The organism is Psychroserpens luteolus (assembly GCF_021032705.1).
Classification (GTDB): domain Bacteria; phylum Bacteroidota; class Bacteroidia; order Flavobacteriales; family Flavobacteriaceae; genus Psychroserpens; species Psychroserpens luteolus.
Map to the genome: position 1 here is coordinate 230,687 of NZ_JAHVXI010000004.1, position 114,224 is coordinate 344,910.

At 33.5% G+C, this 114,224-nt stretch carries 124 protein-coding genes and 1 riboswitch (2 of these 125 running past the window's edge); of the genes, 49 read left to right on the top strand and 75 right to left on the bottom strand.

Features of this window, described 5'->3' with window-relative positions; genetic code table 11:
* Both KWG70_RS11995 and KWG70_RS12000 read right to left on the bottom strand, forming a co-directional pair.
* Positions 1-729, bottom strand: partial view of an MFS transporter gene (locus tag KWG70_RS11995; protein ID WP_230936278.1) — the 5' end (the start) only. Its footprint begins 1,056 nt before the window's first position; only the first 729 of its 1,785 coding nucleotides appear in the window; the start codon lies at positions 727-729; the stop codon falls past the left edge of the window.
* Positions 730-739: 10 nt separating this feature from the next.
* Positions 740-1,891, bottom strand: coding sequence for an ATP-binding cassette domain-containing protein (locus KWG70_RS12000; protein WP_230936279.1), 1,152 nt, complete (start codon positions 1,889-1,891; stop codon positions 740-742).
* Positions 1,892-2,036: 145 nt separating this feature from the next.
* Between KWG70_RS12000 and mtaB the strand changes: the two genes are divergently transcribed.
* Positions 2,037-3,362, top strand: coding sequence for a tRNA (N(6)-L-threonylcarbamoyladenosine(37)-C(2))-methylthiotransferase MtaB (gene mtaB, locus KWG70_RS12005; RefSeq protein ID WP_230936280.1), 1,326 nt, complete (start codon positions 2,037-2,039; stop codon positions 3,360-3,362).
* Between the two features lie 3 nt (positions 3,363-3,365).
* Here mtaB and KWG70_RS12010 read toward each other — a convergent pair whose 3' ends face one another.
* Positions 3,366-4,073, bottom strand: coding sequence for a hypothetical protein (locus KWG70_RS12010; RefSeq protein ID WP_230936281.1), 708 nt, complete (start codon positions 4,071-4,073; stop codon positions 3,366-3,368).
* Positions 4,074-4,220: 147 nt separating this feature from the next.
* A complete protein-coding gene (locus KWG70_RS12015) occupies positions 4,221-4,517 on the bottom strand; it encodes a GNAT family N-acetyltransferase (protein WP_230936282.1) in 297 nt (98 codons plus the stop codon).
* Positions 4,518-4,633: 116 nt separating this feature from the next.
* Here KWG70_RS12015 and KWG70_RS12020 point away from each other — a divergent pair, with 116 nt between their 5' ends.
* Positions 4,634-5,296 carry an alpha/beta hydrolase gene (locus tag KWG70_RS12020; protein WP_230936283.1) on the top strand — a complete coding sequence of 221 codons (663 nt, stop codon included), beginning with the start codon at positions 4,634-4,636 and terminating at the stop codon, positions 5,294-5,296.
* Positions 5,297-5,370: 74 nt separating this feature from the next.
* Positions 5,371-6,312, top strand: a complete 942-nt coding sequence (locus KWG70_RS12025; protein WP_230936284.1) for a lytic transglycosylase domain-containing protein — start codon at positions 5,371-5,373, stop codon at positions 6,310-6,312.
* A 16-nt stretch (positions 6,313-6,328) separates the two neighbouring features.
* On the opposite strand, the gene KWG70_RS12030 is transcribed toward KWG70_RS12025, so the two are convergent.
* The 3 genes from KWG70_RS12030 to KWG70_RS12040 all read right to left on the bottom strand — a co-directional run bounded on the left by KWG70_RS12030 (position 6,329) and on the right by KWG70_RS12040 (position 8,611).
* Entirely contained in the window at positions 6,329-6,982 is a 654-nt protein-coding gene (locus KWG70_RS12030; protein ID WP_230936285.1) for a hypothetical protein, read from the bottom strand.
* A gap of 179 nt (positions 6,983-7,161) precedes the next feature.
* Positions 7,162-7,722, bottom strand: coding sequence for a DUF2892 domain-containing protein (locus KWG70_RS12035; protein ID WP_230936286.1), 561 nt, complete (start codon positions 7,720-7,722; stop codon positions 7,162-7,164).
* Positions 7,712-8,611, bottom strand: coding sequence for a DUF6263 family protein (locus KWG70_RS12040; protein WP_230936287.1), 900 nt, complete (start codon positions 8,609-8,611; stop codon positions 7,712-7,714). The genes KWG70_RS12035 and KWG70_RS12040 overlap by 11 nt, the downstream gene beginning before the upstream one ends.
* 195 nt (positions 8,612-8,806) lie before the next feature.
* Between KWG70_RS12040 and rpmH the strand changes: the two genes are divergently transcribed.
* The 4 genes from rpmH to KWG70_RS12060 all read left to right on the top strand — a co-directional run bounded on the left by rpmH (position 8,807) and on the right by KWG70_RS12060 (position 13,837).
* Positions 8,807-8,968 carry a 50S ribosomal protein L34 gene (rpmH, locus tag KWG70_RS12045; RefSeq protein WP_028873397.1) on the top strand — a complete coding sequence of 54 codons (162 nt, stop codon included), beginning with the start codon at positions 8,807-8,809 and terminating at the stop codon, positions 8,966-8,968.
* A 98-nt stretch (positions 8,969-9,066) separates the two neighbouring features.
* Positions 9,067-11,919, top strand: a complete 2,853-nt coding sequence (carB, locus tag KWG70_RS12050; RefSeq protein ID WP_230936288.1) for a carbamoyl-phosphate synthase large subunit — start codon at positions 9,067-9,069, stop codon at positions 11,917-11,919.
* A gap of 144 nt (positions 11,920-12,063) precedes the next feature.
* Positions 12,064-12,933 (top strand): T9SS type A sorting domain-containing protein, encoded by an 870-nt coding sequence (locus KWG70_RS12055; protein WP_230936289.1) that lies wholly within the window; start codon positions 12,064-12,066, stop codon positions 12,931-12,933.
* Between the two features lie 130 nt (positions 12,934-13,063).
* Complete coding sequence (locus KWG70_RS12060; RefSeq protein ID WP_230936290.1) at positions 13,064-13,837, top strand: T9SS type A sorting domain-containing protein; 774 nt, start codon at positions 13,064-13,066, stop codon at positions 13,835-13,837.
* A gap of 50 nt (positions 13,838-13,887) precedes the next feature.
* Here the strand turns inward: KWG70_RS12060 and KWG70_RS12065 are convergent, their stop codons facing one another.
* The 6 genes from KWG70_RS12065 to KWG70_RS12090 all read right to left on the bottom strand — a co-directional run bounded on the left by KWG70_RS12065 (position 13,888) and on the right by KWG70_RS12090 (position 18,201).
* Positions 13,888-14,424 (bottom strand): YceI family protein, encoded by a 537-nt coding sequence (locus KWG70_RS12065; protein WP_230936291.1) that lies wholly within the window; start codon positions 14,422-14,424, stop codon positions 13,888-13,890.
* An 18-nt stretch (positions 14,425-14,442) separates the two neighbouring features.
* Positions 14,443-14,805 carry a hypothetical protein gene (locus KWG70_RS12070; RefSeq protein ID WP_230936292.1) on the bottom strand — a complete coding sequence of 121 codons (363 nt, stop codon included), beginning with the start codon at positions 14,803-14,805 and terminating at the stop codon, positions 14,443-14,445.
* An 18-nt stretch (positions 14,806-14,823) separates the two neighbouring features.
* Positions 14,824-15,672, bottom strand: a complete 849-nt coding sequence (locus KWG70_RS12075) for a DUF5777 family beta-barrel protein (protein WP_230936293.1) — start codon at positions 15,670-15,672, stop codon at positions 14,824-14,826.
* A 158-nt stretch (positions 15,673-15,830) separates the two neighbouring features.
* The gene (locus KWG70_RS12080; RefSeq protein WP_230936294.1) at positions 15,831-16,595 is read right to left on the bottom strand and encodes a T9SS type A sorting domain-containing protein; all 765 of its coding nucleotides are present in this window, start codon (positions 16,593-16,595) and stop codon (positions 15,831-15,833) included.
* Positions 16,596-16,618: 23 nt separating this feature from the next.
* Complete coding sequence (locus KWG70_RS12085; RefSeq protein WP_230936295.1) at positions 16,619-16,999, bottom strand: OB-fold putative lipoprotein; 381 nt, start codon at positions 16,997-16,999, stop codon at positions 16,619-16,621.
* Between the two features lie 125 nt (positions 17,000-17,124).
* Positions 17,125-18,201, bottom strand: a complete 1,077-nt coding sequence (locus KWG70_RS12090; RefSeq protein WP_230936296.1) for a hypothetical protein — start codon at positions 18,199-18,201, stop codon at positions 17,125-17,127.
* A 114-nt stretch (positions 18,202-18,315) separates the two neighbouring features.
* Here KWG70_RS12090 and KWG70_RS12095 point away from each other — a divergent pair, with 114 nt between their 5' ends.
* Genes KWG70_RS12095 through KWG70_RS12105 form a run of 3 tightly spaced genes read left to right on the top strand, consistent with a single transcriptional unit; the run spans position 18,316 to position 22,073 of the window.
* Positions 18,316-18,840 (top strand): RNA polymerase sigma factor, encoded by a 525-nt coding sequence (locus tag KWG70_RS12095; protein ID WP_230936297.1) that lies wholly within the window; start codon positions 18,316-18,318, stop codon positions 18,838-18,840.
* Positions 18,841-18,886: 46 nt separating this feature from the next.
* The gene (locus tag KWG70_RS12100) at positions 18,887-19,798 is read left to right on the top strand and encodes a FecR family protein (RefSeq protein ID WP_230936298.1); all 912 of its coding nucleotides are present in this window, start codon (positions 18,887-18,889) and stop codon (positions 19,796-19,798) included.
* Entirely contained in the window at positions 19,782-22,073 is a 2,292-nt protein-coding gene (locus KWG70_RS12105; protein WP_230936299.1) for a TonB-dependent receptor plug domain-containing protein, read from the top strand. Before KWG70_RS12100 ends, KWG70_RS12105 begins: the two co-directional genes overlap by 17 nt.
* On the opposite strand, the gene KWG70_RS12110 is transcribed toward KWG70_RS12105, so the two are convergent.
* From KWG70_RS12110 to KWG70_RS12130, 5 genes are all read right to left on the bottom strand, one after another.
* Positions 22,064-22,621: an acyl-CoA thioesterase gene (locus KWG70_RS12110; RefSeq protein ID WP_230936300.1), complete on the bottom strand. Its 558-nt coding sequence runs from the start codon at positions 22,619-22,621 to the stop codon at positions 22,064-22,066. The genes KWG70_RS12105 and KWG70_RS12110 overlap by 10 nt on opposite strands.
* 7 nt (positions 22,622-22,628) lie before the next feature.
* On the bottom strand, positions 22,629-23,948 hold the full coding sequence (gene rmuC, locus KWG70_RS12115) for a DNA recombination protein RmuC (protein ID WP_230936301.1): 1,320 nt from the start codon (positions 23,946-23,948) through the stop codon (positions 22,629-22,631).
* 75 nt (positions 23,949-24,023) lie between these two features.
* Positions 24,024-24,818, bottom strand: coding sequence for an ABC transporter ATP-binding protein (locus tag KWG70_RS12120; protein WP_230936302.1), 795 nt, complete (start codon positions 24,816-24,818; stop codon positions 24,024-24,026).
* 8 nt (positions 24,819-24,826) lie between these two features.
* A complete protein-coding gene (locus tag KWG70_RS12125; protein WP_230936303.1) occupies positions 24,827-25,849 on the bottom strand; it encodes a FecCD family ABC transporter permease in 1,023 nt (340 codons plus the stop codon).
* Positions 25,850-26,998 (bottom strand): ABC transporter substrate-binding protein, encoded by a 1,149-nt coding sequence (locus tag KWG70_RS12130; protein ID WP_230936304.1) that lies wholly within the window; start codon positions 26,996-26,998, stop codon positions 25,850-25,852.
* A gap of 68 nt (positions 26,999-27,066) precedes the next feature.
* Positions 27,067-27,262: riboswitch (cobalamin riboswitch) on the top strand.
* 66 nt (positions 27,263-27,328) lie between these two features.
* Between KWG70_RS12130 and KWG70_RS12135 the strand changes: the two genes are divergently transcribed.
* Positions 27,329-29,260, top strand: coding sequence for a TonB-dependent receptor plug domain-containing protein (locus tag KWG70_RS12135; RefSeq protein WP_230936305.1), 1,932 nt, complete (start codon positions 27,329-27,331; stop codon positions 29,258-29,260).
* Between the two features lie 69 nt (positions 29,261-29,329).
* Complete coding sequence (locus KWG70_RS12140) at positions 29,330-29,896, top strand: PAS domain-containing protein (RefSeq protein WP_230936306.1); 567 nt, start codon at positions 29,330-29,332, stop codon at positions 29,894-29,896.
* A 55-nt stretch (positions 29,897-29,951) separates the two neighbouring features.
* On the opposite strand, the gene KWG70_RS12145 is transcribed toward KWG70_RS12140, so the two are convergent.
* Positions 29,952-31,388, bottom strand: coding sequence for a S41 family peptidase (locus KWG70_RS12145; protein WP_230936307.1), 1,437 nt, complete (start codon positions 31,386-31,388; stop codon positions 29,952-29,954).
* Between the two features lie 171 nt (positions 31,389-31,559).
* On the opposite strand from KWG70_RS12145, the gene KWG70_RS12150 reads away from it, so the two are divergent.
* From KWG70_RS12150 to KWG70_RS12165, 4 genes are read left to right on the top strand one after another with little or no spacing between them, the layout of a single operon-like run.
* On the top strand, positions 31,560-32,069 hold the full coding sequence (locus KWG70_RS12150) for an RNA polymerase sigma factor (RefSeq protein WP_230936308.1): 510 nt from the start codon (positions 31,560-31,562) through the stop codon (positions 32,067-32,069).
* On the top strand, positions 32,056-32,577 hold the full coding sequence (locus KWG70_RS12155) for a hypothetical protein (protein ID WP_230936309.1): 522 nt from the start codon (positions 32,056-32,058) through the stop codon (positions 32,575-32,577). The genes KWG70_RS12150 and KWG70_RS12155 overlap by 14 nt, the downstream gene beginning before the upstream one ends.
* Positions 32,578-32,582: 5 nt before the next feature.
* Complete coding sequence (locus KWG70_RS12160; protein ID WP_230936310.1) at positions 32,583-33,152, top strand: DUF4252 domain-containing protein; 570 nt, start codon at positions 32,583-32,585, stop codon at positions 33,150-33,152.
* A 4-nt stretch (positions 33,153-33,156) separates the two neighbouring features.
* A complete protein-coding gene (locus KWG70_RS12165; RefSeq protein ID WP_230936311.1) occupies positions 33,157-33,702 on the top strand; it encodes a DUF4252 domain-containing protein in 546 nt (181 codons plus the stop codon).
* Positions 33,703-33,746: 44 nt separating this feature from the next.
* On the opposite strand, the gene KWG70_RS12170 is transcribed toward KWG70_RS12165, so the two are convergent.
* A complete protein-coding gene (locus KWG70_RS12170) occupies positions 33,747-33,938 on the bottom strand; it encodes a hypothetical protein (protein WP_230936312.1) in 192 nt (63 codons plus the stop codon).
* 10 nt (positions 33,939-33,948) lie between these two features.
* On the bottom strand, positions 33,949-35,292 hold the full coding sequence (gene purB / locus KWG70_RS12175; protein WP_230936313.1) for an adenylosuccinate lyase: 1,344 nt from the start codon (positions 35,290-35,292) through the stop codon (positions 33,949-33,951).
* Positions 35,293-35,425: 133 nt separating this feature from the next.
* Here purB and KWG70_RS12180 point away from each other — a divergent pair, with 133 nt between their 5' ends.
* The gene (locus tag KWG70_RS12180) at positions 35,426-36,361 is read left to right on the top strand and encodes a DUF1028 domain-containing protein (RefSeq protein WP_230936314.1); all 936 of its coding nucleotides are present in this window, start codon (positions 35,426-35,428) and stop codon (positions 36,359-36,361) included.
* Here KWG70_RS12180 and KWG70_RS12185 read toward each other — a convergent pair.
* Positions 36,358-36,924 (bottom strand): adenylosuccinate lyase, encoded by a 567-nt coding sequence (locus tag KWG70_RS12185; protein WP_230936315.1) that lies wholly within the window; start codon positions 36,922-36,924, stop codon positions 36,358-36,360. The two genes, KWG70_RS12180 and KWG70_RS12185, sit on opposite strands and share 4 nt — an antisense overlap.
* A gap of 48 nt (positions 36,925-36,972) precedes the next feature.
* Between KWG70_RS12185 and KWG70_RS12190 the strand changes: the two genes are divergently transcribed.
* Positions 36,973-37,446 carry a heme-binding domain-containing protein gene (locus tag KWG70_RS12190; RefSeq protein WP_230936316.1) on the top strand — a complete coding sequence of 158 codons (474 nt, stop codon included), beginning with the start codon at positions 36,973-36,975 and terminating at the stop codon, positions 37,444-37,446.
* A 12-nt stretch (positions 37,447-37,458) separates the two neighbouring features.
* A complete protein-coding gene (locus KWG70_RS12195) occupies positions 37,459-38,688 on the top strand; it encodes a glycosyltransferase family 4 protein (protein ID WP_230936317.1) in 1,230 nt (409 codons plus the stop codon).
* Positions 38,689-38,742: 54 nt separating this feature from the next.
* On the opposite strand, the gene KWG70_RS12200 is transcribed toward KWG70_RS12195, so the two are convergent.
* The 5 genes from KWG70_RS12200 to gcvT all read right to left on the bottom strand — a co-directional run bounded on the left by KWG70_RS12200 (position 38,743) and on the right by gcvT (position 44,128).
* Positions 38,743-39,465 (bottom strand): YebC/PmpR family DNA-binding transcriptional regulator, encoded by a 723-nt coding sequence (locus KWG70_RS12200; protein ID WP_230936318.1) that lies wholly within the window; start codon positions 39,463-39,465, stop codon positions 38,743-38,745.
* Positions 39,466-39,690: 225 nt separating this feature from the next.
* Positions 39,691-41,748 carry a carboxy terminal-processing peptidase gene (locus tag KWG70_RS12205; RefSeq protein WP_230936319.1) on the bottom strand — a complete coding sequence of 686 codons (2,058 nt, stop codon included), beginning with the start codon at positions 41,746-41,748 and terminating at the stop codon, positions 39,691-39,693.
* Between the two features lie 47 nt (positions 41,749-41,795).
* Positions 41,796-42,086, bottom strand: coding sequence for a 4a-hydroxytetrahydrobiopterin dehydratase (locus tag KWG70_RS12210; RefSeq protein WP_230936320.1), 291 nt, complete (start codon positions 42,084-42,086; stop codon positions 41,796-41,798).
* 115 nt (positions 42,087-42,201) lie between these two features.
* A complete protein-coding gene (locus tag KWG70_RS12215) occupies positions 42,202-43,035 on the bottom strand; it encodes a sugar nucleotide-binding protein (RefSeq protein ID WP_230936321.1) in 834 nt (277 codons plus the stop codon).
* A 22-nt stretch (positions 43,036-43,057) separates the two neighbouring features.
* Positions 43,058-44,128 carry a glycine cleavage system aminomethyltransferase GcvT gene (gcvT, locus tag KWG70_RS12220; protein ID WP_230936322.1) on the bottom strand — a complete coding sequence of 357 codons (1,071 nt, stop codon included), beginning with the start codon at positions 44,126-44,128 and terminating at the stop codon, positions 43,058-43,060.
* Between the two features lie 190 nt (positions 44,129-44,318).
* Between gcvT and KWG70_RS12225 the strand changes: the two genes are divergently transcribed.
* Positions 44,319-45,797 carry an aminopeptidase P N-terminal domain-containing protein gene (locus tag KWG70_RS12225; RefSeq protein WP_230936323.1) on the top strand — a complete coding sequence of 493 codons (1,479 nt, stop codon included), beginning with the start codon at positions 44,319-44,321 and terminating at the stop codon, positions 45,795-45,797.
* Positions 45,798-45,803: 6 nt separating this feature from the next.
* On the opposite strand, the gene KWG70_RS12230 is transcribed toward KWG70_RS12225, so the two are convergent.
* The 19 genes from KWG70_RS12230 to KWG70_RS12320 form a co-directional block, all read right to left on the bottom strand.
* Positions 45,804-46,310 carry a cupin domain-containing protein gene (locus tag KWG70_RS12230; RefSeq protein ID WP_230936324.1) on the bottom strand — a complete coding sequence of 169 codons (507 nt, stop codon included), beginning with the start codon at positions 46,308-46,310 and terminating at the stop codon, positions 45,804-45,806.
* 47 nt (positions 46,311-46,357) lie between these two features.
* A complete protein-coding gene (locus KWG70_RS12235) occupies positions 46,358-46,813 on the bottom strand; it encodes an ester cyclase (protein WP_230936325.1) in 456 nt (151 codons plus the stop codon).
* A gap of 220 nt (positions 46,814-47,033) precedes the next feature.
* The gene (locus KWG70_RS12240) at positions 47,034-48,371 is read right to left on the bottom strand and encodes a S41 family peptidase (RefSeq protein ID WP_230936326.1); all 1,338 of its coding nucleotides are present in this window, start codon (positions 48,369-48,371) and stop codon (positions 47,034-47,036) included.
* A 4-nt stretch (positions 48,372-48,375) separates the two neighbouring features.
* Entirely contained in the window at positions 48,376-48,816 is a 441-nt protein-coding gene (locus KWG70_RS12245; protein ID WP_230936327.1) for a MarR family winged helix-turn-helix transcriptional regulator, read from the bottom strand.
* Positions 48,817-48,904: 88 nt separating this feature from the next.
* Positions 48,905-49,504, bottom strand: a complete 600-nt coding sequence (locus KWG70_RS12250) for a DUF6624 domain-containing protein (RefSeq protein ID WP_230936328.1) — start codon at positions 49,502-49,504, stop codon at positions 48,905-48,907.
* A 74-nt stretch (positions 49,505-49,578) separates the two neighbouring features.
* A complete protein-coding gene (locus tag KWG70_RS12255) occupies positions 49,579-50,103 on the bottom strand; it encodes a GNAT family N-acetyltransferase (protein ID WP_230936329.1) in 525 nt (174 codons plus the stop codon).
* Positions 50,104-50,124: 21 nt separating this feature from the next.
* Positions 50,125-50,475, bottom strand: coding sequence for a bleomycin resistance protein (locus KWG70_RS12260; protein WP_230936330.1), 351 nt, complete (start codon positions 50,473-50,475; stop codon positions 50,125-50,127).
* Between the two features lie 39 nt (positions 50,476-50,514).
* Entirely contained in the window at positions 50,515-50,892 is a 378-nt protein-coding gene (locus tag KWG70_RS12265; RefSeq protein WP_230936331.1) for a DUF2200 domain-containing protein, read from the bottom strand.
* A 188-nt stretch (positions 50,893-51,080) separates the two neighbouring features.
* Positions 51,081-51,806, bottom strand: a complete 726-nt coding sequence (locus tag KWG70_RS12270; RefSeq protein WP_230936332.1) for a L,D-transpeptidase family protein — start codon at positions 51,804-51,806, stop codon at positions 51,081-51,083.
* 91 nt (positions 51,807-51,897) lie between these two features.
* The gene (locus KWG70_RS12275; RefSeq protein ID WP_230936333.1) at positions 51,898-52,215 is read right to left on the bottom strand and encodes a hypothetical protein; all 318 of its coding nucleotides are present in this window, start codon (positions 52,213-52,215) and stop codon (positions 51,898-51,900) included.
* A 157-nt stretch (positions 52,216-52,372) separates the two neighbouring features.
* On the bottom strand, positions 52,373-52,867 hold the full coding sequence (locus tag KWG70_RS12280; RefSeq protein WP_230936334.1) for a hypothetical protein: 495 nt from the start codon (positions 52,865-52,867) through the stop codon (positions 52,373-52,375).
* Between the two features lie 78 nt (positions 52,868-52,945).
* The gene (locus KWG70_RS12285; protein WP_230936335.1) at positions 52,946-54,073 is read right to left on the bottom strand and encodes an alpha/beta hydrolase-fold protein; all 1,128 of its coding nucleotides are present in this window, start codon (positions 54,071-54,073) and stop codon (positions 52,946-52,948) included.
* A gap of 47 nt (positions 54,074-54,120) precedes the next feature.
* The gene (locus KWG70_RS12290) at positions 54,121-54,534 is read right to left on the bottom strand and encodes a VOC family protein (protein WP_230936336.1); all 414 of its coding nucleotides are present in this window, start codon (positions 54,532-54,534) and stop codon (positions 54,121-54,123) included.
* Positions 54,535-54,723: 189 nt separating this feature from the next.
* Positions 54,724-55,290 carry a hypothetical protein gene (locus KWG70_RS12295; protein WP_230936337.1) on the bottom strand — a complete coding sequence of 189 codons (567 nt, stop codon included), beginning with the start codon at positions 55,288-55,290 and terminating at the stop codon, positions 54,724-54,726.
* A gap of 266 nt (positions 55,291-55,556) precedes the next feature.
* Entirely contained in the window at positions 55,557-55,889 is a 333-nt protein-coding gene (locus tag KWG70_RS12300) for a hypothetical protein (protein WP_230936338.1), read from the bottom strand.
* Between the two features lie 147 nt (positions 55,890-56,036).
* Entirely contained in the window at positions 56,037-56,372 is a 336-nt protein-coding gene (locus tag KWG70_RS12305) for a hypothetical protein (RefSeq protein ID WP_230936339.1), read from the bottom strand.
* 77 nt (positions 56,373-56,449) lie between these two features.
* The gene (locus KWG70_RS12310) at positions 56,450-56,803 is read right to left on the bottom strand and encodes a DoxX family protein (protein WP_230936340.1); all 354 of its coding nucleotides are present in this window, start codon (positions 56,801-56,803) and stop codon (positions 56,450-56,452) included.
* The gene (locus KWG70_RS12315) at positions 56,796-57,776 is read right to left on the bottom strand and encodes a carboxypeptidase-like regulatory domain-containing protein (RefSeq protein WP_230936341.1); all 981 of its coding nucleotides are present in this window, start codon (positions 57,774-57,776) and stop codon (positions 56,796-56,798) included. The genes KWG70_RS12310 and KWG70_RS12315 overlap by 8 nt, the downstream gene beginning before the upstream one ends.
* A gap of 114 nt (positions 57,777-57,890) precedes the next feature.
* A complete protein-coding gene (locus KWG70_RS12320) occupies positions 57,891-58,235 on the bottom strand; it encodes a DUF6249 domain-containing protein (protein WP_230936342.1) in 345 nt (114 codons plus the stop codon).
* A gap of 140 nt (positions 58,236-58,375) precedes the next feature.
* On the opposite strand from KWG70_RS12320, the gene KWG70_RS12325 reads away from it, so the two are divergent.
* Both KWG70_RS12325 and KWG70_RS12330 read left to right on the top strand, forming a co-directional pair.
* Positions 58,376-58,966: an RNA polymerase sigma factor gene (locus KWG70_RS12325; protein WP_230936343.1), complete on the top strand. Its 591-nt coding sequence runs from the start codon at positions 58,376-58,378 to the stop codon at positions 58,964-58,966.
* Positions 58,947-59,360, top strand: a complete 414-nt coding sequence (locus KWG70_RS12330) for a DUF6688 domain-containing protein (RefSeq protein ID WP_230936344.1) — start codon at positions 58,947-58,949, stop codon at positions 59,358-59,360. The genes KWG70_RS12325 and KWG70_RS12330 overlap by 20 nt, the downstream gene beginning before the upstream one ends.
* Here KWG70_RS12330 and KWG70_RS12335 read toward each other — a convergent pair.
* Positions 59,357-60,676, bottom strand: coding sequence for a hypothetical protein (locus KWG70_RS12335; RefSeq protein WP_230936345.1), 1,320 nt, complete (start codon positions 60,674-60,676; stop codon positions 59,357-59,359). The two genes, KWG70_RS12330 and KWG70_RS12335, sit on opposite strands and share 4 nt — an antisense overlap.
* A 110-nt stretch (positions 60,677-60,786) precedes the next feature.
* Between KWG70_RS12335 and KWG70_RS12340 the strand changes: the two genes are divergently transcribed.
* Genes KWG70_RS12340 through KWG70_RS12355 form a run of 4 tightly spaced genes read left to right on the top strand, consistent with a single transcriptional unit; the run spans position 60,787 to position 63,647 of the window.
* The gene (locus KWG70_RS12340; protein ID WP_230936346.1) at positions 60,787-61,335 is read left to right on the top strand and encodes an RNA polymerase sigma factor; all 549 of its coding nucleotides are present in this window, start codon (positions 60,787-60,789) and stop codon (positions 61,333-61,335) included.
* The gene (locus KWG70_RS12345) at positions 61,319-61,864 is read left to right on the top strand and encodes a hypothetical protein (RefSeq protein ID WP_230936347.1); all 546 of its coding nucleotides are present in this window, start codon (positions 61,319-61,321) and stop codon (positions 61,862-61,864) included. The genes KWG70_RS12340 and KWG70_RS12345 overlap by 17 nt, the downstream gene beginning before the upstream one ends.
* Positions 61,845-63,023: a hypothetical protein gene (locus KWG70_RS12350; protein WP_230936348.1), complete on the top strand. Its 1,179-nt coding sequence runs from the start codon at positions 61,845-61,847 to the stop codon at positions 63,021-63,023. The genes KWG70_RS12345 and KWG70_RS12350 overlap by 20 nt, the downstream gene beginning before the upstream one ends.
* A 6-nt stretch (positions 63,024-63,029) precedes the next feature.
* Positions 63,030-63,647 (top strand): hypothetical protein, encoded by a 618-nt coding sequence (locus tag KWG70_RS12355; RefSeq protein WP_230936349.1) that lies wholly within the window; start codon positions 63,030-63,032, stop codon positions 63,645-63,647.
* A gap of 69 nt (positions 63,648-63,716) precedes the next feature.
* On the opposite strand, the gene KWG70_RS12360 is transcribed toward KWG70_RS12355, so the two are convergent.
* From KWG70_RS12360 to KWG70_RS12415, 12 genes are all read right to left on the bottom strand, one after another.
* A complete protein-coding gene (locus KWG70_RS12360; protein ID WP_230936350.1) occupies positions 63,717-64,073 on the bottom strand; it encodes a hypothetical protein in 357 nt (118 codons plus the stop codon).
* A 29-nt stretch (positions 64,074-64,102) separates the two neighbouring features.
* Positions 64,103-64,567, bottom strand: a complete 465-nt coding sequence (locus tag KWG70_RS12365) for a YHS domain-containing (seleno)protein (RefSeq protein ID WP_230936351.1) — start codon at positions 64,565-64,567, stop codon at positions 64,103-64,105.
* Between the two features lie 27 nt (positions 64,568-64,594).
* Positions 64,595-64,948 carry a nuclear transport factor 2-like protein gene (locus tag KWG70_RS12370; RefSeq protein ID WP_230936352.1) on the bottom strand — a complete coding sequence of 118 codons (354 nt, stop codon included), beginning with the start codon at positions 64,946-64,948 and terminating at the stop codon, positions 64,595-64,597.
* 75 nt (positions 64,949-65,023) lie between these two features.
* Positions 65,024-66,079 carry a helix-turn-helix domain-containing protein gene (locus tag KWG70_RS12375; RefSeq protein ID WP_230936353.1) on the bottom strand — a complete coding sequence of 352 codons (1,056 nt, stop codon included), beginning with the start codon at positions 66,077-66,079 and terminating at the stop codon, positions 65,024-65,026.
* Positions 66,080-66,091: 12 nt separating this feature from the next.
* Positions 66,092-67,327, bottom strand: a complete 1,236-nt coding sequence (locus KWG70_RS12380) for a DEAD/DEAH box helicase (RefSeq protein ID WP_230936354.1) — start codon at positions 67,325-67,327, stop codon at positions 66,092-66,094.
* Between the two features lie 105 nt (positions 67,328-67,432).
* Positions 67,433-68,065, bottom strand: a complete 633-nt coding sequence (locus KWG70_RS12385; protein ID WP_230936355.1) for an MOSC domain-containing protein — start codon at positions 68,063-68,065, stop codon at positions 67,433-67,435.
* Between the two features lies 1 nt (position 68,066).
* A complete protein-coding gene (locus KWG70_RS12390) occupies positions 68,067-68,594 on the bottom strand; it encodes a nuclear transport factor 2 family protein (RefSeq protein ID WP_230936356.1) in 528 nt (175 codons plus the stop codon).
* A gap of 8 nt (positions 68,595-68,602) precedes the next feature.
* Positions 68,603-69,373 carry a hypothetical protein gene (locus KWG70_RS12395; RefSeq protein ID WP_230936357.1) on the bottom strand — a complete coding sequence of 257 codons (771 nt, stop codon included), beginning with the start codon at positions 69,371-69,373 and terminating at the stop codon, positions 68,603-68,605.
* Positions 69,374-69,438: 65 nt separating this feature from the next.
* A complete protein-coding gene (locus KWG70_RS12400) occupies positions 69,439-69,798 on the bottom strand; it encodes a DoxX family protein (protein ID WP_230936358.1) in 360 nt (119 codons plus the stop codon).
* A 67-nt stretch (positions 69,799-69,865) separates the two neighbouring features.
* Positions 69,866-70,582 carry a helix-turn-helix transcriptional regulator gene (locus KWG70_RS12405; protein ID WP_230936359.1) on the bottom strand — a complete coding sequence of 239 codons (717 nt, stop codon included), beginning with the start codon at positions 70,580-70,582 and terminating at the stop codon, positions 69,866-69,868.
* A gap of 49 nt (positions 70,583-70,631) precedes the next feature.
* On the bottom strand, positions 70,632-71,009 hold the full coding sequence (locus KWG70_RS12410; protein WP_230936360.1) for a VOC family protein: 378 nt from the start codon (positions 71,007-71,009) through the stop codon (positions 70,632-70,634).
* Positions 71,010-71,088: 79 nt separating this feature from the next.
* On the bottom strand, positions 71,089-71,766 hold the full coding sequence (locus KWG70_RS12415) for an RNA polymerase sigma factor (RefSeq protein WP_230936361.1): 678 nt from the start codon (positions 71,764-71,766) through the stop codon (positions 71,089-71,091).
* A 120-nt stretch (positions 71,767-71,886) separates the two neighbouring features.
* Here KWG70_RS12415 and KWG70_RS12420 point away from each other — a divergent pair, with 120 nt between their 5' ends.
* Positions 71,887-72,270, top strand: a complete 384-nt coding sequence (locus tag KWG70_RS12420; protein ID WP_230936362.1) for a hypothetical protein — start codon at positions 71,887-71,889, stop codon at positions 72,268-72,270.
* Positions 72,271-72,351: 81 nt separating this feature from the next.
* Here the strand turns inward: KWG70_RS12420 and KWG70_RS12425 are convergent, their stop codons facing one another.
* Both KWG70_RS12425 and KWG70_RS12430 read right to left on the bottom strand, forming a co-directional pair.
* Positions 72,352-73,536, bottom strand: a complete 1,185-nt coding sequence (locus KWG70_RS12425) for an NAD-dependent epimerase/dehydratase family protein (protein WP_230936363.1) — start codon at positions 73,534-73,536, stop codon at positions 72,352-72,354.
* A 187-nt stretch (positions 73,537-73,723) separates the two neighbouring features.
* Complete coding sequence (locus KWG70_RS12430) at positions 73,724-74,308, bottom strand: Crp/Fnr family transcriptional regulator (RefSeq protein ID WP_230936364.1); 585 nt, start codon at positions 74,306-74,308, stop codon at positions 73,724-73,726.
* A 352-nt stretch (positions 74,309-74,660) separates the two neighbouring features.
* Between KWG70_RS12430 and KWG70_RS12435 the strand changes: the two genes are divergently transcribed.
* Positions 74,661-75,017: a hypothetical protein gene (locus KWG70_RS12435; RefSeq protein WP_230936365.1), complete on the top strand. Its 357-nt coding sequence runs from the start codon at positions 74,661-74,663 to the stop codon at positions 75,015-75,017.
* 142 nt (positions 75,018-75,159) lie between these two features.
* Here KWG70_RS12435 and KWG70_RS12440 read toward each other — a convergent pair whose 3' ends face one another.
* From KWG70_RS12440 to KWG70_RS12450, 3 genes are all read right to left on the bottom strand, one after another.
* Positions 75,160-78,357: a COR domain-containing protein gene (locus KWG70_RS12440; protein WP_230936366.1), complete on the bottom strand. Its 3,198-nt coding sequence runs from the start codon at positions 78,355-78,357 to the stop codon at positions 75,160-75,162.
* Between the two features lie 150 nt (positions 78,358-78,507).
* A complete protein-coding gene (htpG, locus tag KWG70_RS12445; protein WP_230936367.1) occupies positions 78,508-80,397 on the bottom strand; it encodes a molecular chaperone HtpG in 1,890 nt (629 codons plus the stop codon).
* A gap of 132 nt (positions 80,398-80,529) precedes the next feature.
* Positions 80,530-82,983, bottom strand: a complete 2,454-nt coding sequence (locus KWG70_RS12450; RefSeq protein ID WP_230936368.1) for an alpha/beta hydrolase family protein — start codon at positions 82,981-82,983, stop codon at positions 80,530-80,532.
* A 184-nt stretch (positions 82,984-83,167) separates the two neighbouring features.
* On the opposite strand from KWG70_RS12450, the gene KWG70_RS12455 reads away from it, so the two are divergent.
* Together KWG70_RS12455 and KWG70_RS12460 are read left to right on the top strand one after the other, a co-directional pair.
* On the top strand, positions 83,168-84,178 hold the full coding sequence (locus KWG70_RS12455; RefSeq protein WP_230936369.1) for a 3-oxoacyl-ACP synthase III family protein: 1,011 nt from the start codon (positions 83,168-83,170) through the stop codon (positions 84,176-84,178).
* A gap of 254 nt (positions 84,179-84,432) precedes the next feature.
* Positions 84,433-84,597, top strand: a complete 165-nt coding sequence (locus KWG70_RS12460) for a hypothetical protein (protein WP_230936370.1) — start codon at positions 84,433-84,435, stop codon at positions 84,595-84,597.
* Positions 84,598-85,063: 466 nt separating this feature from the next.
* Here the strand turns inward: KWG70_RS12460 and KWG70_RS12465 are convergent, their stop codons facing one another.
* The gene (locus tag KWG70_RS12465; RefSeq protein ID WP_230936371.1) at positions 85,064-87,535 is read right to left on the bottom strand and encodes a TonB-dependent receptor domain-containing protein; all 2,472 of its coding nucleotides are present in this window, start codon (positions 87,533-87,535) and stop codon (positions 85,064-85,066) included.
* 172 nt (positions 87,536-87,707) lie between these two features.
* Here KWG70_RS12465 and KWG70_RS12470 point away from each other — a divergent pair, with 172 nt between their 5' ends.
* Positions 87,708-88,070: a CoA-binding protein gene (locus KWG70_RS12470; RefSeq protein ID WP_230936372.1), complete on the top strand. Its 363-nt coding sequence runs from the start codon at positions 87,708-87,710 to the stop codon at positions 88,068-88,070.
* Here KWG70_RS12470 and KWG70_RS12475 read toward each other — a convergent pair.
* Positions 88,057-89,517: a sodium:solute symporter gene (locus KWG70_RS12475; RefSeq protein ID WP_230936373.1), complete on the bottom strand. Its 1,461-nt coding sequence runs from the start codon at positions 89,515-89,517 to the stop codon at positions 88,057-88,059. The genes KWG70_RS12470 and KWG70_RS12475 overlap by 14 nt on opposite strands.
* 145 nt (positions 89,518-89,662) lie before the next feature.
* Here KWG70_RS12475 and KWG70_RS12480 point away from each other — a divergent pair, with 145 nt between their 5' ends.
* From KWG70_RS12480 to KWG70_RS12495, 4 genes are all read left to right on the top strand, one after another.
* Positions 89,663-92,197, top strand: a complete 2,535-nt coding sequence (locus KWG70_RS12480; RefSeq protein ID WP_230936374.1) for a T9SS type A sorting domain-containing protein — start codon at positions 89,663-89,665, stop codon at positions 92,195-92,197.
* 100 nt (positions 92,198-92,297) lie between these two features.
* Positions 92,298-92,915, top strand: a complete 618-nt coding sequence (gene recR, locus KWG70_RS12485) for a recombination mediator RecR (RefSeq protein WP_230936375.1) — start codon at positions 92,298-92,300, stop codon at positions 92,913-92,915.
* 7 nt (positions 92,916-92,922) lie between these two features.
* Positions 92,923-94,020: a glycosyltransferase family 2 protein gene (locus KWG70_RS12490; protein ID WP_230936376.1), complete on the top strand. Its 1,098-nt coding sequence runs from the start codon at positions 92,923-92,925 to the stop codon at positions 94,018-94,020.
* Positions 94,021-94,111: 91 nt separating this feature from the next.
* On the top strand, positions 94,112-95,431 hold the full coding sequence (locus tag KWG70_RS12495) for a dihydrolipoamide acetyltransferase family protein (protein ID WP_230936377.1): 1,320 nt from the start codon (positions 94,112-94,114) through the stop codon (positions 95,429-95,431).
* A gap of 86 nt (positions 95,432-95,517) precedes the next feature.
* Here KWG70_RS12495 and KWG70_RS12500 read toward each other — a convergent pair whose 3' ends face one another.
* From KWG70_RS12500 to KWG70_RS12510, 3 genes are read right to left on the bottom strand one after another with little or no spacing between them, the layout of a single operon-like run.
* Complete coding sequence (locus KWG70_RS12500; protein ID WP_230936378.1) at positions 95,518-95,733, bottom strand: hypothetical protein; 216 nt, start codon at positions 95,731-95,733, stop codon at positions 95,518-95,520.
* A gap of 28 nt (positions 95,734-95,761) precedes the next feature.
* Positions 95,762-96,160: an ABC transporter permease family protein gene (locus KWG70_RS12505; protein ID WP_230936379.1), complete on the bottom strand. Its 399-nt coding sequence runs from the start codon at positions 96,158-96,160 to the stop codon at positions 95,762-95,764.
* A gap of 10 nt (positions 96,161-96,170) precedes the next feature.
* A complete protein-coding gene (locus KWG70_RS12510; RefSeq protein WP_230936380.1) occupies positions 96,171-96,710 on the bottom strand; it encodes an RNA polymerase sigma factor in 540 nt (179 codons plus the stop codon).
* Between the two features lie 173 nt (positions 96,711-96,883).
* Between KWG70_RS12510 and KWG70_RS12515 the strand changes: the two genes are divergently transcribed.
* The 10 genes from KWG70_RS12515 to KWG70_RS12560 all read left to right on the top strand — a co-directional run bounded on the left by KWG70_RS12515 (position 96,884) and on the right by KWG70_RS12560 (position 104,151).
* Positions 96,884-97,660 carry a 3'-5' exonuclease gene (locus KWG70_RS12515; RefSeq protein WP_230936381.1) on the top strand — a complete coding sequence of 259 codons (777 nt, stop codon included), beginning with the start codon at positions 96,884-96,886 and terminating at the stop codon, positions 97,658-97,660.
* Positions 97,661-97,669: 9 nt separating this feature from the next.
* Positions 97,670-98,281 (top strand): fumarylacetoacetate hydrolase family protein, encoded by a 612-nt coding sequence (locus KWG70_RS12520; RefSeq protein WP_230936382.1) that lies wholly within the window; start codon positions 97,670-97,672, stop codon positions 98,279-98,281.
* Between the two features lie 3 nt (positions 98,282-98,284).
* Positions 98,285-98,626, top strand: a complete 342-nt coding sequence (locus KWG70_RS12525) for an Hpt domain-containing protein (RefSeq protein WP_230936383.1) — start codon at positions 98,285-98,287, stop codon at positions 98,624-98,626.
* Positions 98,626-99,873, top strand: coding sequence for a competence/damage-inducible protein A (locus KWG70_RS12530; RefSeq protein WP_230936384.1), 1,248 nt, complete (start codon positions 98,626-98,628; stop codon positions 99,871-99,873). The genes KWG70_RS12525 and KWG70_RS12530 overlap by 1 nt, the downstream gene beginning before the upstream one ends.
* 80 nt (positions 99,874-99,953) lie before the next feature.
* Complete coding sequence (rpmB, locus tag KWG70_RS12535; protein ID WP_204346176.1) at positions 99,954-100,190, top strand: 50S ribosomal protein L28; 237 nt, start codon at positions 99,954-99,956, stop codon at positions 100,188-100,190.
* A 27-nt stretch (positions 100,191-100,217) separates the two neighbouring features.
* On the top strand, positions 100,218-100,400 hold the full coding sequence (gene rpmG, locus KWG70_RS12540; protein ID WP_031444791.1) for a 50S ribosomal protein L33: 183 nt from the start codon (positions 100,218-100,220) through the stop codon (positions 100,398-100,400).
* Between the two features lie 8 nt (positions 100,401-100,408).
* Positions 100,409-100,561: a DUF4295 domain-containing protein gene (locus tag KWG70_RS12545; RefSeq protein ID WP_008271041.1), complete on the top strand. Its 153-nt coding sequence runs from the start codon at positions 100,409-100,411 to the stop codon at positions 100,559-100,561.
* A 143-nt stretch (positions 100,562-100,704) separates the two neighbouring features.
* On the top strand, positions 100,705-101,679 hold the full coding sequence (ftsY, locus tag KWG70_RS12550; RefSeq protein ID WP_230936385.1) for a signal recognition particle-docking protein FtsY: 975 nt from the start codon (positions 100,705-100,707) through the stop codon (positions 101,677-101,679).
* 338 nt (positions 101,680-102,017) lie between these two features.
* Entirely contained in the window at positions 102,018-102,446 is a 429-nt protein-coding gene (locus KWG70_RS12555; protein WP_230936386.1) for an SRPBCC family protein, read from the top strand.
* 31 nt (positions 102,447-102,477) lie between these two features.
* Positions 102,478-104,151 (top strand): amidase family protein, encoded by a 1,674-nt coding sequence (locus KWG70_RS12560; protein WP_230936387.1) that lies wholly within the window; start codon positions 102,478-102,480, stop codon positions 104,149-104,151.
* Here the strand turns inward: KWG70_RS12560 and KWG70_RS12565 are convergent.
* Positions 104,148-105,272: a serine hydrolase domain-containing protein gene (locus KWG70_RS12565; protein ID WP_230936388.1), complete on the bottom strand. Its 1,125-nt coding sequence runs from the start codon at positions 105,270-105,272 to the stop codon at positions 104,148-104,150. The genes KWG70_RS12560 and KWG70_RS12565 overlap by 4 nt on opposite strands.
* A gap of 72 nt (positions 105,273-105,344) precedes the next feature.
* On the opposite strand from KWG70_RS12565, the gene rimO reads away from it, so the two are divergent.
* Complete coding sequence (gene rimO / locus KWG70_RS12570) at positions 105,345-106,646, top strand: 30S ribosomal protein S12 methylthiotransferase RimO (protein WP_230936389.1); 1,302 nt, start codon at positions 105,345-105,347, stop codon at positions 106,644-106,646.
* 4 nt (positions 106,647-106,650) lie between these two features.
* On the opposite strand, the gene KWG70_RS12575 is transcribed toward rimO, so the two are convergent.
* The 5 genes from KWG70_RS12575 to KWG70_RS12595 all read right to left on the bottom strand — a co-directional run bounded on the left by KWG70_RS12575 (position 106,651) and on the right by KWG70_RS12595 (position 112,293).
* Entirely contained in the window at positions 106,651-107,460 is an 810-nt protein-coding gene (locus KWG70_RS12575; RefSeq protein ID WP_230936390.1) for a hypothetical protein, read from the bottom strand.
* A 195-nt stretch (positions 107,461-107,655) separates the two neighbouring features.
* On the bottom strand, positions 107,656-108,504 hold the full coding sequence (locus tag KWG70_RS12580) for a class I SAM-dependent methyltransferase (RefSeq protein ID WP_230936391.1): 849 nt from the start codon (positions 108,502-108,504) through the stop codon (positions 107,656-107,658).
* A 22-nt stretch (positions 108,505-108,526) separates the two neighbouring features.
* Positions 108,527-109,069 (bottom strand): DUF4287 domain-containing protein, encoded by a 543-nt coding sequence (locus KWG70_RS12585; RefSeq protein ID WP_230936392.1) that lies wholly within the window; start codon positions 109,067-109,069, stop codon positions 108,527-108,529.
* Positions 109,070-109,194: 125 nt separating this feature from the next.
* On the bottom strand, positions 109,195-110,133 hold the full coding sequence (locus KWG70_RS12590) for a cadherin repeat domain-containing protein (RefSeq protein ID WP_230936393.1): 939 nt from the start codon (positions 110,131-110,133) through the stop codon (positions 109,195-109,197).
* 225 nt (positions 110,134-110,358) lie between these two features.
* Positions 110,359-112,293, bottom strand: coding sequence for a tetratricopeptide repeat protein (locus tag KWG70_RS12595; RefSeq protein ID WP_230936394.1), 1,935 nt, complete (start codon positions 112,291-112,293; stop codon positions 110,359-110,361).
* Positions 112,294-112,521: 228 nt separating this feature from the next.
* Here KWG70_RS12595 and KWG70_RS12600 point away from each other — a divergent pair, with 228 nt between their 5' ends.
* From KWG70_RS12600 to KWG70_RS12610, 3 genes are all read left to right on the top strand, one after another.
* A complete protein-coding gene (locus tag KWG70_RS12600) occupies positions 112,522-113,169 on the top strand; it encodes an outer membrane beta-barrel protein (RefSeq protein ID WP_230936395.1) in 648 nt (215 codons plus the stop codon).
* A 123-nt stretch (positions 113,170-113,292) separates the two neighbouring features.
* A complete protein-coding gene (locus KWG70_RS12605; protein ID WP_230936396.1) occupies positions 113,293-113,802 on the top strand; it encodes a T9SS type A sorting domain-containing protein in 510 nt (169 codons plus the stop codon).
* Between the two features lie 32 nt (positions 113,803-113,834).
* Positions 113,835-114,224: the start of an AsmA family protein gene (locus tag KWG70_RS12610; protein WP_230936397.1), read on the top strand. It continues 1,941 nt past the right edge of the window; only the first 390 of its 2,331 coding nucleotides appear in the window; its start codon is at positions 113,835-113,837; the stop codon falls past the right edge of the window.

Here is a 114,224-nt window from a genome sequence, read left to right on the forward strand (position 1 = left end):
ATCTTTAAAGTAGTAAATTTCTGTAGGGCCTTTCGTTTTACTAAACACAAAATTGGCATAGGTACTATCAGATTCTAGCGAAATACCACGATTGTTAAGCTTTGGGACTTCTTTTGTGGACAAGGTATAAAATTGAAAAGATTCATCTAAAAAGTTAATGTGAGACTTCTCGTAATCGATAAATTTTTCGCGATCTTCACAATACAACTCATAAAATGGTTTTGGGAAACGTCGTTTGTCTATAGTGTAATCGGAAACACTTTCCGACAGAAACATGTTAACATCATTAGCAATTTCTATTTCTTTATTAATTTGATCATCTTGGTAAGACGTGGCAATATAAGTTTTCATGCCATACTCATAGGATAAGTTAAATGTCGTACACGAAAAAATGATTAACAAATAACATAAAAATTGCCCAAAAAGATTAGATCGACTAATAGGGTAGAAATTTTTAAATGCATTGTTTTTGAACATATAGATGAGCCAAAACACAATGAGTAATAACGAAATTATTGATGACAAAAAAACAGTGCCATTCTCAAAGAAGATGTAATCTATAAACGGCTCTTGGAGAATCTTAGGATTGGTCAGCGTGAAAAACCCTATGATAAAAAATAGAAGATGCAACAAGAATGCGGTGAGCAACATCCAAACGAGTCTTGTATTCCATACGGTTGGAAAACGTTCCAGTAAATATTGATTGGTTTTATATATAAATGCTTTCATCTAAAATGGATTATGAAACGAAGAATCGTCTGGTAGATTTACTTATGTTTCTGGTGTAGGTGACATCAATTTGATGTTTTCCCAATAATTCTAATACTGAAGAGAAGGTGGTATCGTCCTTAAAATAGGCTACATAAATCCCACCATTATAAATCAGTTTCTCTAGTTGGAGATCTTTAAAAATTGATAGCAAAGTATCACGTTTAGCCTCACAATCAATCTCTACTATAAGTTGATTCTTTTCATCGGCAATAGTGGTTTTATTGTCTTTGTACTTACCATCTTTTAAATAAATAACTTTATCCGAAATTTTTTCAACCTCATACAATTGCTGTGAGCTTAAAATAAGAGCAATCGGATTATTTATAGAATTGCACATTGATTTTAAGTCTTCTAAAATCACTTGTTGTGCCAATACATCCAAATTTGCTAAAGGCTCGTCTAATAGCAATAATTCTGGCTGTCTCAATAAAGTCCTAGCCAACTCAAAACGCATTTTATATCCAGATGACAGTTCATTCCATTTTAAATGTTTATAATTCCATAACCCAAAACGAGCGATCATCATTAGTACTCGAGTTTCATTTTCCTCAGGAGGAATACCGTAATTAGACAATACAAACTTAAGATTGTCCTTTAGGCTACCATACCATTTTTGTGTGCGTTGTGGTATGTACACTAAGTTGGTTCTTAAATCATAATCTGAATTATAGATCGTATCAAATCTAAAATCTAGATGACCTTCATCGTACTTAAGTTCCTTTGCTAAAAGACGTAATAATGTGGTTTTACCATTTCCGTTTTCGCCAACCAACCCATAGACTTCGCCTTTATGAATCTTTACAGAGATTGGTCCAAGTTTAAAACGATTATAACCATAGCTTTTTGTCAATTGTTCACCAATAACCACTGGATTATTTGTTTCATATTCAGAAATTGGAACTTTCGAAATGCGCTCTAAAATAGAGAGTGACTTTTCTATAAGTTCATCTTCTTTCTCTGGAAACTGTTCTTTCCAATCGGTAAGCATAATCACTTCTCGATAAATATCTAGATCTTGTGTATCGATCGCACAATCCATTAGTTTTCGGTACCCAAGGACTGTATCTTTATTTTTAAAAAATGAAATAACCTCCTTTATTCTAGCTTCGGCTTTAGACATATATCTGTAAATTATTGGTTTTTAAGCTCAGAGATTGTTGAGAAATTGTGAGAAGTCTAACAATTACGTAAATTTGCGCACTCTAAAATTAGAAACGAGTAAATATAAATAGATTTCTCAGCTAAAGGAAATACGAGATCATTATATGAATAAAAAAGTTGCATTTTATACATTGGGTTGTAAACTCAATTTTTCTGAAACCTCTACGATTGCTAGGAATTTTTCTTCGGAAGGATTTGAGCGTGTCGATTTTAAAGAGAAAGCAGATATATATGTCATTAATACCTGCTCTGTTACTGAAAATGCTGATAAACGTTTTAAGTCTATAGTCAAACAAGCTCAAAAAATAAATCCGGAAGCCTTTGTGGCAGCGGTAGGATGTTATGCACAATTAAAACCTCAAGAGTTGGCAGATGTTGAAGGTGTAGATTTGGTACTTGGTGCTACTGAAAAATTTAAAATTACCGACTATCTCAATGATCTGTCTAAAAATGATATGGGAGAAGTGCATAGCTGCGAAATACAAGACGCAGATTTCTATGTAGGTAGTTATTCGTTTGGAGATCGTACACGTGCCTTTTTAAAAGTACAAGATGGTTGTGATTATAAGTGTACCTACTGTACAATTCCTTTGGCACGCGGAATTTCCAGAAGTGATACTTTAGAGAATGTACTTCAAAATGCTAAAGAGATTTCGGCAAAGAATATCAAGGAAATTGTGTTGACAGGTGTTAATATTGGAGACTACGGAAAAGGGGAGTTTGGCAATAAAAAACACGAACATACTTTTTATGAACTCGTTCAGGCTTTGGACAATGTAAAAGGTATTGAGCGTTTACGCATCTCTTCTATAGAACCTAATTTATTGAAAAATGAAACTATAGACTTTGTTTCTAATAGTAAAACCTTTGTACCACATTTTCATATTCCGTTACAAAGTGGAAGTAACGAGCTTCTCAAGTTGATGCGTCGTCGTTACATGAAAGAATTATATGTGGATCGCGTGACCAAGATTAAAGAGGTAATGCCACATGCTTGTATTGGTGTAGATGTCATTGTTGGTTTTCCAGGAGAAACAGATGAATTGTTCTTAGAGACCTATAATTTCTTAAATGAACTCGATATCTCTTACTTGCACGTATTTACCTATTCAGAACGTGATAATACAGTTGCAGCGTCTTTAGGTGGTGTTGTGCCAAAAAAAGTAAGAGCTAAGCGCAGTAAAATGCTTCGCGGACTTTCAGCTAAAAAAAGAAGAGCGTTTTATGAAAGTCAGATAGGGACTTCTCGTACAGTTCTCTTTGAAGGTGAAAATAAAGAAGGTTATATCCAAGGATTCACTGAAAACTATGTTAAAGTGAAAGCCCCTTGGAATCCTGAATTGGTTAATACTCTACAAGACGTAACATTAACTGAAATTGATGATGATGGTTTAGTGCGTTTTGAGTTTATAAAACAACTAACAATTTAGAGCTTACGAATTTAAAAGCTGGAATAAAGAGGTTCCAGCACGAATTCCTTTTACAGGTAATCCATTTGGCGCGTTTGTAATGCCATAGGTACTCGGAACCATTTCTAAGTTGTATTGAATAGCACTATTACTAAATTCAAAAGTGCATCCAGGATTAGTTCCGCTATTCACTACCGAACCAGAAACTAAATCCATTTGCTCAGCAAAAAGTGCAATTTTCTCATTTGGTCTCATCCAAATATTTGCTTGAGGTGTAGCATTAAATGCGCAAAAAGGCGCATACCTTCCATTTACTTTTGCTGCCAATCCAACAGTTAAGTCGCTGGTTCCAGCAGCTCTCGCATTAAATACTGAGATTGCTCCAGCAGGTCCGTTTGGAGTTGTACTGAAACTTCCATCATAGTTGAACGTTACAGCAGTTCCTAATGGAACTTCTGTAGATAGTGCTTCCATTTGTATGGTTGTGTTTAATCCTATGTTTGCCCTATTATAAACATATACTTTATACAACGGTTCATAATCTATCTCTACACGTCCAAACATGTCGATATAAGGTTCGGCAAACCAAGCAGGTAAACCAGCGGTGATTTGATTGGGGCCAGAAGCTCCTTTAAACCCAAATAATTTATATTGGTTTGCTTGTAAATACCGAAGTATGCTTTGTTGCGATTGTGATGAGAAATCAAAATCAATTTTGTAGATAGTTCCCATGATTTTATCTTAAAAGTTAGATAGATAAATATAATGGACTCTGTTATTTAGGCTTAGCGTATAACCCTGTGTTTATTAAAACAGGTAGAAATACGAGCTATTTTAAGGACGAATAAAAAAGCCAAAACATTTGTTTTGGCTTCTATCTTATATTCTAATACCTACAGGTAGCATCTTTTTATATTTTCGATGTCGCCTTATAAATTTTGCGATTTCTGGACTTGTTGGCACAACACTTATGTTGCGTTCTGCTATGTTCTCAAAAACGAGTGTTAAAAACTCCTCTTCAAATTCATCGTTTGTTATACCGTCTGGAATGATAAGTTTTGTTAAAAAGATTTTTCGATCTTGTAAAGAATACTCAATTTTGGCAAGTTCACCGTCTACTTTTAATTCGAATTGGCGTAAAAAGTCATTGTCTGTTAATTCAGCAGCATCAATCATAATAATTTGTATTTAATTCAATGGTCGGTAGGGTGGAACTATACTTTTGTATAGTTTTGTAGTGCAAATTTACGAAAAATATCACACATATTAAAGCGTCTTTATTTTAAACACTTATGCAGCAAGAAATTATACATGTATATCTTATGCCAGGAATGGCAGCCAACCCAACGATATTTGAACATATAAAACTCCCAGAAGAGCAATTTGAGGTACATTGGTTAGAATGGATGATTCCTCATAAAAAAGAATCTCTGGAGTCTTATGCCAAACGTATGATTGCAAATATTAAGCATGAAGACATTGTGTTATTGGGAGTGTCTTTTGGTGGTATTCTAGTCCAAGAGATGAGTAAGTATATGAGTTTGCGAAAGCTGTTCGTCGTATCTAGCGTAAAATCAAAACATGAGTTGCCTAAACGTATGAAGCTTATGAAGTATACCAAGGCCTACAAGCTATTACCCACGCAATTGGTTGGTAATATTGACTTTTTAGCAAAATACGCGTTTGGTGAAACGATTACTAAGCGTATTGAATTATATAAAAAGTATTTATCGGTAAGTGATAAGCAATATTTAGACTGGGCTATTGAAAATGTAATCGAATGGAATCAAGAAGTGCCCAATGAAAAAGCTATTTATATCCATGGGGATAAAGATGCTGTTTTTCCACATTCATGTGCAGGCGATTGTATTGTTATTAAAGGCGGATCTCATATTATGGTCATCAATAAGTATAAATGGTTTAACGAAAATTTACCAAAACTAATTTTAGACTAGCTTGAAACCAACGATTTAATTTTATACATTTGACTAGCAGTCGATTAAATGACTGTTCCCTAAATAAAATGAATATGACAATGATTAAGAATATTTTAGCAACAATTGGCCTTATCTGTGTTTCTGGGCTGTTTATATTTGCAGTTCAGGCAGAAAAATCACCTTCAGATCAAGAGGTAGTCGAGCCTACTAAAGTGATTAACGATTATAACGTATATGCCATTTCTGTGCCTGACGATTTGAATTTTGCAGGGGAAGAGATGCCTTTACAAGATCCTGATATATTAGAACGAATGGATAGAGAATTACTTGTCAATACCTATTGGCAATCTAATGGTCTATTAATGTTTAAACGTGCCGAGAAGTATTTTCCAATCATCGAACCTATCTTAAAAAAGAATGGAATTCCTGAAGATTTTAAGTATTTAGCTGTTATTGAAAGTGGACTAACCAATGCTGTATCTCCTGCAGGAGCACGAGGTGTTTGGCAAATTATGAAAACAACAGGTAGAGAGAATGGATTAGAGATTAATAGTAATGTTGATGAGCGTTATCATTTGGAAAAGGCTACAGAAGTGGCTTGTAAATACTTATTGAGATCTAAAAAGAACTTGGGATCGTGGACATTGGCAGCAGCAGCATACAATGCAGGTAATGCAGGTGTTTCTAGACGATTAAAAGAGCAAGGTGTATCTAATTATTACGATTTATTGTTAGGTGAGGAGACAGGGCGTTATCTCTTTAGAATTGTAGCGCTTAAAGAGATTCTAAATCATCCTAAAAAATATGGTTTTAACTTTACTTCGGAAGATCTTTACAAAACGATTCCAACCTACAAAGTGGAAGTAGATACTGTCGTTACCGACTTTACAAAATTTGCAGAGCGCTTCGGAATTAATTATAAAATATTGAAAATTCACAATCCTTGGTTAAGAGAGCCTAAGCTTAACAATGCATCCAGAAAAAAGTATTTTATAGATATTCCTAAAGAAGGCTATTACTCAGTAAAGCCTTAATGGATAGCCTTTGTAATTAATTAAGAGTAGAAATAATAAGACCCTCGGAATTAGGCTCTTCTTTGAAAAGCAACCATTTGATCTTTTCATGGATTACGTTAAATGCTACTTCAGATCTGTTTTCATCCTTAACTATAGTAAATTTCTTGTCAATTCGAACGAGTTGTTTTTCTTCTGAAATGTAGAAACATGCTGGCGCTCCAAAGGAGTGCTTAAATGTTGCAATAATGTGGTTTGAATTATTCTTGCGTTCATCAACATAGGTGATTATAACATTAGAATTATAGTTCTTAGAAAGCGCCTTAGCTTTAGTTTTTGTATCCCAAAACAAAATTATTATGTCAATTTGATCTTTATAGAGTTTTGACATTCGGTTAATTTCATTGATCTCTTCCAGATTAATTTGTTCCCAAGAAGATTTAGTAATTAAAAGAAAAGGTTTGTCGAGAGCCGACGTTTTTAAGGAGCCCCCTTTTACTTTGTTTAGGGAGATATCTCTAATATAGCTATGCTTTAGGTAATTATTAAAAATAGAATCAAACAAAAACCCAGCATAAATGTTGTCACCATTTTGAATAGCAACCTCAGACTTAGTCCTATATGCTTTTAAATGTTTGGCGATTTGGGTATCGAAGTATATTTTTTGCTGTTGAGGGAATGCTAAAAACATACATGCAAACATTAGTATACAACTATAAACTCGCATGTCTAATCTTTTGTAGGTTAATAAGTTACAAATTTATTAAGCCTGCAAAATGGCATCAAAAAAAGTCGTTAAAAAGTCAAAATCGTGGAGAAACGAAGCGTTTTTTAGCAAAACATCGATGAAATACATCTGAAAGAGAGGGTTTAACGTCGTCTCATATTACGATTTCCGTAGTGTTGCTTTGGACCTTGGGACTTTTTCATCCCATCTTTCATCATTTTAATTTGTTCGGTCAAGATTCCTCTTTTATCAAGTTTTTGAGCTTCATTGAGCAATTGTTTTGCTTCAATTGGTCGACGCTTACTAAAGGCAATTCCGGCTAGGTTTAATTTTGCCATCGCTACGTCATGATCCATTGACAATCCTAAGCCTAGTGCTTTTTTAAAGTACTTTTCTGCTTCGTTCATATTGGTTTGTGATACCATAACACCATGAAGATAGTTATAGTATCCTTCCTGTTTTTTCACAAGAGCACTTGATGGATTTTTGATTTTATTCAACCAATTTTTGGCACCTTCAAAATCTTGTTTCCTTAGTTTTAAAAAAGCCAGTAGGATAAACTCGTTTTTAAAATATAAAAAGATAAAAATAAGCGATAGTAATATGTACATGATACCATTGCCAATGTAGCCTTCAATAAATTGATATACGGCATAAGCTATTATTAATCCAGCAATGACAAGTTTTATGTTTTTATTGAACATGTTTTTCTATTTTGTAAGTAACGTTTGTAGTAATTGATGTTGGTAACTTCATAGCATTCGTTTTATGCATGATGGAGTTGCCTGTTGCAACAGATTTGCTGGACATGGATTTCACAAATCCAGTTTCTAACGATGTAATAATAGTACTAGTCATATCTCCAGCCAAATTCATTTCGACATCTTCATCATTAGTTTTAAAGGTAATTGTACTAACTCCACTGATCATGACATCGTCTTTTTTTATGTCATCTAGTGTCCAAGTATTTTCAGCAGATAAATCACCTTCAAATGTATTATTCCACGAATCCCCTTTCTTGGTTTCTGTAGAAGGGTAGATGTAGGTCATCTGTTCAAAACTTTTAGCGAGGCTTTCGTTGCTAAATTCTCCTCGCATTCCTTCTTTCATAACTTCTTTTGTAAATTCATCAATATCACCAACAGCATTTACCATTTTATCAATTAAGGCCTCAGCACCTTCAATAGACTTAATTTTACCATTTTTATACATTTCCATAATAAGATCAGTATTGATGAGTTGGGCGAATATTCTTCCTTCAATGTCATCTTCAGCTACTGGATCTAAAGTATTTACAGACATAATAGCGCCTGCAAGGTTAGATTTAGATTCCATTTTAAAACGGTCAAACTTAAATTTGATCGTATATAAACTATCATTGACAGCTTCAATTGTAAATGTGAAATCACCTTCTATAAGATTGGTCATCTCATGTTTTTGACCATTCATGTCTTGTACAATATCCTGATTAGCAGTTTGCTGCACCTTAAATTGATCTCCTATTTTGAGATTATAAACTAAGTTGGTTTGTGCAGTTGAGACGTTTATAATCACCAAAAATGCGACTAAAAACCGTAATATATTAAACTTCATTTTGTTCCTCTTTTTTCGATTTACAAAGAAACTAATTTTTTGTCAATTTGTTGCTAGAATATAAGCTGATATAAATATCTAAAATAATTTTATATTTAGATTTGTCAAAGTAAAAACTCTTTGTATATTTGCACCCAGTTTTGAGACAGCTCTCAATTTATAAAAAAGAATATTAGTTTATAAAAATATAAGACAATGCCAAAAAGAACGTTTCAACCGTCAAAAAGAAAGAGAAGGAACAAGCACGGTTTCAGAGAAAGAATGGCTTCTGTAAACGGAAGAAAAGTTTTAGCACGTAGAAGAGCTAAAGGAAGAAAGAAATTGTCTGTATCATCTGAAACAAGACATAAAAGATAATGATTAACAATTGTTAATATTTTAAGGGTGTTACTTAGGTGTAACACCTTTTTTTGTACCTATATGTTACCTATTTTTGAACACTTAAAAAACCAAAAATGCCAAAGAACGAAAAATTAAAGTCTATTCTAATTATAGGTTCAGGACCTATAATTATCGGTCAAGCATGTGAGTTTGATTATTCTGGAACACAAGCCTTACGCTCGCTTCGCGAAGATGGAATTGAAACTATACTTATCAATTCTAACCCTGCTACAATTATGACAGATCCAACCATGGCTGACCATGTGTATCTGTTACCATTAACTACCAAATCAATTATTAAAGTATTAAAAGAGCATCCACAAATTGATGCTGTTTTACCAACAATGGGAGGGCAAACAGCTTTGAATTTATGTATTGAAGCTGATGAAAAAGGAATTTGGTCTGATTTTGATGTTGATATCATAGGTGTTGATATCGATGCCATTAACATAACTGAAGATCGTGAACAATTTAGAGAGTTAATGCTTAAGATAGGTGTTGGTATGGCACCTCAAGCTACAGCTAATTCTTATTTAAAAGGAAAAGAAATTGCACAAGAATTTGGATTTCCTTTAGTGATTAGAGCATCCTATACTTTAGGAGGAGCTGGTGCATCTTTTGTATATAAAGAAGAAGATTTTGATGAGTTGTTAACTCGCGGGTTGGAGGTGTCTCCAATACACGAAGTGATGATAGATAAGGCTTTAATTGGTTGGAAAGAATATGAGCTTGAGCTTTTAAGAGATAAAAATGATAATGTCGTTATTATCTGTACTATCGAAAACATGGATCCAATGGGTATACATACTGGAGATTCTATTACAGTGGCTCCAGCGATGACACTTTCGGATAAAACATTCCAGAAAATGCGTGATATGGCAATACATATGATGCGTAGTATTGGTGATTTTGCTGGTGGATGTAATGTGCAGTTTGCAGTAAGTCCAGACGATAAAGAAGATATTATTGCTATTGAAATCAATCCACGTGTATCACGTTCTTCTGCGTTGGCAAGTAAAGCAACAGGATATCCTATTGCTAAAGTTGCTGCAAAATTGGCTATTGGATATACATTAGATGAGTTAAGTAATCAAATTACTGGTTCAACGTCGGCGTTGTTTGAACCAACATTAGATTATGTAGTCGTTAAGATTCCACGTTGGAACTTTGATAAATTTGAAGGCTCAGACAGACGCTTAGGTCTTCAAATGAAAGCTGTTGGTGAGGTTATGGCGATAGGGCGTTCATTTCAAGAGGCATTGCATAAAGCCACGCAATCCTTGGAAATTAAACGTAATGGCTTAGGTGCTGACGGAAAAGGATATAAAGATTACCAACAGATTATTGATAAACTCACTTATGCTAGTTGGGATCGCGTGTTTGCCATTTATGATGCGATTCAAATGGGAATTCCGCTAAGTAGAATTCATGAAATTACTAAAATTGATATGTGGTTCTTAAAACAGTATGAAGAACTGTATCACTTAGAAAAAGAGATTTCAACATTTACTATAGATACTATTGAGCGTGACTTACTACTTGAAGCTAAGCAAAAAGGATATGGTGATCGTCAAATTGCTCATATGCTTAAATGCTTAGAAAGTCAAGTGTATAATAAAAGAGACGAATTCAATATTAATCGTGTTTATAAATTAGTGGATACTTGTGCTGCTGAGTTCAAGGCACAAACACCATATTACTATTCTACCTTCGAAAATGAAGTTGAAACACCAAATGGAAAGAAATTTTCAGCTAATGAAAGTGTTGTTTCTGATAAAAAGAAAATCATTGTTCTAGGATCTGGTCCAAATCGAATCGGACAAGGGATTGAGTTTGATTATTGTTGTGTTCATGGTGTATTGGCAAGTGCTGAGTGTGGTTACGAAACAATTATGATTAACTGTAACCCTGAAACGGTTTCAACAGATTTTGATATTGCTGATAAATTGTATTTTGAACCTGTATTTTGGGAACATATCTACGATATTATTCGTCATGAAAAACCAGAAGGTGTTATTGTTCAGTTAGGTGGTCAAACTGCATTAAAATTGGCAGAAAAACTAGACAGATATGGCATTAAAATTATTGGAACAACTTATCAGTCTTTAGATTTGGCTGAAGATAGAGGAAGTTTTTCAACACTACTTAAAGAAAATAACATTCCTTATCCAGAATTTGATACGGCTTCAACTGCCGACGAAGCTCTAGCAGTTGCTGATAAATTGGACTTCCCGATTTTAGTGAGACCATCATATGTACTTGGAGGTCAAGGGATGAAGATTGTCATTAATAGAAAGGAATTAGAAGAGCATGTCGTTGATTTACTTCGAAAAATGCCTGATAATAAACTATTACTAGATCACTATTTAGATGGTGCTATTGAAGCAGAAGCTGATGCCATTTGCGATGGTGAAAATGTATACATCATTGGTATTATGGAACATATTGAGCCTTGTGGTATCCATTCTGGAGATAGTAATGCAACATTACCCCCTTTTAATTTAGGAGAGTTTGTGATGCAACAAATTAAAGATCATACCAAAAAGATTGCATTAGCATTAAACACTGTTGGGTTAATTAATATTCAATTTGCAGTAAAAGATGATATGGTATATATTATTGAAGCGAATCCAAGAGCATCGAGAACAGTGCCTTTTATTGCAAAAGCTTATGGTGAACCTTATGTAAATTATGCGACTAAAGTTATGCTAGGTGAGAAAAAAGTTACCGATTTTGATTTTAAACCGCATTTGGAAGGTTATGCTATTAAACAACCAGTATTTTCATTTAATAAGTTTCCTAACGTGAATAAAAAATTAGGGCCAGAGATGAAGAGTACAGGAGAAAGTATCCTATTTATTGATAGTTTAAAAGATGATGAGTTTTACAACTTGTATTCGAGACGTAAAATGTATTTGAGTAAATAAGTTATTTTTTTTCGATAAACGGCTTGTCTTAATCGCCTTTTAATTACTATTTTAGCTTAAAATTTGAAAAATTGCTAATGTTGGAATCATTTTTGTTAATCTTATATAAGACTAGCAGTAGATTTTAATTGAAAAGATAAACGTATGAAAACAAAACTACTTTTTTTATCCTTATTACTAACATCTTCAATTGCTTTGTCTCAAGTTATGGCAGGTCAAGTAGATGACTTCGAGGATGGAACAACTCAAAATTGGGCCATTGGTGGAGCAGCAGGGCCTGACGATATGCCTATGAATGTTAGTGATGGAGGCCCAAATGGTGCTGGTGATAATTTCTTGACATATTCATCAAACGGGATGAATGGAATGGTTGCAAGTAAGATGGTTATATTCAATGCAGGCGGTTCGTCTCAATGGGGATCAAACTATATTTCTGAAGGAATCATTGCTATCAAAATGGATGTTAATGTTACAATTAATGATTTAAATTTAAGAGTGGCATTCCAAGGTAGTGGAACAAGAATTTGTACAACTAATGCTGTGGCTGTTGCGGCAGGTTCTGGTTGGACATCAATAACAATTCCTATTTCTACAACTGATTTTACCGTTATTTCTGGTTCATCCTCTGTTAGTGATGCCTTATCAAATGTAAATGCAATGCGTATTTTAAGCAATGATACTCCTGCATGGAGTACTGCGGTTAATGCAATTGAAGCAACAATAGGAATAGACAATATCACAGCATCTACTACGTTAAGTACTCAAGATGTTCAAATTCAAAATGATTTTGAGATTTCTCCTAATCCAGCATCTTCTAAATTAAACATCAAATTATCTAATGTTTTAGACAATGCAAATGTAGCTGTTTACAATGTTTTAGGTAAAAAAGTATATTCTAAAAGTTTAAGCGCCTTAGAATCGTCAATAGATGTATCTAATTGGAATTCAGGAGTATATTTGGTGAGAGTGTCAAATGAGAAACAAACGATAACCAAACGCTTTGTGAAGCAATAAGCCTTAAAAAAAATATAAAAAGACCCATTAATTTTTAATTAATGGGTCTTTTTATTTTGTTAATTTTTCGAAAACCAATTGAAAAAATCACTAACTTGTTGAAGCCTAACTCATTTATAATTGAAATATTATGAGAAAAAAATACACTTTTTATCTACTTATTCTGCTTTTTTGTTTTGGATTCTCTATTCAAAATGCTAATGCTCAATTTAGAATTGTTGAGGTAGATCCTGCTACAGAAAGAGTAAAAATCAAAAATTTTGGTGCTACTACTGAAGATATCTCTGCATATAGACTTTGTGCTAGGTTTTCTTACAATGCATTGAGTAGTATGACCTTATTAAGTGGTGATCTCGTTAATTTTGCACCAAATGCGGAAGTAGAGGTTACCGTATCGTTTTCAAATGGTAATGTTTTAACAGATGCCTCTTCTGATTTGGGATTATATCTACCAACAGGAGGCTTTGGTGTAGCTGCGAATATGATTGATTTCACACAATGGGGAGCTGGTGGTATTGGTAGAGAAGCTCAAGCTGTAGCTAATGGTTTTTGGACTGCAGGAACATTTATTAATGTAGCAGCTCCTTATGAATTCACTGGAGGGTCGGCAGATGCAGGAGTGACATTTTGGGATACATTACTTGGAGTAGATGACTTTGACGAGATCAATAAATTCACAATTTCGCCTAATCCTGCTTCATTGAACCTTAATATAGAAATTCCTGGTAGCGTTGAAAATGCAACGCTTAGAGTGTTTGATTTACTAGGTAAAAAAGTTATTGAAAAAGAAATAAGTGGTATTCAAAACTTATCTATAGATGTTAGTAAATGGAATACTGGCGTTTATATTGTTAGAGTTACAAGCGATGATGTTACCCAAACCAAACGATTTATCAAGCAATAAATATGACCAACTAAAATATTTATGAATAGGCCATCCTAAACCGATGGTCTTTATTTTTTGTTTAGCTCAAATTCAAAAGATACCATTACATCCTCCGCAATTTTATTCCTCACAATTTTTGGGATATCAATGTCAAAGTCTGATGCTTTGGCAATAAACTTCCCACTCATAATTATGGTATTCTCTTTAATATTGATAGTTATTGCTAGATCTTTCAAGGCTTTCGTTTTTCCGTGAAAAGTTAAAGAGCCTTCAATATTATAAGTAGAAGTGTCTTTTTTCAAATCGAAATCATCAATTTTTCCTTTAAAAGTTGCTTTAGGAAATTGATCAGACTCTGCGTAATTTTCATTGAAATGTTCTTCCATTAGTGCATTCTTAAACCGAAACCCTTTAACTAAGGCCAAAGCTGCAAACTCTCCATTTTCAGTGTTAATAATTGCGGTTACCGAATTATTCTTTGCAGCGACTTCCTCAAAAGCAGGTACAGAGGCTTCAAAATTGATAACTCCAGTTTTTGTGATAAACTTATTTTGTGCTGTCATATGTATACAGACAAAAGCAACTAGATATATGATTTTTTTCATTTTATAATAGATTTATGTTTATTCTTCAAGTAATCCGTCGGCTTCCCATTGCACGACGAGGTCTATAAGGTTTTGTGGTAAACGTGGTCCTCCAAAAGGCATTAAAAAACCTTGATCATTAGACGAAATGCGATCAATTAAACCATTGTTTTCAACAGCATTTTTTACGTTGTCAAAGGTGACCAATGAAATTGGAGCGCCATTTATTGGAGGATCACTATGACAGGATATGCAGTTATTGTCAATAATAGATTTTACATTATCAATATAGGTCACTGTTGTAGGAATTGGTGTAGCATCTATCAAGTCCTCTTCACTTGTATTACTGCAACCAAAGCATATTAAAATGTATATAATGCAAAGTTTATGTGGATATTTCATTTGTTTAATTTTTTTAGTTTAAAATACACGACTAAGGTTAAAGCCAAAATAAATATTGCCATCGGTCCAATCACCTGTAGCTTGCCCTAAAAATCCATTAGCGTTCATGGCTTGAGCATTTGAGAAATGCATTTGAAATACATGTCCTCCTGTTTCCAAGTCAAAGCCAATAGATAACGGATTCTTGAAAGGTGAATTATCTGCTCTGTTAAGATGCCAGCCATAATCAGCATTAATAGACCAGCGTTTTGATAGTTTATAGCGCGTTCCTAAACCTAAAGCGAACTGGGAATTATCCTGATTATTTTGCTGTACATAATTATCATGAAAGAACGTAGGTACCAACTCTACTGAAAAGTTGGTATTTACTTTACGAGATATAATAAGTTGCGTTGTATATCCTAAACGGTCTATAAATTCTAACTTTGGTAAATTATCTTTTTCAAGACCTGTATTAATAAGAATAGCATTAAACCCAACAATTGTAAAAGGAAATCCATTTTCCTGTTGCCTTAATAATCTATACTTGACAGAGGCTTGGTAAATTTTTTGAAAAGAGCTACGTGAAACACCAACATTAAAACCATCTGAAATGCCATAGACAAAGTTTAGTCGTGTTACTGCGTCATCTAAGCCAAAAAAGCTGTCAAACCCGTTTTCAATACTTCCAAATCTATGTGATACAATAAGTGTAAATTCTTGTTTTGCTACAAGTTTTGTAGATTCAAAATTCACAACTTTTAAACCTTTAAATGCTGCTGTAGCGTAGTCATTATTAGTATCTTCAGTATCAATTTCATTTAGTAAATCATCTTGAGCTACCGTTAAAATTGGCACAAGGAATAGTAGTATGAATAAATTTTTCATAGTCAATTGTTTAAAATATTACGTTGGTGTTGTTGGCCTGTTTTAGTTTTTAATGCATCGTATTCCAGCACCTAAAAGTGTCGAATTACTAAGAATCCATAGCATGATATTTTATTTAAAGCCAAATACGTGATGCATTTGGCTTTACGATTATTGCTTTATTGTTTGATAAAGCGTTTTGTTTCTGTTTTATCTCCGTTTGAAAGCTTAATAAGGTACAGTCCACTGTTCCAGTTAGAGACATCAATTTGAGATAAGTTTTCAGTTCCTAAAGTTTCAGCTACAATCTGCTTTCCTAGAATATCAAACACCTGATATGTTAAGCCAGAAGCTCCAGAAGTGAGTTCTATATGTAAAATAGAGCTTGTTGGATTTGGGAACACGTCAAAACTAGACGTTTCAAAATCGTCTACGCTTAAAAGCGTATCCCAAAAATTTACACCAAAATCTGTTGCAGTTCCGGTAAATGCATATGGAGGGTTTACATTTACAAAAGTTCCAGCAGTCCAAATTCCCTTTGAGACAGCTACATTCTCGCGTCCGAGACCTCCAGCTCCCCATTGCATGAAATCAACCATACTTGTAGGTTGTGAAAAATTACCTGTAGGAAGATATAACCCTAAGTCGGCAGCAGAGGTACTTAAGCTTAAAAAGTTTGGTGCAGATACTGTTACTTCTGCATTTGCAGCTAAGTTTAACGAACCACTAACTACAGTAGTTTGGCTGGATAAGGTTCTATAAGAGAAAAGTGAGCACAATCTATAAGATGCAATATCGACTGTTGAGCCACCAAAATTTTTCATGGTAACTGTATCTCCAGCAGGATCTACCGATAAAATTTTAATTTGGGCATAAGTTTGCTGAGCTATAAACACTGAGAATAGAAGTGTGAAAATAGTTGTAAAAAAGTAATTTGTTTTCATAATAATTTATTGTTAGTGATTTATTAATTTAAAATGCTGCATTGGTCTAATTTAACTTGCTCTAAAAGATCGTCGTAACCAATAACACGTCCTTTTATTCTTATTTTAGAATCTACTTTAACCGCGTTTTGAATATTATTTGTAAACTGACAAAACACTTTGTCATCTAATGTGATTGAAGTATTATCGCTCTCAGAAATTTTACCAGCAACCTCAATGGTAGTATTGAGGTATTTAGTTTCAGCTTCTGTAGGGTTTTTTGAAAAACTCGAAGTAATATCTTCACTAGTTATTTCATATTTGGTAACCTCATTTTCTATGTCTCTATGATCTTGGTAGATGTAATTATAGCCTATTATAATTCCAATAATTAAGATGATGAGAATGATAATTCGTTTGCGCATGGTTACTTTTTTTGATTGGGTATAAACTGCTTCAACAGGTATGAGTTAAAGCAGCTTAATCTTAACAATTTATAATCCCTAATTATGAATCATCACCCTTTTAATTTTTCTTTTTCAGTTATATATTAATTACAAGTATTTCTATACCGTAACCGATCTTCTTCATTAAGTCTAAGATCGATTTTATTTAATCCATTATCATTAATTATCTCTTGAAGACTCCAATTATTATTACAAAATGTGAGTGCAGGAATATTGATAAGAACTGACATGTTATTTCCTGTGCCTACAGTAGACCAAGTGCCATTTGCCGAAGTCATATTCCAAAACACAGTAATTGTACCGTCTTCAAAGAAATTGAAATCGTAGCCATCATATACATCATTGTAATCTATATTATCTTGTCTTACTTTATCCGTATACCAATTTTGGCAACCTGTTAGAAAGTCTTCTAATAATTCTTGAGTGCAGTGATTGCAGTCGTCATCATTATAGTCATAATCATCATCCTCATCACATGAGTTTTGTTCATTAGTAATTATGTTTTCAAGTTCGGTTAATGAGTTTATTGTCATTTGCGAATCATCAGAAAGCACAACCGAAATCGGAAAATCAATACTCGTAATATCATCTGGAGTTATAGCTTCAATATAATCATAGAGTTCATTGTCGTTAGTCAATGTTTCTGTAGAAATTAACTCGTTAAGCGGATTGAATTTTGAAGCCGTAAATGGATACACAAAATCGATACACTCAATATCGTTATCGCTTATATTTTCGCCATTACAATTGCTCGCGTTGGCATTTAATTCACTCATAGAATTAATAGAAACTTCAGTATAATCTGAATTAACTATAGTAATAGGAAAATTAATTTCTAACGCGTCTATGTCATCATAATCCTCATCAAAAATGGTTTCAACTAAATAATAGTCATTCTCATTAGTGATTTCTACGTTTATTGAATTTGCTGTTACGTTAACTGGTAATTTGATATTAAAACAATTAGCGAGATCTAAAATATTATCGTTAGAACCGTCATTTGAAGCTGTTCGTTGTAACAAATTAGCGACTAAAGAATTTGGTTGTAAAACATCTTCTGGAGGAGTTTCAATAAACTCCGTCTCTTCTTTTCTACATGATGTTAATGTCATCATTGAAGAAAAAATAAAAACGAATATGAATCTAATTGTTGCTTTCATAATTTTGCATTTGTATATTTCTAATGCAATTTAATATATAACAACTCAAGTTTGAAAACTCCTGAGATTTTAAAATAAATTTTTATTTACCTTTAAAAACTAAAATAAAACTCCTTGTCTAGAGATCTTAACGAAGACATCTGTGAAGCTAAAGTTTTTGAGTATGTGTATAATACATATTCAAAAGATCTGCATGATTTCTTGTATTATAAATATGGAGAACAATTTAATCCAAGTGATAAAGCTCAAGACGCTTTTATTAAACTTTGGGATAACTGTAAAAAGGTAACTCTAAGTAAAGCCAAATCATTTTTATTTACTGTTGCTAATAATATGGTACTTAATGATATTAAACATCAAAAAGTGGTGCTCAATCATCAAAAAAATGCTCCAAAAGCACATACAAATGAGACACCAGAATTTGTTTTAGAGCAGGAACAATTTCTTCAGCGTTATAAAAAGGTATTGGAAAGTTTAACCGAAGAGCAGCGTGTTGCTTTTTTATTAAATAAAGTCGAAGGAAAGAAACATAGTGAAATTGCCGATTTTCTCGGTGTTACTAGAAAAGTGGTCGAATATCGTATTTATAGTGCTTTCAATATATTGAAAAAGGAATTAGAAGGATTTAAAATAAAATAATAAGGAAAAATAGAAATGAAGTTGTTATATAAGTGTAAATAGATTTATGAATAAAGAAGACAACATCAAAAAGTGGTTAAATGATGAATTAACTCCTGCCGAAAGACAAGCTTTTGAGCAAGGAGATGATTTTGCATTGCATCAAGCTATTTTAGATGGTGCGAAACATTTTAAGGCATCTAACTTTTCGGAACCAGAATCTTTCAATGATTTTAAATCAACTTATGATGCTAAACGTACTAAAACTAAAAAGTTAAATTGGTTTAAACCAATGTTAAGAATAGCTAGTGTTTTGGTCATTGCTTTTGGTGCTTATTTTACATTTTTTTACAACTATCCTACACGTATACAAACTTTGGCGAGTGAGCAAACTATCATAGAGCTTCCAGACCAATCAGAGGTTATATTAAATTCGGGTTCTCAAATAGAATACAATGAAAAAACCTGGAATACTAATAGGCGCTTAACTTTAGATGGTGAAGCGTATTTTAAAGTAGCTAAAGGAAAAACATTCGATGTCATTACTTCTCAAGGGCTAGTGACTGTTGTAGGTACAGAGTTTAATGTAAAACAACGTTTTAATTATTTTGAAGTGCACTGTTATGAAGGGATTGTTCAAGTTACATCGGGAGATGTGACAAAAAAACTCTTTGCAGGAGACACCTATAGACGATTAGGTGATGATTATGCTTCAGATACAACACCATTTTTGAAACCGCAATGGACTCAAAATAAAAGTGCGTTTAAGGCTGTTCCCTTTGATCTGGTTATTGCTGAAATGGAACGACAATATGATATTAAGATTACAGTAGACAATATAGATGCTAATCGATTATTCACAGGAGGATTTATGCATGATAATATTGAAAATGCCCTCTTATCTATAACACAGCCAATGGGTCTGAGCTATAAAATTAATGCATCAAATGACGTCGTAATTCATGGCAATAAAAAATAAGTTATATTTTTTATGGATCCTCTTTTTTATATGCTCTTTTGAGATTAATGCTCAAGAGACTAAAGAACAATTGCCATTAACTGATGTGTTTGTTCAGCTTCAAGAGATATACAATATTCAATTTAATTATGCCGAATCAGACCTTGAGGGTATAACAATAATACCACCTTCCAAAGAGTTGACCTTAACTCAAGTTTTGTCATATCTCGAAGTCAATACTAAATTTTCATTCCAAAACTTAGATGGTACTTTTATTCTGGTACAGTTAAAAGAGTCGCCTTTTGAGTTGCAACAATTATCAGAAATACTAGTATCAAAATATATCGTTAAGGGAATTAATAAACTGAACAATGGTTCTTATGAAATTGATTTTTCAGAGTTTGATATTCTACCTGGATTGATAGATACCGATGTTTTACAGGCAGTACAGGCTTTCCCAGGAATCCAGAGTATTAATGAAACCGTGTCAAATATTAATATAAGAGGTGGTGCGCACGATCAAAACTTAATCCTTTGGGATGGCATAAAAATGTATCAATCTGGGCATTTCTTTGGTTTGATTTCAATGTTTAATCCGCAAATCACGCAACAGGTAAGTGTTTTGAAAAATGGTACTGAAACGATGCTTACCGATGGTGTTTCGGGTACAATTTCTATGGAAACTGACACTGAAATCAACGATACATTTAAAGGAAGTTTGGGTGTTAATTTTATTGATGCTAATGGCTTTGCTGATATACCGTTAGGAGACACATCATCTCTGCAAATTGCTGCTCGAAAATCAACAAGTGATTTCGCAGAAACTCCAACATATACCAATTTTTTTGATAGAATCGCTCAGGATACAGAAGTGGAGACTAATGCGAATGATATTTTGAATTCCAATCAGGAATTTGATTTTTATGACATGTCTTTACGCTGGTTGTATACGATTTCAGATAAGGATCAGTTACAGCTCAATTTTTTAAATGCCAATAACGAGTTACGATTTAATGAAAACTCTACAATTAGTGGTATGGAAACATCTCGCCGAAGTAGTTTGAGACAAAACAGTATTGCAGGAGCTTTGCAGTACAAGAGAATTTGGAACGATGCATGGCAAACCACTTTTGAAGTTTATGAAACCGACTATAAGTTAAAATCTAATAATGCTAATATCATTGAAGAACAACGATTTCAACAAGAGAATAGCATATCGGAAACAAGCTTGAAATTAATGACTAATTACAAGGTACATGATAACTTACAATGGTTGAATGGTTATCATTTTGTAGAGACCAAGGTTACAAACTTAGATGATGTTGATACGCCGCGTTTTCGATTGTTAGTGTCTGAAGTTGTACGAACTCATGCCTTGTTCTCCCAGTTAAATTATAGATCGTCCGATAGGAAAACAAACTTAAATTTCGGATTACGACATAATTATATTGATAAGTTTAGAAAGCATATACTAGAGCCAAGACTGGCATTTAACCATAAGTTTTTAAATAACTTTTCAGTAGAACTTTTGGGTGAATTCAAGCATCAAAACACGTCTCAAATTATTAATTTCCAAAATGATTTTTTAGGTATTGAAAAAAGACGTTGGCAATTGTCTAACGATGCTGATATTCCAGTAATTAGAAGTAAGCAAGTATCACTGGGTTTGAGTTTCAGTAAAAAAGGTTGGTTGCTTAGTGCAGATGCCTATTATAAATATGTAAAAGGCATTACGACACAAAGTCAAGGGTTTCAAAATCAATATGAGTTTATAAAAACTAGAGGTGATTATGACACGTTTGGTGCAGATATTATTTTGAGAAAGCAAATTAAAGACTTTACAACATGGCTGAGTTATGCTTATATGGATAGCAATTATAGTTTTGAGTTACTTCCAGAAGATAGGTTTCCAAATAATTTTGATATCACTCATGCTATTACTTTTGGAGCTGCTTATACCATGGACCGTTTAAGATTGTCGGCTGGGATCAATTGGCATTCTGGTCGTCCAACAACGCGACCAATAGTTGGTAATGAAATTAGTGACAACGCGATCAATTTTGAAGATACTAATTCAAGCAGATTGAACGATTATTTGAGAGTGGATGTTTCTGCTTTGTATGATGTTAAGCTATGGAAAAAGACTAAAGCAGATTTAGGGGTTTCGATATGGAACGTTTTAGACCGAACCAATCAAATCAATAATTTTTATAGAATTACAAATGATAATGTGAGTGAAACACTGCAAAATTCATTAGGAATAACACCAAATGCTGTGTTGAGGGTTCACTTTTGATAATGGTCTGGAAGTTCTATTTTAACACGATACCTTTTTAGATCATCTAGGTAATCGATATGCGAAAAGTCTTCACTGTCAAATTCTTTTTGTCGTGAGTGTTTGGTTTCAATTCGTTTAATAGATTTTAGAAACCGTTTTACTTCAGTTTTATCATTTACGATTAAGCCTGGAACTTCAATACTGTTGCCATTATCATCTTTGGCCACCATCGTGAAATACGACGAATTACAGTGCTTTACATGTCCAGTTCTAATATTCTCGGCTTCCACACGAATCCCAACAACCATTGAAGTGCGTCCAACATAATTTATAGAAGCTTTCATTGTAACAAGCTCACCAATTTCTATCGGATTTAAAAAATCGACCGTATCTACAGAAGCGGTTACACAGTAAGTTTCAGAATGTTTAGAGGCACAAGCAAAAGCAATTTGGTCCATCAAGTTCAAAATATAGCCTCCATGAATTTTCCCGCCAAAATTAGAATGTGATGGTTGCATTAATTCGGAAATGCTAATTCGTGAGGAGTCTATCGTTTTGTATGTCATAATTGTATTATTCGCTACTTTTTGCGCGTTTGACAATGGCTTCGGGTAAAGATTTCTTGGCTTTAGCACCCATTTTTTTTAATTTTTCGACACTAGTGATTAGGTTGCCTCGTCCTTCAACTAATTTATTCATAGCCGATGAATAATCACGTTTGGCATCATCAATACGTTTACCAACTCCAGTTAGGTCTTTTACTAAACCTTCAAATTTGTCATAAAGTGCTCCAGCCTGCCTTGCAATTTCAATCGCATTACGCTGTTGCTTTTCATTATTCCACATGGTATCAATTGTACGTAACGTTGCTAAAAGTGTTGCAGGCGTTACGATAACAATATTTTTCTCAAAAGCTTTATTATATAAAGAACTGTCCTCATTTATGGCAACAGCAAAAGCCGGTTCTATCGGGATGAATAGTAATACGAAATCGGGTGATTCAATATCGTACAAGTCTTGATAGTTCTTTTCAGATAGTTGATCAACATGCTTTCTAATGGAACTGATATGCGCTTTTAAATGAAACGTACGTTCATCATCTTCAGCATTTACATAACGTTCGTAATCGGTTAGTGACACTTTACTGTCAATAATCATTTTCTTATTATCGGGTAAATGCAAAACCACGTCGGGAAGCACTCTTGTACCATCAGGTAAGGTAAAACTTTGCTGAACATAATATTCCCTGTCTTTTTCTAAACCTGATTTTTCGAGCACACGCTCTAATACCAATTCGCCCCAATTTCCTTGCATCTTACTATCACCTTTTAAGGCCTTTGTTAAATTGGTAGCTTCTTTAGTCATTTGTTGATTGAGGTCTTTTAAACCTAATAACTGCTCTTTTAATGCCGAATGCATCGAGATACTTTCCTTTTGAGTATCTTCAACTTTTTTCTCGAATACTTGAATTTTTTCTTGTAACGGATTTAAGATATTCTTGATATTTTCTTTATTCTGAAGGGTGAACTTTTCCGATTTTTCATCAAGGATTTTTGTAGCGAGCAGTTCAAAATCTTTACGTAATTGTTCTTGACGTTCTTCTAGTTCTTCATCACGCTTTAAGTTTTGCTGCTGAAGGTTCTCATACTCTGTATTTTTTCTAGCTAATTCGGTATTTAAAAACTCTTTTTCACGTCTTATATCTTCACGTTCACTTTCTAACTTTGATAGATTTTGCTTTAAATCTTCAATAGTTGAACTCATCTGATGTTGACGTTCTTCTAAGGTACTCTGCTCACTTTTACTTTTCAGTTTAATAAAAAGCATTCCTAAATACGCACCAATAGCTGCGGAGATAACAATAGCTAGAATAAGAATAAGATTGTCGTTCATAAAGTGAATAGAAATTTACTCAAAGATAAAAGAAAAGGTGTTAAGTGATACTATGGATGAGTGAAAACTATCGACTTATTTCTTCACTCTAAAACTTCCCGTTTTTTCATCAAAACCGATAAGATCATCAGGAAATAAAGTTTCAAAAACACCACGTTCTATCAAGTTACAAGGCGAGTCATAAATAACACCATCATTGGTCATGACAATCATGGTATCGCAGAGTTGAATGGCTAAATCGATTTCATGTGATGAAAAAAGAATAGTCTTATTGGTGTCTTTAGCTAATTTTTGGAGCAGCTTTAAAATATAAGCCTTGTGATACATATCTAAATGTGTGGTTGGCTCATCCAAAATAATGAGATTGGTATCTTGAGCTAATGCTCGAGCAATCATCACTTTTTGTAATTGCCCGTCGCTTAATTCAAAACACTTGCGATGTTTCAAGTCTGAAAGATGTGTTTGTGCAATGGATTGGTTGACGATAGTGATATCTAGATCGCTGAGATTACCAACCCAATTAGTATAGGGTTGACGACCAAGTGCTATAAGTTCAAAAACGGATAGATTTTTAGACATAAGTTGTTCGGTCAACACCAAGCTCATGGTTTTTGCCAATTCTATTGAAGTATAATCATTAAGTGGTTTTTTACTTAAGGATATAGTGCCAGATAACGCAGGTTGTATGGATGTTAAGGTTCTCAAAAGCGTAGATTTTCCAATACCATTAGCGCCAACTAACCCAATAAGCTCACCTTGATACAATTCGATATTAATGTCACTGGCAATAACAGCTGTTGCTTTCTTAGATTGGTAACCTATAGAAAGATCGTGAGTTTCAAGGATGATATGTTGCGTTTGTTCTGTCACTAGTGTCTTTAAAATATCATTTTACGTTTTCTAACTAAGAGCCACACCACTACTGGTGCTCCAATTAAAGAGGTTATGGCATTAATAGGTAGTGTATAATCACTGGTAGGTAATTGTGAAATACTATCACAAATAAGCATCACAATCGCTCCAAATAAAAATACAGCAGGTAATAATATCTTATGATTTGAGGTGTGAAATAATTGACGCGTCATATGCGGAATGGCTAATCCTATAAAAGCAATAGGTCCAGCAAAAGCTGTTATAGTTCCTGCTAATAGACTTGTTGCTAAAATAATAACTAATCGACTTTGCTTAATGTTCAATCCTAAACTTTTGGCATAATTTTCTCCCAATAGAAATGTGTTTAGTGCTTTAATAGAAAATATAGTAAGAAGCATACCTAAGAGGTAAATTCCGAAGAATACAAAGAGTTCATTCCATGATAAATTACCTAAGCTTCCAAATCCCCAAAAAATATACTGTTGCAATTGTTCTGCTGAACTAAAATAGGAGAGTACACTAACCACTGCAGCTGTAATACTTCCAAACATCAAACCAATAATTAAAATAGCCATGGTATCTCTCACTCTTGCGGAGACAATCAAGACTGCTAGAAGCACTAGAAAACTTCCAGAAATTGCTGCAATAACAATACTCCATTTTGAGATCAAAACAGTAGCAAAAGCACCTCCAAATAATCCAGAACCTAAAATAACCAGCGCTACACCTAAGCTTGCACCAGAACTAATCCCTAATACAAATGGCCCAGCTAATGGGTTTCTAAAAAATGTTTGCATTAATAATCCTGAAATTCCTAAACCAGATCCTACTAAAATAGCCGTTAATGCTTTCGGTAATCTATAATCTTGAATTATATATTGCCAATTTTCGTTATCTGAAGTCCCCAAAATACTATTAAATACGTCTTTGATGGGAATACTAACCGAGCCCAAACTAATATTCACAAAGAAGCATAACAATAGCGCTATTGATAGGCCTATAAATGAATATGTATATTTGGTTTTCAATTAATCTAGTGGCTTAAAAAAAGTCGTTTTATAGTCTGTGAGTAATTCTGGATGACAAATTTTTATCATATCCTTGAGTACCAAATCTGGTCGTGCTGCACCTAATTCATAATACAAAACACCTCCTGTTTTTCCTGTTGTATTAGAAAAAGTATAGATTTTTTTATTTTGAAATGCATCAAACTGTGTATAATGAGCGTTCGCTTTTTCTAAAGCGTCGTAACTTAAATAATACGAAGGACTCAACCATAATTCTGCTGTTTTAGCTTTGTTAAAAACGGCTTCAAAATTCAAGGCGATACTGCCAGTTTCTTTGGTTTCGCTCCATAAATAATTAACATTGGCATCATTTAAAAATTGAGCTTCCGGACTTGTGCCATTTGGTAAATACCAAACATCTTTGTACATGGCTCCGCATAACACTGTAGGTTTTTTACTTGCTTTTGCAGCAATGGACTTGGCTTCTAAATAATCTTTTTCTATTTGGTCAAAGATGGATTTGGCTTCACTTTCTTTATGATAAAGCGCTCCAAAAAACTTGATCCATTCGGCTTTAGCTAACGGTGATTTTTCAACCCAATCACCATTGTAAATAACAGTAATTCCAGCTTTTTCAATGGTTTCCATAGTTTTATTGGTGCCATCAACACCAAAGGTTACTACCACATCTGGTCGTAATTCTAACAATACTTCGGTATTAATACCTTCATTATTGCCAAGTTCGCGTATGTCACCATTGTCAATTTGAGTCCTCGTTCTTTCCGAAGAAATATAATCAGTACCAGGAAAGCCTACTAAGGTTTGTTCAACGCCTAATAGTTCCAATGCTGGTATGTGAGTCGTTGAAGTCACAACAATCTTTTGAACTGGTGTAACAATCATACCATCAAAATCATCTTTATTTAATGTAATCTTAGATGCATTTTCTTTAGGAATTAATGCATATCTATAGACTTTATCAGCTTTAGGCCAAGGGTTAGAAATTGTTAATATGCTATAATTGTCATTTTTAATAAGAGTAAACCCTTCTGCATGACTGTTTTTTTGCTGTTCTATTGTTTCAGCAGGAGGTAATTGTCTTGATAAGCCTTTATCTTCTTTACAAGATACGATGATGAAGACCATTAAAATGTAGATAACTTGTTTCAAAAGCAGTGATTTTATATGTCAAAAGTAATATTATTTAAAGTTTTGAGTGAATCATTAAACAAATTGTTTAATTTCGCTGCGAATTTAGGTTCTATTTGGTATATCTAAATAGATTAAAAGGGAATCTGGTGAAAGTCCAGAGCTGTTCCCGCAACTGTAAGCTATTATGCTTGCTATTACCTTCAATGTCACTGGAAATTGTATTTCTGGGAAGACCAATAGCAAGACGCAAGTCAGGAGACCTGCCAAATTCAAACATTAAAAGTCAAACTTTCGGGATAAAAGTTTTGGTGTGGTAATTCATGCTATTCCGAGTAATTAAACATTACAATGAACAAAAAAACGATGCTTTTTAGCATGCTAGCTATTAGTTTAGCTACATCTGGTTTTGCGCAACAGCAAACAGACTCTCTAGAGATAGAGCAATTAGATGAGGTGGTTATTACCGATTCTAAATTTAAATTAAAACGAGAAAACTCAGGTAAGGTCATTACCAAAATCACTCGTAAAGACCTTCAAAATCTACAAGGCAAATCGATTGCAGAGATTATTAATGCTACTGCAGGTATTGAAATTAACGGAACGAAAAGTAACGCAGGACAAAACCTAAGTTATTTTATCAGAGGTGGAAGAAATCGTCAAGTATTGGTACTAATTGATGGTATTGCTGTTACTGATGCCTCTCAAATCGCAAACGACTATGATCTTCGTTTATTAAATGCAGATCAGGTTGAGAGTATCGAAATCTTAAAAGGAGCGTCCAGCTCACTTTATGGTAGTGGCGCTTCTACAGCGGTAATCAATATTAAATTGAAAGAAGCATCAAGAGATGCCTTTGCTGTTAATTTGAGAAGTACGATTGGAACCAATCAATCTCAGGAGGATAGTAATTATGCTGTTGAGAATTTTGTAAATAGTGTGTCTGTAAATGGTACATTAGATGATTTTAGTTATCTCGCTAGTTTCGGACATCAATTTACGGATGGTTTATCTGCAATTGCAGTAGGGGACGAATCCGATCCTTTTAATACCTATAATGGTTATGTGAAGTTAGGTTATCAATTTTCAGAAGCATTTAAAGTACAGACGTATGCTAGTTTTGATTCATTTAAAGCCGACTTTGATGATGGCTTTGGTTTTGCTGATGCCGATAATCTATCGGTTACAGATCAATACAGAATAGGAATTTCGCCAGAGTTCAAGTACAATAATGGTAGCATTACATTGAATGTTGCTTACAATAATGTTGAACGCGAGGTAGAATCAAGTTTTCCAACCCAGTTTAGTGCAGAGAGTTTTATAGGAGATCTATATAACCGTTACAATTTTAGCGATAAGTTTTATACTGTTTTGGGAGTTAATGCTCAACAAAATGAAATTGAAAGTTTTTCAATTCCGTTTGGAAGTACTGCTTTTGCTCAAGATATCGACCCAGAAGATGCGACCCATACTATTATTGATCCTTATGCTAATGTCGTATTTGTTTCAGATTTCGGGTTAAATGTAAATGCTGGTCTACGATTAAACAACCATAGTGAGTATGGTAGTCATTTGGTGTACAGCTTGAATCCATCATTTAAAAAGGAACTTAATTTTGGATATATCAAAGGATTGGCTAGTTACAGTACATCATATATTGCGCCTTCATTATATCAATTGTTTGAACCTTCCTTCGGAAATAGTGATTTAGAACCAGAAGAAAATACCACTATTGAAGTAGGAGCAGAGGTTGACATTAAAGACAAGGCTACAGTAAGTGTTGTATATTTTAATCGTTCTGAAGAGAACTTTGTTGACTTTGTAGATCAAGGAAATTTTATGTTTCAATATACAAATACGGACAATGATTTTACGGCTAGCGGAGTCGAGGTTGTCGCAGATGTGGCTTTGACAAGAACATTAAAACTTAGAGCTAATGGAACCTATACCAAAGTAGATGAGGATTTAAATCTTAGAATTCCGGAATTAAAAATAAACGCGGCTTTAAACTATCAATTAAATACACAAACGTTTATGAGTTTGAGCTATCAGTTTAATGATGATCGTGATGATGCATTTTTTAGCAGTACAACGTTTCAAAGTGAAAGCGTTAATCTAGAATCGTATAGCTTAATCGATTTTTATGTAAGTCATAAATTAGTGAAAGATAAGCTTACGGTTTTTGCAAATATGAACAATGTTTTAAACGAAGCGTATGAAGAGTTATTTGGTTATTCAACCAGAGGGCGAAATATTAATATAGGGTTTACGCTAAGTTTATAAATGAAAGAGCCATTCTTTTTGAATGGCTCTTTTTGTTTAGTATTTATAACTAATGAATACCTAGAAGTAATGAAAAATAATTTATCAAATATGATGGCATTAGATCTGTATTTGTCATCTTTAAGTAAAGAAGAGTATGAGGACATTTCTTCAAAAATTGATTATGACTCATCAAAAAGATTGCCTCTAATGAGCTGGGATATTTATAGTGATGGCTTAATGTTAAAAAGGAAAAAAGCTCAGAGAGAACACGATATTCTTAAGGTGAGATCATTGGCTAAAAAATTAAATTGGCAAAATGATATCAATGCTATTTTTAATGAACAGCAATTTGAAGCCATACTTATTACAGACATAGACCAAAAAATAATATGGGTTAATCAAGGTTTTACAGCTATGACCGGATATTCTAAGGTTGATGCTCTTAATAAAACACCGCGTTTTTTACAGGGACCAGAAACGTCTAATGACTCTAAAGAAAGAATTAGGGCAAAGCTTAATGCGATTACTCCTTTTACAGAGGTTATTATTAACTATAGGAAAGATAAAACACCATACAAATGCGAGGTCAAGATTTTCCCAATAGGTAATGATGAAGCTACACATTTTATAGCTTTAGAGCGACAAGTAAGTTGATTTTAGCAATAGAAGTATAATAAAAAAGCCGCTTGAAAAGCGGCTTTTTTTATTATTATTTAAATTCGAGACGATTAGTATTCATCTCATATTCAATATACATGTTCTCTTCAAATGGTTTGATATTGACGCTGGTTTGTATTGGTCTATATTCTGGGAATGCACTAAATCGTCCTAAACCTTGAATGTCGGCAATAGCAGCTGCTAAAAGAGGTTCGTTGACATCACCTAATATTCCAAAATTTCTTGGCGACTCAATTAAAGAGATATCTGGAACAAGTCCTGTTGGAGGAACTTCGACATCATTTACATTTATAGAGTTGGCAACTAAGGGTTGCATTGCATAGGTATGGCTAGGATTGATATTAACCGACGTCAAATCTGGTGAGTCATATATTGTTATCGATGCTTGCGTTTTTCCTGTAGTGGAATCACCAATTTGAACCACATCAATATAAGCACTTAAGCTATTGATAACCAATTCACTCGCAGAAGCAGAGCGATCTGTAGTTAGCACATAAACTTTGTTTAAATTTAAACTGTTTATTGTAGTGCCATCAAAACTATTGACAAAATTAAAATTTGTATTTGAACTTTGTTGATCACTGTTAAAAACTAATTTAGAATAGATATCTCCATTAAATTGACCAGTGATCATGCTTCCAAGTAATGACGCTGTATTTACAGAACCTCCTGGATTGTATCTTAAATCGAGAACCAAGTGTTGTACATTATTAGCTTGAAAATCAGCAAATGCAGCATTTAATTGGTTATTAAAGCTTGAATTAAAGCCATTATAAACCAAATAACCAACATTTTCTCCATCAACATCGATGATGTCAGCTTGGTGTACTGGATTTTCGGTATAGGTTTGTTTTGTAAGTTCAATGCTATCTGTAGAAGACTCTATAGTATCGTCATCGACCGTTTCAGTTCCATTATCGTTATAAGTGGCAAAATTCAACGTATACGTGTCTTGATTCAATAAGGTATTTAAATTACTTGTTGATAAAGCATTACCATCGACTGCATCAAAAATTTGTCCGCGTTCTAAGCCTAATCCATCAGCAACACTATTATTAAGAACAAGTCTAATAATACCGAAGACCTCAGTTTCACTTCCAGGCTTGAGATAGAAGTTAAATTCAAGTCCGTTACTTTTAGAAGTTCCAGCTAATAATTGTTCAAATTCAATGTAGTTAGGAATAATAATACTGAAGCGATCTACAGTTTCTCTTTCAAAAATCAAGCTTTCAAATAGTGTTTCAGGAGCTGTAAAACTATTAAGATAGTTAGCATACTCTTCATTAGAAGAAAAACGATCATTGGCTAAATCTGGGATATCGGCCTTATACAAATAAACGGCATTCATCCCTTTCCAAACAAAATCGTTAATCTCACTTGCCGCTATGGCATTGTCATCTCTATCTTCAAAACAACTCGTAAAAGAGATGGTAAGTAGTAAGAGTACACTTAGTTTTAATAATTTCATATTTTTTCTTTTTCAATTTTTATGAGCTAAACCAATAGTTTATTGGTCTAGTAAACTATAAATTTACTTACATTATTGTAAATTTAAAAATATCATGTAACAAAATTGAAGCATGTTCGTCGTAATTACAAGAAGCAGAATAATCAACTGTTTTTAACTAACAAACCAAAAATGACACAGACTGATTTTACAAAATTGGTATTACCTTTTAAGGATAAAGTCTTTCGTTTAGCAAAAAGACTTCTAGTTTCTACGGAAGAAGCTGAAGATGCAACGCAAGAGATTTTAATGAAACTGTGGCACAATAAAGAGAAAATAGCAGACTATAAAAATGTAGAAGCATTTTCGATGACAATGACAAAGAATTTTTGCTTAGACCGATTAAAATCGAAACAAGCGCAGAATTTAAAGATTGTTCATAGTAATTATCAAGACAATAACACGTCTTTACAGAAACAAGTAGAAAATAAAGATAGTGTTGATTGGGTTTCTAAAATAATTGAAGAGTTACCAGAACAACAAAAAATAATATTACAGCTCAGAGATATAGAAGAGTATGACTTTGATGAAATTGCAAAAGTAGTAGATATGAACCCTACAGCCATTAGAGTTGCTTTGTCAAGAGCTAGGAAAACAATAAGAGAAAAATTAACTAATACACATCGCTATGGTATTAAATAGTATAGAAAAATTACTGGAAAAGTATGACAATGGCGAAACAACGCTAAAAGAAGAGCAACGCTTAAAAGAGTATTTTACTCAAGACGAAGTCGCTCCACATTTAGAGTCATATAAAATGATGTTTCAATACTTTAACAACACAAAACAAGAACTTTATACAAAGGACGTTCCATTAAAACCTAGAAAAAGTTATATCTATCAATGGATTTCTGTCGCAGCAGTTGCGGTTCTTATGTTAGGAATTATGATTCCGAATATTTTTGGAGGTCAACCAGATACAACAGGTATCGTTCTTACTCAAGAAGAGCAAGAGGTTTATGATCAAACCAAAGAAGCGTTATCGATGCTATCATCAAATTTTAACGATGCAGCAAGTAGCGTAAACACACTGAGTCTTGTATCTACCAGTTTTAATAAAGGTGCAGAAAAAGCCAGTCACGTTAGTGAATTTGGTAAAACAACAAACAGATTAGTAAAAAAGAAAAAAACAAGTAAAAACAAAAACTAGAAATCATGAAGAAATTAATATTAATACTCGCAATTGCCTTATCATCTAATATAATGTTTGCTCAAAGTGTTTTTGACAAATATGAAGACAAAGATGGTGTAATGACAGTTGTATTGACACAGCGAATGTTTAAAATGTTAGCCACAGTAGGTGTAGATGTCGATGATCCTGAAATGAAGGCTTATGTTGATATGGCTAAAAACATTACAGGTCTTAAAGTGTTTACAACAGGAGATGAGAAAATCTCTGCCGATATGAATGCTACTGTAAATGGCTATTTAAAATCATCAAAATTAGACGAATTAATGCGTATCAAAGATGGTGATCAAACTGTGAAGTTTTATGTAAAAGAAGGTAAGGATGAAAACCATGTAAAAGAACTATTAATGTTCATTAACGGTTTGAAAGAGCTTACTAATGGTCAAGATATTACCATTAATGGTAAGAAGAGAGAAGTAGAGACTGTATTGTTAACACTTACAGGAGATATCGATCTAAGACAAATCTCTAAGTTGACAAGTCAAATGAATATGCCAGGAGGAGACCAGTTGAAAAAAGCAAGTAAAAAGAACTAAAACTATGAATACATCAATCAAAACAATAATCACCATGTTAATCTTGGTTGTAACTTTACAGAGTTGCAACCAGGGTTTAACTTTACAAACGTACTATGTTGATAGTGAGTTAGCACCTGGTTTTACTAGTTTAGATGTGCCAACGAGTATGCTTAAAATTGATGAAACAACATTAACTGAAGAGCAAAAAGATGCTTACGAATCTATAGATAAGTTAAGCCTTTTAGCTTTTGTCGCAGACGAAAGTAATAAAGAGGATATGGATGTAGAAGTCGCTAAAATAAAGACGATTCTTAAAGATCCAAAATATGAAGAGTTGATGCGTGGAGGAAACTCAACAGACGGGAAATTTGTCGTAAAATGTATAGGAGGAGAAAATGATGTAGATGAATTTATCCTATTTGGAAATTCTAATGAGCAAGGATTTGTTGTTGTTAGAATTTTAGGAGATGAAATGAACTTTAATAAAATAATGGAACTGGCGTCAGTTTTCGATGAAAACAATATTGAGGAAACTCAATTTAAAGATATCGCCAAATTTTTTAAATAGACCTTAATATTTAAAATGTTAATAGAAAGCCACTTTAAGTCTGACTACTTAAGGTGGTTTTTGTTTTCAGAATCTTTTAAAATGATAATGGTCAAATGTACGGCTAGTAGTACAAAAGCTGCAAATAATATAGCTTTTACAATCAAGTAATCTAAAATATCTAAAATACCAGATATAAAAAAACCAGCGGCTATAAGTCCGGAGAACACAAGTGTTAATGTATTTCTATTTGGCATTTGTAGTAGGTTAAATCCCAGTATAGTTACTAGGATTGATAGCTTTAAGTTCCGTTTTAATCGTTTCGGAAACCTCTAAGGTATCAATAAATTCTGAAATGGAGTGTTCATTGATCGTTTCATTAGTTCTAGTTAGGCCTTTTAAGGCTTCGTACGGATTAGGATATGCCTCGCGACGTAAGATGGTTTGTATGGCTTCTGCTACCACAGCCCAGTTATTTTCCAAGTCTTGAGCAAACTTTGCTTCATTAAGTAACAACTTGTTTAAACCTTTTAAAGTTGATTTGAAAGCTATCAATGTATGACCAAACGGAACTCCAACATTTCTAAGTACAGTACTATCTGTTAAATCACGTTGCAATCTCGAAATAGGAAGCTTAGCTGCTAAATGCTCAAAAATAGCATTGGCAATACCTAAGTTACCTTCAGAGTTCTCAAAATCTATAGGATTTACCTTATGTGGCATAGCGCTACTACCAACTTCACCTTTCTTTATTTTTTGCTTAAAGTAGTCCATAGATACATAAGTCCAAATATCGCGATCAAGATCGATAATAATAGTATTGATGCGTTTTAGTGCATCAAATAAAGCTGCCATATGGTCATAATGCTCAATTTGCGTTGTTGGAAATGAGTGTTGCAAACCCAATTTTTCTTGTACGAAATTGGTACCAAAAGCTTTCCAGTCTATATTTGGATAAGCCACTTTATGCGCATTGAAGTTTCCAGTAGCACCACCAAATTTAGCAGCGCTAGGAACATCATTTAATAAATTAAACTGTTCTTCTAAGCGGGTTACAAAAACTTGTATTTCTTTTCCCAGACGAGTTGGAGAAGCAGGTTGCCCATGAGTTCGAGCCAACATTGGAATAGCTTTCCATTCTTCAGCTAGAGTTTTTAATTTTTTTACAACCTCAAAATATTCTGGAACATACACATCGTTCATAGCATCTTTAATGCTTAACGGAATAGCAGTATTGTTAATGTCTTGTGATGTCAATCCGAAATGTATAAACTCCTTATATGCAGATAGGTTAAGCTTGTCAAACTTCTCTTTGATAAAGTATTCAACCGCTTTTACATCATGATTGGTGATGGCTTCAATATCTTTTATCGCTTGTGCGTCTTCCGAAGAAAACGACTTATAAATAGTTCTTAAATCTTCAAAAACCGAAGTGTCAATAGTTGCTAATTGTGGGAGTTTTGCCTCGCACAATGCAATGAAATACTCAATTTCTACCAAAACGCGATATTTGATGAGCGCTTCTTCAGAAAAATAAGGTGCAAGATTATTTACTTTATTTCTATATCGACCATCTATTGGTGAGATAGCATTGAGAGATGATATTGACATTGGTTGTGTGTTTAAGGCTGCAAAGATAGAAAAATCGAACGGTAAATTGAAGATAATTTGGTTATCTTAGAGCATAAAATTTATTGTTATGCATAAGCTGTTTATAGTACTTTTTGTTTTAAGTTTCCAAACCATGTTCTCACAAGTTTATAAAAAATCCGAACCTCTCACTCATACGTATTCGATTGTTGCAAGAGATTCTGTAACAGGAGATATTGGAGTCGCTGTGCAATCCCATTGGTTTAGTGTTGGTTCTGTTGTTATTTATGGAAAAGCAGGTGTTGGTGTTGTTGCTACACAATCTTTGGTGAATCCAGCTTATGGACCAAAAGGTCTGGCTTTAATGGAGGATGGCATGAGTCCTGAGCAAGCCTTAATCGAACTGGTTAAAAACGATGAAGGTGAAATGTATCGTCAGGTTGCATTTTTAAATGCAAAAGGAGAAATGGCGACGCATACTGGTCATTTATGTATTGCCGAAGCTGGACATCGACAAGGTCATAATTTCTCAGTACAGGCCAATATGATGCTTAATAATACGGTTTGGGATGCGATGGCTAAAGCTTTTGAAACTACAAAAGGCACGCTAAGCGAGCGTATTCTTGCTGCACTTAAAGCTGCCGAAGGTGAAAAAGGAGACATTAGAGGAAAACAGTCTGCAGCTATTTTGATTGTTAAAGGAAAAGCAACTGGAAATTCTTGGGAAGATACCATTATGGATTTGCGCATTGAAGATCATGAAAATCCCATAGGTGAGTTAGAGCGATTGATGAAAATTCATAAAGCGTATGATTTTATGAATAAAGGTGATTTAGCTATGGAAGATGGCGATTCTAAAAAAGCTGAGTCCTTATATTTAAGTGCACAAAAATTATTTCCTGATAATTTGGAAATGCAATATTGGTATGCGATTAACTTATTGAATAATAAAGAATACAAAAAAGCGCATCCCATTTTAAAATCTATTTTTGAACAAGATGATAATTGGCGAAAACTTATACCTAGATTAGTGAAAAGTAAATTATTGGTGATTTCTGAGGAGGAATTAAATACAGTAATAAAGCTCTAATTCTTTTTAACCTTTTTTAAAATATGCCTAGCTCTAGCCTTAAATCCAGAACTTTGCATTTGATAATCGCGTTCTAATATCATAACTAGTTCTGGATGGATCCAATCTTCGTCTTGTCCTAACAAAAAAAGTGTGTTCATGGCATAGGCCTTAGGAGCAATTTTCTCATCGTTAATCATCCAGTCAAAGCACGCTTCTATAATTTTTTCTTTATGTTTTGGAAGCAAGGCCGATTTTATCTCATTGTCATATTTCGAATAATAGGCAGTGACTAAGTACTCACAAACTTTGGCAACTGGTCGCACAGCAGAATCTAGATGAACTTTATGAATATTCTCCGTGAATGTATCAAGATAAGGAATGCTAGCTTCTAAACGCTCACCACACATAAATTCAAAAACCCAAGCGGCTCGACAAGATATTTTATCATCAACCATGAATAATATATTCAATAACTTCGGAATTAAATCTGGATTTCCAATTACCAAATTCGCATAATACAAGCGTTTTTCACGAGAGTGATTCACATAATTTAATTCTTGATAAAGTTCTTCGGTAGTCAAATTGATTTTCTTATTTTAATGCTTCTAAATTAGATAAAAATTAGACACATGAAAATTATAAAAAAAATACTAGTTGCATTACTTATTGTTTTCGTTATAATGCAATTTTTTGGACCAGATAAAAATGAAGGTGATATGGCATCTATTGATGCATTTATAGCAGATACAAATCCACCTAACGATGTACATGGTGTTTTAAAGAATGCCTGTTTTGATTGTCATAGTGATGTCACACGATATCCTTGGTATAATAGTATCACACCAGTAAATTATTGGATGGCAGATCATATAAAGCACGGAAAAGGACATTTTGATGTGTCGGCTTGGGATTCGTATTCGGTGAAGAAGAAAGACCATAAAATGGATGAACTTATTGAAATGGTTGAAGCCAAAGAAATGCCACTTCCATCATACACATGGACACATGGAGATGCTAAACTTTCTGAAGAGCAAATTAAAGCTATTATCGATTGGGGAAAAGCGGTTAGAGCAAAGTATAGCACTCAGATACAACCTGAATAATTCTTATTTAGTTTGAAAAAAAAGTTGCTCATTATTGGTTTTGTATGGCCAGAACCAAAGAGTTCTGCAGCTGGAAGTAGAATGATGCAACTCATTTCATTTTTTCAATCTCAAGACTATACGATTACCTTTGCCAGTGCATGCGCTAAAAGTGATAACGCATTTGATTTAGAATCGATTGGTGTGAATAGAGTTACTATAGAACTTAACCATTCCAGTTTTGACGATTTTATTTTAAAACTGAAGCCAGATGTTGTGTTATTTGACCGGTTTATGACCGAAGAGCAATTTGGCTGGCGCGTTTCAGACCATTGTCCTCTAGCCATTAAGTTATTAGATACTGAAGATCTACATTTTTTAAGACGTGCGCGACAGCAAGCTTTTAAAGCGGCTACTGAAATAACAGAAACTCATTTGCTTAACGACACTGCAAAACGAGAAATAGCAAGCATTTACCGTTGCGATTTAAGCTTGATTATTTCAAAAGCTGAAATGCAACTACTCAAAACGACCTTTAAGATCGATGAGGCGCTTTTGTTGTATTTACCTTTTTTAATTGATGAGGTTTCAGAAGAACAAAGGCAAGCGCTTCCAGATTTTGAATCTCGACAGCATTTTATATCTATTGGAAATTTTCTTCACGAGCCCAATTATGATGCCTTACTGCATTTAAAGACAACGATTTGGAAAGGCATTAGAAAACAGTTGCCTAAGGCGCAATTACATAATTATGGGGCTTATGCCTCTCAAAAAGTGGCACAGTTGCATAATGAAAAAGAAGGGTTTTTAATTAAAGGTTTTGCCAATGATGTTAATGAAGTTATGCAACAAGCAAAAGTGCTGTTGGCACCAATTCGATTTGGAGCAGGACTAAAAGGGAAGCTGTTTGATGCGATGCAAAACGGAACCCCTTTTGTATCGACATCTGTTGGGGTTGAAGGAATTATTGATGAAGGTTCTCAGGATTTTATTTGTGATACTACCGAAGATTTTATTCATCATACGGTACGGTTGTATCAAAATGAAACCCTATGGAAAGCTCAACAGTCTTCGGGATTTGAGATATTAAGTTCTCAGTTTTCGAAAAGCGTATTTGAGTCTCAATTTGCTGAGCGTTTAGAATTAGTATCTAAAGATTTAAGATCACATCGCGCGCAAAACTTTATCGGACAATTATTACAGCATCATACTATGCAAAGCACAAAGTTTATGAGTAAGTGGATAGAGGCGAAGCATTCGTGAATCTGAGCATAAAAAAACCCGAAACAAGTTCAGGTCATTATATTTTATTTATTTCTAGTCATCAGTAGACTCTTCCATAGTATGATAGACGTTTTGTACATCATCATCTTCTTCAATCTTTTCTAAAAGTTTTTCAACATCAGCAGCTTGTTCAGGTGTTAGTTTTTTTGTGACCTGCGGAATACGCTCAAAACCAGATGATAAGATTTCGATATCTCTCGATTCTAATTCGGCTTGAATTGCTCCAAAGCTTTCAAAAGGTGCATAAATCAATATACCATCGTCATCTGCAAACACTTCTTCGGCGCCATAATCGATAAATTCGAGTTCAATTTCTTCGGGATCCAGTCCTTCCGCATTAATTCTAAAATTACAGGTATGATCAAACATAAATACCACTGAACCTGAGGTGCCCAAGCTACCATCGCATTTATTGAAATAACTACGAACATTTGCAACCGTACGTGTATTATTATCGGTCGCTGTTTCAACTAAAATAGCAATACCATGAGGTGCATAACCTTCAAAAACGACTTCTTTATATTCACCTTGACTTTTATCGGACGCACGTTTTATGGCGCGTTCAATATTATCTTTAGGCATGTTTACAGCTTTCGCATTTTGAATTACGGCACGTAAACGGGAATTGGAATCGGGATCAGGTCCTCCTTCTTTTACAGCCATTACAATATCTTTACCAATACGAGTAAAGGCTTTGCTCATTGCAGACCATCGTTTCATTTTCCTTGCTTTACGAAATTCAAAAGCTCTTCCCATTATTATGTAGTTTTAAAAAAATTATTGAAGCCCAAAATTATCGAAATTATATCGAATTGACAATACCAGATATTAGTCTTTGGGAATATGCTTAGATAAAAAGTTGCATTCGTCGCATACAAATCATTGATTATTTTTTGACGTTGCTCATTTAAATTGGTATTTACTTTATTGTAGTGATCTGCAGCCTTATTGATGCTTTATTGTTAGTTAAGTGGAGAAGGATTAGTTTAGAGGATTTAAATCAAGTAAATCTTGAAGTATGGCATAGGCTTCTTCGATATAAATATCTTGTTTGATATCTTTTATAATTGATTCATTTATTGCTTTTTGAGTGTCGGTATAGTTCACTAATTTTTTAGTGAATTTTGAATTTTTAACTGTAAACCCAGAGTCGTTTGCATCGATAGGTTTATTGATAATTTCCCATTGTGTACGATAATTTGTCATTTCTCTGTGTACATTCTCAAGAGTAAGGAGGTATTCGGTGTCCAGATTGAAATAATTATCAATAATCAACTTATTAAGATCTTTAACAGACTTAAAAGGAGCATCATTGGTAACCCTTAAGAGGCTCTTTTTTCTTAGTTCCTCAATAGGTAGTGGTTTTAATTTTGGAAATTTTTTTACTGCGGCAATAGAATCATTTTGAAGTGCAAAAGCTTCATATTGCTCTTGAGTTCTAAAGCCGTCATAGATGCTCGGTAGGATAATATCTGGAATAACACCAATAGACTGATGACTTTTACCACTAACTCGATAAAATTTTTCTACAGTTAATTTAGAATAGCCTAAAGATTCATCATTTCCTAATGGCAAAATTGATTGAGCCGAGGCCTTTCCATGAGTCGTCGCTCCAACGATAATGGCTCTGTTATAATCTTGCATTGTTGCTGCAAAAAACTCTGAAGCAGAAGCGCTATAATTATTCACCAAGATGATAATTGGTTTTGTAAACAAAGAGCCACGATTAATATCTCTAATGGTATAGGTTTCACCATTGTTATATTTTAAAATAGAAATAGGTCCTCTATTAATAAACATTCCCGAGAGATCAGCAGCTTCTTTCATAGAACCACCTCCATTAAACCTAAGGTCTATAATTAGGCCTTCAATTTTATCTTTTTGAAGTTTGTATAACTCTTTGGCAACATCATTGGCTAATCCTAACCCGTTAGGTGATTCAAAATTGGAATAGAAACTCGGAATATTGATATAGCCCAATTTTGATGTACTTTCAATAATGAAACCGTCTACTGTGTTTTCTTCAATTTTGGTTTCTGTTTTTGTGAGTTCAACATCTTTTACAATTCCATTTTGCTTTTTGATTTTAAATGTTGCCGTATGATGATCTTCATGACTTGTAAACGCCAGAACATCTTCATTTGAAATACAGTATGCCTCTAGAGTTTTTGTATTAGATTTAATTGATTTGATAATATCGTTAACTTCAAAACTCCCATTGTTAAAAGCGGCACTTCCAGGTGTGATGTGTGCGATAATAATATCTCCATTATCATTCTTAGCAGTAATTATTCCAAAAGATAATTGATTACTGGACAAAGAGTTTTCATAGATATCTTTTTCGGTAGGTGTAAAAAATAACGAATTGGGATCATGATATTGAAGGTAGGCATTTAAAAAGGCTTCTTTGACAAAATTATCGACATTGCCTAATCTGTTTTTTAATTCTTCAAGTTGACAGATTTCTTTTTGAATGAACTTAGACTTTAACTCGGTTTCAAAAGCTTTGAAATTGCTCTGAATGTGTTCTAAAACCGAATCGTTTTCTACTAGCGCGTAGAGAATGTTATAGCGCATTCGCTTACTCCAATATTTTTGTATGGCCAAATCATTTTTAAAATACTTATAGGAGGCTTCAGGTTTAAATCGTAGTGTATCCTTACCAGAATAATCAAATTTTTCATTTTCTAAAGCACGAATCACCAGTTTTGAGTTTTCAATACGTTGGGTTAATATGGCCACGTATTTATCAATGAAATCACAGGTGCTATTCTTAATATAATCATCGAGGTTGTAGCGATCTTCTTCAAAGGTATTTACATCATTGTAAGTGAATAAGCGTTTGTCTTCATCTAAACTGTGGAGAAATAAATCAAACACATTAGTCGATAAACTATCATTTATTACTTTAGGCGCATAATGATTGTTTTTAACTACATTTTTCAATGCTTGTAATTGATCGCAAAACAGGTTTTTATCTTGGCTAAAACCAAAACAGTAAACAAGCAAGATTAAAAATGTAGATATATGTTTATGCATAAACCGTGTTTTGATAAGAAAAAATGAATCAAAAACCGAACCAATTATTAGTCTTGGACTTCAACAATAGCTTCAATAGCTTCAGCTAATTTGAAATCTTTTTCGGTAACACCATTTTCGTCATGAGTTGATAGTGAGATTTTTAGAACATTATAGACATTTGTCCATTCAGGATGATGGTTTTGAATTTCACATTCAAATGCAATTCTGCTCATTGCACTAAAACAATCTTTGAAATTATCAAACTCAAATTCGGCATATAAGGCATTATTTCTATGTTCCCAATCAGGAAAACGAAGTAATCTTTTTTCAATATTCTCATCTTTCATCAAACCCATAGTGTAGATTATTTAATTAAAGGTACTATAATTTGATCTAAAATAAGAGGAATAAGCGGTAGAAGCTATTAAAAAAGACGAAGCGAATACTTTTTACTGTAAACTGTAATTTTTATTACTTTAATAGTTCTTTTAAAACCTCAGAGCTAGTAATTTCTAAGTGTTTTGGCAGTTTGTTGAATTTAGGTAAAACAGCGAGATAACGATCTTCATTTGTGGTATAAACATGCTTATAGACAACTCCATTTTTAGAGGATAATTGGTTGATAATGTCTTTAATATATTCGTCATGATGCACAAGATCTGTACTTCCTAAGTGAAAAACACCATACTTATTTCGGTTGATTATATAATGAATTTGTTGTGTTACTTTGGAGTCTGTTGTCACATTCATAATAATATTTGGAAAAATCTCAATAGCAGTTTTTTCTTGTAAATGTTGTTTTAACTCCTTTAATCTAGGCGATTGAGAACCAAGTACCATTGGTAACCTAACAATAGCTACTTTTTTCTTTGGTAGCCGTAAAAGCATATTTTCAATCTTTATTTTAAAGTGGCCATAAATACTATCGCTTAGAGTTTTATCAAGTTCGTAGCTGGGATATTTACTGTAAGCATCAAAGACATTAGCAGACGATAAGAAGATAATTCTACAATCGTTATCTCTAAGATATTCTGTCATATGCTGATGTGCAATAGTTTGCGCTCTAAAATCGCCACGTAGACAAGATATTATAATGGAAGGTTTTGTAGCCTCTAAGATCTCATAAACATCATCTTCTTCGACATTATATGGAAAGAAATGATGATTATCTTCGTATATTTTCTTTGGGACACGATAGGTTCCGAAAGTTTTAAAATATGCACATAGTTCTTTATAGATAGCATTACCTATAAAGCCACTAGCACCTAAAACTAAAATTCGATGTTTACTCTCAAATTCCTTCATTAATCCCTCTTCAATATATAAACTATCCTTTGTAAAAAGGTAACTTTACCACAGTAGCTGGTACTGCATTTTTACGAATTTGAATATTAATTTTACTACCAATTTTGGTGAAGATTGTCGGTACATAACCCAAGCCTATACCTTTTCCTAAGCTTGGAGACATGGTACCTGAGGTTACATTTCCTATAGTTTTACCACTTGAATCAACAATGTCATAACCTTGACGCGGAATACCACGTTCATCTAATTCGAAAGCCACTAACTTACGTTCTGGTCCACGACGTTTTTCATCTTCTAAAGCCTCAGAGTTCGTAAATTCTTTAGTGAATTTTGTGATCCATCCTAATCCAGCTTCAATAGGTGATGTTGTGTCGTCTATATCATTTCCGTAAAGACAATAACCCATTTCCAAACGCAGCGTGTCACGAGCGGCCAATCCTATTGGTTTGGCACCAGCTGCAACCACTTTATCCCAGATTTGCTTTACCTCACTATTCTTACAGTAAATTTCAAATCCACCGCTTCCTGTATAACCAGTTGCAGAAATAATCACATGTTCGATACCTGCAAAATCACCAACAACAAAGTTATAGAATTTGATTTCTGAAAGATCATGACTTGATAAACTCTGCATCGCTTCAACAGCCTTTGGACCTTGAATAGCAAGTAATGAATAGGCTTCACTTAGGTCTCGCATTTCGGCACCAACATCGTTCTTTGCTGAGATCCAATTCCAGTCCTTCTCAATATTACTTGCGTTAACGACTAATAAATAGGTGTCTTCTTTTACTCGGTAAATAATTAAATCGTCAACAATACCACCATCATCATTTGGTAAGCAACTATATTGTGCCTTTCCAACTGTTAACTTTGATGCATCGTTGCTACACACTTTTTGAATTAAAGCCAATGCGTTAGGTCCTTCGATTAAAAATTCACCCATATGTGAGACATCAAATACACCAACACCAGTTCTTACGGCTTCATGTTCTACATTTACTCCGTCATATTGAACAGGCATATTATATCCTGCAAAAGGAACCATTTTGGCACCAAGAGCTTTGTGAGTTTCAGTTAAGGCTGTGTTTTTCATATTCAATTGATTTTTCAGCAACGATTGGACGTTAGTATTCTTTTTTTGTACAGGCAAATGTATCGAAAAATATCTGTTTCTTAAGTTTAGATTCCGAAGAAAATAGCATTAAAAATATGTTAATATTAAAGTCTTTTCTTCTGAAGAAGTGAATAATTATTAATTTTCAAAAACATTAAACATCATCATTATGAAAGCTCAATTTGCATTTGTTTTATCATGTCTTGCTTGTCTGATGACATTTGCACAAGATGGATTACCAGAAGATTACCTTAGTAAAGAATTTCATAAAGGTAGGAGAGAGGCGTTGCGAAAAAACATGCCAGACAATAGTGTGGCCGTATTTTTTGCTAATCCAGTTCGTAATCGAGCTAATGATGTAGAGTATATATATCATCAAGACCCTAATTTTTATTATCTCACAGGATACAAAGAACCTCATGCTGTGTTAGTTATTTTTTCTGATAATCAAACAGATATTAATGGAAACACCTACAATGAAAGATTGTATGTACAAGAACGTAATGCTAGAGCAGAGCAGTGGACAGGACGTCGATTGGGTGTTGAAGGAGCTATAGAGAGATTAGGTTTTGAAAATGCCTTTGTTGGACGTGATTTTTTAAATTCTGGTATTGATTTTACGACTTTTGATAATGTTATGTATTTCAGTTTTAAAGACGATTACAGGGATACACGAAATAGTGCCGATTTGTATGATTTGATACAATCGTTTAAATCGCAAATTAAACTTATTAACAACTATACGATAGAAAATAAAACGGAAGATATTGAAGTCGATGCAAATGCTAATGTTGAGGCTGAAAGTGTAAAGAGAGACACAAGAACCTTATCGCGATTAATGGCTGGATTAAGGGAGATTAAAACACCTGAAGAATTGGTATTGCTAAAAAAAGCAGTTCGTATTTCTGCCATGGGACAACGAGAGATTATGAAAGCGATGCATCCTGGAATGTCTGAAACTGAAGTACAAGGTGTACACGAATATATCTATAAAAAATATGGTAGCGAATATGAAGGCTATCCTAGTATCGTTGGTGCAGGAAATAATGGATGTGTTCTACATTACATCGAAAATAACAAAATGAAAGTGGAAAATGATCTCGTGCTTATGGATTTAGGTGCAGAATATCATGGCTATACAGCAGATGTTACCAGAACGATTCCTGCCAATGGAAAATTTAGTAAGGAACAGAAACTTATCTATGATATCGTTTATGAAGCACAAGAAGCAGGAATTGCTGCGACTGTTATTGGTAATTATATGCAATCTCCAGATGCAGCCGCTAGACAAGTTGTTTATAAAGGATTGATTGATTTAGGAATCGCAAAGGATGACACTGACGCACGACAATATTTTCCTCATGGGACTTCACATCATATTGGTTTGGATGTGCATGACCCAGGCCTTTATGGCATGCTTGAAGCTAATATGGTAATTACGGTAGAGCCTGGAATTTATATTCCTGAAGGAAGTGATTGTGATCCAAAATGGTATGGGATTGCTGTTCGAATAGAGGATGATATTTTAATTACTGAAAATGGACCTGTTAATCTTTCTGCTGAGGCACCAAGAACATCTCGCGACATCGAGAAGTTGATGAAAGAAAAAAGTGTCTTAGGGCAATTGAAATTACCTAAGTTGGATTGATGTCATTTAGTGATGTGTTAACCGAGTGATAATAGTTGCCTTATCTGGAAATAGAGCCATCAGTTCCGTTCTGGATTTAAGCTCAAAATCTTCAAAACTAAAACCAGGGGATACAGTGCAACCAACTAATGAATAGGCGTTTTTATCTATAACTTCTGCTGCAAACCAACAACCACCAGGAACAATATATTGTGGGACTTCACCTTTATTTAGGTCTTTACCAATAAGGTGTTCTGTATGTATTCCCGATTCGGATATGACATGTAAACGAATAGGAGAACCATCATAAAAATGCCAGATCTCATCTTGTTTAATTCTATGTAATGCCGAAAAATTATCAGAAGTGAGAAGAAAGTAAATGCAGGTCGAATAGTTGCGCTGTCCATTATAATTGTCTCCCAAACTGTCATTTTTAATTTCACCAGAACTTCTATAAGTTTCTTTAAAATAACCGCCTTCAGGATGTGGTTGTAGTTCTAGTTGTTTTATAATTTGTTGAATTTTGTTGACCATGTGTCGTATAGTAAAGATGAATGATTTAGTTAATGGATTTGTAATGATTATACAAAATCCTGATCTTTTTGTTTTGATGTGAGATCTTGATAGAGTTCGTAAGCACTCCGTTCTACCCAACATTCTGAAAGTCGATTATCTCTAATTGTCCAAATGGCAATGCCAGTAAATGAAATAAAGCGCTTATCAGGTTTAAGTCCGAAAAGACCATTATTTCTGCCAGAGCATATCCATCGTGAAACGACACTGTCTTTCTTTTCATTGTAGAACAAAGCGACGTTTTCAGTTTTTGCATCTAGGAGTTGTTTTTGAAATTCTCCAACCCAAGATTTGAAGAGTTCACGTCCTTTTACCATTTTTCCAGCTGTTGTAATACAGTAATCTTCAGTCATTAATTCATCAATAGCATCTAGATCATGCGGATGATGCCATACGCGTTCAAAAAAATCTAATACCAATGTTTCGGGAGTGTCTTTTGTTGTATCTCGAGGTGGTGTTTTCATAAGTTGTTTGTCTTGTTCTTCAATTAGAGACACTTATTTAAGTCTACTAAGATAGCAAATCATAAGCAACCTATTTCTAAGTGTATGGATTTTATAACATAAAATTGAAGACGTCAATGGATACGAAAAATTCTGCTGCTATGCATAGACCTTTAACATAAAAAAGGGATCACATAAAGTGACCCCATTTAGGGTTATTAGTAAGTTAAATAAAGAAAAGCTAATCGTTTTGTTTTATGTTTTTATCTGTGCGACCATTGTCATATAAGCCTTGCAGAGCAGTTGTAATGCCTCCTTCACTCAAAAAGCGTATTCTAAAGCTATCGAGACCATTTAGCATGAACTCATTATCAGTATAAGGGATTAATTCATATTTTGTTCCTTTTCCTCTCTGATAGAATAATTTACCATTATCGAAGGTTACAACACGAGGACCATAAACTCCAGCGTAGGATTTTAAAGTTTTAGCGTCTAAAGTTATTGGATCGGTTTTTAGGCGTAATTCTGCGAGTGGCCATTCGTAGAAAGCCTGTAGACCTTTGTCTTTGTTATTTTTCATGAGTGTTTCCAAAGCATTCTTATAAGCAATATCCAAGGCATCTGCAGCAGGTGTCTCAATATGCGGACTAACACCAGTGCCTTCCCAATTGGTATTGGTAATAGGGTTAATAGCTCTACCAGTTGGGACCCAAACCATAAATCGATCTGTCGCTACAACCGAACCGCCTGGATGTGCTCCACCACCAGTAGTTTGACCAACAAGTGTTGCACGCTCTAAATGCTTTAAATTATAACTAAACTCTTCAGCTGCAGAAAATGTGCTTCCACTAGTTAATACATAAACTGGAGTATCAGGACTGCGTTTTCCATTGACATGTGGTAACGTCCAAGTTTGAGAGTTTCGGTCTGTCGGGCGCCAATAGAAATTATTTAAATGCACAGGAGCGCTTTCAAAGAGGTAGCTTGTTATGAGTTGGATCATTGCTGGGCTTCCGCCTCCGTTATTTCTAAGGTCAATAATAATAGCATCGGTATTACTTAAAAAATTCATGGCAGAAACCGCAGTTTCTCCTGCGTATTCTACATTAGAAAAACTTCGAAGGTCTAAATAGCCAATATTACCAGCCATAATCTTCACCTCCTTAAAACCAAAGTTATTGCGTTTCAGGTTGTTGATATAGCGATTTAAAAAAGCGATACTATCTTCGGCAGTAACTGTTTGTTGTCGTTCGGCTATTTGCTCTGGAGCAAAAGAAACCCTTAAATGTTTATCCTTACTGATTGCTTGAAGATCTGTGGTTAAAGTAGAGGCAAACTCTTGAGGATCTAGAATGGACTTGTAGTTTCCGTTTTTAAGTTTTGATTTGATATGTGTTACCATTTTTGTGGCCACATCTGGGAAGACATAATTAGTGTTTAATTTACTACTTATAGAATCAACAACTGTTTGCTGTTCTTTAAGTGTTAATGGTTCTGTTCTTTGCTGTGCGTACATTGGTGAGACGAGTAGCATTAAACCTATAACTGTGATTAGAGTAAGTTTGATTGTGATTTTCATAATGTCATGTTTTTGCACAATTGGTTCTTATTTTATTAAGAATGATTTCCAATTGATTGAGTTCGTTTTTTGTGATTCCTTTTAATGATGAATTTCTATTTTGATGAATAATTGGAGGAAGGGTTTTCAAGACGTCCTTTCCTTTATCGGTAATTTCAATTATATAACGCCTTCTGTCTTTTGAGTTTATGGAGCGTTTTAAGTGTTTCTTCTGAACCATTGTATTGATCATTCGCGTCATAGATGCATTGTCTTTAAACACCAATTCGGCAATTTCTTTCTGTGTTAGTTCTGGGTGTTCATTTAGAAAGAGAAGTACCATACCTTGATCGATGGTCATATCTTTTATTTTTTCTGAAATATTTTTCTGTGCAAATTTTCGATAGTCCTTTATAGTACTTTCGATGGCATGAAATATGGTTTCAGATGGCAGAGATAGGTTCATTTGAAATTTATTTGATACAAATATAATTGATATATCAATTATATATAAAAAAATTAACTTTTAATTTAGATTGATCTGAAGCCATACATTACTGTATCCAGCCCACTGTTTTTTTCCAATGTTCAATCTCTTGTTTCCTCTTTTCAAAATCGGTTGGAGCAGATTCGTTTTCATTTTTAGCTTGTGCTCTCATGATTTGTATCTGTTCATCAAGTGTGTTAAGTCCTAATGCTTTTCGTCTTTGGTTTACCTTGCTCAAACTATCAAAAGGGTATGGGCTTAATTCTCCATTTTTATCCCAATCAAACTGAGTACCGTAATGCTGTGGCTTGTTTTCAAATACCGCTATTCGGTCGGTTAGGTATGCTAAACTTATTTGGGATGCTTTTTTCTCGTTAACTGCTTTTTCCAATATAATTTGGCACTTCTTCATAAATTCTGGTTGTTCTATTGAATGTTGAATGATAAGCCAAGTCGCTTCATTAGCTTCTTTTCCTACTTTATCAATTGTAGGATAGCCAATCAGGTCTATAATCTCATCTAGTGTCTTCGCGTTTTGGTTATGTAGTTTCTTCATTTCTTCGTTATAACCCTCACTCAGTTTTCCATCTTGGATAAGTTTGTTTCGAAGTGTTAAATCTGCATTTTTCAGATCAATTATTCGTTTAGCGATGTCTTTATAATTCATTTTTTTATTTGCGCTGTTTAATATGAATGCTTGGTGTCTAACTAGATAAAGAACCAGTAGTACTAATTGTTATACTAATTACTATAGTTGGTTTTGAAAATCATCATCATTTTATGGTCGTAATACAGGTTTTCAATTTTTAAAAAATTTTTGTGTAATCCAAACATTTCAAAACCTATATTTTTGTATAGTTTTTCGGCTTTTTCATTAATCGCTATTACACCTATTTCAACTTGTTCGATACCATCAATTTTAAATGCTTCATCTAAGGTATGTTTTATAAGATCTGTGCCAATGTTTTTGCCTTGAAACTTAGAGTTTACATATACTTGAATTATAATACCTGCATGATTTACTTTTTTTCTTTCATGTCTTTTAAATCCTGAAATACCAATAAGACTATTGCTGTGAAAAGCTCCAATCACGAAATTACTTTTATGCGCTTGTTCAATGTAGGGTTGAAAGAATAGTTTTTCCTTTGTTTTTTCATCTTGATAATTTGTAGTAAAGTACTCTGGGTAATGTTTCAAACATTGAAGTCGAATTTCCCTATAAGATGCAGATTCGCTTGGAAGAAGCTTTCGAATTTGAATGTTCATGGTGCTTATTAGTAATGGCTTTCAACTATTTTGTCCGAAAGTAAGTAAGTTATTATCCGGATCTAACAAAGAAAATTCCTTTTGTCCCCAAGGTCTTATTCCTAATTGTCCGTTCGGGTGAATTTCGATTTTATTATCAAGCATAGACTTGTACAAACCTTCGATATCGTTTGTTCGTATATATACTTGTCCGTAATTTTCTTTCGGATCTAATTCTTTAAATTCAAAGAAATGAATTTCTATTTTATCTTTTTTAACCATTAAATACCCATCATAATCACCTATGTCTTGAAAACCTAATTGGTTCATATAATACTGTCTTGTGACCGACTTATTACGCATTGGTAACTTTGGGTGTATTTCTGTTAACATCCTTTCATTTTTAATTTTGCTCCACCATTAGTACAGTTTTTATTTCTTTTCTTGTCGTAAAATTTTCTCCATTTTACGACCTCTTGCCAATTCATCAATCAGCTTTTCCATCTGTCTACATTGTTTATACACTTCAAATTCATCCTCTATGTCTTCAATTCGATAACCACAAACCACGCCTTTAATTAGGTGGGCATTTGGATGTAAGTTGGCTTGCTGAAAAAATGTTTCAAATGTCACTTTATCGTCAATAAGTTCCTGCAGTTTATCTTCATTAAATCCGGTTAACCATTCTATGACTTGGTTGAGTTCTTCTTTGGTTCTTCCATTTTTCTCTAGCCTATTTAGGTAAAGCGGATAAATAGATGCAAATATCATGTTTGCAACTTTTTCATTTTTTTCGGCGGTAACTTTCATTTAGATACTTTTTAGTTTTTATGACTTAAATTTATAACACTTTTGTTTTGTTTCAAAGGTGTTTGTACATGTTTACTTGGGTAGACTAGTAGGCAAGTTAATTAATTCAAGTGAATTTCAGGAGAGAAAATTGAGCGACACTAAATTATGGGTATTGTTGTGTGTTTGAGCAAGTACAAGAAAAGTGATCAGTTATAATTGGTGTTGGGTAGCGTTTCTAATTCATTATTTATAATGTCGTATAATTCATTTTCCCAATCTATTCTTGTAATTTCTGGATAGTTGGAATTGACTCTAAAATCTCTAGGGCTTATAATTACTTTAACGGTATTATGCATTGCCTTTTGTGTTAATAAGAATACTTCTTCTATAGCTTCATCACCAATTGGGATGCAGCCAATAGTTACCGATTTTCCATGTATAAAAATGTCTCCACCCATATCGGATATAGTTGCCAATTCAGTTTTTGATTTGTCAAATGCATTAGGGTAGCTCACTTTAATCGATAGATAATAGGAACTGTTAGGATTTAGATATTCTACATTATAAACGCCTTCGGGTATTTGTTTATCGCCTTCTTTCAATTTAGGACCTAATTGCCCACTATAAGCTGTAAATGTATATTCTTTAATTAACTTAATTCCATTATAATCTTTTGCATAAACTTGGAGTATTCTCTCTTCTTTAAAAGCAGCAATAATAATCTCTTTAGGAAAGTCCATTTTATAACCAGCTAGGCCCAAGTTTTTTTCAAGTCGATGCCATACACTTTCTTCAATAGAATCAATTCTTGATTCGACCGTTTGCTTCCCTTTTAATTTATTTACCAAAGGCATATACATTGACCTTCCATAATTTAGAAAGACAATTACTATAATTATTAATCCTACTATTAAAATCAGTTTTTTTGTCATTTTTTTCTAATGCTAATCTGTTTGTGTAATGCTTACCTTTGGCGGTCGTTTTACAAGTGCACACAGAACAAGTAATCGACTATATCCACTGTTAAGAGACGTTTTCTATAACTTCTTTTCTTCCGCTTAAATTAATTCTATGAATTTTCCCTTTCAGCTTCGGATTCCAACTATTTTTAAGGGAATACACAATTGTTTTTCTTACTGTTTCAGGAGTGATTTGTGTGCTATGACTTTGACTAAATCCGATTCCTTTAGGCTCATAATCAAAGCTTACAACAAGTCTTTGTCCATTAGTTTCATCAGATTCAATAATTAGGTCTATATGCCCATCATTACCTGAAACCATATATCGGTATTGATGATTGTCAATTACTATTCTTCGACTTCCTTTTTTAGGGATTCCCATAATTATTTTTAAGTGATATTTAGTGTGCTTATGTATTATTTATGCGATTTTTAATCTGTAGGATTTTCAGTCGTTGCAAATTAGATGATTAAAGATAGAATTTTTCTTTGGAGTAGAGAAGGAGTATGAATTATACACGTTGTGTTGCGTTCATTTTTTAAACTCCTAATTCATCAGCTAAATCATAATATTTGTCCAAATATTCTGGTGTTGAACGATGATTAGATAATCGTACAGTATCAAATTCGTCAGTTTTTTTTCCGCGTTTTACTCCTAAGTATTTTAATGCTTGATTGATTGTTTTAATTTCAAAATCGGCAATTTTATCTTTTAGGTAAACATTTGCAGACTGAATTCCGTTTCCACCGAAATAATCAGTTGAGATTATAGCAAATACTGGATTCTTGTCTGATGATATGTTTGTCATTAATTCAGAGAGTGCAAATTCAGATGGGTATAGCATATATTCTGCGTTGTTGGTATTCAGAAATCCTTGAGTTTCAAGTTTAGCTTGCCAATAAGCTGAATAGTAATGGTCAATGTGAAACATGGTTAAATTAAAACCTAAATAAATACCAATGAGGTCAAAACGTTCTGCTTTATCTTTCTCATATTTACCTTTTAATATTATGGCTGAAATATTATGTCCCATATTTTTTTTCTCAAATGACGCACAACGCTCTTGTGTATGTTAGTTGTAGAACATTTTTATATTTTCTGTTTTAAATAACTAGTCTTTCCTACTTTTTGCATCGATAAGCCCCTCTTTCATTTGCTTTTCAAACCTCGTATTTGGATATTTGGTAAGGCCTACATTAAAATGTTTAATAGCATTTTGATAGTCTTTATGTTTCAAGTAGAATTGTCCAAAACGATTTTGCCAATATGCCGAAGCATATCTTTTTGTAGTCAAAACATCTTTGAATTCAGTCATGAACAGATTAAAATATTCAAAATTATCTCTGTTCCATGCTAACCAAATTAATCCGTTTTTTGTGCTATTATCAATAGTCTCGTCACCTCCAAATCGTTGTGCTCGTTCTTTAAAATATCTAGTTAAGTAATCCATTCCGCCCAAATCAATGTACTCTTGTATACTTTCAAAAACTAATGAATTATAGTTGTGATAATAGAATTTCAGTCCCTTATATAGTGCCAAGTGCGCCAGGCTTTCATGTATTTCATCATTGTACAAATCATATTTCCAAACAAGGTTTTTGGGACTGTGTTCTTTCAAAATCTCATTGAATTCTTCGGTATAACTTATGTTATAAATGTCTTTTTTTGAGTTAGCCATATATAGATAAGTGGCTTTGTTTGTATAGAAATCCTTGACTATTTCTTTAGAAGCATAGCCTCCATTACTTAAGATTGCTCCATTAAAAACCTCAGGATGTTTTAAAATCAATTCACTGGCATAATAAGCAGCCCCTTCCCAGCCAAAAATGACATGTTCTTCATTCGTTTTATAGTTAGAGTTTATAAAAGGGATAACTTCATCAATTAAGAAACTTGAAAATTTCTCTTTTTCATCTCCAAACCACGTCCATCTTGATGATTCTTTATCTGTAATGCCTACTACAATCATTTTTGGGATAGCACGTGGTCTGCGTAAGGCTTTTTGAATACTTACACCACTTAAAAAGTATTGTTGGCCATCCAATATGTACAGTACAGGATATTTTTGCTCTGATTCTGAGTATCCATCGGGTGTATAGATCTGAATCGCTCTTTCTTCATTTAAGTTGAATGATTTAATATTATGGTTAACTCCAATAGTAATTTGAGAATTGCTTTCTTGCGCTGGACATATAGTAGTTAGAAAAGAGCAAGTGATAAAAACGAATAATAGCTTCATAGTTTTAGATTTAGTATCAATGTTGTGTGCTGGCTTTTCTATTTATATTAATTCCAAGGATTGTATGAACCAAAACTCCAAATATGGTCTTCAATATCCTTACATGTATAGCCACGACCACCATACGCCTCATCCTTAATTTCTATGAGTATTTTTACACCTTTGGCAACAGCATTTTTGTAGTGTTCATCGATTTTCTCAACAATTATATAAGGCGCTTGAGTGTTTATTCCGTTCAAACTATTGGGTGTTTTTATCAATTTGCCATATTCGTTATTGTTTTCTGAACTTAACATAATCATTGAATTGCCATATGTTAGTTGAGCATGTATAATTGTATTATCGTCTCCTTGGACTACAAGGTGCTTTTCAAATCCGAATGATTCACATATCCATTCGATAGCTACTTTTGCATTTTTATATTGTATTACAGGAATAATACATGCTTTAGTTGTTGTCATAATTTTATGGATTATTAGTCTCTAAGGTACTAAAAACAATTGTTTTTTAGTAGGCTTGATTCTGGTAAGTTTGGTTTATTTGGCTTGTACACGCGTACGTGTATGGTTTATGCGATTGAGAATCCGTAGGATTTTGCTAATGCCAGTTTGCTTCGCCCATGTCCAAGTATAGATAGACCAAGCAATTGGCTATACACGCCGTTCTAGCATGTTCTTGATGTTTCTTCTAAAAAGAATCATTCCGAAAGCTATAAAAGTGAAAGAATACCCAAAGATTAGTCTGTGAGGTGTTGGTATAATATGCCATAAAATCAATGTTGCAATAAATAAAATTCCTATTCCGATTTTTTCATTCTTCAGATAATTTAAACTCAAAATTAGCAGTCCGAGATTGAACACTTTAGAACTTGACCCAATAGTCATAAACGTTTTCCAAATCGATGGGAATTTTGATATATGGTTTGCGAATTCATTACGAAGTTCATCATTTGGGTAACTCCAAAATATAAAATCAATAACACACATTCCAATCATACAAGTTATTCCAATTATAGTAAGAGGTATTCCTATGAAACTGAAGGGTTTCTTAGGGAAAGAAATGACTTGAGGAATTAATAAAACGACACCAATCAGCATAAACCAGTGGGCAAAATCGATTGGTTTTAAATTGTATACAAACTCATTACCTTTAGATAGAATTATTTGCCCTACTAAAATGAATCCAATTCCTATTTGAAATAAAATTTTATAAGTCATATTTTGTTGATTAGTTTTCAGCTTTAAATACTAGACAAAAACATTTTATGAATGTTACATTTTAAATCAAAAAAATAGAGAAGTATATAATTTCTAAAATTATGTAGCCTTTATTCAGGACGGGTCAAAATTGCACACAACGTGTTCGTGTATGGATAGTAGTGTTGGAGCAGTAAGTTAGCAAAAAAGAACGAAGAGTGCGGAATTTGGCAGAATTTCGTGAACTACTATTAAACACTATTGACTATACACGTTGTTGTACAACGTTATTTAAATCCAATTTTTTCCTCAATCCAATTATGGAAAAATATTACTGGTGCCGCTGTTAGGTGTAATATTGTCAAAACCCAATTTCCGATCCCAGGTGTATGAGAAAAATATATCAATCCAATAACTATTTGGTATGCAGCAATAAATAGTAATCCTAATTTTTTGTTTTCTGTAAATAGAAAGCAAAAAAATAATCCGATATAAATAAAGTCTTTGTACTCATACTTAATTACGAAGGTCTCATTATCAGAATTCACGTAAAATACCAAATACAATTCAAGAACGACTAATGAGATAATTGTAATGATTAGAATAATGTTCTTCTTCATTTTTTTAATGTTGCCCTGCGTGTTCGTGAATGGTTAGTAGTGTTGGAGCAGTAAGTTAGGAAAAAAGAACGAAGAGTTCAGAAATTCGATAGAATTTTCTAAACCATTTTTAACACTCTTGATAAGAAGCCTTGTTGCATGATGATTTTAACGATTTAGAAAGTCAAGCTGACCTTTATATTTTTTGACAAACTCTTTCGCTTCTCTCATGTTTTCTGGGTAATTCACGTAACCTTGGAGGCATACTATTCCGTCAACTGAATAAATTTTATCATATACATGATGATAATTCATACCATTTTCTATCAAGTATTTTGCAACCTTCCATTTTTCTATTTCTCTGTGCTTGGGAGGTCTGAAACGATGAGAAACGTGTACCATCATTTCACGACATACGGGGCACTCTTTTTCTGACATTTGAGTGAAATCAGTACCTTGATTAAAAGATCTTCGACAATTGAAACAAACTTTTTTGTAGCCCATACAATTAGTTAATGATAACTGGTTATATAAATATACACGTTTTTAAGTTCTATGTTCCCGAAAGCCATTTGCTATTTTCACAAATACCACCAAGCCCAATACATTAACCCAAATTGTAAAGGCAGTCGCAATACCAATATCCATTTTGGGAATCCAGCCGCAGCTTTATCACTTGAGAGCATATAAACATGTACGAGTAAAAAGACTACGAGCATAGCAATAATGCCATAAATGGCAATAGCCTTTAATGCAGGAATGCACAAGCCAATACCAAGTGCAATTTCAGCAAGACCACTTGCATACACCAATTGCTTATGATTTGGTAAATAACGCGGCATGATACGCATGTATAACTTTGGTTTTACAAAATGCATGAGGCCTGCAATACCATACATGCCAGCCATAAGATAGAGATGCCAAGGGCTATTCATCTTTATAGGCGTTGTAGTTAATACCAACACCATAATTATTGAGATTGGTACGTAATAAACTAGACTCAATACCATTTCCTTTTTTAAACTGTACCCAATTATTTCCGCTTATAAACACACGTCTAATAAAAGTGTTATGTGCATCAATTTCGTCTGTGAATGGGAGTAGTGGCCTAAAGTTAGTTGGTATTTTAACGGTTCCGTTTTTGCCTTTGATCTCTTTGTATTTCTTATTTGGCAGAAGTTTTCCGTTTTGATCGGTGTAACCTAGTACTTGTATAGAGACAAAGAAACCATTATCTGGTATAAACAAATTGTGCTCGGAGACATCTAGTTCAAATTCATCGCCATTTTTTTCGGTTGCTCTAAATACAATATTGGTATAAGTCATCACCTCACCTGGGAAGCCATTATCATTTTTGTAGAATTTCACCTTAAATAGCGTAGAGAACTTGCGCTTGTCTGCATTGGCACGCTTGCGTTTTTTCCAATCTCGCGATTCTAAAGTAATAGGAAATAAAACAGCCGTAATTTTCTTAAGTTTCTCATTTCCGTTAGGGAAAAATACAGCAATCTCACTTTCTATAGTCGGTAACCAACATTTGTAGTAGTCGTCATCGAGATAGGGTTTTATGGTTTCTTTTTTAAATTTCCTGTCAATCTTTGCGTTTACAACCACTTCATCCAATTTATCGGCTTCTATCTGCATTGTGATGGTTTGCGGCAAATCTTTAGTTGCCAAAGACAGGTCTTTATACCCTAAAGCCGAAATGTACAACGAATCGACATCTGGATAGAGTTTCTTGGTAAAAATAAACATGCCATCGTCATCGGCAAACAGGCCTTGTCCATTTCCGAAGGATACCGTTGCATAAGACACAGGATATTTGGTCTCCTCATCGATAATCTTGGTTTGCGAATGACTAGAAAAGACACTAACGAAAAGCAGTAGGTTGCATAATACGTATTTCATATGGTTTATGTGTAGAATTGAGTTCATTATGGCTAAATATACACATTAAGTCGATGCAAATAAAAAAACCACTGCGCATTAACAGTGGTTTAAGATTGATTGGTTAGATGTTACTTATTCTTTATCTAAATTTTTGGTCATTGTAAATCCTACAAATAATCCAACACCTGCCATTAGGAAAATAGTACCAGGGAATGCTACTTCTTCTTCAACACCTAAGTTATAATGTAGAAGAGATGCGATAAAAATACCTATACCAACACCCATTAGTAATACTGCAAGGTTAAGAATGAGCACTTTCCAAATAGGAGCGGTGTGTCGCTTACCTTTCATAAATATTGTGGCATCTGCACCTTTTTCGATAAGTGCTAAACGCTCTTTGTTTCTTGTCGATAGGTATAAATAAGCGATACCGAATACTGCTATAAACAAAGAGATTGGGATTAAAATAGCTTCCATAGTGTTTCGTTTTTTAATTGATTAATTTTAAATGTTCTGAGCTTATGACGACAGGTTCTGAATTTAGGTTACATATTTTTTTAATTTTTTTTCTTCAGAAATGTGTAACCTTAAGGTTAATGATGTCGTCTTAATAAAAAATGACCACCAACAACGATCAAATACTCATCAATCAAATCATCGATGGCGATACGAATGCCTTTGCGACATTGGTTGATATGTATAAGGATTTGGTGTTTACATTGGCATTGCGAATGCTTAAAAACAGGGAAGAAGCAGAAGAAGTCGCTCAAGACACGTTTATAAAGACCTACAAGTCTTTGGACAAGTTTAAAGGGGATTCAAAGTTTTCGACATGGATTTATAGAGTGGCTTACAATACTTGTTTGGACAGAATTAAAAAGAATAAAAAGCACTTAAATGACGTTGAAATAAATGAGTTTACAGCACATCAAGTGAAAACCATAGACAACGCATTAGATAAGATTGAAGCACAAGAGCGAGAAGAAGCAATACAGCGTTGTATTGATAAGTTACCAAGCGAAGATAGCTTTTTATTGACCTTATATTATTTTGATGACTTATCTTTAGATGAAATTTCTAAAATTGTAGGTATCACAGCAAATTCTATTAAAGTGAAATTGTTTAGATGCCGAAAAAAGTTAGCCACGATATTAAAGTCGCAATTAGAACCAGAAATAATTGAACATTATGAACGAGAACGCAGATAAACATTTAGACCATCTATCACGAAAAGTGATAGGCAAATCCGCGATTGAACGTCCGTCGTTAGATTTCACCAAAGACGTGATGTCTCATATTAAAGGTTTGAGTACCTCTAAGGTGACAACTTATGTGCCTTTAATATCTAAGCGTGTGTGGTCAATGATTGCTATCATATGTGTTGGTGTTATTGGGTATGTGGTTTTTGGAACATCTGATTCAGAAACTACGATATTCTCTAGCTTAGGATTAGAGCGTTTTACTACTTTTGAGATAAACAATCCTCTAGCATCTGTAGAGTTTTCACAAACACTTATTTATGCCGTTCTTTTATTTGCTGTTATGATGTGTGTGCAAATTCCAATATTAAAACGATATTTCGATAAACGTTATGAGGCTTAATCTTTAAAATGCCAAAACGGGATTCTACTTACAATCCAATTGATCGTATCACCTTTTCTAACTCGTAAACGATTCACATGCAGTAAATGTTTACCTTCGGCGATACTGTCTAAATTTAGATAGGTTTCAAAACCGAGTTCTTCCTTTAAGTTTTCTGATAATATGAATTCGGATTTGTATGCTGTCGAATCAATTTTAATAGAATAGATATAATTGAACATCTTTAAATACTCTCGTCTTAGGCTATCGCGCTTCGAACTTGAAGAATTACCTATTCTAATAATATTATTTCGCATTCCTCTCACATCTTCTTCCGGTTTTAACGACGGATTGAAGTAAAACACACGATTTTCTATAGATTCCGTATAAGGGATAAATACTTTTAAATAAGAATCAGAGATCACTTTTGATGGGATCACAGCATTACCAACAAATTTATCAGAATCTTTAAGCTGATCTTCATAATTCTCGACATTAGCCATGATATCACTCGAATTTATATTACTGTGAATGTAGTTTGAACTTTGGTAATAAAAAGACGATAGTACTAATACCAAAATATAAAACGGAACTAAAACGAGGCTCAAACGTCTTCCAAATTTATGATCTAAGAAATTATAAACTAAAGGGCGATATAAAAAGGAAAGGGTAATAAAACTAAATAACCAATAGATAGGGAAATATAATTTAGAAATCCACTTTTTCTTTTTTAGCCAGCCTAATGTGGCAAAATCTATAAAGGTGATAATCATTCCAAAGCAAACAAATACCATTAACGGAATCCCAATACCTTTAGAAATCCAACCCGGAAGCCAATCGCTAGACAAAATATAGTTGCCGATAAATGCTATGGTGAGAATAGTAAACGTGATGGCCAATACATAGAATATGAGCAAAAAGGAAATCGCAAATATGATACTACAATAGTTTTCAAGCGTTGCAATATACTTATCGAAAGAACCAACTCTTTTTTTTAAGTGCTTGGTAAATTTTTCACTGTATTTTAATTTGTCATATTCTATTTCTCCCGAAACGTATCGCAGACCTAAAGCGCCAATCCAAAGTCCTCTGAGTAGTACGTGTAGTACCAAATTAAAAATAAGTATAGCACAAGACATTACTGCAACCAAAGATAGAATCAATTTGTATAGCAGTTGATTGTTTTGAGCATCTGCTAAACTTTGTGTAAGCGGTTCGTAGATGGTAAATAAACCAAAAATGGCGAAACCAGAAATAATGAGTTCTAATTGCCAACTCTCTTCTTGGAGCTTTTGAAGTAGTTTTTTAAATGCAGGATTATTGTAATCTTGACTCATTTGGTTGGGTTTAGAGTTTAAATATACAGACTTTTATAAAAATTTTTTAAGAATTTTGAAACCCTAAGGTATTTCTTTCGTTTTTAATACTGAACACTAACCAAAACTAAATGTCTAAAGCACATACCATTTTAATTAATCGCTGTAAGAAAGGAGATGAAAAGGCAATGCTACAGATTTATGATCTCTATTGTGATGCGATGTTTCATGTTGCTTGTCGATATTTAAATGAAGAAGACGCTAAAGATGCGATGCAAGACAGCTTTTTAAAGGCCTTTGCAAAGCTAGAAAGCTTTACAGAAGATTATACGTTTGGGGCATGGTTAAAACGCATTGTTGTAAATCAGTGTATTGACCAATTAAAAAAGAAACGATTAGAATTTGTAGCATCTGAGATTAGCGATTTATCAATTGAAGACGATGATACGAATTGGGATTTTGATTCGGAAATAACGAAGCAACACATACTTGATGCTGTTGAAAAATTACCGAGTAAGCATCAGATTGTAGTGAAACTCTATCTTATTGAAGGCTATGATCACGAGGAAATATCTAGCATTGTTGATATTCCTATTAAAACATCAAGAACACATTTGCGACGCGGAAAATTGCAGCTTCAAAAACTTTTAAAAACACATTACAATGAAACAGGATATTAGAGACTTATTTGGAAAGGATGAGGTTTCAGGTAAAACCTTACCCGATAATCACAGACAAGAGTTTTATGATAAACTAAAAGCATCGCGACCTAGACGAAAATCAGGATTTAAGCGCAACTACTTGCTTAGAATTGCTGCAATTGCAATACTGTTTTTGGCAATGACAGTTGTAGTACTAAAAACTGCAACTACTACAGTGACAAATAAAGTGGTTGAGGAGTCGTCTATTGAAACCCAAATTGAAGTGATTGAAAAGGAGTATTTAGCGAGTATTGATAAAGAATGGCAAAATTTTATAAGCCTTGCTACCGACGAAAAACTAGTAAAGCGCTACAAAGATAAATTGGATAATTTGGATAAGGATTATCAGGAGATCTCCAAACAATTTAAAGCCGACAATAATAATATCTTGGTTATAGAGGCTTTAGTCGACAATCTCAAAACACGCCTTCAGCTTTTAAAAGATATACAGCAACATATCCATCTATTAAATCAAAAAACAGAACAATATGAAACGATCAACATTTAAAATTTGCATTCTGATGCTCATCACATCAGTAAGCATGTACGCTCAAAGGAAAACGGTGTATTCCGAGAGCTTTTCCGTAGATAAACAGACAACAGCAATTTTTAATCTCGAGAATACCACAGTGGCTATCGAAGAATCTAGAGATGGTAAAATTCATTTTGATTACACCTTAGAGTTTGATGGCTATTCTAAGAAAGATATTAAAAACAAATTGGATGAACTTGACATTAGAGCTATAATGTTTGATAACCACGTCACTTTAGCGGCTAAAAGTGAATCACAATTGTCTAAAGTAAATTATGTCTATGATGTTAATGAATTGGTCATCGAGTACGATGGGTTTTCAAAATCTAAAGATTCTATAATGAGAAAATCAAAGGATTCTATTATAAGAGAAATACAATCCAATGGTAGATTTGGGAAATTCGCCAATGCGATGCAATATGTAGATAATCGCTTTAAAGTTAAAGATAAGGATGGTAAACTAAGGAAAATTAGAAAAGGCGATGTGAAGATTATGAGAAACCATTTTGTGATTAGAATTCCATCATTTTTAAAATTGAAGATTAATGGTAAAAATGCTCAAATCACCATGCTAGAAAATACAATCAACGAATTATCCGTAGAACTCAAAAGAGGTTATTTTAACGCTAAAGAATTATTAAATGATTACAATTCATTTAAGATTAACGATGCTAATTTTAAATCTGAAGGTCTTGTAGGAGGGAATTATGAGTTTAACAATGTAAGTCAGGGTTTAATTGGGAGCATTCAAGAGGTGAAAATTACTTCCGAATTTTCTAAAATTGAAATAGGAGAGATTCGTGAGAAGGCATTTATCACTGACTTTAATAGTGAATACTGGTTTTACAATTGGAGTAAAGATTTTAAACGCTTTGACTTGCTTTCAGAGTATTCTAAAATTCACTTTTTCTACCCAGAAACCTATGATTTTAGTATGAAATTTATTGGTAATAATACCGTAAATCATTTCGACAATATTGCAGTGACCATGCAACCCACAAAAAATGGTGAAAAATTCAATATGGTCGAACGAAAAGCGAAAGGCGAAGGCCATTTTTCGGGAGCTATAAACTTCGATATTGTACACGGCATTATTTATACTGCAAACGACACATTCATCAAACCAAAACAATAAAATAACATGAGACATTTTATCATTTTAGCTGTGGCATTAATTTGCTTCAGCACATTAAACGCGCAAAAAAGTGACATCAAACTGCAAACCAAATATGGATCAGATCATAAGGATTTACAAGATATGTTGAGGTTTCAGGACATAGAAACTATACGATTAACATTTACTGGAGAAGATTTAAAAGGCAAAAACTATAAGCTTTTTGTAAAAGAGTATACCAATGGCAGCTTATCTAAAACAGACACCATTATGGATAGCGCCAGATTTGACTACATACCAGCCATTAACGATTCGGTATTTGAATTTAAGTATTATGTCAAAACACAAATCGACAATACGATTAAAATGAACTTTATGTTCGAACGTTTTTCAACGCCTAGATTGTATGATATTAAAGCTGCAAAAGACAAATATGCATTGCATGATTTCTTAAAAACCAGTGATCCAATGCCTATTGCATTAGAGACAAAAACATTAATAATGGGATACTTTTTGCCATATATAGATAAGGAAACGGGTTGGAAAAAGTATTGTGATGTTACAGGAAGTCAACACAAACCAGAAGATTGGGGAACTGTTTTTAACATCCCCAATTATTATCTCATTGAAATTATTTTCGAGTAACTATTTTAAATTAATAAAAAAGCACAAGTGAAAATTACTTGTGCTTTTTTGTGTATTTGATTTGAATTATTAATCGGTGAAATACTCAGGTTTATGCAAACTTACGACTGTAATGACTGCAATTCCATTGATCCAATAATAGTAGGCATCAATACCTTCAAACGAAAAAATAAAAGGCGCTGTGATAAATACTATTGCAACTAGAAAGTCGACAATAAGATGATACTTATATGGAATTACACGAAACACACCTAAGTGATGATCTGTGAGTAATGTTAAGATCAATGCGGCTATTCCTGTTGCTACAGACAATTGCAAAGCTAGTGCGTTAGAACTACCTAAACTGAGCAAAAAGGGAAGTGCGATTAGTGCTACTGCTACTGGATAATCCAAAAAAGCATGTATACGTTTTGTTATAAATTTCATGATTCTTAGTATTAAATGATTGTCTCAAATTAATTATGAGTCTTTCTTAATTTGCTCCAGTTCTTGTCTGCGGTACTTTTTAACTTTCCATGATTTTTTTCTGCTAACCATAATTGTTTAGCATCCAACTCTACATCGTTTAAGAATAAATAGTACTTATTATCTTTTACAAGAAATTTATTTGGATCTACTCTAAACTTTGCTCCTGCATAAGTTCCAAAAGCACAGAACCCACCATACTGAGGTAAATACTTACTTGGATTTTTATCAAACGTTGTTTTTTGATCTTTAGATGTGAAGTAATAGTTCACATTTTTGTACGTAGATTTAAAGTTTTTGTTCCCTTTTTGAGCAAGACCAAGATCTAAATACGAGACTGGACTATAACCTTGAAGGGCGATGTTACTGTTATCGATGTTGTTTGCCATCTTATCTTGTGCAGATATAGATGTTGAAATTAATAATACTGCTATAAGTGTTTTTAAAGTTTTCATTTTATTTATGTCTTTTAATTATTGTTATTATGCTGCGTTAAAGTATTCCTCTTGAATAACTTGTCCTTGTTCGTTCCAAACTCTACGAATAATCTCGTGCCAGTAAATTTTACTGCCATCTTTCATGTCGAAATCGAATGTAAATTCTGAAGCCGAAACATTTCCGTCTACAATGGAGTGGTGGTGCGTTATTCCATTAACCTTGGCAATAGCTCCTGCAAATCCTTGCATTTTAGCTATCATTTCTGGTTTACCATTGGTACCACCATTTCCATAATCTGATGTTGTAGCATCTTCTGCGAAGAATTGTTGTACAGCATCCACAATAGCGCCTTGGCTAACTATTGCATCCATTTTTGTTACTTGATTTTTAATATTCATCTTTTTTGTTTTTTAGTGAATTAATACACTGCAAAGATGACGTGAAATGCGAGTTGGCTTGCTACAAAAAACGGACTAAGAATTGTACTTTTTTAATTTGAAGTCGGAGGGAGTCTGCCCAGAATAATGTTTAAAGAATCTAGAAAAGTGATTGGGTTCTTCAAAGCCTAATCGGCTTGAAATTGATGTTATCGATGCATTATCAAGAATCATCAACTTAGCAGTATTTATGAGCTCTAACCTGATGAGTTGCCCAAGTGAGATGTTCATTTTAGACTGCACTTTTTTTGATAAGGTCTTTATTGAAACATTCATTTTATCGGCATAAAACCCCAAGGTTCTTTCTTGGGTGTGATATTTACTTAAAAGTTCTAAGAGGTCTTGCGTGAATTGATCTCGATTTTGAAAATCAAAATTAGCTCTAAATTCTTTAGGTGTTTGTCCTACAGTTGTTTTGAACACACGATTAAAATAAGCATCGTCTTTAAAGCCTAAATCATAAGAAATCTCTTGAATTGTTTTATCTGTAAAAGCTACTTCTTTTAAACTCTCCTTGTGTCGTTTAGAACTCATAAGATTTTTAACAGATAAACCGACTTTGTTTTTTACCAAAGCCTGTGCATTATAACCACGATCATTAATCAAACTTACGAGATCATTGGTCGTAAGTTGGTTGGCGTATTCTTTGTCAATAATGGCCTTAGTGTCAAATATAACTTGATACTCTTCTTTGCTGGCTTGAAATGGGTTTTGCCAAAACCATTGTTTTGATGAAATGTCTATAATATCTGCAGAATTGTCTGCTAGAACCGATTCAGATAAAAACGTTTCACAGTCACTACATTCTATAAGATCTATATATCCCAAAGAAATGAGATGCTTAAATAATACACGAACTTCTGGATCATGAAATTTGGAATCATTTGAAAACTCAATTCGTCTTACGGTAAAATCATCTGAAAGAAATTTGATGTATTGTCCTTTTTCCAAAAAGATGGCTTTCTCCTGCCAATCGAAATAGTTTTTAAAATCAACCTGAATACTTCCTTTACCAGATAGAATATGAATAAGTGTATGACTTTCTATAAAGTATACTTTGTTGATTTCAGGATTGAATTTTTCAACTTTCAATGTTAAAACTATTTAATACCAGCGCTTCTTTTTCTTTTTAGACGCTTCACTTTTACGACCTTTTTTGTATTTACTACCTTTCTTTTTATGAACGATAGGCTTTGCTTTTGGGTCTAGAGGGTAGGGATGATGCTCTTCAATAGGAATTTGTACATTAATCAGTTGTTGAATCGTTTTGATGTACGCTTTTTCATCTGCAGAGCAAAGCGAATACGACTGTCCCATATGTCCAGCACGTCCTGTTCGACCAATACGATGCACATAAGTTTCAGGAACATTAGGAAGATCAAAATTAATCACAGCATCCAATTCATTGATATCTATACCTCTCGCTGCTACATCTGTCGCAATTAAAATATTGACCTTACCACGTTTAAAATCGGCTAATGCATTCTGACGTTCATTCTGACTTCTATCGCCATGCAAGCGTTCAGCTTTGTAACCATTTTTTGTAAGTGTTTGATGTAATTTGTCAACTCCAAATTTAGTACGCCTAAATATGAGGATACTTCCTTTAATCTCATTTCGTAATAAATGTAAGCACAATTCTATCTTATTGCGTTTTGGAACGTAATACAATACCTGACTTACATTTTTTGCTGCGGAAGATGTAGGTGTAACTTCAATACGTTCGGGTGCTTTTAGTATCGAATTTGCTAATTGCTCTACTTTAAATGGCATTGTTGCAGAGAACAATAACGTTTGTTTGCTTTCGGGACACAGTCGTTCTATTTTTTTAACATCATCAATAAAGCCCATATCTAGCATAAGATCGGCTTCATCTAAAACAAATGTTTCTACATAATCCAGATTTAGAAGGTCTTGTTTATGAAGATCTAGCAAACGGCCTGGTGTCGCAACTAAAATATCGATACCTTTTGCTAAAATATCTTTTTGCGGCTCGATGGATGTACCACCAAAAATTACTGCAGATCTCAAATTGGTATACGTAGCGTAGGTAGTAAAGTTTTTAGCAATTTGAATGGCTAATTCACGTGTCGGACTAACAACTAATGCTTTTATTTTTTTTCCCTTTTTAGGCGCATCTTGTTTGTCGAACAACAATTGTAAAATGGGTAAAGCAAATGCTGCAGTTTTACCTGTTCCAGTTTGAGCAGAGGTAATCACATCTTTGCGTTCTAAAACTGCAGGAATCGTTCTCTCTTGCACTAGGGTTGGATCATTGTAACCTGCTTCGGCAATGGCTCTAAGAATAGGCTTGTTTAGTTTTAAGTCTTTAAATGACATGCATTAAAATTTGATGCAAAGGTAGATATTATTTTAATGGTATCTTTTTTCATTAATTTCCATTTATTAAGAACACTAAGGTTATTATAAATTTGCTTCAACGCATTATAAAAAGCGTTTTAGTCGCTCTCTTTTTCGTTGAGGTAATGCATCATTATCTATTATAGACTTGATATGCGCTTTGTTTTTGTTTTCTGCATATAGTAGCTGAAAAAAATCATAAGTTGAAATACTGTTTTTTGCTTTTTTTATCAGTTCAAATGTATCGTTAATCGTTACAGTGCCTTCTTCAAGAACGCTTATATAAGTTCCTGGGTAACCATGTGATATGAATTGATTTAGAACCTCCGATGATTTAAATTTTGCAGCAAATTTAAAACAGGGCTCTCTAGGTTGAGTGATTTGAACCAAAGCGTTACCTACTTTATAAATATCACCTATATGAAGTTCTTTTTCGTCTAAACCTTTAACAGTGAGATTTTCGCCAAGCATTCCATAAGTCCATTCTAAATGTGGATATAGATTTTTCCAATACGGATAATGATCTGCTGAAAATAAATAACAAGCTTTAAATATACCACCATGTACTTTTCTATCGGAAACTTCATCGCCTTTTACGTCTTCTTTTCCCAAGAAAATGGGTTGTGAGATTGGTTTTTTGTAGATACCTGTTGTCACGTTTTGCCCATTCCAGACAAATGTGGTAGGCTTTGCTATATTGGTTGAAATGATTTTCATACTATTCTTTTAAAAACTTCTCAAAGTCATCGATAGCATGGGCTTTTTGATAAGCCTTTTCATCAATGGTGTTAGACTCATTTGAATCATAATCCATGGTGATTTTCCATACACCGTTTTCTTTGGCGAATATCACATGAAACTGTCCGTAATATGCTTGCTCATTGGGTTTGTTTTTATTTCTTATCAATTTATAGACGCCTCTCTCACTTGCTTGCGATTCATTATTGATACGCTCAAAAAAGCGTAATGAAATCGTACTAGTGTCGCCGTTATTAGCATCTCTTTTAAATCCTGATTTATAATTATTGATGTACGTTTCATAATCGATAATGCGATTTCCTCCAGAAATTCTAACGAGCTCCTTAGAGTGAATCTCTGCCATTAGCTTATAATCTAACGTCTCAAATGCTTTGTAGAATTTTCCCCAAACCAAATTGATTTCTTTCAGATTATCAATGGATTGCGCGTTGACTGCTGATACTGAGACTAACAAAAAAATAACTAAGAGTAGTGATGTTTTTTTCATGATGATTGTTATTTAGGTGTGCCCAGAAGATAGAGTACTACTCCAGGACCAGATTTTACTTTATTGATATCCCAATTGAACTGTTCTTTATCTTGTAATTGGCTTACTAGTGTTTCCATTTCTTTAACTGAATAGGTTCTTAAGCAGGACACAATACCATCCCAAAGTACAAATAATGGAACAATAGGAATAAGATATGTGAAAATGATTCGTCCAATTTTAAACGGACGAATAAAAGGTGTTGTTAACCAAACACTTATTGGAGAAAAAAGCATGGCTAAAATACTTGGGACACTTCGTTCCTGAGCTTCGAAAATAGCAATAGCATTTTTATCGTCTACAGCATTTTGTAAAATTTGTAAAGCCTCTTTCGGTCTAAAATGATGCAATGACAAAAACTGAGTTCTAAGGCCGTCCAAGGATTTAGGAACATCCTTAGCATCTATAGATGTGGCTATATAATCAATGTTGTCAGTTTTTTGTTTGGTATACTCAAAAGCAGGAATATTTGGATAATAGTCTGTTAGAATAATCCTAAGATCAGGTAAACTTTTCTTTAATTCAGAATTCAACCATAATAAACTGCCTCCTCCTCCCGAAGCTAAATCTATAATTTGATATGTTGCACTAGCTTTTAATCCTCTTTCAAGTACTGGAATAATAGGTTTGTAAATTTTTGCTTTGTTTGATAAGAACTGCAAAAAATCTGTTCCGTAATTTCTTAGAAATGTAGGAAACCATTGTTGATCTTCAAATTCGAATAGATGAATTCGCCCCATTTTAATTTGGATTAATACACCTCTAATTTAAAGCTTTAATTTTATTTGAGGTATAAATTTGCACCTTAATCGAGTGAAACGATTTTATGTAAATAGATATAAGACGTTATGGTGAAACCAATTAAAACTAAATTGATCAAATTGATGATTATTGGATCTTTATGTGCCATATGTGCTATAATAGCAGTGATAAAGAATAGAATAATACCAACATAAGCCCATTGTTTAATCTGAAGTGATACTCCTGGAATAAGAATAATCAATACAGCCAGTAATTTTAAGATGGCCAATTGGATTCTGAAAAAATCAGGAAACCCTAAGTCTTTTATACCTTTAATGGTAGATGTACTAAAGATATAACTATAGCTACTCCATAATAAAAATAGTGACAGTATAAGTGTTGTAATCCAGTAGGTGATTTTCATAAGTGTATTGCAATACTATTAATCTAACTAATGTAATGGTTTTATATTAAATGAATAATGTGATTGATTATTTCGCATCATAAGGGCATGACTGAAAATAGCTTAATATATCAAATTTACGATCCTTGAAGGTTTCGGTTAGGATTTTAAAATTTTGTACACGATCTACTCTAAAGGCACGATAATCATTACGCAAGTGACACCATGCAATTAAAATCCATTTGTTTTGGGTGACATAGAAAGCGTAAGGTTCTATTTTTCTGAAGGTGATATTTGGGTCGTTTGCTTTACGATAGTAGATCTCTACATAGTTGAAATTGGTAATGGCAAGTTGAATTTCAGAAAGCGCATTACTAGAGATGTTTTCATAGTTAGAATCAAAAACATATATCTTGCTGTTAAGCAGTTCGCTTTTTTCTTGAATTGAGGTTCTAAATACAGATTTGATTTTGGTGAGCGCTTCCTTAAAGTCTTTTGTAAATGAGGAGTCATTGGTTTGATTGACTAAATGTTCGGCAGTGATTAAGGCATTAGCTTGCTTTTCGGTAAATTGAACAGGAGCAATAGTATAGCCTTCCATAAGTGAATACCCTTTACCTTCAATGGTCATTACAGGTACACCAGCTTCTTCTAGTTTTCTTATATCTCTATAGATGGTTCTCACGCTAACGTTAAACTTATCGGCAAGTTCACTGGCTGTTAGCAATCGCTTAGATCGTAACAATGTTAATATTGATATGAGTCTTGATAATTGAGACATAAGCACAAAGATAGCGAACCGCATTGCAATCCGCTATCACTTTGTTTTTTGATTGATTAAGCTGACAACAGGTTTACAGAATAGAATGTAATGCTACACGATTTCCCTCTGTATCTAAAAACTGAGCTATAAAACCAAATTGACCAATATCGGTTTTTGGCATCATTATTTTTCCGCCATTAGCTTCGACCTTATTTAAGGCGATGTCTAGATTTTCGCCACCATTCAAATAAATAGTTGCGCCATCGGTTGTTGGGTTTTGACCTTCGCCTTCAATAATAGCTCCACCAACGCCATTGTTGTCTTCATCATACTCAAATACGCCATACTTCATATTATCTTCGGGCATTGGAAGATCGGTAATTTTAGAGCCCATAACTGTGGCGTAAAATTGCTTAGCTCTGTTGTAATCTTTTACTGGAATTTCAAACCAGTTCACTGCATTTTTCATTTTATAATTGATTTAATTGTTAAACGTAATGCAAAGATATTTGAGCTAGTGACAGATTATGTCAAGGGTGTTTTTTATTTTAATTTTTTAAAATAATTGACATGATTTTTTCGGTTAGATCATCACATTTACTGAAACCAAATTCAAAAATATCGACATTTGCAGTGACCTCAAATAGTTTTTCTTTGAGCATATGTTTTGCTCTATAAAGCCTAACCTTTGTATTAGCAGTTGAAATATTTAAACAGTTAGAAATGTCTTTTATACTCATTTCTTCAACTTCTTTTAAGATATAAACAGTCTTGTATTTAGTGTCTAGACTATCAATAGTTTTCTCTAAGAGTTGTTTGGCTTCTTTTCTAATGATTTTACTTTCAGGATTCAATTGGGATGTGTCTGGTTTTTCTAAAATCGAATTGCTATCCAAGTGTTGTGTGGTATTTAAATGGAATACTTTAGATTTTGTTTTCAATCGCGCAAGCGCTTCATTAATTCCAATCCTAATCAGCCATGTCGAGTAACTCGAATGATGCTTAAACTGATGTAGTTTTTCGTAAGACTTTAAATACGTGTTTTGCATGATGTCTTCAATTTCAGCAGTATCATTTATGTAACTTCGTATGACTCTGTATAGCTTTTGGTTGTTTCGCCTTAATAGGATTTCATATAGTTCTTTTTCTCCTGAAAGAATTCGTTTTATAATGTTTGATTCTGATAAAGTATGATCATTAAAATCATTGATCTTGATGACTTCCATAGAATTGCCTTTTGTCTTTAGATAGAAATTTAAAGAAATAGTTACAAAACTTTGTAACCTTTTTAATGATCTCTTATCTAAAACCTGAAACAAATTTAAAAATAATTAAATCGAGAAATTATGAATTCAAATGTTCAGTTAGTAAAAACCGTATTGAAATACACTTTTGGTTTAGTGCCAATTATAGCAGGGTTTGACAAGTTTATAAATTTATTAACCGATTGGAGTCAATATGTGTCTACAGGGTTTTCAGAATTATTACCTTTTGAAGCTGGTACTTTTATGGTTATTGTTGGAATTATTGAAATTGTTGCAGGTGGATTGGTGTTTTTAAAACCCAAAATAGGAGCCTTTGTGGTTATGGCTTGGCTTATAGCTATTGCGTTAACATTAGTTTTTAGTGGGCATTATATAGATGTAGCAGTAAGAGATTTAGTCATGGCTGTAGGTGCTTTTTCATTAGCTAAACTTTCAGAAGATAAAATAGAAAATTCCAGAGCTTGATATATTAGTTAGTATTAAGTAGAAAACCACCTATGTGTTTTTGCTAGGTGGTTTTTAATTTATTTTTTTTAAAAGACTGCATCAATCTTTTATTAATTGCCGTTGTTTCCATTTGGAAAGAACTTCTTTTTCTTTAGATATTAGCATGTTGGGATCATTGTTATATTGCTGTCTTCTTTCTTCGGTAACAGCATCAGAATACCACCAGTCATGGGTGTCTTTTACAGTCACTTTTAGATCTCTATAAGTTAATCCTGCATTCATAGCTTTTTGATGAGCGATTCTTGCCGAACCATAATGATCACCTTCAGGCATTACCCAAGGTATTTGATAATAGATATCGTTTTCTTTTAGAAATTCATAATCGTCTACATATATAAACGATGACTTCACGTCAAAGGTGTTTGCTGCTTCATCTATGAACTGCATTACTGTTTGTGTGTCTTTTGGTCCAACAGCGTTATAGGTACCGTGTTGTTTGTTTTCAGCTAAACGAATATACCACTCAGCAACATCTCGTACGTCGACATACTGTACTAGATCCTCTTGTTTTCCTGGAACTAGAGTATCACCTCCTTTAGCAAGTCGTATTGGCCAATGTATAAAACGATTGGTTCTGTCTGCAGGTCCAACCATGTAAGTAGGCCTTACAATAATAGAACGTTCTTTGCCAAAGGCTTTAATGGCTTCTAGCTCAGAATTTCCTTTCATAATACCATAATCTTGTTCGTATTCTTGATCCTCAGTAAGACCTTCTGGCATGTCTAAAACGAGTTTGGTGTCTTCTTTTATATTGCTGCCTTTGTAAGGGTAATAAACACCAGTAGAAGAAGTGTACATGTATATGCCTACATTGTCTTTTAAAAGGTTAGCAGTGTCCTTAGTCCATTGTACTTTACGACCAGAATTATCAATAACCACGTCCCATTTTCTATTTTCAAGGGTTTTAAGATTGTCTTCACGATCTCCAATAAGTTGCTCTACATTTTTAAACACCTCCTTATGCACTGTTGGTATTGTTTTTCCTCTGGTAAATGTTGATACCTTGTGCCCACGTGAGACAGCATAAGCTATTTGATGAGGCCCTAAAAAACTTGTGCCTCCAAGTATTAAAATACTCAGTTTTTTTGGTGATTCTTTAGATGTTTCTACCTCCTTTTTCTTTTCAGGATTGCAGTTTAGCAAGTTAATACCTAATACCGGAACAGCGATACTAGCTAGAGCTCCTTTTTTAATAAATAGTCGTCTTGATTTTGATGTTTTCATTCTAGCTGTTTTTATAGTGTTGTCAAATGGAGGCAATTAAAGGTATAAAAAAAGCGCAAGTATATCATACCTGCGCTTTCATAGCTATTAATCATAGGGATTTACAATAGTGTTATGTCAATCTTACTATTAGGCGCAAAAGTATGAGGATAAATCAATAAAAAAATTGATGTATGGTAATAAATTATTAGATAGCAGATAATTCTTTTCTAATTCGGCTTAAACTTTCAGTAGTAATACCAAGGTAGGAGGCAATATGATAATTTTTTACACTTTTTTCAATATTGGGATAGGTATTAATAAAAGATGTGTAACGTTCTGCAGCTGTTTGAGAGAGATTTGATAAGATGCGTTTTTGGAAAGCTGCAAATGCGCGCTCTAATTTTTTTCTAAAAAAGGATTCTATATGTGGGATTTGAGCGTATAAATATTCTTTATCATCCTTGGATAATCGATATAATATTGCATCTCGTAGGACTTCAATATTCATAATGGATTTAGACGTAGAAAAGTAAGCTGTATAATCACTTATCCACCAGTCTTTAATAGCAAACTGGACGGTGTGCTCTTTTCCGTGTGTATCTATATGATATGACCTAAGACAACCACTATAAATGTAATATTGCTTATCTACTATGTCATCTGCTCTTAGAAGTACTGTTCCTTTGCTGTGTTCCACTTTGTGAAATACAGATTCTATGATCTTAATTTCTGCTTTAGAAAATGTAAGACCTTTAAAAATCTCCTTTATTTTGGAGTTGTCAGAGCGCATTATAGTTTAATTGGTATTATTAAGTTAAGTAAACTTTTTGAAAATAGACTTAAGCTTCGGTATTCTCTAAAAAAATCGGATGATTGACAATTATTAACAAGAAAAACTCTTTTAAGCATGATTAATACGTATTGTTTATTCATTAAAAAAACAAGTAGTTTTCAAATACTAACCACGTATATTTTCAAAGCATAGGTGTTTGTACTTGTTTAAAGAAGAGGTGATTGCGCTCTAAAAGGTATTGTGCTAATTTCAGAAATTTGAATTGTATTCATTGATGCTTTTATCATTTAATACTGGCGCAAACCGAAAAGCCAACAGAAAAGAGTAGGTAACTCTAAAATATTATATTATGGGATTTTATAAGAAACAACCTGTTGATGCAAGTAAGACAACAGCGACGTATTTATGGACTGGTTTACGTACACCTGGAATTTTTGTTATTGAAGTGGAAGGTGACGCACAAAACTATTCATATGGATTTAGTTTAACACGAGATGCTCACTTTGTAGGAGGATTAAAAATAGACTCTATGGGATGGACTGGTCCATTAGGACAAGGAACAACACCTTACAAAGTTAAAGGCTCATTTCCAGGACAGTTTACTCCAAAGATTGTCATCTCTGGTGCTAATGGTGATTTTATAGTTGATGTAAAAGAAATACCATCAGATCAAGTAGAGGACTATGTTAAATCTAAAGTTGGTTAATATAACTTTGGAGTATTTGCACGAAAAAGCCAAAACATTCGTTTTGGCTTTTTTAATTATAAATTTTTAAGTAATCATAAAGTTTACTTAATCATATCATAGCTACGCTTGATAAAGCTTTTTTAGCTCTATGTAAATTAGACTATTTAAATATTTTAACTCTAAATTCTTTAATTATTGCCGTCCAAAAAGCGTCCTTTTCTTCATCTTTTAATGCTTTTATTGCCCCATTCATTATTTTATCATTGTCTAGTGATACTATTTTACCTCTCTGAGCAGCTTGATACTTTCCAATTTTAGAATTTTCCCAATCACAAGACTTTATTATTATTGGTATTATTATTTTATTTTGTGCAATCGCTTTTTCAATTTCGATATACTTTATGTACTTTGTATTAAGAAACTTGACACTAACTAGGCATACCATTATATCACATTCATCAATCTCTCTTTTTATAGTTTCATCCCACTCATTACCAAATTCAATCTCTCTACAATCAAAAGTAACAAGACCCTCATCTTTCAATGTAACTAAATGATCTTGAAAGTCTTTTAAATAATCCAAATCAAATTTGGAATATGAAATAAATATTTTTTTTGGTGGATTCATTATTTTTTTAGTTTTTAAATTTTGTAAATTATTTATTTCAGAAGTTGATTTTAAAACTCCTGCCAAACCTACATTATATAATAATTGTTTAATCAAAATTCTTTCATTGCTCTCATTACAAGTAACCGATGAGTTTTCACCTTTTTGGGACCATTCTATTAGTTTATGATATTTGAATTTAGTTATTTCTATCGATTCTTTGCATATGGAACATATACATGGGACCTCAATTATGGCCTCGACACCTTTATATTCATCGGTAATGTTTTCTAATGCATCGTTAATTAATATTATCAAACCTCGTGCATCTGTCCCTTTCGCTTTAATCGAAATTTTTCTATTATAAAAGTCTTCTTCTACCTGTGCAATTGCAGTATTGTTTTTAAACTTAAAGTTAACAGCATTATTCCATACCTTATTATCATTCTCAATGTATTTACTGAGTTCCGCACTAAGTTGATTGACCATTCCTCTTGGCATGAAATCAAATATGTACTCAATACATAAACAATTTTCATCATTTTTCCACTTTTCTTCTACTGGCATTGATATTAGACGAGCAGGTATAATATAACTTTGCTTTTTATGTTTTTTTGCAAATGATATTTTAAATATTTCGAGCATTTTTTTTAATATGAAATGCTTGTCATTGTACATTTTTTCATGCCATAACCTCTTAAAGTCTTCAGGTTTAATATGACCATGCCTTGATTGAATTTGTTTATCGTCAATGATAAGATAAACAGCATTCATTGCCCATTGCGGTTCTAATATTACCCAGTTCACCAATTCCTCGTTGTTAGAATACCATAACACAACGCCAATATCATGAAGAAATCGACAACAATCTCCAAAATCATCTGGCTCTGAAAAACTGTCAGGACTAATTTCAGAACAGATTTTAATAAATGATTCGAAAGAAATGCATGATTGTTTTTTTGACTCTTTGGCAAGCTGGTCTCTTACAAGTGACCAAGATTTTGGAACTTCTCTGCCGTAGTGTGGTAATGATATTATTTGATTTACTATAGTTTTTTTTACTTTTTCTAAACCTTCATTATTGTTTGGTAGATTGATTTCATAATAAGGTTTTAACTGAGTCTTTATAATATTAAAATTATCATTTGCGATGAAATTACCTAAATCGTTCCATGGAGATTTATTTCCATCATGACATGTTTGTCCAATAATGATTGGACTATTACCCCCAAACTGATATATAGTTGGAATCCAATAATCAAAATTATGATGAGCTAATCTAGTTGTTGCCAGTAAAACGAAAACAGAATTTTCAGTAATAAAAAATCTGTGTACTGGATAGTATACGTCCTGACCTCCGAAATCCCAAATATGAGCTATGTGTTTTTTTTTATTTTTCTCAATGAAATTCCAATCATTTATTTCTATTCCTCTAGTTCTTTTATCTTTTCTGGGTAAACTTGATTTTTCATTTATCAATCTTCTTTGTAAAGAAGTTTTACCAGCGCTCCCTTCACCTACCATAGTCAATTTTACCTCATATATATAATCGATGCCTTCTTTTTCAATCTTTTCAAAATATCTATGGATTGCTTTCTTTCCTTGACTAACTATTTCAATCGGTGGACTTTTTAAAGGATTATTATGTAGTGTGATTGTGTTATCCTTATAACCAAATTGATCCCATGAAATATTCATGTCAAAATCTAAGACCCACTTGGGTAATGTCTCAATAGGATTTTCTTGAAGTTGAAGTTGATTCAATTGTTTCAAATCCTTCAAACTTTCTATGTTTTGAATCCTATTATTACTCAAATTGAGTTGTGTTAGATGTTTGTGAGTGTCTAGTGCATTAATATCTATAATACTATTATCCTGTAAGTCTAATCTATATGAGAAATTTAGACCTTTAAGAAAGTCAATGTTACTTATACCACAGTTCCCCAAACTCAAAGAATCCAATTTTGCAATATACTTTATTGGAGAAAAGTCCTTAATCTGATCATTTGATATTAGCCAGAGAGTTGACAGATTTTCTAATTTTGGTAGATGACGAATGTCCGTTATATCGTTTGACCCTAAATTTATTGTTTCCAACTTTTTTAGGTTGGATAAATTACTTATTTCTTTAACATTGTTATTATGTAATGAAATTCTTCTGGCATTTTTGAAGCCTTTCAAAAAAGAAATATCAACAATACTGTTTCCATTAAGCTCTAACTCGACAATACTGTCTTTAAAAGAGGCAGAAGCAAGTGCTATAAAGTCTACTGTCGGACAAGCATGAATTCCTAAAAATTGTAACTTTAGTAGTTTTAAAATTGGTTTGATATTTATCAACTCCAGCTTTACAAGTGATAACTTTATCAAATTCTTCAAATTTTTCAAAAAATCAATACTTTCGATTTTACAATGAGATATTTCTAGGTGTTCTAAAGAAGTAAATTTGCCTAATGAATCACTATCTTCAAGATCGCAATTGTCTAATTCCAGTTCCTTTAAAAAATGGAAATTCTTTAGACTATTAGATTTCGAAATTTGAATGTTGGAAATGCTCAAATATTTTAAATTACTAAAAAGTAAAAGTTCTTGAGGAAAAGGTTCTTTAATATTATTTATGATAGAAAGTGAAATGACTTCCCTTTTTTCATTTAAAGAATATGAATATGTAGATTTTCTTTTTTCAAATTGAACTTCAGTCAATTTTGTGTCTAATTTTTCTTGTATTTTTTCAATCAGGGATATGTCCATTATAATAATATTAATTTAGTAAAAAAATGGTCTATTTTGAATGCTAAATTAACGTTTTCAACTGTGCGATAAAATACGTAGTTCTACGTAAAAAATAAAACCACCTCGATTATGAAGTGGTTTTAAATTATTTAGGTGTTTGAGTAATTATTACTTAATCATATCATAGCTACGCTTGATAAAGTTTGTCAACTCTTCACCTTTAAGTAAACCTTGAGATAAACGCGCTAAGTCTAAACTTTGATTAATCAAACGTTCTTGTTTCTTTTTGGTTTTGGTATTGAGTATGTCACCAACCAATTCTGAGTTGGTATTGACCACAAGATTATACATCTCTGGCATATTACCCATACCAAACATACCACCGCCTCCGCCAGTTTGTTGCATCTCTTTCATACGACGCATAAACTCGGGTTGTGTGATGATAAATGGTGATGCATCACTGTCCATTGCCTCTAATTGTACAGAAAATTTTTCCGCAGGAATAACTTCTTTTAATAACTCATCCAATTTCGTTTTTTCTTCTTCAGATAATTTTGAAATAGACGTGTCTTCTTTCTTGATTAAGTTATCTATATGATCTCCATCGACACGAGCAAAAGAAATATTCTCTTTGGTCGTTTCTAGTTTCTGAATCAAGTGTGAAACAATTGGTGAATCTAATAATAACACTTCGTAACCTTTAGCTTTTGCAGCTTCAATATAAGAATGCTGTGCATCTGTATCAGACGCATATAAGATTACCAATTTATCATCTTTATTGGTTTGTTTGGCTTTAATCTTATTATATAATTCTTCATAAGTGTAGTACGTGCCATCAACTGTTGGATATAAAGCAAATGCATCGGCTTTATCAAAGAATTTTTCTTCGGAAAGCATTCCGTATTCAATAACGATTTTGATATCATCCCATTTCTTCTCGAAATCTTCACGATTAGCATTGAATAAAGATTTCAACTTATCTGCCACTTTACGTGTGATATATGATGAAATTTTCTTTACAGCACCATCAGCTTGTAAATAACTACGAGAAACATTTAACGGAATATCTGGTGAATCGATCACACCTCGAAGCATGGTTAAAAACTCAGGAACGATTCCCTCAACATTATCGGTAACAAATACTTGATTTTGATATAATTGAATGCGATCTTTTTGAATGTTTAGATCGTTCGTCATTTTTGGGAAATATAAAATCCCAGTTAAATTGAAGGGGTAATCAACATTAAGATGAATGTTAAATAAAGGCTCTTCAAATTGCATTGGATACAACTCTCTGTAGAAATTTTTATAATCATCCTCTTCCAAATCTGTTGGTTGTTTTGTCCAAGCCGGATTTGGATTGTTGATGATGTTGTCTATTTCTTGAGTAGGCGCTGGGTCTTCCTCTTTTGCACCTTCTGGTTTTGGAAGCGTTTCAGTTTTCATTCCAAATTTGATTGGAATAGGCATAAACTTATTATACTTTGACAGCAGTTCACCAATACGACCTTCTTCTAAAAACTCTGTAGAGTCTTCAGCAATATGAAGGATAATCTCAGTTCCTCTTTCAGTTTTATCCGATTCTTCTAGAGTAAATTCAGGAGATCCATCGCAGGTCCAATGTGCAGCAGGTTCATCTTTATGCGACTTAGTAATAATTTCTACTTTTTCAGCAACCATAAAAGCAGAGTAGAACCCGAGTCCGAAATGACCAATAATTCCAGAGTCCTTTGCAGCATCTTTATACTTGTCTAAGAATTCTTCGGCTCCAGAAAATGCTACTTGGTTAATGTATTTCTCAACCTCTTCTGCTGTCATTCCTAAACCTTGATCTATAATATGAAGTTTTTTAGCATCCTTATCGATTTTAACTTCAATTTGCGGATTCCCATATTCACTTTTCGAATCACCAATACTGGTGAGATGTTTTAGCTTAAGTGTAGCATCTGTAGCATTACTTATCAACTCACGTAAAAAGATTTCGTGGTCGCTATACAAGAATTTTTTAATGAGCGGAAAAATATTTTCTACCGATACATTAATGTTTCCTTTTGTCATGATATATCTATTTTATTATAATTAATTTGAATATTAACAAGTAGGCAAATAAAATACCAATAGATAGATTATGACAAGATGACATAAAAAAAGCCATTCAAGATAGAATGGCTTTTATGTTATAACTAAGTCTTAGTTTTTTATTTTCGATTCGGTAGTGCTTATTGGCTCTTCCTCTTCGCCTTTATTTTTCACATGCTTTTCTAACCATTGATCTTGTTCCCAAAGCATATGCATTATGGATTCTTTCGCAGCATAACCATGACTTTCTTTTGGTAACATGACTAGACGTACTGTCGCACCTAATCCTTTTAAAGCATTAAAATAGCGTTCACTTTGCAACGGATAGGTGCCAGAGTTATTGTCGGCCACACCATGAATAAGTAAAAGAGGTGTTTTCATTTTGTCGGCATGCATAAATGGTGACATATTGTAGTAAACTTCTGGAGATTCCCAGTAACTGCGTTCTTCACTTTGAAAGCCAAAAGGTGTTAATGTTCTATTATATGCGCCACTTCTAGCAATCCCAGCAGCAAAAAGATCGGAATGGGATAAAAGATTTGCCGTCATAAAAGCGCCATAGCTATGTCCGCCAACTGCCACTTTATCTCTATCGATATAACCTAAATTATCAACAGCGTCAATAGCTGCTTTTCCGTTAGCGACGAGCTGTGTTCTAAATGAATCATTAGGCTCTTCAGTGCCTTCACCAACAATTGGAAATGCTGCATCATCTAACACAACATAGCCTCTAGTAACCCAATAGATTGGTGAACCCCAATATGGATATACAAATTCATTCGGATTTGCCGTGCTTTGAGAAGCGCTTGATTTGTCTTTATATTCACGAGGATAAGCCCATAAAATCATTGGATATTTTTTACCTTCCTCGTAATCTAGCGGCAAATACAGGGTTCCTTCTAAATCTAAACCGTCATCTCGTTTGTAACTGATAACACTTTTATTGATTTTTTCTAGACTTTTAAACGGATTGTCAAATGCGGTAATAGCCGTAAGATCATTTTTCTTGTTAATATTTCTAATGTAATAATTTGGATATTCGGTAGGCGATTCGATACGTACAAGGATCTTACCTTTTTTCATATCGATTGCCGAGTTTAGATTTTCTAGTTTGTCTTTGTATTCCGATTGATAGAGGCGTTTTGTTTTATTAGTTTTTAGATTGTATTCATCTATAAAAGGAAATTGACCTTCTTTAGTATAACCGTCACCCATAAGGTATATTTTATCACCATTTATTTCAAAAGTATAGCGTCCATACGTATTCTTTGAAGTGACTAAGTCTCCTGGATCACTGTAGACATCTTGATAATTTCTGTCGGACATAATTTTAGGCGCCACTTTGTTGTTTGATGGATTAAAAACATAGGTTTTAGTATTTCTTGTATTGATCCAATAATCGTAAGCTATAGCTGTGTTTTCATTTCCCCATTGAATACCACCAAAGCGTTGTTTTGTTTTTAAAATCTCACGAGGTTTGTCATTAAAAGGTGCCTTAAGTTCATATACAGCATCCCTAAAATCGACTTCAACAGCAGGGTCTCCACCATCAAGCGCTTCTGCCCAAACTAGAGTTGCAGGTTGATCGGCACGCCAAGACATATTTCGTTTTCCTTTGCGTGTGGCCATAAATCCTTTAGGTCTTACTTCATCTAATGGAACATCATTAACTGTTGTGATTTTTTGTCCATTCATATTATAAATGATACTCTCATTTGGAAATCGAGTATAGGTTACTAAGTATGAATATGGTCGTTTAATCTTAGTCACATTAACATAGTTTCCATCTGGTGAGAAACTAATTCCGCGATACATATCAGAACTAAGGAAATCCTCAATACCGCCATTAATAGACACTTTTTTAATTTCTGAAAGAGCTAATTGTTCAAAATTAAATTCATCGTTTGGTGTTTTGAGTAAATCTTGATAGGTTCTATTTTGAGCTTTAGACCCATCACTTACCGAAATTGTTGGTCCAGTTGGAACGGCAACGGCTGTATTTATGAGTTCTTTTCTGTTGCTTGGTAACATCTTGACCAAAAGATTTTTATTGTCTTTAAACCAATTGATTGTACTTCCCATATTGGCATTAACTTTAGGACCTGTAAGTTTAGTAACTTTTGCTTCAGCAATATGTAATACCCAAACCTCCACACCAGAGGCTGTTGTATTTAAACAAGCTATCATTGACTCATCAGGCGACCATCTAAAACCTGATAATCTGGCATCGTCTGGTAGTCCAGAGACCTGCTTTGCATCTTTGTCATCGGTTTTCTTTACTTTGATATTTGTGAAATAACGTGTTCTACTTCCAATATTTGTTACTGGATTTATTCGAAGTCCGGCTAATCTTAATTCTGTTTCAGATAATTCGGCTATAGACTTGTATTGATTACGATAGAGTAACACCATGTGTTCACCTTTACTATCGATTTGTACACCAGGAGCCAGATCTACATCGGCGAGTTCGAGAATATCTTCTGGTGGTTGCTGGTAACTTAAATTTTGTTGTGCATAGCTACCCAAAAGTATAAAAAAGCTAAATAGTTGAATTAAACGTTTCATTTTATATCTAAATTTTGTTAGACCCTTAAGGTACTTAAAATTGCAGTTTCAATTAAAAATTTCGATGTTAAAATTGACGTATTGCTTACATTAAATTTATATTATTATGCATGCATAACGAATACAAATGGGTTTCATTCTGAAATGGTTAAATTTGTATACTTATTTAATACTAAATTTTACTATGTACAATTCCAAGATAATAGGTTTGGGACATTATGTTCCAGATAATGTGGTGACTAATGACGATTTATCCAAAATGATGGATACTAATGATGAATGGATTCAGGAGCGAACTGGAATAAAAGAGCGTCGATGGGTTGTAAAAGGTTCTGGCGATACCACTGCAACAATGGGAGTAAAAGCTGCTAAAATAGCCATTGATCGTGCAGGTATAGATAAAGATGATATCGATTTTATCATTTTTGCGACCCTAAGTCCAGATATGTATTTTCCTGGACCAGGTGTACAAGTGCAACATGCTTTAGATATTAAAACTGTTGGTGCATTAGATGTTCGTAATCAATGCTCTGGTTTTGTTTATGCTATTTCTGTAGCCGATAATTTTATAAAAACCGGAATGTATAAAAATGTATTGGTTATTGGTAGTGAGTTACATTCTTACGGATTAGATAAAACGACTCGTGGTCGTGGTGTTTCGGTAATCTTTGGTGATGGAGCAGGAGCTGCTGTACTCACTAGAGAGGAAGATACAACCAAAGGTATTTTATCTACCCATTTGCATTCACAAGGAGAACATGCTGAAGAATTAGTATTGATTGCTCCTGGTATGGGTAAGCGTTGGGTTAATGATATTATTGCCGAGAATGATCCAAATGATGAAAGTTATTTTCCTTATATGAATGGTCAATTTGTGTTTAAAAATGCGGTTGTTCGTTTTAGTGAGGTCATTATGGAAGGTTTGATGAAAAACCAACTTCAGGTTGATGATATTGATATGCTCATTCCGCATCAAGCAAATTTACGTATAGCACAATTTATTCAACGAAAGTTTAAGTTAGAGGATAATCAAGTGTTCAATAATATTCAAAAGTACGGAAATACAACTGCTGCATCTATCCCAATTGCATTAACTGAAGCATGGGAAGAAGGAAAAATTAATGAAGGAGATACTGTTGTATTGGCCGCTTTTGGTAGTGGATTTACTTGGGGAAGTGTCATCATGAAGTGGTAATGAAAAAAAATAATAGAGATTGAAGCAACCTTTTTACAGTTTCAGCATCTATTAATAAACGAACCAATCCTATTGCAAAGATAAAGCAAGGTTTAAGAGTTTTTTTTGAATAATTATAAGAGAAAATCCCAAAGTGAAAGCTTTGGGGTTTTTATATATGAATTAATATAGGGCGTTTATGAAGTCCTTTGTATTAAATTAATAATACTGAGATCTTATCCCTATATTTATTGCTTAACTTTCAACTAATTAATATGTCAAATTCATTAAAAAAGGGACCTTTAGGAGGTGGACTTGCAGCAATTATTTTTGGGTTTTTAATACTATTTAAATTTTATGATGCTACTCAATATAAGTACATTGGAATGGGCTGCGGAGCAGTTTTAATAATTCTGGGAATTCTAGGAATTACTAGATGATCTAAAAGGCAATCTTAAATACAAAAAATCCCAAAGCGTGAACTTTGGGATTTTTCTGCTATTAACCAATTTTACTAAAAACACTAAAACTATAAAACAGTGATTTTTTTAAACTGATTAGCTTTAAAACTTATCACAATCTATAGACGCTAAAAAGTGTGTTTTATTTTATCTCTTAACATTTTTAACATCAATTAACTTTTAAACCGAAGTCATAAAAAAATCCGAAACATTTTTGTTCCGGATTTCTTGCTACTAATCAATTTTATTTCTCGAAAATTTTAACATGTAAAAAACTAACTTTACTTCAGTTAAGTCGTAATACAAAACAAATCATTACAACGTTTTGTTTTTAAACTATTTATAACAGCAAAAACCCAAGACTAAAAGCCTTGGGTTTTCTTATTTAATAACCAAACATTAACACTAACCATCAACTATTATATGTAGGTTACTAAACATATTTTTAAAGGATTCCTCCTCCTGATTTTTCATCGTTATCACGTCTTTTACGAGATTTAGCTCTGTATTTTCCACCTCCAAATCGGTAAGATAATCCTACAAATATGGTGTTGAATTCTGGTTGAAAATCTACTGTTTGTCTAAACGGACGCTCACTTACAATAGAAATTTCTTGAGTATCAAATACATTATTAAAGTTCATGCTAAACGTTGCTCTATTATCTTCAAGAAAGCTATAGCGCATTCCTAAGTTTACAAAGTACATTGGATCCATTTCAAAGTTTAATCCTGTATCTTTTCCTCTATACATTGCAAAAGCAGAGAATGATAATTTTTTGCTTGCCTTAAAGTTGTTAAATACTCTAAAGTTATATATGATATTATCAACTTCAACTTCATTGAGAGCGATATCTGCTTCAGTTGGGTTTATAATTGTTGGATCTAAAGATTCAGCAATTCCAGTTTGTTTACGAGCATATAAATCAAAACTCGCATTTAAACTCCACCATTTTGTTGGTCGATAACTACTTGATATTTCAACACCATAGGCAGATGTATTATCAAAATTGTCATTGGTTAAGATCACACGACCAGAACCTAGATCTGAACGATCCACAAAAACCCCTTGGTTAATTTCATCTTCAATAAGTCTGTAAAAAACTCCAGCTGTAATGCTTCCTTTTTCTAAATTTCTAGTGTAGTTAACTTCTACAGAATTGGTGAACTGTGGTTCTAATTCTGGATTACCAAATTGAGAAATTAATGGTGTATTAAAATTTGGGATTGGATTTACTTGACCAACACCAGGACGATCTACACGTCTGCTATAGCTAAACTGATATGAATTTTTTTCCGAAGGATTGTATGTAACAAACGCAGATGGATACACTTGGAAATAATCATTTTCAAAAGGAAAATTTGTCGTTGTATCATTAGTTAAATCTGTATCGATAGCCAAAGCTTCAACTTGAACACTTTCTGCTCTTAAACCAACTTGGTATGACCATTTGTCTTTCTTTTTGCCATAAGTTGCATAAGCAGAGTAAATGTTTCTTTCGTAATCAAAAAGTGTTTGAGTTGGAATGTAATCTCCAAATTCATTTCTTACTCTTGCATCAGAATTATAACCGATCGAATTATCAAATAATCGCGCTTGTAATCCTAATTCTAATTTTGCCGTTTCTGATAATGGATTTACGTAATCTAAGTTGATTGTTGTTCTGTTACGTTCGGTATCAGTAAATTCATCAAAGTTAGGTCGAGCATCAACTCCAGTAAAAATATTGATTGTTTCTAAATCACTATCAAAGATATTATGATCAACTTCTAATTCGATGTTATGTCCTTCTTTGTCAAAATCTAATTTATAATTCACATTGTACTGCTGACTCTCATTATCATTCATATTGTCAAAGGTCTGCAGTTGTCCTATAGACGGATTACTTGTAGAGAATAAATTTGTTTGACCTAATGTGCCTCCATCAAAAAGGTTTTGATTTGTAAATATAGAGAAGGTGTTTTTATCATTGATGTAATAATCAACACCCACTTTAAACAAATGAGAGTTACGCTCATCTAAAAAGTTAAAGGTTTGAGATATGTCTGTTTCAGTTTGGGTTAATAACCCTGTATTTCTATTATCTGAAATGTTATTACCATAGCTTCCGTAGAAATTAAGTTTACCATTTCTATAATTCATATCAATAGAACTATTGAATTTAGGTTCTAATTGATAGCTTAGACCTACATTAGCATTACCATTAAAGCCAATATTTACATTTTTGTGAAGAATGATATTAATAATCCCACTCATGCCTTCAGGATTGTATTTTGCTGAAGGGTTTGTAATCAATTCGATTTGTTTGATTGACGTAGAAGGGATTTGTTTTAATAATTGTGCTGCAGGAATGTTAGAAAGTTTACCATCTACCATAACCTGAACATTTTGATTACCTCGTAAAGAAATATCACCAGTCTGTTGATCTACATTAACAGATGGGATATTATTCATAATGTCTGAAGCTGTTGGTCCAGAGGTCGTTAGATCTTTACCTATATTAATAACTTTTCGATCTATTTTTTGCTGAATAGTTGATATTTCAGCAACGACTGTAACTTCTTCTAAACTTTCAGCATCTTCTTCAATTAAAATGTCACCAAATTTGATGTTATAGTTGTCTTTACCAATAGTAGCTTCCTTCATTACACTCTTGTAACCAATGTAGGTAATCTCAACTTTAATAGGGCCTTCAGGTAGTTTTTCAATTTTGAATTTACCCTTGTCGTCTGTGATTCCACCTGTAATGATGGCATCTTTAGAATCTTTAACAATAACATTTACATATGGTAAGGGCTGATTTAACTTCGCGTCGATAACACGTCCAGATACCGTACCATCTCTTAACTCTGATTCTGAGGGTTGTGCAAATGCCATAAGGGCAAATAGAAAAATGCACAATTGTGTGATTTTTTTCATTTTTTGATTGATTTGATTGATTAGTCTTTTTCGCTCAATAGGAGCGGTTGTTATCTCATAGACGACAACTTTATAGTAGTGTTACTTTTTTTAACACTACTTAACATCTTTTTAACATTTGAGCTATAGCAATATAAATTGGAACACTATTTTTGTCATAAACAAATGTACTATGAACAAGAAGACTTTAGTGCTGGGTGCCTCGATAAAACCACAGCGATATTCTAATATTGCGATCAATAGATTGGTTAATTATAAGCACGAGGTCGTAGCCATTGGTTTGAGAGAAGGAATTGTGTCAGGAGTTACTATAGATACACATTTAATGCCTTACAAAGACATACATACGGTAACTTTGTATTTAAATCCGGAACGCCAAAAAGCCTTTTACGATTATCTCATAGCATTACAACCTGAGCGTATCATTTTTAATCCTGGAACTGAGAATTCAGAGTTTCAGAACCTCTTAAAACAAGCAGGTATTTATTTTGAAGAAGCTTGCACGCTTGTCTTATTGGGTACTAATCAGTACTAATTTCCGATCTTTTTGAAATACATAGTAAACCTAAAAAGGTAAGTAAACCGTTTACTATTAAAATCTCAAATCCTATTTGATAGCCATTTAATAGATCTACAGAATACATATTTATAAAATATGATACAATTGGAGCTACTATTGCAATAATCCACACGTATTTATCTTTTAAGTGCTTTTTTGTTAAAATTCCAAAAGCAAATAACCCAAGTAAAGGTCCGTATGTATATCCAGCTGCCTTAAATAATTCCCAGATCACAGAAACATCTTTAAATAAAAGATCAAATAAGATAATAACGATGACAAGTATGACGCTAAATAAAACATGAATTTGTTTACGAACTCTTTTTTGATCTTCTTTTGGTTTTCTATCTAATTCAATTATATCTATGCAAAAAGAGGTTGTTAAAGATGTTAGTGCACTATCTGCACTCGAATAGGCGGCCGCAATTAAACCTAATAAAAAGAAAGCTGAGGTTACGACTCCAATTTCAGGTAGCATCGCAATAGTTGGGAACAAATCGTCTTTTTTTGCTGTAATGCCATGCTGTGCTGCGTATTGCGTTAGCAACAATCCTAATGTTAAGAAAAGAATATTCACAAATACTAAAATAACACTAAAGCTCACCATGTTTTTTTGAGCGTCTTTTAAGTTTTTGCAGGTTAAGTTTTTTTGCATCATATCCTGATCAAGACCAGTCATGGTAATTGTAATAAAGACACCAGCTAGAAAACTTTTAATAAAGTACTGAGCATCGTTAACATCATCTAAGAAAAAGACTTTACTTAGTTTGCTTTCAACAACATTATTATAAACTTCAGAAATACTATTTAAATCCAAAGCAGTCGCTAAAAAAGAAATGGTAACAACTACCGAAACTAACATGAAAAGTGTTTGAAGCGTGTCTGTGAAAATTATAGTTTTAATGCCTCCCCTAAAGGTATACAGCCAAATTAATGCAATTGTAATCACAACAGTTACAGGAAAAGGAATATTGAAATTATTAAATACTAATAACTGTAAAACTTTGGCAACTAAAAACAACCTAAAAGATGCACCAACAGTTCTTGATATCAGAAAAGCGATAGAACCTGTTTTATAACTCGTAGTTCCAAAACGTTCTTTCAAATAAGTATAAATAGATGTGAGGTTCATCTTGTAATACAATGGGAGCAACACATAAGCAATGATAAGGTACCCAAAAAAGTATCCAATAACCACCTGAAAATAACCAAATTGTTTGGCTTCAACAGCTCCAGGGACTGATATAAAAGTCACTCCAGATAAGGACGCACCAATCATTCCAAAAGCTACTAGGTACCATGGTGCGGATTTATTAGCTTTAAAAAAGGCCTCATTAGAATCTTCCTTTCCAGTGAAATACGAAATTAGAATAAGCACGCCAAAATAGGCTAGAATGAGTAAAATGATGGCGTTTGTCGACATAATTGAGGTTTTAACAGATTTTTGAATGAAATGTCTTATTTTAGCTAAAAAATTGCAAACAATATTAACTAATTAAAATTAAACTTAAAGAAAAGCTAGTGCTATGTGTTTTTCTATAGGCTAATTTTAACCTAAATTTATTTAAATGAAAAAGATACTTACTTTTTTAACCATCGCTTCTTTTTCCTTTACAGCATTCTCTCAGAATTACAGAGATATGATTGCTGAAGGCACCTACACTGTTGCTGAGATTATTACAGCAGCAGAATCTTATTTTGAAAACGCGGGTACTGGCCGAGGTACTGGATACAAGTCCTACAGAAGATGGCTCTATAACGCCGAGCGTAATATGGATGCTACAGGAAAATTAAAATCACCTGAATACTTTCAAGAAGAATTAGAAAATTACATCGCTTTACAAAATTCTAATCAAAATCAATTGTCTAGAACAACTGTTGGAACGTGGGAAGAAATGGGACCTACTTCATGGAATGCAACATCTGGTTGGAATCCTGGTGTTGGGCGTATTACATCAATAGCTGTTGATCCAACAATGCTTACAACAATTATAGTTGGTGCAGAAACTGGAGGTATTTGGCGTTCTACCGATGCTGGACAAACTTGGACTGTTTTAACAGATAATTTATCAAATATTGATGTTTATGCAGTAGCCATAGACCCAAAAAACCCTACACATTATTATTGGGGATCAACTGGAGGAACTATTTTTAGATCTACAGATTCTGGAGTTACTTGGAATTTTTATTCTGATATTGGAAATGGAGCCGTAAATAAAATATTGATTGATCCTACACCAGGAAGTACTAAAATGTATTGTACAGCGCAAGGTGGTGGATTTCACAAATCATTTGATAATGGACAAAACTGGATACAGGTGTTTAGTGGTAGTGCTTATGATGTAGAATTTAAACCTGGAGATGCAAATGTCGTATATGCAACAGGTTCTAGTTTTTATAAATCAACAAATGGTGGCGGTTCTTTTGCAGAAAACACTACCGATTTTAGTAACGGACCAAAAATGATTGGCGTTTCTGCTGATGACCCTAGTACAGTATATGTGGTTGAAGCAGCTAGTGGAATATTTGGTGGGTTTTATAAATCTACAAACTCTGGTAATTCATTTACCGGCTTGAGTCATGCTGGAAAAAATTACTTTGGTTATGAGACTTTGGCCGATGATAATCTAGGTCAGGCACCTAGAGATATGGATATAGCTGTTAACCCTGCCGATGTGAACGAAGTTCATATTGCAGGAATTAATACCTGGAGATCAATTAATGGAGGTGCCACATTTTCTATTACATCGCAATGGACTGTTGGTGGTGCTTCATTCAATAATATAGGATATTGTCATGCCGATGTTGATATTCTTGAATTTGTTGGAAATAGTACTGATGGCTACAAATTATATGTTGGAACAGATGGAGGTTGCTATGTGGCAAATAATACAAGCACTGTGAATAGCAATTACTATACAGATCTAACAAATGGTATTGGAATACGTCAGTTTTATAAAATTGGTGTAAGCCAAACTGATCCTGTTGTTGTCACTGGTGGTGCACAAGATAATGGTACTTCTGTGATGGATGTTAATGGAAATTGGACAGACTGGTTAGGTGCTGATGGTATGGAAAGTTTTGTTGATAAGAACGATTCTCAAATCATGTACGGTACCAGTCAATTTGGATCATTTTATAAAACCTTTAATGGAGGTGTTAATCTAGCAGGAATTTCTCAACCAGAAGGTAAAGGAGGTCAAAATAACTGGAATTGGATAGTGCCATTCGAGCAAGATCCTATTGATAGCAATGTGATTTATTGTGCGTTTGATGAAGTGTATAAGTCGACAGATGGTGGAGGTACATGGACTTCTATTTCACCAAATTATGGTGCTGATATCGACGATCTTAAGATATCTCCAGCAGATAATGACGTGATGTATCTTTCTATCAACGAGACATTATATCGTACAACTAATGGAGGTGCTATTTGGTCACAAGCCACAGGATTAAATTTAGGCTTTACTGCTAGAGTTACTGATATTGCTGTACATCCAACAGATCCTACCAAAGTGGCTGTAACTAGTTCAGGATTTGGATCTCAAAAAGTTTACTTAAGTACAGATAGTGGAGTAACTTGGAATCCGTTAGGAACAGGATTGCCAAACTTTTCAGCCCTTGCTGTAGCGTTTCAAGATAATGGCGATAATGGTATTTATGTTGGTATGAATTATGGTGTTTACTATCTTGATGATACAACGAGTAATACTTGGGTGCCGTTTAATAATGGTTTACCTAATGTTCGAATTAGTGAATTGGAAATCAATAGCGCTGATGGTAAAATCTACGCTGGAACATACGGTCGTGGTTTGTGGAGATCTGATGTTTTTGATGCGACGTTGAGTGTTTCTGAATTCGATCTAGAATCGTTTAACCTATACCCAAATCCTGCTAAAAATAATGTAACTCTAAGTTGGGATAAAAGCGAGCCAGTATCGATTAGAATATATGATGCCTTAGGTAAGCTAATGTATTTTACTAAGAATAAGAATATTTCTGAATCGACATCTATAGATGTTTCAAACTATGCATCTGGTCTTTATTTTGTTAAAATCAATAACACTAATGGCTTTGTAACTAAAAAGCTTATTATAGAATAGACCAATCGTCTTACAAATTATAAAGCCACTATGAGTTATCATAGTGGTTTTTTTGTACAATGTCTCTGTAAATTACATTACAAATTGTAAATTAGCAACTATGGAATTTTCTTCAAAATTACTAGAGAATGCAGTTAACGAAATGTCACAATTACCTGGAGTTGGTAAGCGAACAGCATTGCGTTTAGTATTGCATCTGTTGCGACAACCAAAAGAGCAAACATTAGATTTTGCAAAAGCTCTAAGTACTATGCGCACTGATATCAAATTTTGTAAAAATTGTCATAATATTAGTGATACTGATGTTTGTGAGATTTGTGCCAATCCTAATAGAGTTGAAGATATTGTGTGTGTTGTAGAAGATATTAGAGATGTTATGGCTATAGAGAATACAAGTTCTTTTAAAGGATTGTATCATGTATTAGGTGGAAAAATATCGCCAATGGATGGGATTGGGCCTAATGAACTCAATATCCAATCACTAGTCGAGAAAGTAAAACAAGGAACTGTTAAGGAACTTATTTTTGCATTGGGTTCAACAATGGAAGGGGATACGACTAATTTCTATATTTATAAACAGATTCAAGATTATGATATAAGAACATCTACGATCGCTAGAGGCATTTCTGTAGGAAATGAGCTTGAATATACCGATGAGGTCACGCTTGGTCGCAGTATTATTAATAGAATTCCGTTTGAAGCCTCCTTAAAATCTTAATCCTTAATTGAAGCTATCCGTAATCATATTAAATTACAATGTACGTCACTTTCTAGAGCTCTGTTTAAAAAGTGTCGAAGCGGCATTGATTAATATAGAGAGCGAGATTATTGTGGTTGACAATCAGTCATCAGATACTAGCTGTGCGATGATAAAAGAGTATTTTCCTGAAGTAAAACTCATAGAGAATGAGGCTAATTTCGGGTTTTCTAAAGGAAATAATATAGGTGTTGCTCAAGCTAAGGGTGAATACATTTGTATTTTAAACCCAGATACAGTTGTTGCCGAAGATACATTTGAAAAATTACTTACGCTATCAGAATTAAAAAATAAACTGGGCATACTGTCTTGTCGACTTATAGATGGTCGAGGGCGATTCTTACCAGAGAGTAAGCGCAATATACCAACACCATTTATCGCTATTAAAAAGATGCTTGGTTTATCTAGATCTTACTATGTGTCTAACTTAGCAGAAAAAGGAACAGGACGAGTGCCTATTTTTGTTGGTGCTTTTATGCTCATGCAACGTGCCGTATATAAAGAGGTAAATGGGTTTGACGAAGATTATTTTATGTATGGTGAAGACATTGACTTATCTTATAAAGTTTTGAAAGCTGGGTATCAAAGTATATATCATGGAGGCATATCAGCAATCCACTATAAAGGAGAAAGTACTTTAAAGGATAAAACCTATGCTAAGCGTTTTTATGGCGCTATGCAAATCTTTTATAACAAGCATTTCAAATCGAATAGTGTTTTTGATACATTGGTTTGGTTTGGAATTAAGTTAAGTCCGTTCTTTAGTCGCTCTTCAGAAAGTAACATTAATCAAATAAACCAGTATGTATTCGTTTCTTCGGAAATGAATATTGCATTAGAAACTGCTTTAAAATGTAGTTTAAAAGTTCAGTCTGAAATAGAAACCTATCAGGACAATACAGAATATGTATTAGATAACAAACATCTTAGTTTTAAGTCAATTATCGAAATCCTATCCAATACACCTAAAAATTGTACAGCTACATTTAAAGTTCTACCAAAAAATTCTAACTTTATCATCGGAAGTAACAACTCCAAAAGTAGAGGAGAAGTAATATTCTTTTAGATAATAATTATTTGAAATAATCTCAATAATTGTGTTGTTTTTTCATTAATTTTGCAATCAACAAACCAATTATTGACCTTAGATTACAGATATGGCAAAATTTGAACTAAAGCTTCCTAAAATGGGAGAGAGTGTTGCAGAGGCAACTATTACGTCCTGGTTAAAAGACGTAGGTGATACTATTGAAGCTGATGAAGCAGTTTTTGAAATTGCAACAGATAAGGTAGATAGTGAAGTGCCTAGTGAAGTAGACGGTGTTTTAGTAGAAAAACTATTTGATGTTGACGATGTGGTACAAGTAGGTCAAACGATTGCAGTCATAGAAACTGAAGGAGAGGCTAATGCGCCTATAGAAACACCTAAGGCAGAACCAGTTAAACATGAGGTTGCTGAACCTGCAGCTGTTGCAGAAGTCACAAAAACAGTTGTTGTAGCTCAAGAAACTGTTGCTCCTGTGGTTAGTTCGGGTGATCGTTTTTATTCACCATTGGTTAGAAATATAGCAAAACAAGAAGGGATCTCTCAAACAGAATTGGATGCAATCGCAGGATCAGGTAAAGATGGTCGTGTAACTAAAAATGATATGCTCGCCTATTTAGGTAGTAGAGATGCTCAACCTTCACCTGTTAAAGAAACGCCTAAAGCAACACCTGCTCAGGCTAATGGTGTGGAGAAGAAAGCAGCTCCAGTAGTCGCTAGTGGTGAAGACGAGATCATTGAAATGACCAGAATGGGTAAACTTATTGCGCATCATATGGTCGAATCTGTACAAACTTCAGCACATGTGCAAAGCTTTATAGAAGCCGATGTTACTAAAATATGGAATTGGCGTAATAAAGTTAAAAACGAGTTTAAGCAAAGAGAAGGAGAAAACTTGACGTTTACACCAATCTTTATGGAAGCTGTAGCTAAAGCATTACGTGATTATCCAATGATGAATATCTCTGTTCAAGGAGATTCTATTATTAAGAAAAAACATATAAATCTTGGTATGGCAGCTGCCTTACCAGATGGTAATCTTATTGTACCAGTTATTAAAGATGCTGATCAGTTAAACTTAGTTGGAATGACCAAAAAAGTAAATGATTTAGCTGGTCGTGCTAGAGAGAATCAACTTAAACCAGATGATATATCGGGAGGTACTTACACAGTAACCAATGTAGGAACGTTTGGAAGCATCATGGGAACACCAATTATCAATCAACCTCAAGTTGGTATCTTAGCACTTGGAGCTATTAGAAAAGTTCCTGCTGTAGTAGAAACACCTGAAGGTGATTTTATTGGAATTCGTTATCGTATGTTTATGTCTCATTCTTATGATCATCGTGTGGTTAATGGTGCATTAGGAGGACAATTCGTTAAAGCGGTAAAAGATTATTTAGAGGCTTGGGACTCTGATAGAGAAATTTAACAAAATACTACTTATAGATAAGTATTTCAAAATATAAAAAGCACAATCTTAAGATTGTGCTTTTTGCTTTTAGTCGTTCTAATTTTTTATTCTAGTTCTTCACAAGAAAATCCTCCTGAGATTACCTTATTTATTATTTTACTCTCATCTAAGTTCTTGTGAGCTTCAATTCTTAATACCTTGTCAATGTCTTCTAGGTCAATTGAGAATTGTCTTATTCCTAAAGCAGAGCTCAACATTTTTTTTATGTTATCTGCCTCTTTCTTTGTTTCTATATTCGTTTTAAATATATAGATATTCATATGGCTTTTATGTTTTAAATAGAATGGACTAATCATTGGGCTCTTCTTTATTAGTTATACGATCTACATAATCTTCATAGGCTTTGTTTCCTTCTTCTTTCCAAAAGTTGTCATAATGTTTCCACTTTGAAAACTCTCCTTTTGGTTCATTTTTGCAATTTGATTTTTTTGTAGATGATTTGTCTTTTCCTCCAAATCCACCACATCCACCTAAAAGAATTTTAAATAATATGAAAACACCTACAGCTTCCCAATAAGTAAGTGTTGTTAACCCAAAAATCATTGGCATTAACCAATTCCAAAGCCACATGATTACAAAGCCAAACAGGATCGCTAATCCAGCTATGAATATCGTTCCGAAGATTATCATTCCGGCAATTTCTCCTGGAGATTTGCCTCTCATTTTGTGTTTAAAGTAATTTGACATGTTTTTTATTTTAACTAATTATTTCTTGTTTAGATTTTAAGTTTTTGTACAGTAGTGAAATAGCTCTATGTCTTCTAGACATTAAAGTACCAATTGGAATGCCAGTTTCTAGTTCTATTTCTTTATAGGTATAACCTTCAAAGTCAATCGCTATAATTATATCTCTATAATTGGGCTTGAGTTTAATAATTGCTTTTTTCAATTCTTCTTTCATTTGTTCAGGATATAGATCTGATGATGTTTCATAAATTAAAGCAGCAAATTCATTTAACTTCGTTTCATTTTGAGAGTGATATTCTATGTTCTTCTTATTTGATCTTAAAATATCAATGATTTTATTCCTCATGGCACGATACACAAAACCAGCTACATTATTTATTGGAGAATATCTATCAGCACTTGTAAATAGTTTTAAAGCTACATCTTGAATGATGTCTTCTGCATCTCTAGTAACACTAGCCTTTAAGTTGGAACTTACATATGATTTGAGAGAAGAATACTCTTCCTTAAAAAAGGTGTTTAGTTTTTCGCTATTTTTTGATTGATTCATTGTGCTTTTTTACAGCTCTCAATTATAAAGACGCAACTTTTTTAATCTATTGCATTTTTTACTGTTATAAATTGACGAACTAGTGTTGAATCTGTTTCATAAATCAAAAGTTAATTTTACTGATTAAGCAAATATTCATTAATCTAATTACCTTTGTGAAAAATTAATAGTACATGCAACTAAATCTTACAAAACCCATCTGTTTTTTTGACCTTGAAACCACTGGAATAAATATTACCAACGATCGTATAGTTGAAATATCAATCTTAAAAGTACATCCTAACGGAAAGGAGGAAACCTACACACAACGTGTAAACCCTACAATTCCTATTCCGCCTCATGTCACCTTGGTTCATGGGATTTCAGATGAAGATGTTGTAGATAAACCAACATTCAAGGAGATATCAAAAGAGGTGCATAATATGATTAAGGATTCCGATTTAGGAGGTTTTAACTCTAATCGTTTTGATATTCCATTGCTCGCAGAAGAAATGTTACGCGCCGATTTAGATTTCGATATGAAAAATAGACAGTCGGTTGATGTACAAACTATTTTCCATAAAATGGAGAAGCGTACATTAAGTGCAGCTTACAAGTTCTATTGTGATAAAAATTTAGATGATGCGCATAGTGCCGAAGCTGATACATTAGCGACTTATGAAGTATTAAAATCACAATTAGATAGATATGACGAACTGGAAAATGATACGAGCTTTCTTGCTGAATTTAGCTCGCGTAAGAAATTTGCCGATTTTGCCGGATTTATTGCTTATGATAAAGACGGACAAGAATGTTTCTCTTTTGGAAAGCACAAAGGAAAACGAGTTACTGAAGTTTTAGAAACCGAGCCAGGATATTTTGGATGGTTACTTAATGCCGATTTTCCATTGTACACTAAAAAAGTACTTACAGCTATAAAACTAAGGGGCTTTAATAATAAACTGTTTTAAATCTAGAGAATGAAACTCATTTGTATAGGTCGTAATTATACAGAACACATTAAAGAATTGGAAAACGAAAGACCAGTTGATCCTGTTGTGTTTTTAAAACCAGATACCTCTATCTTATTGAAGAAGCAGCCTTTTTTTATTCCAGATTTTTCAGATGACGTGCATCACGAGGTTGAAATTTTAGTGAAGATCAATAAAGTAGGTAAGCATATCGCTAAAAAGTTTGCTCATAAATATTATGATCAAATTGGACTAGGAATAGATTTTACTGCTAGAGACTTACAAGCACAATTAAAAGCCAAAGGTTTGCCGTGGGAAAAAGCCAAAGCCTTTGACGGAGCAGCAGTTATAGGAGAATGGTTGCCAAAATCTGATTTTGAAAATGTTAATAATATTAATTTCAGTTTGTTCAAAAATGAAACAAAAGTTCAAGATGGAAACACGAGTTTAATGCTTTGGAAAATTGACGAAATCATAGAATATGTGTCAAAATATTTTACTTTAAAGATTGGAGATATTATATTTACCGGAACTCCGTCGGGAGTTGGCAAAGTTCTTGCTAATGATAAACTAAAGGGATATATCGAAGACAAGCAATTGTTTTCTATTACAGTAAAATAATACATGGAACAACATTACAAATTAGAACGCGTTCGCGAATTGGCAGATAATGATGCCGATTTTATTAAATCATTAGCCGAGGCATTTTTAGAAGAAGTACCTGAAGATGCAGAACGACTCAAAAAAGCAGTGGCAGAGCAAGATTTTTATAACGCTTATCAAGCTGCTCATAAAATGAAACCAACAGTAGACTTATTTGAACTCGGTGTACTACACCACTTAATCGTTGTGCAAGATTGGGGGAAATTTGAAAAAGTAGGAGAAGACTGCTCTAAAGAATTACAACTTGTACTCACTGCAGTAGAACATGCTACTGCCGAACTCAAAAAAGACTTCAACTTATAATGCAAGCAGAAATTATTACCATTGGTGATGAGATTCTTATTGGGCAAATTATTGACTCGAATTCTGCATTTATCGCAAAGCAACTCAACAAAATTGGTGTATCAGTGTATCAGATTACTTCGGTACAGGACGACAAAGCACATATTTTAAAGGCCTTTTCTGAAGCTGAAACTAATGCGGATATTGTCATGATTACTGGTGGTTTAGGTCCTACAAAGGACGATATCACTAAAAAAACAATCGCCGATTATTTTGAAGATACTTTGGTAGAAGATCCTTCCGTTAGAAAAAATGTAGAGCATATTTGGGAAGTATATGTCAAAAAACCTATAATGCAAGTCAATTTAGATCAAGCTTTGGTACCTTCAAAAGCTGAGGTTTTGATGAATAAATATGGTAGTGCTCCCGGAATGTGGCTAGAAAAAAACGATACTGTATTTATTTCTTTACCTGGAGTACCTTATGAAATGAAAGCATTAATGGAAGATGAAGTCATTCCTAAACTAAGAACACGATTTCAGTTTCCTTATATCAAACACAAAACGTTTTTAACCTATGGTATGGGTGAAAGTACACTCGCTGAGCGTATCGAAACGTTTGAAAATGAATTACCAGATTTTATCAAACTCGCTTATCTGCCTAGCTTAGGTCGTGTGCGTTTACGATTGTCCGCTAAACATAGAGATAAGAGTCTTGTTGAAGCCGAAATGGAAAAACAAACGCAATTATTATTGCCACAAATTCATGATATTTTTGTCGGATTTGAAAATGATTTGTCCATAGAGGCCGTTATTGGTAAATACTTAACCGAAATAGAAAAAACAGTAGCTACTGCCGAAAGTTGTACAGGAGGTCTCATTGCAGAACGATTTACAGCCAATCCTGGAGCTTCAAAATATTTTAAAGGAAGCGTAGTAAGCTATACCAAAGAGATAAAAGTCAATATGCTTAACGTTTCCGAAGCATTGATAGACGAATATTCTGTGGTGAGTGGTGCTGTAGCAGAAGCCATGGCGAAAAATGTGAGATCCTTGTTACATACAGATTATGCGATTGCAACTACAGGCAATGCAGGACCTACAAAAGATGATACTGCTGAAGACTTAGGAATTGTATACATTGCTATTGCTACAAAAGATGATGTGTATTCTGAAAAATTCAGCTTTGGAAATCATCGTGTTAAAGTAATCAACAAAGCAGCAAATAAGGCCTTTGAAATGCTACAAAAAGAAATTTTAAAAAAGTAGCACTTTTAGTTTGTTGATATTGTAAAGTTTTATTAAATTTGCACCCTGTTTTAAAGAAACATAATTAAAGTTAGAAAGAAATGTCAAGAGTTTGTGAACTTACAGGAAAGAAAGCGATGGTTGGAAACAACGTATCTCACGCAATGAACAAAACGAAGCGTAAATTTAACGCTAACTTAATCAAGAAGCGTTTTTATATTCCTGAGGAAGATAAGTGGGTAACTTTAAAAGTATCGACTTCAGCATTAAAGACTATCAACAAGGTTGGTATTTCTGCTGCAATCAAAGAAGCTAAATCCAAAGGATTTTTAAAATAATAGCATAACGCGTTAAAGACACGTACAATGGCAAAGAAAGGAAATAGAATACAAGTTATATTAGAATGTACAGAGCATAAAGAGTCTGGAATGCCAGGAACTTCTCGTTACATTACTACAAAAAATAAAAAGAATACGCCAGACAGAATGGAGATTAAGAAATTTAATCCAATTCTTAAACGTATGACAGTTCACAAAGAAATTAAATAATTAGAGTCATGGCAAAGAAATCAGTAGCATCATTACAAACAGGATCTAAAAGACTTACTAAAGCAATCAAAATGGTAAAATCACCAAAGACAGGTGCTTACATGTTTGTTGAGTCAGTAATGGCACCAGAGTTTGTCAATGATTTTTTAAACAAAAAATAAATTAGATATTTATATCTAGTGACGAACTGCTTTCATATTTGAAAGCAGTTTTTTTATGTCTATATTTGAGCAGTTTTCTGCCAAAATAGCAGAAAAAAGTTTCGGCTCGATAGTTGACTAGAACTTATAAATAAGTATAACGAATGAGTTTTTTTAAAAAGATATTTTCTTCGGAAAAAAAAGAAACCTTAGACAAAGGGTTAGAGAAATCGAAAACGTCGTTTTTCTCGAAATTAAATAAAGCAGTTGCAGGTAAATCCAAAGTTGATGATGATGTATTGGATAACTTGGAGGAAGTGCTAGTAACTAGTGATGTTGGTGTCAATACGACACTTAAAGTTATTGAACGTATCGAAGAACGTGTGTCTAAAGATAAATATTTAGGGACTTCAGAATTAAATAAAATCTTACGCGAGGAAATTGCTGGATTGTTGTCTGAGACTAATTCTGGTGAAGATACAGATTATACAATTCCTGATTTGCCAAAACAGGAAGATGGCACAAAAACACCATATGTTCTTATGGTAGTAGGTGTTAATGGTGTAGGGAAAACAACAACCATTGGTAAATTAGCTTATCAGTTTAAAAAGAAAGGACTTAAAGTCGTTTTAGGAGCAGCAGATACCTTTAGAGCTGCTGCCATTGATCAACTTCAGGTTTGGGCAGACCGTGTCGATGTGCCTATGGTACGTCAAGATATGGGAAGTGATCCTGCTAGCGTAGCTTTTGATGCCCTACAATCTGGTGTGAACCAAGATGCCGATGTGATTATTATTGATACCGCAGGACGTTTACATAACAAAGTGAACTTAATGAACGAGTTGAGTAAGGTGAAGCGTGTGATGCAAAAAGTGATAGGAGATGCACCTCACGATGTGTTATTGGTTTTAGATGGTTCTACAGGCCAAAATGCTTTTGAGCAGGCCAAACAGTTTACTGCCGCAACAGAAGTCTCTGCATTAGCCGTTACAAAATTAGATGGAACTGCTAAAGGCGGTGTGGTTATTGGAATTAGTGACCAGTTTCAAATTCCGGTTAAATATATTGGCGTTGGTGAAGGGATTGAAGATTTACAGGTCTTTAATAAATATGAGTTTGTAGATAGTTTCTTTAAATAGAGAGCAGAGCATTTTGAATAACGAAAAAGTTTTAAGAGTACTTTCAATTGTTACTTTTGCTTATGCACTTATTCGAGTACTCTATTATTTACAAAAGATTGTTTACACTTACCTTGATGGAACAAGCAGTCCGTTAATTCCAACATATTTATGGAAGTTTGCTGCATTTCCAAAAATTATACTGTCTCTAATTTTTATAGTAATAGCAATATATTCTTATAGAAGCTTTAAAACGAAACGCTATCATACTTTTGTAATTTGGCTTCTTTTTGTCTATTCTGTTTTGTTTATCTTTATAGGACATTATATTTATGATTTTATAAATACGTTCAATCCTTATGGCTCATAGTATCTATTTCGATTTTTACATTGAGGCGCCAAAACAAAAAGTTTTTGAAGCCTTTACGTTGCCAGAACATTTAGATAATTGGTGGCCGTTAAAGTCGTCTGGAAAACCAGAACTGGGAGCGATCTATAACCTTAATTTTACCGATGATTACAATTGGTTTGGTGAAGTCGCAAAAGTTGAAACCAATGAGCATTTTTATTTAAAAATGACAAATGCCGATGCCGATTGGAACCCAACAACTTTTGGGATTACTTTAGAAGAGCATGACAATAAAACCTTGTTTAAGTTCTCACATACCGATTGGCCAGAGAATAATCATGAATATAGAAATTCTTCATTTTGCTGGGCACAATTATTACAAGACTTAAAAAACTACATCGAAAAAGGAACAATTATTCCTTTTGAAGAACGCAGTTGATTTTTCCGTATTTTTATTAAAAATACAAATCATGCGTTTTATACTTCTATTCTGCCTCATTCTAATTACCTACAACTGTAAACCTTCCGACGAAAAGAAAACATCTTCAGAAGACACTCAAGCTGCTGAAACAGCTAACGACAGTGATGATCTAAGCGATATTTCTACTAAAGACTTTAGAGAGTTTAAAGTTTTAGATTCTAAGTATATTAATACTACTGAGCTTTGGGATGTTATAGATGATGACTTAAAAGATTTTACCGAAGACGACTATTTTGCATTAAAACCTCTTATTCTTGATCAGGATATTCCATCACTTCAAAAACATATGTCTGAAGGTCTACTTAGTTACGAGTCATTAACAAAGTTTTATTTATATCGTATAAAAAAGTTTGATCGTGAAAATGAGTTGTCTTTAAATTCAGTGATTGCTTTAAATCCTAACGTTATAAAACAAGCAATAGCAAGAGATAAGTTGTTTCAAGAAGATAAAAAGAAGTACAAGCATCCAATTTACGGCATGCCTATTCTTTTAAAAGATAATATAAATACATCCGAAATGCCAACGACAGCAGGTTCAGTAGCTTTAAAAGATAATACGACCGAAGATGCTTTTATAGTCAAACAACTTAAATCTAAAGGTGCATTAATTCTTGGAAAAGCCAATTTAAGTGAATGGGCATACTTCTTTTGTGGTGATTGTCCAAGTGGTTATTCTGCAATTGGTGGTCAAACCTTAAATCCTTATGGTCGAAAAATTATAGATACTGGAGGCTCTAGTTCTGGAAGCGGTGTGGCTGTTGCAGCTAACTTTTGTGTAGCAGCTATTGGAAGTGAAACTTCTGGTTCAATCTTATCACCTTCTAGTCAAAACTCTGTAGTTGGCTTAAAACCTACCATTGGTCTGGTAAGTCGTAGTGGTATTGTTCCTATTTCATCAACTTTGGATACTGCTGGACCTATGACTAAAAATGTAATGGATAATGCCATTGTATTAGACGCGATTTTTGGATTTGATAACGACGATTCTAAGAGTATTAACACAAAATGGGGCGCCAGTTTTTACTATGGGAGCTTTGGTGTTGCTAACAAGTTAAATAACAAGCGATTTGGAGCTTTTAAAGGGCTAATGGAAGATCAACTTTATACACAGGCGGTTGAAGTTCTTAAAAGCCAAGGTGCTGAAATAATTGAAATAGAAGCTCTAGATGTGAACCTTCCAGATTTTATTCGACTGCTTAATATAGACATGAAAGTAGATTTGGTGAGCTATTTAAAAGACTATGGAAATCCGTATTTAGAGTATACTTCTATTGAAGATATTATGGATTTTAATCGAAAAGATAGTACGCGTATAATGCCATACGGGCAAAAGTTGTTTCAAGGTATTTCTGACGATTCTGCAACCAATGAGGAGTTTGCAAAAATAAAAGCGATTTTGAAAACAAACGGGAAACGTTTTTTTGATGAGCCCATGACTGCACATAATTTAGATGCAGTTTTATCTATTAATAATTATCATGCTGGTTTTGCAGCTGTAGCAGAGTATCCTGCGTTGACTGTGCCTATGGGTTATGCCGAAAATGGAGCTCCTAAAGGCCTCACGTTAATAAGTTTGCCTTTGCGCGAAATAGATCTTTTGAATTGGGCTCGTGTTTATGAGCAAGCATCTAAAATGCGAAAAGCACCAGATAATTATAATTAATTGGTTAGAGCGTTTATCTTTTCCCATAAATCATCATCAAAGGTTGAGAGCGCAAAGTTGATGTCATCTGCGGCTTCTCCCATTCTAACGACCACTAAATCTTTGCTTGGCACGATATAGATCTTTTGATCATCTCGTCCTAAAGCGCAATACATATCCTCTGGCGCATTTGGAATTAATTCTCCTGAAAACTCAAGCTGCGTTTGAGGTAAACGGTATGTTGATTTCCCATTGAGCCACCATAAATAACCATAGGCTTGATTTAAGGATTGTGAGGTGTTTGTCGCTTCATTTATAAAAGCTTCAGATACAATTCGAGTATCTTCCCATTTTCCACTGGCAGAAATCATCAATCCGAAACGCGCCATACTTCTCGTATTACTCCAATACACATTGAAATCACTAGTTTGAATCCATGCACCTGTCATTCCGATTTTAGTTTTTAGGCTCGTATTAAAATAATTAGCCCATGTTTGATTGCTGACTTCAGCAATAACATCTTGTAGTTTTACATATACATTATGATAGGCCCAACGCTCTCCAGCATCTGTAATATATTGTAAGTTTTCAGTAGAAACATCATCACCTAAACTGTCATCTAAACCAGAATTCATTGAGAGTAAGTTTTTACACGAAATCAAGTTTTCTTTATTCAATGGAATGTTTGTCCAACCCGTTCCCAAATATTCAGAAACAGCATCATCTATATCTAGTAATCCTTCATCCTGAGCGATTCCTGTAACAGTTGTCGTTAAGGTTTTTCCTGCACTAGCCCAGTACCAAGGAGACGCATTGTTATGACCATTCATATAAGCTTCTACAACAATTTTTCCATTGTGCAGTATCATAAAACTCTTTGTGTTTTTTTCTTCCAGAAAATCTAAAAGTGGTTGAAGTTCTAATTCATTCCACTCTAATTCCGCCATGGATGTTGTGTCCCAGGTCTCACTACCATCAGTTGGAGGGAAGTACGTGAATTCAGGTTCTGGCGTGCCGTCAATAAGGGTTTGAGTATTGTCATCATCTGAAGTACAATTGCATAAAAAAGATATGCAGACTAAAATAAAGGTATAGTGTACAAACTTCATAAATTGAGATTTCATAATTGGACTATATCGCATGATAAAGGTTTAATCTTCTGAAAACAAATATATCACAAATCATTGCGTATCTTTGCAGCCTGAAATTTGACTATGAGAACTAAATCACTTAAGAAAAATAAGATCAACGTCGTAACACTTGGCTGTAGCAAGAATGTTTACGACAGTGAAGTATTGATGGGACAACTAAAAGCCAGTGGTAAAGATGTTGTTCATGAAGAAGAAGGAAATGTTGTTGTCATTAATACCTGTGGTTTTATTAATAATGCGAAGGAAGAAAGTGTAAATACCATTTTGGAGTTTATGCAGAAAAAGGAGGCAGGTGATGTAGATAAAGTATTTGTTACAGGTTGCTTGAGTGAGCGTTATAAACCAGATCTTCAAAAAGAAATACCTAATGTAGATCAATATTTTGGAACTACAGAATTACCACAATTATTAAAAGCTTTAGGAGCAGATTATAAACATGAATTAATTGGTGAACGCTTAACAACAACTCCAAAAAATTATGCCTATTTAAAAATCGCTGAAGGTTGCGATAGACCTTGTAGCTTTTGTGCGATTCCTTTAATGCGTGGAAAACATAAAAGTACACGAATAGAGGAGTTGGTTATAGAAGCCGAAAAGCTGGCTGCTAATGGTGTTAAAGAGCTTATCTTGATCGCTCAAGATTTGACCTATTATGGTTTGGATCTTTATAAAAAACGAAACCTAGCCGAATTACTAGAGCACTTAGTTAAAGTTGAAGGAATTGAATGGATTCGTTTGCATTATGCATTTCCAACTGGTTTTCCGATGGATGTGTTAGATATTATGAATCGTGAGCCAAAGATCTGTAACTATCTTGATATTCCATTACAGCATATTTCAGATGCTATATTAAAAAGCATGCGTCGCGGAACAACTAAAGAGAAAACCACCAAGTTACTCAAGGAATTTAGAGCTAAGGTGCCCGAAATGACTATTAGAACGACATTAATTGTCGGTTATCCTGGTGAAACTGAAGAAGACTTTCAAACACTTAAAGAATGGGTCAAGGAGATGCGTTTTGAACGTTTAGGATGTTTTACCTATTCTCATGAAGAAAATACACATGCTTATAATTTGGAAGATGATGTTCCAGAAGAGGTGAAAATTGACAGAGCCAACCAGATTATGGAAATTCAGTCTCAAATCTCATGGGAATTGAATCAGACTAAGATCGGACAAGAGTTTAAAGTGGTGATTGACAGAAAAGAAGGCAATTACTTTGTGGGTCGTACCGAATATGATTCGCCAGATGTTGATAATGAAGTTTTGATCGATGCGACATCAACTTATTTAAAAACAGGTGAATTCACTACAGTTAAAGTGATTGAAGCAGAAGATTTTGATTTGTATGCTGAGGTTGTCTAGCTAATCAACAGCCATTTTTAGGTCCAAACGTAAACACTAGCTCTTGGTCCATTTTTTCTCCTCTAGTGTTTTCAGCAGGTGTCCATTGGCCTGGAATATTTTTGATGAGTTGAATAAGTTTTTTATCTATAGATGGATATCCTGTAGTCATTGCATCATGTTTAACATTTGAGACTATTCCTTCTTTTGTTATCGTAAAAGAGATTTTAATTGCTCCAAGTTTATCTCCTTTAATAACATGCATATCTTCTTTACTATTATCTTTGAGATACTTTATAAGTGCATTTTCACCATTTATATAGGCAGCTTGCTTGTTAGGAACAACAGTAATATGAGGTCCAAAAAAGCGTTCTTCCAATTTGCCAGTTTCATTATTTGTTGCTTTAAATTCTGTTCTAATTGTAAAATGACTAAAGTATTCAGTAGCTTTTAAAAGTTTTATTTGTGCGTCAGTCAAATATTCATTTTCTCCATATGCGCGTTTTTCAGAAAGCTGATTATTTTCAACAATGATAAGTTCAACAGCGTTGATATGTGCAATTTGCTTTTTCTCACCCTCATTAAGAAAATCATAAATTGTTGTTGCATTATGTACATCCGATTTTTTTATTGCAGCAAATCGTGTGTCTACACCATAGTACAAATCGGGTATTTTATTAGTTACTCTTTTTATATTCTTGCTTTCGAGAGCAAACATATTGCTGTCTGATGATTTGGCTTCATCAATATTAGTTGTATTCGAATTAGTAAAACTTACGACTAATAAACTTATAATAGCAAGTATTGTACTGAAAATAATAACACGTCTTTTCATAGCATATCTGTTTTATTGTTCATTTGGATCAAATGTATTGAATACAGATAGCTGTTCAACAATATCAAATGTAAAAAAAGTGCAAATTTTATGTCAAACGCTGCTCTATGACACTGAATAACGCTCTTAAAAATAGTAGTCTAATAATAAACCGTACAAACAAAATTAATGTCTGGGTTTGATTTATTCATTTTACTATTTCTTTTGCAAGAGATAAAAATGCTCATTTAAAATATGGTCTTTTTCGAGTTGTATAAGATGGTTATAAGTTTTAGATAGACTGAAGTAATCTTGATGGTCAATGAGCTTGTAATTCTTTATGTTTTCGTAATATATATCATTTATTGTTTGGTAATCGCTTTCTCTCATATTGATGACTTTTTTACCAAAAAAATCTAATAATCTTTTAAAAGCTTGAGAGTCTTTTAAACTATCTTGAAATGAACCGCTACCTATAAAATCACCAGTATGTTGAAGTGTGTCAAAGAAATCAAACAATCTGTTGGTTTCTGCTCTGTCCAGAAAGAATAAAACACCTTCTATAAGAATAAAAGATTTGCGATTGCCTTTTATGGCTTCTATTTGTTCTCTTAGATCATCTTCATAATCATCACTAAAATCCACACCAATAGCATGGATACGACGTTTAGGAAGAACATTTTCATGCTGCCAATCGTCTAGTTTTTCGGTTTTGTATTGTATAATTTCAGATTTGTCAATTTCAATATGAATAAGACTTTCGTTCAAAAGAAAAGGATACATACTAAAACCACATCCAAAGTTAATGAGTACTTCTACATGATTTGTATCTATCAATTTCTTGAGAGTGTCAAGAAAATATCGGTTTCTCAGGCAATGCGTTGCAGCTTCTTCAGAAGATACTTTTTCAAGATAGTCTTCAATCCATTTTTCGGTTTTTGAGTTATTCCAAAGCTTCGCATAATAATCCTGACTCAACTGTTCATTTGAAGATCGAAACATCGACGTGACAAATGCAGTTTCATGTATTTCTATGTGCTTCTTTTTACCTTCGGAATTTGACATGTTTCCATTGTATTATCGCTCACTATTCTGCCTTTACATAGGCTTCTTTCATCCAGCCAATCAACTCTTGATCAATATCATTTTCCGAGGTGATTTGCACACGATGCGTACACATGGTTCCAAAAGGACCAGAGTTGCCTAAGCGATCGGTTGTTGGTTTTTCAGGTAGTTTCAGCCCTAAATCAATTCGTGTTTTAGTGGCTGGCTTAATCAATACAAATTGACGATTCCTAATCACACTAACACTTGTTTTTTTTGGCGTAATGGTCACATCATCTCCAAAATTCTTTACTACACTTAACAACTTCTCATAAATAGGAAATAAGGCTTCCTTGCCTTTATATTGATTAGATACTAAATCATCTGAAGTGTATTGTTCATCTTTAGATAGTGTCACAATAGTATTTGCAAATCCGTGAGTAACGCCATGTTCTTTTTTTAGGAAATTAACACCATCAGAATGTTTAACAAAAGCTTTGGTTTTTAATATCGATTTCCATTGGTCTAATGACTTACCAGTTTTTTCTGGCATATTATTGATCATCGTTTGTAATGCTTTGTCCATGAGTCAACTGTTTGTTTAAAGTTTATTGTATTTAAAGATAGAACAAGTTATTAATATTTCAGATTAACACAATAAAAAAGAGTAAGCATCATACTTACCCTTTTAAACAAACTAACGTGATTTGGCTAATCCCATTGTTTTAGTGTTGTACTCAAACCTTGATAAAGGAAAACGGCATTAATATTACCATTTGTAATCATATTGGTATCGCCACCATTGCCCCAACCGTAGATTGTTCCAGAAATACTTTTAAAGCCAATACTGTTATTAGCAAAAATAGCAAGGTGTGCTTCGGCAGATGTTGCGGTCGCATTTCCTTTTATTACAAAATGGTTGTATTCTGCATTGTGCTCGGGTAAGGTCGTTCCAATAGATTCGTAAATTCCAAATTCGTCTCCCTGTGATAATTTAACTTTACTACCAGAAACATTATTTGCCCAGGAGTAGTGTTTAAAAGCAAAAATATAACTGCCTTCTGGTATAGTGTTACCATTTCTATTTGCTAAAAGAGAATTACCTGGATTTTGTTCTATGCTCGCAGTACTAGAAAAGTGATTATCTGTTGCTCCACTTTTAGTCACTTCAGCTAAGTAATTAGCCAAATCATTGTATTCACTTTCAGTAATGCTTATCCATTGGCCATTGGCAGCATTATCATAAGCGGTTCTCGAGTTATTCAAGAAGGCTGCAATATCATCTATATTATTAATTGAAATGATAACAGCTTTGTTTTCAGTATCAGTTCCGTTGGTAGCATTGACAGTTAGCGTGATAACAGGATTAGTTTCATAATCGAAGACTTGCCAAGCTAACACTCTTAATTCTCCTGAATTGCTGTCAATACTCATGGCTTGTGAAATCGATTGTGAAGTAATACTAAAGGTTATTTCTCCAGAGAGGTTTGAGTTAACCGTTGTCACTAAATCTCCCGATGTTGGATATTCATCAATTGATGCTTCTATGGTGTTGTTAGTGGGAGGAGGATTGCTAGAGTCATCTTCACTCGAGCAAGCGAAAATAGTTATGGCAAATAAGAGCGTTAAAAGTTTACATTGAATTTTCATAATACTAGTGTTTTGTGGTTTTGTAATAAGTTTTTGTAGCGACTTGCAACTGGTAAAGTCTGCAGCCTAACCAGAGCAAGGCACCACAAAACTGGTTGTCAAATTAATGACACAACAAACCTACAATCAGGATATTATGATTAAAAATAAGTAGAGTGGACATCATGTGGACATCCAAAATAGGCAAATGGACAATTAGTGGACTTTTGTTTTTAAGTTGTTGATTTACAGATCTATAACTAATTCTTGCAGCGAGTCTTCAGTAGAGAGTTGTAATTTTTTGCGTAGTCTATATCGTGCTTTTTTAACACCTTCGGCAGAAATATTTAAAATGTTCGCAATCTCTTTACTAGAGAGATTCATTTTTAATAGTGCCATAAGTCTTAAATCATTCGTAGATACCTCTGGGTAGGTTTTCATGACCTTCGCGTTGAAGTCTTTGTGTACGTCTTCAAAATAGGTTCTAAATTGCTCCCAGTTATTATCATTATTAATATCCAGATTTATGGTATTAATAACCTTCTGATAGTTTCTTGAATTTTCAGGTCCAGATTTTAAGTCTTTGAGTTGTGATTTTAAATCCAATAAAACTTCGTTTTTATGCGCCAGATGTAATGCATGAGTTGTTAATTCTTTTTCCTTAAATTCAAGAGATGCGTCTAATTTTTCACGTTCGGCTTTATTACGTTTTATTTTTTGTCGCAGTCCGTATAATATGAAACCAGCTAATAAAAGCAAAGAACCAATACCAATAATCAAAAGGAGTTGGCGTGTATTTGCTACTTTTTCTTGTGCTTTAAGAAGTTCGATTTCAGATTTTTGCAGTGCGATTTCTTTTTCTTTTCTATTGGTTTCGTAAATAATTTTCTGCTCTTCGGCTAAGCTTGTTCTGAGGTAACTATTAAGCGAATCTTTGGCGTCACTACTTTCTTGTAGCTCGTTGTAAGCCTCATTAAGTCGTCCTAACTGCTTTAGTGCGCGAGATCTAAAGAGTTTTGACCAGCTAATATCTTTAAAGGAGTTTATAGCCTCAGCATCTTTTAGGCAATAATCAAAATTTGCTAGTGCAGCTTTGGATTGATTTATTTTTAAATTTAATTGGCCTTGTGTTAAATTATAATCATAATGTGCACCACCTCTTTTGAGATCATCATCTAACTTATTATAGTCTTCAAGATAAGATTTGGCTTCTGTAATATGGTCCTGGCGTGTTTCTAATTCTGCCATTTGTATTAATGTTTTAGCCGTATTCCGTCTTAAATTAATCATTTTTGAAATTTGTAAGGCCTCTTCAAAGTTTTGCTTAGCATCGTCATAGCGCTTAAGTTCCATTAAACCAATACCTTTCATACGAAGTAATTGTGCTTTCATATTATTTTGTCCGATAACATCGCTAATTTCAATACCAATATCTAATTGTGAAATACCAGATTCATAATCAAACATTTCTAAATAGAGTACACCTGTCTTGTAATAGGTTTGTGGTAAGTATAATGAGTCGTTAAATTGTTCTCTTAACTCAATAGCTTCGAGCATTTTTGATAAGCTAATATTTCTATGACCTCTTTCCAGTGCAATATCACTTTTATGTTCTAACATAGTAGCCATTAAAGCGGTGTCTTTATGTTTTAAAATTAAAGGTTCAATTTCATTTATGATGCGTTCTATACTGTCTTGTGGTTTTGAGAGCGCTTTCATGGTAATTATAATGTTAGACTTGATAGTTAATCCTAAAATAGTGTCACCAACTTTCATGAATTCGTTACCAGATTTATCTAGATACTCCATGGCATCATCATAATTACTCTGTGTATATGAATAGTTGGCTTTTACAGCATATAAATTTGCCAAGCCTCTTTCGTATGTTTTTGTTTTATAAATTGTTTCAGCACTATCAATATAGGTTTTAGCCTTTTGCGGATCTTGATAAATAATCATCTCAGCTATAGTTAATTGCTCTGTTGCTCGAATGCTATCATTTTTTGCCGTATTAATTATTTGCTGCATGCTATCCACTTTTTTTTCTAACTGTGCATTTAAATTGAAATGTATTCCGAAGACTAATAGAAAAAATAGAAAAGCTAATTTGTCCACCTTCGAGTAGACATTATTCTGAAATTTTAAAATTGGGACATTTTTGGTACGAGATTTTGATTCCATGTTTTGTGGTGGTTAGATTATTCAAGATACTAACATTTAATAATATAATTCAAATATCTAATAATCAATTAATTGCATGTTATTTTTTAATCTTTATTTGCTTAATATAAATATCCTCAAATTTTTATTTGCATACTTTTTTTGATGGTGGACAAATGGTGGACAAGGCGATATTTATAAAAAACCAGGCCTTATTTTATCTAAATTGCTTCAACAAAAACTGGTTTCATGATAAAGAATTATTCAATTCTTATAGTTGTTCTATTACTAAGTAATTTATGTTTTTGCCAACAACTCAGCTTTGAGTTTGGCACAACGGTTTCATCTTTTGATTATGAAAATTCACAAGGGCAACCTCTCAATAATTTACTCTCTAAATCGAAATCCTATTTTGGTATGGGTTATAGACAAACTATAAATAATAGCAGAACATTGTTTTTGTCGCTAGGAGCATCCTACAATAGCTATGCAGCAATTGGTAGTGAATCTAGTATTGATAATTACTTTGAATGGGATGTGAGTTACCTAGGCGTAAAAGCTGGATTAGGAATAAAGATGTTTGAACTAAGAGATCTAAGCTTTTTTGCTAACGTTTCAATGGCTTCAGAGTTTTTGATAAGGGGAAACCAAACAATAAACAATGATGTTTTTAACCTTGTAGGTGAAGAAGAATTTAATAACAATATTTTATTCTTTAGAGGAGGAGTAGAGATGCAGTACCCTATTTCAAGAAGTACCGCAATTTTTGTGGGTTATAATTATGGGAAATCAGTATTGATTAGTAGTGGAAAGAATGCTGAAAAACTGAATTTGAATGCACATCAGTTTGGTTTGGGTTTTATCATAAATCTGCCTAAATGCTATTGCAGTTATTAAGCAATTGAGCATTTAAGTAGACAAATGGTGGACATATAAGCTGTTTTTAAAATAAATGAATAATTACTTATAAGTTTAAGCTATCAACACTATTAATAGTTTGGCAATAAATAGAATAAAGCAATGAAAACTTTAATATGCATACTAATACTGTTTGGATTTTCACAAGAATTTCTGGCACAAGATAATTCAGGATATCGCATAATGAGATCAAGTCTTGGCAGCAGTGGGTCTTCTCAAAATGTAGTCACTTCAAAGGGAACTTACAAAGTGAGTCAAAGTGTAGGTCAAGCAAGCGTTATCGGAACACATTTTAACAATGGTTACTATTTAAGACAAGGATATCAGCAGCCTTTAAGCAATATAATCGCCGTTAAAGGCTATGATTATAATCTTGAAGCTGAAGTATATCCCAACCCTTTTAGAGAATCAATAACTATTGCATTTAGTAATTCGATACTAAAAAAAATATCTGTGATGGTATTTGATGTAGATGCTAAATTAGTCCATTCTCAAGAATTTTTACCAGCTCAAAAAATCAAACTAAAGATTAGTGGTATTGCAACAGGAACCTATTTTTTAAAAGTGATTTCTGGTAGCAAGCATTTTAACACAAAACTTATAAAAATTTGAAAAGGAAATTAATAATTATAAACCCATCAATTATGAAAAGAATACTTACTCTTACACTGTTTATTTGTTTAATGTCCCAGGCATTTGCACAAACGGATGGCATTTCATACCAAGCCGTAATTATTAGTCCAGATAATTTAGAATTACCTGGAGTAGATTCTGAAGGTAATTATTTGCCAAATACAACAATAGCCATAAGGTTTACAATATATGATAGTGGCAATCAAATAGAATTTCAAGAAGTTCAAATTACAAATACAGATGAGTTTGGACGTATCAATCTTTTGATTGGAGATGCAGAACACGATTATTTTAAGGAAATAAGTTGGGATGGCACTCCCAAAGATTTGAAAGTAGAGATTGATTTTGATGCTGGTAATAATTTTGAAACCATGAGCAGGGAAAGATTAACATTTCTACCT

Excerpts from the sequence above, each read along its gene's own strand:
- KWG70_RS12060 (WP_230936290.1), top strand. The coding sequence starts at position 13,064 with ATGAGAAAAAAATACACTTTTTATCTACTTATTCTGCTTTTTTGTTTT.
- KWG70_RS12040 (WP_230936287.1), bottom strand. The coding sequence starts at position 8,611 with ATGAAGTTTAATATATTACGGTTTTTAGTCGCATTTTTGGTGATTATA.
- KWG70_RS12430 (WP_230936364.1), bottom strand. The coding sequence starts at position 74,308 with ATGCGCTCTGACAACTCCAAAATAAAGGAGATTTTTAAAGGTCTTACA.
- KWG70_RS12515 (WP_230936381.1), top strand. The coding sequence starts at position 96,884 with ATGCAACTAAATCTTACAAAACCCATCTGTTTTTTTGACCTTGAAACC.
- KWG70_RS12035 (WP_230936286.1), bottom strand. The coding sequence starts at position 7,722 with ATGTTCAATAAAAACATAAAACTTGTCATTGCTGGATTAATAATAGCT.
- carB (WP_230936288.1), top strand. The coding sequence starts at position 9,067 with ATGCCAAAGAACGAAAAATTAAAGTCTATTCTAATTATAGGTTCAGGA.
- KWG70_RS12595 (WP_230936394.1), bottom strand. The coding sequence starts at position 112,293 with ATGGAATCAAAATCTCGTACCAAAAATGTCCCAATTTTAAAATTTCAG.
- KWG70_RS12090 (WP_230936296.1), bottom strand. The coding sequence starts at position 18,201 with ATGAAAGCAACAATTAGATTCATATTCGTTTTTATTTTTTCTTCAATG.
- KWG70_RS12575 (WP_230936390.1), bottom strand. The coding sequence starts at position 107,460 with ATGAAAAGACGTGTTATTATTTTCAGTACAATACTTGCTATTATAAGT.
- KWG70_RS12580 (WP_230936391.1), bottom strand. The coding sequence starts at position 108,504 with ATGTCAAATTCCGAAGGTAAAAAGAAGCACATAGAAATACATGAAACT.
- KWG70_RS12410 (WP_230936360.1), bottom strand. The coding sequence starts at position 71,009 with ATGAAAAATGCAGTGAACTGGTTTGAAATTCCAGTAAAAGATTACAAC.
- KWG70_RS12140 (WP_230936306.1), top strand. The coding sequence starts at position 29,330 with ATGAAAAATAATTTATCAAATATGATGGCATTAGATCTGTATTTGTCA.
- KWG70_RS12425 (WP_230936363.1), bottom strand. The coding sequence starts at position 73,536 with ATGAAAACATCAAAATCAAGACGACTATTTATTAAAAAAGGAGCTCTA.
- KWG70_RS12165 (WP_230936311.1), top strand. The coding sequence starts at position 33,157 with ATGAATACATCAATCAAAACAATAATCACCATGTTAATCTTGGTTGTA.
- KWG70_RS12230 (WP_230936324.1), bottom strand. The coding sequence starts at position 46,310 with ATGGTCAACAAAATTCAACAAATTATAAAACAACTAGAACTACAACCA.
- rpmG (WP_031444791.1), top strand. The coding sequence starts at position 100,218 with ATGGCAAAGAAAGGAAATAGAATACAAGTTATATTAGAATGTACAGAG.
- KWG70_RS12240 (WP_230936326.1), bottom strand. The coding sequence starts at position 48,371 with ATGAAAATCACAATCAAACTTACTCTAATCACAGTTATAGGTTTAATG.
- KWG70_RS12530 (WP_230936384.1), top strand. The coding sequence starts at position 98,626 with ATGCAAGCAGAAATTATTACCATTGGTGATGAGATTCTTATTGGGCAA.
- recR (WP_230936375.1), top strand. The coding sequence starts at position 92,298 with ATGGAATTTTCTTCAAAATTACTAGAGAATGCAGTTAACGAAATGTCA.
- KWG70_RS12025 (WP_230936284.1), top strand. The coding sequence starts at position 5,371 with ATGACAATGATTAAGAATATTTTAGCAACAATTGGCCTTATCTGTGTT.
- KWG70_RS12400 (WP_230936358.1), bottom strand. The coding sequence starts at position 69,798 with ATGAAAATCACCTACTGGATTACAACACTTATACTGTCACTATTTTTA.
- KWG70_RS12150 (WP_230936308.1), top strand. The coding sequence starts at position 31,560 with ATGACACAGACTGATTTTACAAAATTGGTATTACCTTTTAAGGATAAA.
- KWG70_RS12010 (WP_230936281.1), bottom strand. The coding sequence starts at position 4,073 with ATGGGAACTATCTACAAAATTGATTTTGATTTCTCATCACAATCGCAA.
- KWG70_RS12330 (WP_230936344.1), top strand. The coding sequence starts at position 58,947 with ATGAACGAGAACGCAGATAAACATTTAGACCATCTATCACGAAAAGTG.
- gcvT (WP_230936322.1), bottom strand. The coding sequence starts at position 44,128 with ATGAAAAACACAGCCTTAACTGAAACTCACAAAGCTCTTGGTGCCAAA.
- KWG70_RS12560 (WP_230936387.1), top strand. The coding sequence starts at position 102,478 with ATGCGTTTTATACTTCTATTCTGCCTCATTCTAATTACCTACAACTGT.
- KWG70_RS12565 (WP_230936388.1), bottom strand. The coding sequence starts at position 105,272 with ATGCGATATAGTCCAATTATGAAATCTCAATTTATGAAGTTTGTACAC.
- KWG70_RS12350 (WP_230936348.1), top strand. The coding sequence starts at position 61,845 with ATGAAACGATCAACATTTAAAATTTGCATTCTGATGCTCATCACATCA.
- KWG70_RS12290 (WP_230936336.1), bottom strand. The coding sequence starts at position 54,534 with ATGACAACAACTAAAGCATGTATTATTCCTGTAATACAATATAAAAAT.
- KWG70_RS12075 (WP_230936293.1), bottom strand. The coding sequence starts at position 15,672 with ATGAAAAATTTATTCATACTACTATTCCTTGTGCCAATTTTAACGGTA.
- KWG70_RS12020 (WP_230936283.1), top strand. The coding sequence starts at position 4,634 with ATGCAGCAAGAAATTATACATGTATATCTTATGCCAGGAATGGCAGCC.
- KWG70_RS12465 (WP_230936371.1), bottom strand. The coding sequence starts at position 87,535 with ATGAAAAAAATCACACAATTGTGCATTTTTCTATTTGCCCTTATGGCA.
- KWG70_RS12365 (WP_230936351.1), bottom strand. The coding sequence starts at position 64,567 with ATGAAAACTTTAAAAACACTTATAGCAGTATTATTAATTTCAACATCT.
- KWG70_RS12380 (WP_230936354.1), bottom strand. The coding sequence starts at position 67,327 with ATGTCATTTAAAGACTTAAAACTAAACAAGCCTATTCTTAGAGCCATT.
- KWG70_RS12070 (WP_230936292.1), bottom strand. The coding sequence starts at position 14,805 with ATGAAATATCCACATAAACTTTGCATTATATACATTTTAATATGCTTT.
- KWG70_RS12370 (WP_230936352.1), bottom strand. The coding sequence starts at position 64,948 with ATGAATATTAAAAATCAAGTAACAAAAATGGATGCAATAGTTAGCCAA.
- KWG70_RS12315 (WP_230936341.1), bottom strand. The coding sequence starts at position 57,776 with ATGAAATACGTATTATGCAACCTACTGCTTTTCGTTAGTGTCTTTTCT.
- KWG70_RS12510 (WP_230936380.1), bottom strand. The coding sequence starts at position 96,710 with ATGAATCAATCAAAAAATAGCGAAAAACTAAACACCTTTTTTAAGGAA.
- KWG70_RS12275 (WP_230936333.1), bottom strand. The coding sequence starts at position 52,215 with ATGGGAATCCCTAAAAAAGGAAGTCGAAGAATAGTAATTGACAATCAT.
- KWG70_RS12555 (WP_230936386.1), top strand. The coding sequence starts at position 102,018 with ATGGCTCATAGTATCTATTTCGATTTTTACATTGAGGCGCCAAAACAA.
- mtaB (WP_230936280.1), top strand. The coding sequence starts at position 2,037 with ATGAATAAAAAAGTTGCATTTTATACATTGGGTTGTAAACTCAATTTT.
- KWG70_RS12250 (WP_230936328.1), bottom strand. The coding sequence starts at position 49,504 with ATGAATTATAAAGACATCGCTAAACGAATAATTGATCTGAAAAATGCA.
- KWG70_RS12415 (WP_230936361.1), bottom strand. The coding sequence starts at position 71,766 with ATGGAAGTCATCAAGATCAATGATTTTAATGATCATACTTTATCAGAA.
- KWG70_RS12245 (WP_230936327.1), bottom strand. The coding sequence starts at position 48,816 with ATGAACCTATCTCTGCCATCTGAAACCATATTTCATGCCATCGAAAGT.
- KWG70_RS12270 (WP_230936332.1), bottom strand. The coding sequence starts at position 51,806 with ATGACAAAAAAACTGATTTTAATAGTAGGATTAATAATTATAGTAATT.
- KWG70_RS12420 (WP_230936362.1), top strand. The coding sequence starts at position 71,887 with ATGAATTCAAATGTTCAGTTAGTAAAAACCGTATTGAAATACACTTTT.
- KWG70_RS12450 (WP_230936368.1), bottom strand. The coding sequence starts at position 82,983 with ATGAAACGTTTAATTCAACTATTTAGCTTTTTTATACTTTTGGGTAGC.
- KWG70_RS12590 (WP_230936393.1), bottom strand. The coding sequence starts at position 110,133 with ATGAAAATTCAATGTAAACTTTTAACGCTCTTATTTGCCATAACTATT.
- KWG70_RS12260 (WP_230936330.1), bottom strand. The coding sequence starts at position 50,475 with ATGTTAACAGAAATACACCCAAAGTTACCAATGCGTAATAAGTCGGTC.
- KWG70_RS12310 (WP_230936340.1), bottom strand. The coding sequence starts at position 56,803 with ATGAATAGCCCTTGGCATCTCTATCTTATGGCTGGCATGTATGGTATT.
- KWG70_RS12300 (WP_230936338.1), bottom strand. The coding sequence starts at position 55,889 with ATGAAGAAGAACATTATTCTAATCATTACAATTATCTCATTAGTCGTT.
- KWG70_RS12320 (WP_230936342.1), bottom strand. The coding sequence starts at position 58,235 with ATGGAAGCTATTTTAATCCCAATCTCTTTGTTTATAGCAGTATTCGGT.
- KWG70_RS12015 (WP_230936282.1), bottom strand. The coding sequence starts at position 4,517 with ATGATTGATGCTGCTGAATTAACAGACAATGACTTTTTACGCCAATTC.
- KWG70_RS12145 (WP_230936307.1), bottom strand. The coding sequence starts at position 31,388 with ATGAAATTATTAAAACTAAGTGTACTCTTACTACTTACCATCTCTTTT.
- KWG70_RS12305 (WP_230936339.1), bottom strand. The coding sequence starts at position 56,372 with ATGGGCTACAAAAAAGTTTGTTTCAATTGTCGAAGATCTTTTAATCAA.
- KWG70_RS12080 (WP_230936294.1), bottom strand. The coding sequence starts at position 16,595 with ATGAAAACAAATTACTTTTTTACAACTATTTTCACACTTCTATTCTCA.
- KWG70_RS12160 (WP_230936310.1), top strand. The coding sequence starts at position 32,583 with ATGAAGAAATTAATATTAATACTCGCAATTGCCTTATCATCTAATATA.
- KWG70_RS12360 (WP_230936350.1), bottom strand. The coding sequence starts at position 64,073 with ATGAAATTTATAACAAAACGTATACATGCTTTTTTGGATTATCCAGTA.
- KWG70_RS12295 (WP_230936337.1), bottom strand. The coding sequence starts at position 55,290 with ATGACTTATAAAATTTTATTTCAAATAGGAATTGGATTCATTTTAGTA.
- KWG70_RS12505 (WP_230936379.1), bottom strand. The coding sequence starts at position 96,160 with ATGTCAAATTACTTTAAACACAAAATGAGAGGCAAATCTCCAGGAGAA.
- KWG70_RS12110 (WP_230936300.1), bottom strand. The coding sequence starts at position 22,621 with ATGACATACAAAACGATAGACTCCTCACGAATTAGCATTTCCGAATTA.
- KWG70_RS12480 (WP_230936374.1), top strand. The coding sequence starts at position 89,663 with ATGAAAAAGATACTTACTTTTTTAACCATCGCTTCTTTTTCCTTTACA.
- KWG70_RS12105 (WP_230936299.1), top strand. The coding sequence starts at position 19,782 with ATGGCAATAAAAAATAAGTTATATTTTTTATGGATCCTCTTTTTTATA.
- KWG70_RS12280 (WP_230936334.1), bottom strand. The coding sequence starts at position 52,867 with ATGGGACATAATATTTCAGCCATAATATTAAAAGGTAAATATGAGAAA.
- KWG70_RS12205 (WP_230936319.1), bottom strand. The coding sequence starts at position 41,748 with ATGCATAAACATATATCTACATTTTTAATCTTGCTTGTTTACTGTTTT.
- htpG (WP_230936367.1), bottom strand. The coding sequence starts at position 80,397 with ATGACAAAAGGAAACATTAATGTATCGGTAGAAAATATTTTTCCGCTC.
- KWG70_RS12055 (WP_230936289.1), top strand. The coding sequence starts at position 12,064 with ATGAAAACAAAACTACTTTTTTTATCCTTATTACTAACATCTTCAATT.
- KWG70_RS12000 (WP_230936279.1), bottom strand. The coding sequence starts at position 1,891 with ATGTCTAAAGCCGAAGCTAGAATAAAGGAGGTTATTTCATTTTTTAAA.
- KWG70_RS12265 (WP_230936331.1), bottom strand. The coding sequence starts at position 50,892 with ATGAAAGTTACCGCCGAAAAAAATGAAAAAGTTGCAAACATGATATTT.
- KWG70_RS12285 (WP_230936335.1), bottom strand. The coding sequence starts at position 54,073 with ATGAAGCTATTATTCGTTTTTATCACTTGCTCTTTTCTAACTACTATA.
- KWG70_RS12475 (WP_230936373.1), bottom strand. The coding sequence starts at position 89,517 with ATGTCGACAAACGCCATCATTTTACTCATTCTAGCCTATTTTGGCGTG.
- KWG70_RS12585 (WP_230936392.1), bottom strand. The coding sequence starts at position 109,069 with ATGGACAAAGCATTACAAACGATGATCAATAATATGCCAGAAAAAACT.
- KWG70_RS12340 (WP_230936346.1), top strand. The coding sequence starts at position 60,787 with ATGTCTAAAGCACATACCATTTTAATTAATCGCTGTAAGAAAGGAGAT.
- KWG70_RS12190 (WP_230936316.1), top strand. The coding sequence starts at position 36,973 with ATGAAAATTATAAAAAAAATACTAGTTGCATTACTTATTGTTTTCGTT.
- KWG70_RS12435 (WP_230936365.1), top strand. The coding sequence starts at position 74,661 with ATGGGATTTTATAAGAAACAACCTGTTGATGCAAGTAAGACAACAGCG.
- rmuC (WP_230936301.1), bottom strand. The coding sequence starts at position 23,948 with ATGAACGACAATCTTATTCTTATTCTAGCTATTGTTATCTCCGCAGCT.
- KWG70_RS12215 (WP_230936321.1), bottom strand. The coding sequence starts at position 43,035 with ATGAAGGAATTTGAGAGTAAACATCGAATTTTAGTTTTAGGTGCTAGT.
- KWG70_RS12470 (WP_230936372.1), top strand. The coding sequence starts at position 87,708 with ATGAACAAGAAGACTTTAGTGCTGGGTGCCTCGATAAAACCACAGCGA.
- KWG70_RS12235 (WP_230936325.1), bottom strand. The coding sequence starts at position 46,813 with ATGAAAACACCACCTCGAGATACAACAAAAGACACTCCCGAAACATTG.
- KWG70_RS12500 (WP_230936378.1), bottom strand. The coding sequence starts at position 95,733 with ATGAATATCTATATATTTAAAACGAATATAGAAACAAAGAAAGAGGCA.
- KWG70_RS12390 (WP_230936356.1), bottom strand. The coding sequence starts at position 68,594 with ATGAAAAAAACATCACTACTCTTAGTTATTTTTTTGTTAGTCTCAGTA.
- KWG70_RS12030 (WP_230936285.1), bottom strand. The coding sequence starts at position 6,982 with ATGTTTTTAGCATTCCCTCAACAGCAAAAAATATACTTCGATACCCAA.
- rpmH (WP_028873397.1), top strand. The coding sequence starts at position 8,807 with ATGCCAAAAAGAACGTTTCAACCGTCAAAAAGAAAGAGAAGGAACAAG.
- KWG70_RS12395 (WP_230936357.1), bottom strand. The coding sequence starts at position 69,373 with ATGGGGCGAATTCATCTATTCGAATTTGAAGATCAACAATGGTTTCCT.
- KWG70_RS12065 (WP_230936291.1), bottom strand. The coding sequence starts at position 14,424 with ATGAAAAAAATCATATATCTAGTTGCTTTTGTCTGTATACATATGACA.
- KWG70_RS12335 (WP_230936345.1), bottom strand. The coding sequence starts at position 60,676 with ATGAGTCAAGATTACAATAATCCTGCATTTAAAAAACTACTTCAAAAG.
- KWG70_RS12155 (WP_230936309.1), top strand. The coding sequence starts at position 32,056 with ATGGTATTAAATAGTATAGAAAAATTACTGGAAAAGTATGACAATGGC.
- ftsY (WP_230936385.1), top strand. The coding sequence starts at position 100,705 with ATGAGTTTTTTTAAAAAGATATTTTCTTCGGAAAAAAAAGAAACCTTA.
- rimO (WP_230936389.1), top strand. The coding sequence starts at position 105,345 with ATGAGAACTAAATCACTTAAGAAAAATAAGATCAACGTCGTAACACTT.
- KWG70_RS12600 (WP_230936395.1), top strand. The coding sequence starts at position 112,522 with ATGATAAAGAATTATTCAATTCTTATAGTTGTTCTATTACTAAGTAAT.
- KWG70_RS12440 (WP_230936366.1), bottom strand. The coding sequence starts at position 78,357 with ATGGACATATCCCTGATTGAAAAAATACAAGAAAAATTAGACACAAAA.
- KWG70_RS12495 (WP_230936377.1), top strand. The coding sequence starts at position 94,112 with ATGGCAAAATTTGAACTAAAGCTTCCTAAAATGGGAGAGAGTGTTGCA.
- KWG70_RS12455 (WP_230936369.1), top strand. The coding sequence starts at position 83,168 with ATGTACAATTCCAAGATAATAGGTTTGGGACATTATGTTCCAGATAAT.
- KWG70_RS12200 (WP_230936318.1), bottom strand. The coding sequence starts at position 39,465 with ATGGGAAGAGCTTTTGAATTTCGTAAAGCAAGGAAAATGAAACGATGG.
- KWG70_RS12325 (WP_230936343.1), top strand. The coding sequence starts at position 58,376 with ATGACCACCAACAACGATCAAATACTCATCAATCAAATCATCGATGGC.
- KWG70_RS12180 (WP_230936314.1), top strand. The coding sequence starts at position 35,426 with ATGTTCTCACAAGTTTATAAAAAATCCGAACCTCTCACTCATACGTAT.
- KWG70_RS12525 (WP_230936383.1), top strand. The coding sequence starts at position 98,285 with ATGGAACAACATTACAAATTAGAACGCGTTCGCGAATTGGCAGATAAT.
- KWG70_RS12405 (WP_230936359.1), bottom strand. The coding sequence starts at position 70,582 with ATGCGGTTCGCTATCTTTGTGCTTATGTCTCAATTATCAAGACTCATA.
- KWG70_RS12210 (WP_230936320.1), bottom strand. The coding sequence starts at position 42,086 with ATGGGTTTGATGAAAGATGAGAATATTGAAAAAAGATTACTTCGTTTT.
- KWG70_RS12545 (WP_008271041.1), top strand. The coding sequence starts at position 100,409 with ATGGCAAAGAAATCAGTAGCATCATTACAAACAGGATCTAAAAGACTT.
- KWG70_RS12520 (WP_230936382.1), top strand. The coding sequence starts at position 97,670 with ATGAAACTCATTTGTATAGGTCGTAATTATACAGAACACATTAAAGAA.
- KWG70_RS12100 (WP_230936298.1), top strand. The coding sequence starts at position 18,887 with ATGAATAAAGAAGACAACATCAAAAAGTGGTTAAATGATGAATTAACT.
- KWG70_RS12355 (WP_230936349.1), top strand. The coding sequence starts at position 63,030 with ATGAGACATTTTATCATTTTAGCTGTGGCATTAATTTGCTTCAGCACA.
- KWG70_RS12085 (WP_230936295.1), bottom strand. The coding sequence starts at position 16,999 with ATGCGCAAACGAATTATCATTCTCATCATCTTAATTATTGGAATTATA.
- KWG70_RS12345 (WP_230936347.1), top strand. The coding sequence starts at position 61,319 with ATGAAACAGGATATTAGAGACTTATTTGGAAAGGATGAGGTTTCAGGT.
- rpmB (WP_204346176.1), top strand. The coding sequence starts at position 99,954 with ATGTCAAGAGTTTGTGAACTTACAGGAAAGAAAGCGATGGTTGGAAAC.
- KWG70_RS12460 (WP_230936370.1), top strand. The coding sequence starts at position 84,433 with ATGTCAAATTCATTAAAAAAGGGACCTTTAGGAGGTGGACTTGCAGCA.
- KWG70_RS12170 (WP_230936312.1), bottom strand. The coding sequence starts at position 33,938 with ATGCCAAATAGAAATACATTAACACTTGTGTTCTCCGGACTTATAGCC.
- KWG70_RS12385 (WP_230936355.1), bottom strand. The coding sequence starts at position 68,065 with ATGAAAATCATTTCAACCAATATAGCAAAGCCTACCACATTTGTCTGG.
- KWG70_RS12255 (WP_230936329.1), bottom strand. The coding sequence starts at position 50,103 with ATGAACATTCAAATTCGAAAGCTTCTTCCAAGCGAATCTGCATCTTAT.
- KWG70_RS12225 (WP_230936323.1), top strand. The coding sequence starts at position 44,319 with ATGAAAGCTCAATTTGCATTTGTTTTATCATGTCTTGCTTGTCTGATG.
- KWG70_RS12605 (WP_230936396.1), top strand. The coding sequence starts at position 113,293 with ATGAAAACTTTAATATGCATACTAATACTGTTTGGATTTTCACAAGAA.
- KWG70_RS12135 (WP_230936305.1), top strand. The coding sequence starts at position 27,329 with ATGAACAAAAAAACGATGCTTTTTAGCATGCTAGCTATTAGTTTAGCT.
- purB (WP_230936313.1), bottom strand. The coding sequence starts at position 35,292 with ATGTCAATATCATCTCTCAATGCTATCTCACCAATAGATGGTCGATAT.